Origin of the sequence: Amycolatopsis sp. NPDC051071 (assembly GCF_040682875.1) — a bacterium.
Lineage (GTDB): Bacteria > Actinomycetota > Actinomycetes > Mycobacteriales > Pseudonocardiaceae > Amycolatopsis.
Window position 1 is genome coordinate 1 of the sequence record NZ_JBFBBY010000013.1, and the last position, 100,997, is coordinate 100,997.

General features: G+C 66.7%; 92 protein-coding genes and 1 pseudogene. 47 read left to right on the forward strand and 46 right to left on the reverse strand.

The window, feature by feature from the left end; genetic code table 11:
• Positions 1-205: 205 nt before the first annotated feature.
• Complete coding sequence (locus tag AB0M65_RS06755; RefSeq protein ID WP_364022544.1) at positions 206-898, reverse strand: O-methyltransferase; 693 nt, start codon at positions 896-898, stop codon at positions 206-208.
• 211 nt (positions 899-1,109) lie between these two features.
• Positions 1,110-1,712: a dihydrofolate reductase family protein gene (locus AB0M65_RS06760; RefSeq protein ID WP_364022547.1), complete on the reverse strand. Its 603-nt coding sequence runs from the start codon at positions 1,710-1,712 to the stop codon at positions 1,110-1,112.
• A gap of 215 nt (positions 1,713-1,927) precedes the next feature.
• Between AB0M65_RS06760 and AB0M65_RS06765 the strand changes: the two genes are divergently transcribed.
• The 12 genes from AB0M65_RS06765 to AB0M65_RS06820 all read left to right on the forward strand — a co-directional run bounded on the left by AB0M65_RS06765 (position 1,928) and on the right by AB0M65_RS06820 (position 18,791).
• Entirely contained in the window at positions 1,928-3,430 is a 1,503-nt protein-coding gene (locus tag AB0M65_RS06765; protein WP_364022550.1) for a tryptophan 7-halogenase, read from the forward strand.
• Positions 3,431-3,444: 14 nt separating this feature from the next.
• Entirely contained in the window at positions 3,445-4,800 is a 1,356-nt protein-coding gene (locus AB0M65_RS06770; RefSeq protein WP_364022553.1) for a condensation domain-containing protein, read from the forward strand.
• A 36-nt stretch (positions 4,801-4,836) separates the two neighbouring features.
• A complete protein-coding gene (locus AB0M65_RS06775) occupies positions 4,837-6,378 on the forward strand; it encodes an MFS transporter (protein WP_364022556.1) in 1,542 nt (513 codons plus the stop codon).
• A gap of 194 nt (positions 6,379-6,572) precedes the next feature.
• A complete protein-coding gene (locus AB0M65_RS06780; protein WP_364022559.1) occupies positions 6,573-7,802 on the forward strand; it encodes a cytochrome P450 in 1,230 nt (409 codons plus the stop codon).
• A gap of 17 nt (positions 7,803-7,819) precedes the next feature.
• Positions 7,820-8,899, forward strand: a complete 1,080-nt coding sequence (locus tag AB0M65_RS06785; protein WP_364022562.1) for a hypothetical protein — start codon at positions 7,820-7,822, stop codon at positions 8,897-8,899.
• Between the two features lie 142 nt (positions 8,900-9,041).
• Positions 9,042-9,758: a hypothetical protein gene (locus AB0M65_RS06790; protein ID WP_364022565.1), complete on the forward strand. Its 717-nt coding sequence runs from the start codon at positions 9,042-9,044 to the stop codon at positions 9,756-9,758.
• Between the two features lie 50 nt (positions 9,759-9,808).
• Positions 9,809-11,053 carry a cytochrome P450 gene (locus AB0M65_RS06795; protein ID WP_364022568.1) on the forward strand — a complete coding sequence of 415 codons (1,245 nt, stop codon included), beginning with the start codon at positions 9,809-9,811 and terminating at the stop codon, positions 11,051-11,053.
• Between the two features lie 78 nt (positions 11,054-11,131).
• A complete protein-coding gene (locus tag AB0M65_RS06800; protein WP_364022571.1) occupies positions 11,132-12,493 on the forward strand; it encodes an aspartate aminotransferase family protein in 1,362 nt (453 codons plus the stop codon).
• A 24-nt stretch (positions 12,494-12,517) separates the two neighbouring features.
• Positions 12,518-14,956, forward strand: a complete 2,439-nt coding sequence (locus AB0M65_RS06805; RefSeq protein ID WP_364022574.1) for a non-ribosomal peptide synthetase — start codon at positions 12,518-12,520, stop codon at positions 14,954-14,956.
• Positions 14,953-16,866: a cobalamin-dependent protein gene (locus AB0M65_RS06810; protein WP_364022577.1), complete on the forward strand. Its 1,914-nt coding sequence runs from the start codon at positions 14,953-14,955 to the stop codon at positions 16,864-16,866. The genes AB0M65_RS06805 and AB0M65_RS06810 overlap by 4 nt, the downstream gene beginning before the upstream one ends.
• Positions 16,856-17,989 carry an acyl-CoA dehydrogenase family protein gene (locus AB0M65_RS06815; protein ID WP_364022580.1) on the forward strand — a complete coding sequence of 378 codons (1,134 nt, stop codon included), beginning with the start codon at positions 16,856-16,858 and terminating at the stop codon, positions 17,987-17,989. Before AB0M65_RS06810 ends, AB0M65_RS06815 begins: the two co-directional genes overlap by 11 nt.
• Before the next feature lie 25 nt (positions 17,990-18,014).
• The gene (locus tag AB0M65_RS06820; protein ID WP_364022795.1) at positions 18,015-18,791 is read left to right on the forward strand and encodes an alpha/beta fold hydrolase; all 777 of its coding nucleotides are present in this window, start codon (positions 18,015-18,017) and stop codon (positions 18,789-18,791) included.
• 329 nt (positions 18,792-19,120) lie between these two features.
• Here the strand turns inward: AB0M65_RS06820 and AB0M65_RS06825 are convergent, their stop codons facing one another.
• Both AB0M65_RS06825 and AB0M65_RS06830 read right to left on the reverse strand, forming a co-directional pair.
• Positions 19,121-20,323 (reverse strand): acyltransferase, encoded by a 1,203-nt coding sequence (locus AB0M65_RS06825; RefSeq protein ID WP_364022583.1) that lies wholly within the window; start codon positions 20,321-20,323, stop codon positions 19,121-19,123.
• 205 nt (positions 20,324-20,528) lie between these two features.
• Complete coding sequence (locus tag AB0M65_RS06830) at positions 20,529-22,046, reverse strand: MFS transporter (RefSeq protein WP_364022586.1); 1,518 nt, start codon at positions 22,044-22,046, stop codon at positions 20,529-20,531.
• 375 nt (positions 22,047-22,421) lie between these two features.
• On the opposite strand from AB0M65_RS06830, the gene AB0M65_RS06835 reads away from it, so the two are divergent.
• From AB0M65_RS06835 to AB0M65_RS06850, 4 genes are all read left to right on the forward strand, one after another.
• The gene (locus tag AB0M65_RS06835; RefSeq protein ID WP_364022589.1) at positions 22,422-22,925 is read left to right on the forward strand and encodes a dihydrofolate reductase family protein; all 504 of its coding nucleotides are present in this window, start codon (positions 22,422-22,424) and stop codon (positions 22,923-22,925) included.
• 146 nt (positions 22,926-23,071) lie between these two features.
• On the forward strand, positions 23,072-24,247 hold the full coding sequence (locus AB0M65_RS06840; protein WP_364022592.1) for an epoxide hydrolase family protein: 1,176 nt from the start codon (positions 23,072-23,074) through the stop codon (positions 24,245-24,247).
• 35 nt (positions 24,248-24,282) lie between these two features.
• Complete coding sequence (locus AB0M65_RS06845) at positions 24,283-25,695, forward strand: nucleotide disphospho-sugar-binding domain-containing protein (RefSeq protein ID WP_364022595.1); 1,413 nt, start codon at positions 24,283-24,285, stop codon at positions 25,693-25,695.
• Positions 25,696-25,723: 28 nt separating this feature from the next.
• The gene (locus AB0M65_RS06850) at positions 25,724-27,055 is read left to right on the forward strand and encodes an FAD-binding monooxygenase (protein WP_364022597.1); all 1,332 of its coding nucleotides are present in this window, start codon (positions 25,724-25,726) and stop codon (positions 27,053-27,055) included.
• A 362-nt stretch (positions 27,056-27,417) separates the two neighbouring features.
• Here AB0M65_RS06850 and AB0M65_RS06855 read toward each other — a convergent pair whose 3' ends face one another.
• On the reverse strand, positions 27,418-27,696 hold the full coding sequence (locus tag AB0M65_RS06855) for a phosphopantetheine-binding protein (RefSeq protein WP_364022600.1): 279 nt from the start codon (positions 27,694-27,696) through the stop codon (positions 27,418-27,420).
• A 160-nt stretch (positions 27,697-27,856) separates the two neighbouring features.
• On the opposite strand from AB0M65_RS06855, the gene AB0M65_RS06860 reads away from it, so the two are divergent.
• Together AB0M65_RS06860 and cmdF are read left to right on the forward strand one after the other, a co-directional pair.
• Positions 27,857-31,057: an AMP-binding protein gene (locus tag AB0M65_RS06860; protein WP_364022603.1), complete on the forward strand. Its 3,201-nt coding sequence runs from the start codon at positions 27,857-27,859 to the stop codon at positions 31,055-31,057.
• 51 nt (positions 31,058-31,108) lie between these two features.
• Positions 31,109-32,740, forward strand: coding sequence for a tyrosine 2,3-aminomutase (cmdF, locus tag AB0M65_RS06865; protein ID WP_364022606.1), 1,632 nt, complete (start codon positions 31,109-31,111; stop codon positions 32,738-32,740).
• A 520-nt stretch (positions 32,741-33,260) separates the two neighbouring features.
• Here cmdF and AB0M65_RS06870 read toward each other — a convergent pair.
• Both AB0M65_RS06870 and AB0M65_RS06875 read right to left on the reverse strand, forming a co-directional pair.
• Entirely contained in the window at positions 33,261-34,835 is a 1,575-nt protein-coding gene (locus AB0M65_RS06870) for a 4-hydroxyphenylacetate 3-hydroxylase N-terminal domain-containing protein (RefSeq protein WP_364022609.1), read from the reverse strand.
• A 39-nt stretch (positions 34,836-34,874) separates the two neighbouring features.
• Entirely contained in the window at positions 34,875-36,857 is a 1,983-nt protein-coding gene (locus AB0M65_RS06875) for a peroxidase family protein (RefSeq protein ID WP_364022612.1), read from the reverse strand.
• Positions 36,858-37,348: 491 nt separating this feature from the next.
• Here AB0M65_RS06875 and AB0M65_RS06880 point away from each other — a divergent pair, with 491 nt between their 5' ends.
• On the forward strand, positions 37,349-38,149 hold the full coding sequence (locus tag AB0M65_RS06880) for a VOC family protein (protein WP_364022615.1): 801 nt from the start codon (positions 37,349-37,351) through the stop codon (positions 38,147-38,149).
• A 52-nt stretch (positions 38,150-38,201) separates the two neighbouring features.
• On the opposite strand, the gene AB0M65_RS06885 is transcribed toward AB0M65_RS06880, so the two are convergent.
• Positions 38,202-39,599 (reverse strand): FAD-dependent oxidoreductase, encoded by a 1,398-nt coding sequence (locus AB0M65_RS06885; protein ID WP_364022618.1) that lies wholly within the window; start codon positions 39,597-39,599, stop codon positions 38,202-38,204.
• Entirely contained in the window at positions 39,592-40,209 is a 618-nt protein-coding gene (locus AB0M65_RS06890; RefSeq protein ID WP_364022622.1) for a hypothetical protein, read from the reverse strand. Before AB0M65_RS06890 ends, AB0M65_RS06885 begins: the two co-directional genes overlap by 8 nt.
• Positions 40,210-40,388: 179 nt before the next feature.
• Between AB0M65_RS06890 and AB0M65_RS06895 the strand changes: the two genes are divergently transcribed.
• Positions 40,389-41,012: a TMEM175 family protein gene (locus tag AB0M65_RS06895; RefSeq protein WP_364022625.1), complete on the forward strand. Its 624-nt coding sequence runs from the start codon at positions 40,389-40,391 to the stop codon at positions 41,010-41,012.
• 1,332 nt (positions 41,013-42,344) lie between these two features.
• On the opposite strand, the gene AB0M65_RS06900 is transcribed toward AB0M65_RS06895, so the two are convergent.
• The 7 genes from AB0M65_RS06900 to AB0M65_RS06930 are packed head-to-tail and all read right to left on the reverse strand — an operon-like array spanning position 42,345 to position 48,846.
• Positions 42,345-43,886, reverse strand: coding sequence for an FAD-dependent oxidoreductase (locus AB0M65_RS06900; protein ID WP_364022628.1), 1,542 nt, complete (start codon positions 43,884-43,886; stop codon positions 42,345-42,347).
• Positions 43,883-44,614, reverse strand: a complete 732-nt coding sequence (locus AB0M65_RS06905) for a class I SAM-dependent methyltransferase (protein WP_364022631.1) — start codon at positions 44,612-44,614, stop codon at positions 43,883-43,885. Before AB0M65_RS06905 ends, AB0M65_RS06900 begins: the two co-directional genes overlap by 4 nt.
• The gene (locus AB0M65_RS06910) at positions 44,611-44,931 is read right to left on the reverse strand and encodes a lycopene cyclase domain-containing protein (RefSeq protein ID WP_364022634.1); all 321 of its coding nucleotides are present in this window, start codon (positions 44,929-44,931) and stop codon (positions 44,611-44,613) included. The genes AB0M65_RS06905 and AB0M65_RS06910 overlap by 4 nt, the downstream gene beginning before the upstream one ends.
• Positions 44,928-45,269 (reverse strand): lycopene cyclase domain-containing protein, encoded by a 342-nt coding sequence (locus tag AB0M65_RS06915; protein ID WP_364022637.1) that lies wholly within the window; start codon positions 45,267-45,269, stop codon positions 44,928-44,930. The genes AB0M65_RS06910 and AB0M65_RS06915 overlap by 4 nt, the downstream gene beginning before the upstream one ends.
• A complete protein-coding gene (locus AB0M65_RS06920; RefSeq protein WP_364022639.1) occupies positions 45,270-46,232 on the reverse strand; it encodes a phytoene/squalene synthase family protein in 963 nt (320 codons plus the stop codon).
• Positions 46,229-47,749, reverse strand: coding sequence for a phytoene desaturase family protein (gene crtI, locus AB0M65_RS06925; RefSeq protein ID WP_364022642.1), 1,521 nt, complete (start codon positions 47,747-47,749; stop codon positions 46,229-46,231). The genes AB0M65_RS06920 and crtI overlap by 4 nt, the downstream gene beginning before the upstream one ends.
• Entirely contained in the window at positions 47,746-48,846 is a 1,101-nt protein-coding gene (locus AB0M65_RS06930) for a polyprenyl synthetase family protein (RefSeq protein ID WP_364022645.1), read from the reverse strand. Before AB0M65_RS06930 ends, crtI begins: the two co-directional genes overlap by 4 nt.
• Positions 48,847-49,327: 481 nt before the next feature.
• Here AB0M65_RS06930 and AB0M65_RS06935 point away from each other — a divergent pair, with 481 nt between their 5' ends.
• Both AB0M65_RS06935 and AB0M65_RS06940 read left to right on the forward strand, forming a co-directional pair.
• Positions 49,328-50,218, forward strand: a complete 891-nt coding sequence (locus AB0M65_RS06935) for a MerR family transcriptional regulator (RefSeq protein ID WP_364022648.1) — start codon at positions 49,328-49,330, stop codon at positions 50,216-50,218.
• 96 nt (positions 50,219-50,314) lie between these two features.
• The gene (locus AB0M65_RS06940) at positions 50,315-51,328 is read left to right on the forward strand and encodes a DUF5914 domain-containing protein (RefSeq protein WP_364022651.1); all 1,014 of its coding nucleotides are present in this window, start codon (positions 50,315-50,317) and stop codon (positions 51,326-51,328) included.
• A 117-nt stretch (positions 51,329-51,445) separates the two neighbouring features.
• Here the strand turns inward: AB0M65_RS06940 and AB0M65_RS06945 are convergent, their stop codons facing one another.
• Both AB0M65_RS06945 and AB0M65_RS06950 read right to left on the reverse strand, forming a co-directional pair.
• The gene (locus AB0M65_RS06945) at positions 51,446-52,369 is read right to left on the reverse strand and encodes an alpha/beta hydrolase (RefSeq protein WP_364022654.1); all 924 of its coding nucleotides are present in this window, start codon (positions 52,367-52,369) and stop codon (positions 51,446-51,448) included.
• A 17-nt stretch (positions 52,370-52,386) separates the two neighbouring features.
• Positions 52,387-53,301 carry an alpha/beta hydrolase gene (locus AB0M65_RS06950; protein WP_364022656.1) on the reverse strand — a complete coding sequence of 305 codons (915 nt, stop codon included), beginning with the start codon at positions 53,299-53,301 and terminating at the stop codon, positions 52,387-52,389.
• Positions 53,302-53,473: 172 nt separating this feature from the next.
• Between AB0M65_RS06950 and AB0M65_RS06955 the strand changes: the two genes are divergently transcribed.
• On the forward strand, positions 53,474-54,337 hold the full coding sequence (locus AB0M65_RS06955; protein WP_364022659.1) for a helix-turn-helix domain-containing protein: 864 nt from the start codon (positions 53,474-53,476) through the stop codon (positions 54,335-54,337).
• Here AB0M65_RS06955 and AB0M65_RS06960 read toward each other — a convergent pair.
• Positions 54,320-54,763: a hypothetical protein gene (locus tag AB0M65_RS06960; protein WP_364022661.1), complete on the reverse strand. Its 444-nt coding sequence runs from the start codon at positions 54,761-54,763 to the stop codon at positions 54,320-54,322. The genes AB0M65_RS06955 and AB0M65_RS06960 overlap by 18 nt on opposite strands.
• A gap of 158 nt (positions 54,764-54,921) precedes the next feature.
• Positions 54,922-56,352: an FAD-dependent monooxygenase gene (locus AB0M65_RS06965; RefSeq protein WP_364022664.1), complete on the reverse strand. Its 1,431-nt coding sequence runs from the start codon at positions 56,350-56,352 to the stop codon at positions 54,922-54,924.
• Between the two features lie 66 nt (positions 56,353-56,418).
• On the opposite strand from AB0M65_RS06965, the gene AB0M65_RS06970 reads away from it, so the two are divergent.
• The 3 genes from AB0M65_RS06970 (at position 56,419) to AB0M65_RS06980 (ending at position 58,448) form a co-directional block, all read left to right on the forward strand.
• On the forward strand, positions 56,419-57,033 hold the full coding sequence (locus tag AB0M65_RS06970) for a TetR/AcrR family transcriptional regulator C-terminal domain-containing protein (protein WP_364022667.1): 615 nt from the start codon (positions 56,419-56,421) through the stop codon (positions 57,031-57,033).
• 58 nt (positions 57,034-57,091) lie between these two features.
• On the forward strand, positions 57,092-57,487 hold the full coding sequence (locus AB0M65_RS06975; protein ID WP_364022670.1) for a hypothetical protein: 396 nt from the start codon (positions 57,092-57,094) through the stop codon (positions 57,485-57,487).
• A gap of 94 nt (positions 57,488-57,581) precedes the next feature.
• A complete protein-coding gene (locus tag AB0M65_RS06980) occupies positions 57,582-58,448 on the forward strand; it encodes a hypothetical protein (protein WP_364022673.1) in 867 nt (288 codons plus the stop codon).
• Positions 58,449-59,139: 691 nt separating this feature from the next.
• Here AB0M65_RS06980 and AB0M65_RS06985 read toward each other — a convergent pair.
• Positions 59,140-59,505 carry a DUF4345 domain-containing protein gene (locus AB0M65_RS06985; protein WP_364022676.1) on the reverse strand — a complete coding sequence of 122 codons (366 nt, stop codon included), beginning with the start codon at positions 59,503-59,505 and terminating at the stop codon, positions 59,140-59,142.
• A complete protein-coding gene (locus AB0M65_RS06990; RefSeq protein WP_364022679.1) occupies positions 59,502-59,882 on the reverse strand; it encodes a hypothetical protein in 381 nt (126 codons plus the stop codon). The genes AB0M65_RS06985 and AB0M65_RS06990 overlap by 4 nt, the downstream gene beginning before the upstream one ends.
• A 98-nt stretch (positions 59,883-59,980) precedes the next feature.
• Here AB0M65_RS06990 and AB0M65_RS06995 point away from each other — a divergent pair, with 98 nt between their 5' ends.
• Both AB0M65_RS06995 and AB0M65_RS07000 read left to right on the forward strand, forming a co-directional pair.
• The gene (locus AB0M65_RS06995) at positions 59,981-60,757 is read left to right on the forward strand and encodes an AraC family transcriptional regulator (protein ID WP_364022682.1); all 777 of its coding nucleotides are present in this window, start codon (positions 59,981-59,983) and stop codon (positions 60,755-60,757) included.
• A gap of 81 nt (positions 60,758-60,838) precedes the next feature.
• On the forward strand, positions 60,839-61,858 hold the full coding sequence (locus AB0M65_RS07000) for an SGNH/GDSL hydrolase family protein (protein ID WP_364022685.1): 1,020 nt from the start codon (positions 60,839-60,841) through the stop codon (positions 61,856-61,858).
• A 107-nt stretch (positions 61,859-61,965) separates the two neighbouring features.
• Here the strand turns inward: AB0M65_RS07000 and bluB are convergent, their stop codons facing one another.
• The 5 genes from bluB to AB0M65_RS07025 all read right to left on the reverse strand — a co-directional run bounded on the left by bluB (position 61,966) and on the right by AB0M65_RS07025 (position 67,947).
• Positions 61,966-62,619, reverse strand: coding sequence for a 5,6-dimethylbenzimidazole synthase (bluB, locus tag AB0M65_RS07005; protein ID WP_364022798.1), 654 nt, complete (start codon positions 62,617-62,619; stop codon positions 61,966-61,968).
• A gap of 238 nt (positions 62,620-62,857) precedes the next feature.
• Positions 62,858-63,712: a hypothetical protein gene (locus AB0M65_RS07010; protein ID WP_364022688.1), complete on the reverse strand. Its 855-nt coding sequence runs from the start codon at positions 63,710-63,712 to the stop codon at positions 62,858-62,860.
• A 10-nt stretch (positions 63,713-63,722) separates the two neighbouring features.
• Entirely contained in the window at positions 63,723-64,430 is a 708-nt protein-coding gene (locus AB0M65_RS07015; RefSeq protein ID WP_364022691.1) for a DUF6597 domain-containing transcriptional factor, read from the reverse strand.
• Between the two features lie 392 nt (positions 64,431-64,822).
• Complete coding sequence (locus AB0M65_RS07020) at positions 64,823-67,249, reverse strand: FtsX-like permease family protein (protein ID WP_364022694.1); 2,427 nt, start codon at positions 67,247-67,249, stop codon at positions 64,823-64,825.
• Positions 67,249-67,947, reverse strand: coding sequence for an ABC transporter ATP-binding protein (locus tag AB0M65_RS07025; protein WP_364022697.1), 699 nt, complete (start codon positions 67,945-67,947; stop codon positions 67,249-67,251). The genes AB0M65_RS07020 and AB0M65_RS07025 overlap by 1 nt, the downstream gene beginning before the upstream one ends.
• A gap of 92 nt (positions 67,948-68,039) precedes the next feature.
• Here AB0M65_RS07025 and AB0M65_RS07030 point away from each other — a divergent pair, with 92 nt between their 5' ends.
• The 3 genes from AB0M65_RS07030 (at position 68,040) to AB0M65_RS07040 (ending at position 70,464) form a co-directional block, all read left to right on the forward strand.
• Positions 68,040-68,711 carry a response regulator transcription factor gene (locus AB0M65_RS07030; RefSeq protein WP_364022700.1) on the forward strand — a complete coding sequence of 224 codons (672 nt, stop codon included), beginning with the start codon at positions 68,040-68,042 and terminating at the stop codon, positions 68,709-68,711.
• Positions 68,708-70,078 carry an ATP-binding protein gene (locus AB0M65_RS07035; protein WP_364022703.1) on the forward strand — a complete coding sequence of 457 codons (1,371 nt, stop codon included), beginning with the start codon at positions 68,708-68,710 and terminating at the stop codon, positions 70,076-70,078. Before AB0M65_RS07030 ends, AB0M65_RS07035 begins: the two co-directional genes overlap by 4 nt.
• Positions 70,079-70,305: 227 nt before the next feature.
• A complete protein-coding gene (locus AB0M65_RS07040; protein WP_364022706.1) occupies positions 70,306-70,464 on the forward strand; it encodes a hypothetical protein in 159 nt (52 codons plus the stop codon).
• Positions 70,465-70,892: 428 nt separating this feature from the next.
• On the opposite strand, the gene AB0M65_RS07045 is transcribed toward AB0M65_RS07040, so the two are convergent.
• A complete protein-coding gene (locus AB0M65_RS07045; RefSeq protein WP_364022709.1) occupies positions 70,893-71,435 on the reverse strand; it encodes a hypothetical protein in 543 nt (180 codons plus the stop codon).
• A gap of 376 nt (positions 71,436-71,811) precedes the next feature.
• Between AB0M65_RS07045 and AB0M65_RS07050 the strand changes: the two genes are divergently transcribed.
• A complete protein-coding gene (locus AB0M65_RS07050; protein ID WP_364022712.1) occupies positions 71,812-72,144 on the forward strand; it encodes a hypothetical protein in 333 nt (110 codons plus the stop codon).
• Positions 72,145-72,591: 447 nt separating this feature from the next.
• Here AB0M65_RS07050 and AB0M65_RS07055 read toward each other — a convergent pair whose 3' ends face one another.
• Together AB0M65_RS07055 and AB0M65_RS07060 are read right to left on the reverse strand one after the other, a co-directional pair.
• Entirely contained in the window at positions 72,592-72,873 is a 282-nt protein-coding gene (locus AB0M65_RS07055; RefSeq protein ID WP_364022715.1) for a hypothetical protein, read from the reverse strand.
• Positions 72,874-72,990: 117 nt separating this feature from the next.
• Positions 72,991-73,230 (reverse strand): hypothetical protein, encoded by a 240-nt coding sequence (locus AB0M65_RS07060; protein WP_364022718.1) that lies wholly within the window; start codon positions 73,228-73,230, stop codon positions 72,991-72,993.
• A gap of 453 nt (positions 73,231-73,683) precedes the next feature.
• On the opposite strand from AB0M65_RS07060, the gene AB0M65_RS07065 reads away from it, so the two are divergent.
• A complete protein-coding gene (locus AB0M65_RS07065; RefSeq protein WP_364022721.1) occupies positions 73,684-73,983 on the forward strand; it encodes a hypothetical protein in 300 nt (99 codons plus the stop codon).
• Between the two features lie 197 nt (positions 73,984-74,180).
• Here AB0M65_RS07065 and AB0M65_RS07070 read toward each other — a convergent pair whose 3' ends face one another.
• From AB0M65_RS07070 to AB0M65_RS07085, 4 genes are all read right to left on the reverse strand, one after another.
• Complete coding sequence (locus AB0M65_RS07070; protein ID WP_364022724.1) at positions 74,181-74,432, reverse strand: hypothetical protein; 252 nt, start codon at positions 74,430-74,432, stop codon at positions 74,181-74,183.
• A complete protein-coding gene (locus AB0M65_RS07075; protein WP_364022725.1) occupies positions 74,404-74,553 on the reverse strand; it encodes a hypothetical protein in 150 nt (49 codons plus the stop codon). Before AB0M65_RS07075 ends, AB0M65_RS07070 begins: the two co-directional genes overlap by 29 nt.
• 544 nt (positions 74,554-75,097) lie before the next feature.
• Positions 75,098-75,337, reverse strand: coding sequence for a hypothetical protein (locus tag AB0M65_RS07080; RefSeq protein WP_364022727.1), 240 nt, complete (start codon positions 75,335-75,337; stop codon positions 75,098-75,100).
• Positions 75,338-75,424: 87 nt separating this feature from the next.
• Entirely contained in the window at positions 75,425-75,676 is a 252-nt protein-coding gene (locus AB0M65_RS07085; protein WP_364022729.1) for a hypothetical protein, read from the reverse strand.
• Positions 75,677-75,750: 74 nt separating this feature from the next.
• On the opposite strand from AB0M65_RS07085, the gene AB0M65_RS07090 reads away from it, so the two are divergent.
• The gene (locus AB0M65_RS07090) at positions 75,751-75,936 is read left to right on the forward strand and encodes a hypothetical protein (RefSeq protein WP_364022730.1); all 186 of its coding nucleotides are present in this window, start codon (positions 75,751-75,753) and stop codon (positions 75,934-75,936) included.
• 359 nt (positions 75,937-76,295) lie between these two features.
• On the opposite strand, the gene AB0M65_RS07095 is transcribed toward AB0M65_RS07090, so the two are convergent.
• A complete protein-coding gene (locus tag AB0M65_RS07095; RefSeq protein WP_364022732.1) occupies positions 76,296-76,556 on the reverse strand; it encodes a hypothetical protein in 261 nt (86 codons plus the stop codon).
• Positions 76,557-76,758: 202 nt separating this feature from the next.
• Between AB0M65_RS07095 and AB0M65_RS07100 the strand changes: the two genes are divergently transcribed.
• The 3 genes from AB0M65_RS07100 to AB0M65_RS07110 all read left to right on the forward strand — a co-directional run bounded on the left by AB0M65_RS07100 (position 76,759) and on the right by AB0M65_RS07110 (position 79,352).
• Positions 76,759-77,805, forward strand: coding sequence for a hypothetical protein (locus tag AB0M65_RS07100; RefSeq protein WP_364022734.1), 1,047 nt, complete (start codon positions 76,759-76,761; stop codon positions 77,803-77,805).
• 447 nt (positions 77,806-78,252) lie between these two features.
• Complete coding sequence (locus tag AB0M65_RS07105; RefSeq protein ID WP_364022736.1) at positions 78,253-78,579, forward strand: hypothetical protein; 327 nt, start codon at positions 78,253-78,255, stop codon at positions 78,577-78,579.
• A gap of 584 nt (positions 78,580-79,163) precedes the next feature.
• A complete protein-coding gene (locus tag AB0M65_RS07110) occupies positions 79,164-79,352 on the forward strand; it encodes a hypothetical protein (RefSeq protein WP_364022739.1) in 189 nt (62 codons plus the stop codon).
• A 101-nt stretch (positions 79,353-79,453) separates the two neighbouring features.
• Here AB0M65_RS07110 and AB0M65_RS07115 read toward each other — a convergent pair whose 3' ends face one another.
• The 4 genes from AB0M65_RS07115 to AB0M65_RS07130 all read right to left on the reverse strand — a co-directional run bounded on the left by AB0M65_RS07115 (position 79,454) and on the right by AB0M65_RS07130 (position 81,877).
• Entirely contained in the window at positions 79,454-79,972 is a 519-nt protein-coding gene (locus AB0M65_RS07115; RefSeq protein WP_364022742.1) for an HAD domain-containing protein, read from the reverse strand.
• 145 nt (positions 79,973-80,117) lie between these two features.
• A complete protein-coding gene (locus AB0M65_RS07120; protein ID WP_364022801.1) occupies positions 80,118-80,777 on the reverse strand; it encodes a hypothetical protein in 660 nt (219 codons plus the stop codon).
• 157 nt (positions 80,778-80,934) lie between these two features.
• On the reverse strand, positions 80,935-81,246 hold the full coding sequence (locus AB0M65_RS07125) for a hypothetical protein (RefSeq protein WP_364022745.1): 312 nt from the start codon (positions 81,244-81,246) through the stop codon (positions 80,935-80,937).
• A gap of 499 nt (positions 81,247-81,745) precedes the next feature.
• A complete protein-coding gene (locus AB0M65_RS07130; RefSeq protein WP_364022748.1) occupies positions 81,746-81,877 on the reverse strand; it encodes a hypothetical protein in 132 nt (43 codons plus the stop codon).
• Positions 81,878-82,239: 362 nt separating this feature from the next.
• Here AB0M65_RS07130 and AB0M65_RS07135 point away from each other — a divergent pair, with 362 nt between their 5' ends.
• Positions 82,240-82,620, forward strand: coding sequence for a hypothetical protein (locus AB0M65_RS07135; protein ID WP_364022751.1), 381 nt, complete (start codon positions 82,240-82,242; stop codon positions 82,618-82,620).
• A gap of 22 nt (positions 82,621-82,642) precedes the next feature.
• Here AB0M65_RS07135 and AB0M65_RS07140 read toward each other — a convergent pair whose 3' ends face one another.
• On the reverse strand, positions 82,643-82,813 hold the full coding sequence (locus AB0M65_RS07140) for a hypothetical protein (RefSeq protein ID WP_364022754.1): 171 nt from the start codon (positions 82,811-82,813) through the stop codon (positions 82,643-82,645).
• Between the two features lie 291 nt (positions 82,814-83,104).
• Here AB0M65_RS07140 and AB0M65_RS07145 point away from each other — a divergent pair, with 291 nt between their 5' ends.
• Both AB0M65_RS07145 and AB0M65_RS07150 read left to right on the forward strand, forming a co-directional pair.
• Positions 83,105-86,770 carry a helix-turn-helix domain-containing protein gene (locus tag AB0M65_RS07145; protein ID WP_364022757.1) on the forward strand — a complete coding sequence of 1,222 codons (3,666 nt, stop codon included), beginning with the start codon at positions 83,105-83,107 and terminating at the stop codon, positions 86,768-86,770.
• A 121-nt stretch (positions 86,771-86,891) separates the two neighbouring features.
• Positions 86,892-87,503 (forward strand): response regulator transcription factor, encoded by a 612-nt coding sequence (locus AB0M65_RS07150; protein WP_364022760.1) that lies wholly within the window; start codon positions 86,892-86,894, stop codon positions 87,501-87,503.
• Here AB0M65_RS07150 and AB0M65_RS07155 read toward each other — a convergent pair.
• The gene (locus AB0M65_RS07155) at positions 87,487-90,135 is read right to left on the reverse strand and encodes a hypothetical protein (protein ID WP_364022763.1); all 2,649 of its coding nucleotides are present in this window, start codon (positions 90,133-90,135) and stop codon (positions 87,487-87,489) included. The genes AB0M65_RS07150 and AB0M65_RS07155 overlap by 17 nt on opposite strands.
• A gap of 347 nt (positions 90,136-90,482) precedes the next feature.
• Here AB0M65_RS07155 and AB0M65_RS07160 point away from each other — a divergent pair, with 347 nt between their 5' ends.
• The 5 genes and pseudogenes from AB0M65_RS07160 (at position 90,483) to AB0M65_RS07180 (ending at position 92,351) form a co-directional block, all read left to right on the forward strand.
• Positions 90,483-90,812 carry a ricin-type beta-trefoil lectin domain protein gene (locus tag AB0M65_RS07160; protein WP_364022766.1) on the forward strand — a complete coding sequence of 110 codons (330 nt, stop codon included), beginning with the start codon at positions 90,483-90,485 and terminating at the stop codon, positions 90,810-90,812.
• A gap of 17 nt (positions 90,813-90,829) precedes the next feature.
• The gene (locus AB0M65_RS07165) at positions 90,830-91,012 is read left to right on the forward strand and encodes a hypothetical protein (RefSeq protein WP_364022769.1); all 183 of its coding nucleotides are present in this window, start codon (positions 90,830-90,832) and stop codon (positions 91,010-91,012) included.
• A gap of 296 nt (positions 91,013-91,308) precedes the next feature.
• On the forward strand, positions 91,309-91,551 hold the full coding sequence (locus tag AB0M65_RS07170) for a hypothetical protein (RefSeq protein ID WP_364022804.1): 243 nt from the start codon (positions 91,309-91,311) through the stop codon (positions 91,549-91,551).
• Positions 91,552-91,576: 25 nt separating this feature from the next.
• Positions 91,577-92,059 (forward strand): annotated as a pseudogene (locus tag AB0M65_RS07175) (hypothetical protein); the annotation flags it as partial.
• Between the two features lie 67 nt (positions 92,060-92,126).
• A complete protein-coding gene (locus AB0M65_RS07180) occupies positions 92,127-92,351 on the forward strand; it encodes a hypothetical protein (RefSeq protein WP_364022772.1) in 225 nt (74 codons plus the stop codon).
• Between the two features lie 155 nt (positions 92,352-92,506).
• Here AB0M65_RS07180 and AB0M65_RS07185 read toward each other — a convergent pair whose 3' ends face one another.
• Genes AB0M65_RS07185 through AB0M65_RS07205 form a run of 5 tightly spaced genes read right to left on the reverse strand, consistent with a single transcriptional unit; the run spans position 92,507 to position 98,597 of the window.
• A complete protein-coding gene (locus AB0M65_RS07185) occupies positions 92,507-92,857 on the reverse strand; it encodes a hypothetical protein (RefSeq protein WP_364022775.1) in 351 nt (116 codons plus the stop codon).
• Positions 92,858-92,869: 12 nt separating this feature from the next.
• The gene (locus tag AB0M65_RS07190; RefSeq protein WP_364022778.1) at positions 92,870-93,220 is read right to left on the reverse strand and encodes a hypothetical protein; all 351 of its coding nucleotides are present in this window, start codon (positions 93,218-93,220) and stop codon (positions 92,870-92,872) included.
• Between the two features lie 55 nt (positions 93,221-93,275).
• The gene (locus AB0M65_RS07195) at positions 93,276-97,682 is read right to left on the reverse strand and encodes an RHS repeat-associated core domain-containing protein (protein WP_364022781.1); all 4,407 of its coding nucleotides are present in this window, start codon (positions 97,680-97,682) and stop codon (positions 93,276-93,278) included.
• 42 nt (positions 97,683-97,724) lie between these two features.
• Positions 97,725-98,036 carry a type VII secretion target gene (locus tag AB0M65_RS07200; RefSeq protein WP_364022784.1) on the reverse strand — a complete coding sequence of 104 codons (312 nt, stop codon included), beginning with the start codon at positions 98,034-98,036 and terminating at the stop codon, positions 97,725-97,727.
• Positions 98,037-98,060: 24 nt separating this feature from the next.
• A complete protein-coding gene (locus AB0M65_RS07205) occupies positions 98,061-98,597 on the reverse strand; it encodes a YbaB/EbfC family nucleoid-associated protein (RefSeq protein WP_364022787.1) in 537 nt (178 codons plus the stop codon).
• 1,173 nt (positions 98,598-99,770) lie between these two features.
• Between AB0M65_RS07205 and AB0M65_RS07210 the strand changes: the two genes are divergently transcribed.
• Both AB0M65_RS07210 and AB0M65_RS07215 read left to right on the forward strand, forming a co-directional pair.
• On the forward strand, positions 99,771-100,157 hold the full coding sequence (locus AB0M65_RS07210) for a hypothetical protein (protein ID WP_364022790.1): 387 nt from the start codon (positions 99,771-99,773) through the stop codon (positions 100,155-100,157).
• A gap of 50 nt (positions 100,158-100,207) precedes the next feature.
• Positions 100,208-100,765 carry a hypothetical protein gene (locus AB0M65_RS07215; RefSeq protein WP_364022792.1) on the forward strand — a complete coding sequence of 186 codons (558 nt, stop codon included), beginning with the start codon at positions 100,208-100,210 and terminating at the stop codon, positions 100,763-100,765.
• The last annotated feature ends 232 nt before the right edge of the window (positions 100,766-100,997 follow it).

A 100,997-nucleotide genomic window follows, 5' to 3' on the forward strand; every position in this document is an offset into this window, starting at 1 on the left:
AATCAAGGGGGCCTTCATGTGAGCGATAGGGCAAACGTGGCGTGTCCTGAAGGCCCCCGTTGAGACGTCGAAGGTCTCAACGGGGGCCTTCAGGACATCAGGCTTCGACGCGACCCGCGCCGCACCGACCCGGCATGGCATGGCATGAGGGTGCCCCATGGGACATTTCCGTCCCATGGGGCACCCTCATGTCACCGGGGTCTGGTCAGCGCTTCCTGGCGATCGTGAGCCCGTCCGCGATGGGCAGCATCACCGTCTCGAACCGGTCGTCGGCCGCGAGCCTGGCATTGAACAGGCGCAAGGTCTCCGCGCACCGGCGCGGGAGCCCCGGCTCCGCGAGTTCGGGGTCCAGGACCAGTCCGTCCAGCAGGACGTTGTCAGCCACCAGCAAACCGCCTCGACGCAACAGGGGAATGGCCGCCTCGTAATACTTGAGGTAGTTCATCTTGTCGGCATCGACGAAGATGAGATCGGCGACGGTGTCTTCGGCGAGGCTCTGGAGGGTCCGCCCGGCCGGCCCGAGCCGGAAATCGATGCGGTCCGCCACGCCGGCACGCTCCCAGTGCTCCTGCGCGAGTTCGAGCCATTTGTCGGTCACGTCGCACGTGATCACCCGCCCTCCCGCGGAAAGACCACGAGCGAACGCCAGTGCGGAAAGCCCGGTGAAGGTTCCGACGTCGACCACGGTCGTCGCCCGCAGCAGTCCGGTCAGCATCGTCAGCAGCTGCAACTGCTCGGCGGGGACCATCATTCCTGCCGCGTCACCGACCGCTTCCGTGCGCTCGATCAGCGCACTCACCGCGGGATCGGGTGGTGTACAGGACTCGAGCAGGTAGTCACGCGTGGCCTGGTCGACCGAAACGTGCTTGATCTCGGCGAACGGGGTGCTGCTACCCATCTTTGCTCCCTGGTGGTCGGTACGGGTCACCCGGGGAACACCGCGTGGGCCGAGCACACCGGGCCGGGCAATCGTCACCGGAGTCCGAGGGCGAGCGCGTCCTTAACCTTGCGCGACCGCGACCACGAGAGAGTCCACGGCAGGAGTCCGGGCAGACTGCGGGCCGGGCAGGTTCACCCGCCCGGCCCGCAGTCCACCCGAAGGGAAGCCGCTATTCGTTGGTCTCCACCGGATAGATGAGGTGCGTGACCTTGTTGCCCTGGATGACCTGGGGGTCGCCGAATTTCATGGGGGCGGTGCCGAGCGTGTCCACGAAACGGACTCCGTCGCCGAGCATGAACGGCACGAGGTCGATGCGGACCTCGTCGAGCAACCCCTCTTCCAGCGCCTCGCGGGCTACGACGCCCGGACCCACGCCGACGGTCTTGTCACCGGCGACCGCCTTGGCCTGGTCGATGGCGGCCTTGACGCCGCCCTCGGTCACGAAGACGAACTTGTCGCTTTCGGGAGCCCAGCCTTCAGGCACCGAATGAGTGACCACGAAGACCTGCACGCGCATGGGGTGCTCTCCGCCCCACCCGTCCATACCGTCGAACTGGTTTCGCCCGACCACCAGCGCCCCATAGCCCTCGATCATGTCGCGGACATAATCGGCGGACGCCTCGGCGACCTTGTACGACCGGCCCGGCACCGCGGTGGGTACCTCGACATCGCCGGCACGGCACCACGCGAAAAGGTACTCAAACCCCCCATTCTCCGGACCGGCGATGAAACCGTCCAGCGACACGGACGCTTGAGTAGCCACCTTTGGCATGAGAAATCCCTTCTAGCGTGATGAATCGAGCACTTCTCGACCGTGCAACTGTGGCACCGTGACCGGTCGTTGTCCACTTCTCCCGTGCTCTCTTCCGTATCGAAATGGTGTACCCCGCCGTACTTGTGGCGGGGTCACAATTCGGGAGAAGCACCGTGCTCCGCCTTCGTGCGACGATCCCCATCTGGCCCTCGAGTTCAGGACGGAGATCTATTGTGGGTGCCGAGACCGTTGGGTTCGACGTCGTCGTGGTGGGTGGAGGCCCGTGCGGTTCGACGGTGTCGACGTTGGTGGCGATGCAGGGACATCGGGTCTTGCTGCTGGAGAAGGAGAAGTTCCCGCGCTATCAGATCGGGGAATCGCTTCTCCCGTCGACGGTGCATGGGGTGTGCCGGCTGCTGGGCGTGTCGGAGGAACTCGACAAAGCAGGGTTCATGGTGAAACGCGGGGGAACGTTCCGCTGGGGCCGCAATCCGGAACCTTGGACGTTTTCCTTCGGCCTGTCGTCGAAGTTCGTGTCAGAGGCGTCGACGGCTTACCAGGTGGAGCGGATGCGCTTCGACCAGATTCTGCTGGACAACGCTCGGCGCCGTGGGGTCGAGGTACGGGAGGAGGCCTCGGTCGTCGATGTCATCGAGGATGACGACGGCCGGGTCCGCGGTGTGCGGTACACGGATGCCGATGGTGGGACCCACGAGGTGTTCGCACGATTCGTCGTGGATTCTTCGGGGAACGGGAGCCGGATCCACAAAAAGGTCGGAGGACAGCGGCGTTATTCGGAATACTTCCGCAATCTGGCGTTGTTCGGTTATTTCGAGGGCGGCAAGCGACTGCCCGCGCCGAATCAGGGGAACATTCTCGCGGCGGCCTTCGATTCGGGCTGGTTCTGGTACATCCCCCTGACCGACACGTTGACCAGCGTGGGTGCGGTACTCCACCCTGACGCGCTCGAACGCGCTCAAGGGGACAAAGAGCAGGCCCTGCTCGACCTGATCGACGAATGTCCGCTGATCGCGGAGTATCTCGCGGACGCTCAGCGGGTCACCAGCGGTCCGTACGGCGAGGTTCGGGTCCGTAAGGACTACTCCTATATCCAGGAGAAGTTCTGGCGGCCGGGTCTGATCCTCGCCGGGGACGCGGCCTGCTTCATCGACCCGGTGTTCTCCTCGGGCGTGCACCTGGCGACCTACAGCGGGCTGCTCGCGGCCCGGTCGATCAACACCGTGCTGGCGGGTACGGCGGGGGAGATCGAGTCCTGCGAGGAGTTCGAAGCGCGGTATCGCGCCGAGTATGCGAGGTTCCACGACTTCCTGGTGGCGTTCTACGACATGCACGAGGACGAGTCCTCGTATTTCTGGAGGGCGAAGAAGGTCACCGGGAACACGGCCTCGGACGTGGAGTCGTTCGTGGAACTGGTCGGGGGTGGCTCGTCGGGTGAGGGTGCCCTGATCGACGCCAAGGCCTACCTGGGGCAGCGGGCACCCGCGTTCCGCGAGCTTTCCGAAGCGGTGGAACGTCCTGTGCTGGTCCCAGGAGAGGACCGCGATTTGTTGAAGACCGAGCTCGCCCGCTCGGTGTCCCGTGAGGGCACTCGAATCCAGATCCAGGCCAGCCTGGGTGCGAACGCCGACGAGCATACCCCGGTCCGTGACGGTGGGCTGGTGCCCTCCGCCGACGGAATGCACTGGATCCGGCCCGTCCAGCAACAGGCAAGCTGAAGGGACTCACGGTCATGTCAGGGACCAAGTCAACGGCCGGTTGTGTGCACCGGTTTCCGCTTTCGCTCCAGCAGGAGTTCCTCAGCCTTGTCGACCACGGAGACGGCATGGGGCCGTTCGGTCCGATGTACACCATCGTCGGGGGCTGGCGCCTTCTCGGCGAACTCGACGTGAACGCGTTGCAGGGCGCGTTGGACGATCTGGTCGCCCGGCACGAAGCGCTCCGCACGCGCATCGTCGTCAATGACGGAGACCTGCATCAGGCGGTGTTCCTGCCGAGCTCGGCGGACCTGGTGATCCGGGACATCCCGAACGCCGGTGACCGGGAAAAGGCCGCCGAGGAGTTCCTCAACGACGTCGAAGCCGAGGAATTCACCTTCGACGAGATGCCGCGGGTCCGGCTGATTCTGGGCCGTTTCGACAACGGGGACGCCGTCCTCGTCCTCGTGGCGCACCACACCGCCGTCGACGGCTGGTCGGCGCAGCTGGTCATCCGCGACCTCGCCGAGTTCTACGGTGCCAGGCGGGATCAGCGGGCGCCCGACCTTCCCGAGGTGCGTCAGCTGCGCGAATACGTCGCATGGCAACGGGAGAACGCGAACGGCCCCGCCGTCGTCGCCGCCCGGAAGTTCTGGCGGGAGTATCTGGACGGGGCGCGGATGGTCGCGCTCCCGACCGATCTGCCGCGAGCCGAGGAGCGTGCGTTCGTCACCGGTTGGCACCGGTTCCTGCTCGAAGCGGAGTTTCGCACCTCCGCCGAGAAGCTTGCCGCCGAGACCAAGAGCACGGTGTTCATGGTGCTGCTCGCCGCGTATCTGGTCTATCTCCGTGACAAGACCGGGAAAACCGACCTGGTCGTGCCGACGTTCACGCCGGGGCGCACCCCGGCCTGGATCCAGAACACGGTCAGTTCCTTCTACAATTTCGTGCCACTGCGCTTCGACATCACCGAATGCGTCGGAATCCGCGAAGTGATCGCACGAGTGCGGGCGAGTTGCCTGCGCGCCTACGCACACGAGCTTCCGTTCATGCAGATCATTGAAGAAGCACCGGATCTGATGGACGACGTGACGAAGCCGGACAGCGCGTCCTGCGTGTTCCAGGTCGTCCAGTCGCCGTTCATGATGAGCGACGAACAGGTCATCGGTGACCTCCGGATCACCGCGATGCGCAGGCGGGTGCTGTCGGCTCCGGTCGGCTCGCAGCTGCCGGACGGTGCGCTGTGGGCACTGGAACTGCATCACGACGGCGACATCGTCGGCAAGATCGGCTACACCGCCGACCTGTTCGTCGAGGACACGATCGCCTCGTGGGTGACGGAACTTCGGCGGGTACTCGCCGACGTCCTTGTCGGTGTACGACAGTCGTGACCCCGTACGGGGCCACGACCACCGGTGAGCGCGCAGATGACCACGGTTGAGGTGCCCGCCCGCGCCGGCTGGCGGGAATGGGTCGGCCTTGCGGTGCTGTGCCTGCCGACCATGCTGACCACACTGGACATCTCGGTGATGTTCCTCGCGTTGCCACGGATGAGCGGTGATCTCGGCGCCGACGCCAACCAGCAGCTGTGGATCACCGACATCTACGCCTTCACGATGGCCGGGTTCCTGGTCATGATGGGGACGCTGGGCGACCGGATCGGCAGGCGCAAGGTGCTGCTGTTCGGCGCGGCGGCGTTCGTGGTCACCTCTGTGCTGGCGGCATACGCGAGCTCCACCGGGATGCTGATCGGTGCCCGTGCCTTGCTCGGCGTCGCGGGCGCGACGGTCATGCCCTCGGTTCTGGCGTTGATCCGCAATATGTTCCGCGATCACCGGCAGATGAGCACCGCCATGAGCGCGTGGGGGAGTTCGGTCATGCTGGGACTCATCCTCGGCCCCGTGGCGGGTGGGCTGGTGCTCGGGGCATTCTGGTGGGGCTCGATCTTCCTGATGGCCGTGCCGGTGATGGGACTGTTGCTGCTCGTCGGCCCGTTCGTCTTGCCGGAGTCCCGTAACCCCGCCGCCGGCAAGCTGGACCTGACCAGTGTGGCGTTGTCCTTGGTGGCGATACTGCCGCCGATCTACGGCTTCAAGGAACTGGGCAGAAGCGGCCCGGAGCTGGTGCCGGTCGCGGCGATCCTCGCCGGCGTCATCTTCTTCCTCGTGTTCGTGCGCCGCCAGCGGACCCTGCGTAATCCCTTGCTGGACTTGAGTTTGTTCGCCGACCGCGCGGTGACGGCCGCGTTGCTGCTCGCCTTGCTCAGCGCGTTCGCCATGGCGGGTACCAGCATGATGGTCTCGTTGTACCTGCAGCTGGTCGAGGGACTATCGCCGGTCAGTATCGGGTTGTGGATGGTGATTCCGTCACTCGGCATGATCGTCGCGGTCAACCTCGCCCCGCTCGTGGCGCGGAAGATCCGGCCCGCGTACGTACTCGCGGCGGGGTCGGGGGTCGCGGCGGTGGGCATGCTGGTGCTCACCGTGGCGAATGGTTCCGGCGGCCTGGCGGCTTTCCTGGTGGGGCTCGTCATCGTGTACTTCGGTGTCGGCTCGGACGGCACGTTGAGTCCGTACCTCATCATGTCCTCGGTTCCGCCGGAGAAGGCAGGCGCCGCGGGTGCCTTGTCCTCGACCTTCAACGAATTCGGTGCCGCACTGGGGATCGCCGTACTCGGCCTGGTCGGCAGCACCGTTTACCGTACGCAGGTCACCGTCCCGGCCGGCGTCCACGACCCGAACGCCGCCGAAAGCCTCCCTGGAGCGGTATCCGCGGCGGAGCGGTATCCGGCGGAGGTGAGCGCCGACCTCCTCGACTCCGGGCGTGCGGCGTTCTCGAGCGGACTGCACGTCGTCACGATCGTCACGGCGGTGCTCTTCGCCGGGCTCGCCGTACTCGCGGTCGTTGGCCTTCGCCGATTTCCCGCCACCGGGGCGGTGCAAGAGCAGCGGGAAAAGTCCCGGGTGTGAACGCTTCGAGATCGTTCTCGCCTCCGGCTCGGCGCCGGGTCGCATGGACGGAGATGCGACCGCTGTGCCGGACGACGATACTGGTTTCGGGGAGCTCGGGTGGCCCTTTACGCGAATGGATCGGCACACGATCGTGTCGCTCCTGCGAATAGCGACGTGCCGGTTTGAATGGAAAGCATGACAAAGGGGTGTCCGTGACGTCTACACCATCGCATTCGGCCGACCTGCCGGGGTTCCCGATTCAACGAGAGTCGAAATGCCCGTACCGGCCATCGAAGGTTCACGTCGACCTGCGTGAAGACGGGCCGATGACCAAGGTCCGGCTCTACAACGGCCGCGTGGCCTGGCTGGTGACCGGTACCGCGGAGGCTCGTGCCGTGCTCTCCGACTACCGGCGAGTCTCCATTCGCCCGTACCACGGGAACTATCCGCTGCTCAACGAAGAATTCGAGAAGGTCGTCGACAGCGGATACGCCGACGTCCTTTTCGGCGTCGACCCGCCGGAGCACACCAGGCAGCGGCAGATGATCATGCCGCGCTTCTCGCTGCGCCGGACGAAGGAATACCACACCGAAATTCAGCGGATCGTCGATCAGAAGCTCGACGAAATGATGAGCAAGGGCGCGCCGGGTGATCTGGTCGCCGACTTCGCGCAGCCGGTTCCTTCAATGGTCATGAGCCACGTACTCGGTGTTCCCTACGAGGACAACGAAGAATTCGAGACGTCGGCTCACAAGCTGTTCGTTCCCGAGCTCGCCGACGAGGCGACCACGGAACTCGGTGACTTCCTCGACCGGTTGATCGCGAAAAAGGAGAACAATCCCGGCGCGAAACCGGTCGGCCTGATCGACGACCTGATCGTCGACCAGCTGCACAAGGGCGCACTCACCCGCTCGGAGCTGGTCCACATCGCGATGGCCATGCTGGTCGCGGGCACCGACACCACCACCAATGTGATCTCGCTGGGAACGCTGGCATTGCTGGACAACCCGGAACAGTGGGCGGCGTTGCGCGAGGACCACTCCCTGATTCCCGGCGCGGTGGAGGAAATCCTGCGCTACGTTTCGCTGGTCGAGGCGTTCGCCAGGGTCGCGACCGAGGACATCGAGCTTCCCGGCGGGGCGAAGATCAAGGCGGGCGACGGGATTCTCATCAGCTGCGCCGGCGTCAACTTCGATCCGAAGATGGCCGCGGAACCCGACACCTTCGACATCCGGCGACCGCCCCGGCCGAGTTTCTCCTTCAGCCACGGAATCCACCGATGCCCGGGTGACAATCTCGCCCGGCTCGAACTGGAGGTCGCGTTCCGGTCCTTGGTCCAGCGCATGCCCAACCTGCGCTCGACCTTGCCCGCCGACCAGCTCCCGAGCAACAACAACGACGGGACGCTGCAGCGGCTCTTCGAATTCCCAGTGGTTTGGTGAGAACGAAAGGACGCAGGATGCTTTCCTACCGCGGTGTCGCCTACGACACGGGTACCAACTTCGCGACCGGCCAGGGCGATCTTTCCCGGGCCGTATGGAGTGAGTCCGCGATGGAGGCCGAGATCAGCCTCATCAGCGATCAGCTCAACTGTAACTCGGTGACCGTCTACGGCACCGACCTGGACCGGCTGGCGCAGACCGCGACCGCCGCGATCGAGCGCGAACTCCATGTGCTGCTTCAGCCGCGGCTGGTCGATCGGCCGGTGAACGAGATCATGGACCACCTCGCGGAGGCAGCGCGGCTCGCCGAGTCCCTGCGGAAGCAAGGCGCGAACGTCAGCCTCACCGTCGGTGCGGTGCACCTCGTCTTCACGCCCGGGCTCATCGAAGGCGACACGTATCACGAGCGGATGGCGAACGTATACGCGGACGCGGAGCACTACCTGCTCAAGCCCACCGCGCGGGTCGACGTCGCGGCAGCCGCGCCCCGGCTCAACGAGTTCCTCGCCAAGGCGGCCGTCGTGGCGCGGGGGAACTTCAGTGGCGCCGTCGGCTACTCGGCGGCCCCGTTCGAGGTCGTCGACTGGGATCCGTTCGACACGATCGGCCTGATGTACCAGTACCTTCCGTCCGGGCGGACGCCGGCGGAGCACAAGGACCTTGTCGGTTCGTACCTGCGCTGGAACAAGCCGGTGCTGATCAGCGAGTTCGGGACCGCGACCTACCAGGGCGCCGAGAAGAAGGGCTTCTTCTTCTGGGACATCGTCGATCGTGCCAAGGATGTGCCCACGGTCATCGACGGCTACACCCGCGACGAGGGTGAGCAGGCCGCCTATCACCTCAAGATGTTCGAGATCTTCGAGGAGGCAGGGGCCGCAGGGGTCACCGTCTCGGAATTCATCCACCCCACCCATCCGCACTCGACCGATCCTCGGCTGGATCTCGACACGGCGAGCATGGCGCTGGTGAAGACGATCCGGGATGACTTCGCCGATCCCGCGTCCGGCTATCGCGTTGAGCCGAAAGAGGCCTTTCACGCGATCGCCGACCACTATGCCCATCTCGGTTTCCAGGAGATCGCGCGCGGCGGCCGGTAGGGATCTTGTCCTATCTTGCCGTTGATGCCCGGCAAGCGGGATCGAGGACGACAAAATGCTTTCCGTTTCGCATTCTTTACAGGCGGCCGAAGCCACCTGGCGCAGGCCCCAATGACGACGTTGTCCGGAGATCGGAGCGGAAATGCACTTCAACGGCAGGGTGTTCGGCCGAGGGCTGATGGCAGTGGCGATGACGGTGACACTGGCCTTGTCGTCGGTGGTCTCGGACCAGCCTTCGGCCGAAGCCTCGCAGCGCCGGAACACCACTCTGGCCTCAGTGCTGGTTCCTCCTGACCAGCAGGCGCCGGGGAGCGTCACCATGGATCCGATCACCTTGGCGAAGGCCGCCGAGGACGGCGGGCTTGGCACTCCGGGGATGACGTCCTCGCCCGAATCGTGCCTCAGCTTCGCCGACGATTCCGTTGGCGGGTTGGGCACGCGAACGGGGTGGATGCAGTTCGGGCGCCGGGACCCGGCGATCTTCCTGCAGGTGGTCGCCAAGATCCCCGGGGGTTTCGACGTCAACAGGGTCAGGACCGCCGTGGCGGACTGTGCGACGGGAACCATGACGCTCGAAGGAAAGATCACCGGCCAGGTGACGTTCGTGGAGCAGCGACCGCTGCGGCTGCTGTTCGGGAAATCGTTCGTTACGAGGATGACGACGACCTTCCCGAGGCCGGCCAACGAAGAAGAGGCCGCCTTGCTCACGAAGTACAACTTCCACGAGGGCGCGTGCCCGGCAGAGTACGTTTTCATCGCCGTCGGGAATCTCTTCATCTGGTCGCTCGACCCGGATCCGGCCATCGCGGTGCGTGCGGCCCGGATCATGTACGAGCGGGCGTTGCGATACCACCGTTGAGTTCGTTTTCGACAATTGTCGGCGCACCCGTTCCAGGCAAAAGAGGGGTCATGACCGCAGAGGTGAACGCACCGCAGAGGGATTCTTCGGACCTGCCGGATTACCCCCTCGCGCGCGAATGTCCGTACCGGCCTTCCCAGAGTACGGCGAAACTTCGTGAAGACGGGCCCGTGGCGAAGGTGCGGCTGTACGACGGGCGCACCGCGTGGCTGGTGACCGGGCCCGTCGAGGCCCGTGCTCTGCTGGCGGACCCGCGGATGTCCAGCCTCGCGCATTACCCGAACTTTCCCGTGCTCGACGAGCGGCACCTGCACATGCGTGCCACGCGGGAGATGGCGAAGGAAGAGGAAGGCGGGTTCGCGGGCGTGCTGTTCGGCGTGGACCCGCCCGAGCACACGCGGCAGCGGCGGATGTTGCTGCCCGCGCTCACCGCCAGGCGCGTGGCCGCACACCGGCCGGAGATTCAGCGCATCGTCGACGAGCAACTGGACGAGATGCTGAGTGCTGGTGCTTCGGCCGATCTGGTGGCCGATTTCGCCGGACCCGTGCCGATGAAGGTGGTCTGCGCTTTCCTCGGTGTCCCTTATGAGGAGCGCGAGTCGTTCGAGGGACCCGCTCGCGAACTGTTCGATCCGGAGCGGGCGGATCAGGCGATGGACGATCTGACCGGCTATCTTCTCCGGCTGATTCAGGCGAAGGAAGCCGACCCTGGCAAAGGATTGCTGGACGATCTGATCGAGCGGCACGTCCGCGGCGGCGAGCTTGAGCACGCCGAGCTGGTGCAGTTCGCGTTCGCGATACTGGTCGCCGGGACTGTCACCAGCACCAGCACCATCGCGCTGGGCACGCTCGCGCTTTTGGACACTCCCGGGCAGTTCGACGCGCTGGTCGCCGACCCGGCGCTCATTCCCGGCGCGATCGAAGAGATCTTGCGCTATGTGTGCCCGGTCGAGCAGCTCTCACGTGTCGCGACCGAGGACATCGAAATAGCGGGTGAGGTCATCAAAGCCGGCGATGGTGTCCTGGTGAGCTTCGCGGGGGCCAATTTGGATCCCGAAGTGACCGCGCGCCCTGAGACCTTGGACGTCACCCAGGTGCCGACCAACCATTTGGCGTTCAGTCACGGAATCCACCATTGCATGGGCCGGAACCTGGCACGGCTCGAGCTGGAGATCGTGTTCACCACCCTGATCGCACGTGTTCCCACCCTACGGCCCGCCGTAGGGTTTGAAGAGATTCCCTGGTACAACGACTTCACCGTGCCGCGCCTCCTTTCCTTCCCTGTCTGCTGGTGATGTGACATTTCTGGAGAACAGGGACCGAATCACCGGCCGATAAACTCGGAGAAAGACTTTCTCACGATTGGAATCAACGTGACAAATACGCCATCGACCCCGGAGAAACTGGCGGCAGCGGCGGAGCTCGCCGACGCCGACCGGCGCCACGTTGTGCACCCGCATGAGTCTTCCGGCGCGCCTGAGCGCGTCGTGATCGTCCGCGGCAAGGGATCCACGGTTTGGGACGCGGAGGGCACCGAGCTGCTCGACGCGACCGGCGGCGGTCTGTGGAACTCCCATGTCGGGCACGGCAGGCGCGAACTCGCCGAGGTCATGGCGAAGCAGGTCGAGGAACTCGAATACTTCACCACTTTCCACGAGTTCGGCAATGACAAGACGATCCGGCTCGCGACCCGCCTTGCCGAGCACGCACCGGCCGGGCTGAACAAGGTGTTCTTCACCAGCGGGGGCTCGGAGAGTGTGGACACGGCCATCAAGGCCGCGCGGCTGTTCCACGCCCGCGGTGGCCAGCCGGACCGTACCTGGATCATCTCCAGGTCGGCCTCGTATCACGGGTGCACCTACGGTTCCGGAACGCTCACCGGCTTCGAACCGATGCAGATCGGGGTCGGGCCCAACCTGCCGCACGTGGAGAAGATATCGCCGCCGTACCTCTACCGGGCCGGGGAGCTCTACGGAGACCAGGACCCGACTGACTTCCTGATCGACGAGCTCGAGCAGACGATCGCCCGCCTCGGGCCCGGCAACGTGGCCGCGATGATCGGCGAGCCGGTGATGGCCGGTGGCGGTGTGCTGACCCCGCCTCCGGACTACTGGCCGCGGGTGCGGGAAGTGCTGAGCCGCCATGGCATCCTGCTGATCGCCGACGAGGTCGTGACGGCGTTCGGCCGCACGGGCGTCTGGTTCGACTCGGTGCAGCGCGAGATGGAACCGGACCTCGTCACCACGGCCAAGGGCATCACGAGTGGCTACTTCGCGCTCGGCGCGTTGCTGATGTCCGACGAGATCGCGGAAGTGATCACTTCGGAGATGGGCTTCTTCCACGGTCACACCTACAGCGGCCACCCGGTCGGTGCCGCCGTGGCGCTGGCCAACCTCGACATCATCGAGCGGGAAGGCCTCGCGGCCAACGCGCTGTCGATCGGGGACTGGTTCCGCGCCGGGCTGGCCCCGCTGGCCGACCTGCCCTCGGTCGGCGACGTCCGGGTCGAGGGTGCGATGGCCGCGATCGAGATGGTCGCTGACCGCGGGAGCAGGCAACCGATGGACATTCCCGCCGTCTTCGGGCTGGCCGACGAGATCCGCAAGCAGCACAGCGTCATCGTCCGGCCATACGGGAACAACATCATCCTTTCGCCGCCGCTGGTCATGACCCAGGAAGAGACCGAAGTCACGACGAAATCCATCGTCGAGGTGCTTTCCCGAACGGGCAGCTGAGAAGAAACTGGAGAGGCAACTTCGATGTCAGGAATCGAAATCGAGCCTGTGGCGCTGTTGCGGGCAGCTCGGCCGGTGGGGGAATCGGACATCGCGTCGCGGGTGACGCTCCCGTTCCCGCTCGGCTGGCCCGGCCACGAGGCAGGGGAGTTCCGGTCCGAGAGCGTGTCGGTGGCGTTGGACGCGGTGAGCCTGGAGCGGCTCCGTGCGTTGGCGTCGGCGGCGTCCGGCTCACCGGTCGACACGGTCGTGACCGCCACTTCCGTGCTGCTGGCTCGATTCACCCGGAGTGCCGACGTGGCGGTCGCCGTCGTCGCGCGGACGATCGGGGACACCCCGCCGACGGTGTCGGTGATGGCCGAAGAGCTGTCGTTGGACGTGAGTTTCGCCGAGGCACTGGAGAGGATCGCGGCGGGGGAAGGGCTGCCGGTTCAGCAGCTCGCACCGGGCCGTGACGGTGTGCCGATCGTGGTGGCTCCGGGCGGGACAAGTTTGTCGCCGCTGTCCTTGGCGGGTACGACGTTGTGGCTGACGGTCGACGACGATTTCGCCACGACCCTGTATTACGACGCGGGTTCCTGGTCCCGTGCGGTTGCCGAGAAAATCGCCGGGCACCTCGCCGCGCTGCTCCGCGCCGCGGCCGCCGAACCGGCGCTGCCTGTCGCCGACCTGGATATCGGCGCCGAGGCGGGCGCGGAGTTCCCGGACACGGCGGTCGCCTACGAGGACCTGACGTCGGCACCGGAGCGGTTCGTGTGGTGGGCCGAGCGCGCCCCTGATCAGCTGGCGGTCGTCCACGGCGACGTCGCCTGGACGTACGGCGACCTGCTCGAGCGGGTGTCGCGGCTGCGAAACGTACTCGCCGCGAACGGGGTCGGGCCGGCTACCCGGGTCGCGCTGCTGCTGGACCGCTCGCCGGAGCTCGTCGCGGCCACACTCGCGGTTTCGCTCAGTGGCGCCGCTTATGTCGGGCTCGACCTCAACGAACCCGGCCCGCGGCTGGCGACGATGCTCGACGACGCGGACTGCCGTCTGATCCTCACCCGTGCCGCCGACGACTCGCGCCTGCCGGAGGGCGACCACACTGTCGTCGTCGTCGACGAGGTCATCGAGGGGCAGGGGAGGGCCGGCGAGTTCGTCAGCCCCGCGCCCGGGGATCCTTGCTACGTCACGTACACGTCGGGTTCGACAGGCGTCCCCAAGGGCGTGCTGGTGCCGCACCGGGGTTTGACCAATCTCGTCAACTGGTACCAGGAGACCTTCGAGGTCGTGCCGGGAGACAGGATGCCGCAGCTGGCCAGGCCGTCGTTCGACGGGTGGTCACTGGAGGTATGGCCGTGCCTCGCGAACGGCGCGACCTTGTGCATTCCCGACGAAGGGATCCGGCGTTCCGCCGTCGAACTCGCGCGGTGGCTGTGCCGCGAGGAGATCACCACCTGCTTCCTCACGACCGCGCTCGGCGTGGAACTGTTCGGCCAGCCGTGGGCCGAGCTCGGCCCACGGCTGCGCTCGTTGCTCGTCGGTGGTGAGAAGCTGCCCGCATACCCGCCGCCGGGTCTGCCGTTCCGCCTCTACAACGTGTACGGCCCCACCGAGACTTCGATGCTGGCGACCTGCGGCGAAATGAGCACACCGGGCTCCGGGGCCCCGCCGATCGGCACCCCACTCGCCAATGTGCGGGCCCGGGTACTCGACGAGCGGCTTTCGCCGGTTCCGGCAGGAGCCGTCGGTGAGCTGTACCTGGGTGGGGAAGGCGTCGCGCTCGGCTACCTCAACCGACCGGAGTTGACCGCGCTGAAGTTCGTCGATGATCCTTCGGGTCGCCAGTACGCGACGGGTGACCTGGTGCGCGTACGGCCGGGCGGATCGATCGAGTTCGTCGGCCGTGTCGACACCCAGGTGAAGCTTCGCGGATTCCGCATCGAGCTGGGAGAGGTCGAGGCTGCCGTCCGGTCACTGCCGGGCGTGCGGGACGCGGTCGCGGTGATCCACCCGCCCGAGTCCGGTGGCGGCAGACTGATGGCGTACGTGCGGCCGGACCCGCGCCGGCCACCTGACGGCTCCGAGCTGCGGGCCAGGCTGAGCGAATCGTTGCCCGACTACATGGTGCCGTCCGAGGTGACGGTGCTCGACGCGTTCCCGCTCACCCCGCACGGTAAGACCGATCGCGGCGAGCTCGCTCGCCGTACCCCGTCGGGCGGCGGGGACGGGGACGCGCCCGCGACCGATCTGGAACGGGTACTCGCCGAGCTGTGGTGCGAGGTTCTCGCCATCGGCTCGGTGAGCCGTGAGGACAGCTTCTTCGACCTTGGCGGCGACTCACTCACGGCGATGCGGCTCGCGGCAAAGGCCCGTGCCCGCGGTATCCGGCTCGGCGCCGAACATCTGTTCGAGTACGAGGTATTGCACGAACTGGCGGCCGAACTTGAGCAGGGCGAGACGAATTCCGGAGAAGCGGCATGACGACAAGGCACGTCACTTTCGTAGAACTTCCCCTGTACCCCAACACTTTGCCGCTGGCTTCGGGATATCTGCAGGCCTTCGCGCAGCAGGACCCGGAGATCGCGGAGACGTTCACGTTCGAGATCCATTCCTCCCCGTCGACCACGCCGACCGAGACCATTCTCGAGCAGCTGCTTTCGGGTGACACCGAGGTGTTCGCGCTGAGCTGCTACCTGTGGAACATGCGCGCGGCGAAGCGCCTGCTCGACGGGATCCTCGCCGCACGGCCCGACGCCCACGTCATTCTCGGCGGCCCGCAGGTGATGAACCACGCGACCGAGTACATCCCCCACGGGAGCGATCGGGTCGTGGTCTGCAACGGCGAAGGCGAGCAGACCTTCGCCGCGTACCTACGCGCGCTTCTCGCTCCGAAACCGGATTTCCATCCGGTGCCCGGTATCAGCTTCTTCGCGGGCGATGAGCTGGTCGACACGGACAAGCCCGCGCGGCTGAAAGAGCTCGACGAGATCCCCTCACCGTTCGCCGCCGGGGTGTTCGACGGCGGCGAATACACGTTCGCGGTGGTGGAGACCAACCGAGGGTGCCCGTTCAGCTGCTCGTACTGCTTCTGGGGCGCGGCGACCAACGACAAGGTGTTCCGCTGGGAAGAGGAACGGGTCTTCAAGGATCTCACGTGGCTCAGCGAGCACGGCATCGAGAGCATTTTCCTTGCGGACGCGAACTGGGGCGCGTTGCCGCGCGATGTGGAACTGACCCGGCATCTGGTGCGCTGCAAGCAGAAGAACGGCTATCCGATGATGGTGTCGATGCAGGCGGCCAAGAACCGGCCCGACCGGGTCACCGAGATCACCGAGATCCTCGTCGACGGGGGAATGCTGGCCAGCCAGCCGGTTTCGCTGCAGACCTTGAGCCCCGGCACGCTCGAAATGGTGCAGCGCGCCAACATCAAGGAAACCACCTACGTCGAGCTGCAGAACAAGCTCAAGGAGAAGAAGATCAGCTCGTACACCGAGCTCATCTGGCCGCTTCCCGGTGAGACGCTGGAATCCTTCCAATCCGGGATCGAGCGTCTGTGCCAGTCGTCGGCCGACGCGATCGTCATGTATCCGCAGCTGTTGCTGCGCAATACCCCGATGTACGAGCGGCAGGAACTGCTCGGCATCAAGACCGTGCGGGTCGAGGACCCGGTGGCGGAAGCCGACGTCGTGGTGGGCACCAAGTGGGTCTCCAGGGAGGACTACGAGGCCGGCGTCTGGTTCGCCTACGCGGTGATCACCCTGTACAACGCGCGTGCGGCGCGGCTGATCGCCACCGAGCTGGAGCGTGACGGCACCTGTTCCTGGGGCGAGTTCCTCACCGCGGCGGTGGAATACTTCCAGCGGCATACCGACAACCCGATCTGCGAGTTCTTCGCCGACTCGGTGACGAACCTGCGTAACTACGACCTCAACAACACCGGCAAGGTGCTGCATATAGTGCTGCACTCGCACCGGGCGGAACTGGACGGACTGCTGCGCGACTTCCTCACCGAGCGCGGCTGGCTCGCCACCGAAAGGCAGCGGATCGCCTTCGAGCTCGATCTCGTCGCCCGCCCTTATGTCTACCGCGAACCGGTGTCTCCGCCGTCGATCGAGCTGGAGCACGTCACCGTCGTGAGCCGCTCGCGCTACCAGGTGGAACTCGAAGTACCCGGGTCGGCCATGGATCTGATCGGGGCGCCGGACGGTTCGGAGGGCACTCGCGTCCGCCTCGACCACGTCGGCCGCCGGAAGATGCCGTACCCGCGCCACCGGAGTCTCGACCACAACGCGGCCTACTGCCAGGGGATGATGAACCGGCTCCGCGACATCGTGCCGTCGTGGGCCACGGTGGCGCCGGATGGGAACCTTGGGGTTCTCAATGCGGCGTGAGTTGTTCCGCGGCGAGCACGAAGAATTCCGCGAACTGGTGAAGACCTTCCTCGCCAGGGAGGTCCTGCCACACTACGCGCAGTGGGAGTCCGACGGGCTGGTCGACCGCGATGTGTGGCGGGTGGCAGGCAAGCACGGCTTGCTCGGCATGGACGTCGACGCCGCCTACGGTGGCGGCGGCGAGTCCGACTATCGCTACCACGTGGTGATTTCCGAGGAGTTCGCCCGCGCCGGAGTCCATGCGCCGTCGCTGTCGCTGCACAACGAGATCGTCGGGCCCTACCTGCGCACCCTGACCACCCCGGAACAACGAGGGCGCTGGCTGCCGGGGTTCTGCTCCGGCGAACTCGTGACCGCCATCGCGATCACCGAGCCGGACGCGGGCAGCGACCTGAGCAGGATACGCACCACCGCGCGCCGGTCGGGCGAAGATTTCGTCCTCAAGGGCCGGAAAACGTTCATCTCGCATGGGGAACAGGCGGACCTGCTGCTCGTGATCGCCAGAACCGGGTCACGCGACACCGAACTCAGCCTGCTCGCCGTCGAAGGCGGCGCACCGGGACTCACGGTGGGTAAACGAATCGACAAGCTCGGCATGCGCGCGCTGGACACGTGTGAGCTGGCGTTCGACGACGTGATCGTGCCCGCCGAGAACGTGCTCGGCACCGCGGGGCGCGCGATGGCCTACCTGATCCGCAATCTGCGGCAGGAACGTCTCTGGATCGCGACGTCGGCGCTCGCGGGCGCCGAATCGGTGTTCGAAGAGACCGTGCAGTACTGCCGTGAACGCGAAGTATCCGGCGGCACGCTCGTAAGTCACCAGCACACCCGGTTCGTACTCGCCGAACTCGCCACCGCGCTCGCGGTGGCACGGACCTTCACCGACCGTTGCGTGGCCGAGCACGCCGACGGCCTGCTCGGCTCCGAGGACGCGGCAATGGTCAAGTGGTGGAACACGGAGCTGGCACGGCGGACCGTCGATCGATGCCTGCAATTGCACGGCGGATACGGATTCACGCGCGACTTCCGGGTCGGCAGAGCCTTCGTCGACACCCGGGTGCAGACGATCTACGGCGGCACCACCGAGGTCATGAAGGAAACCATCGCTCAGTCGCTGATCTGAGTGAAGCCGGGAAGGAACGCTGATGATGGCTCGGGGTCCTTTGTGGTATCAGGCATTCGAAGCGAGGCCCGATGCGCGAGTGCGGCTGTACTGCCTGCCGTGCGCCGGCGGGGGAGCGTCGATGTTCCGGCCATGGATGCCTTTCGTCCCGGACTGGGTCGAACTCAGGGCCATCCGGCTGCCCGGCAGACAGGCCAGGCACCGAGAGCCCGCGTTCGAAGACTGCGAGACCGCCGCACAGGCGGTCGCAGAGTGGCTGTCGGCTGAGGAAAGGCCGTACGCGTTGTTCGGCCACAGCATGGGAGCGATGCTGGCGTACCGAGCCACCAGGATCCTGCAGGCGGAAGGTTCGGCATTGCCCGCGCTGCTCGCGGCCGCGTCCTGGCCCGTTCACGGGGTGCCGCACGACACGATGCCGGATCCCGCCGACGACGATGACGCCTTCTGCGCGAAAGCGGCCGGACTGGCAGGCCCGGCGACGGATCTGCTCGACGCCCCGGACGTCCGCGCCTTGGTGCTGCCGGTGATGCGAGCCGACTTCCGGCTGTGCCGCAGCTACGTCTACCGCGAGGAAGCCCCGCTGCCGGTGCCGGTGTCGGTATTCGGCGGGGACGACGACCCGGTCACTCCCGCCGAAACGCTGTCGGACTGGAAAGAACACGGCGAACAGGTCCTCGGACCGCGACTGTTCCGCGGTGGCCATTTCTTCCTGCAGGAGCACGTCGGTGACCTCACCGCGGCGGTGATGACCGACCTGGCTGACGTGCTGGGGACGAGCAGTGGCGGCGGTCAAGCGAGGTAGGTCCAAGTGCGCGGATCCGACCCGCCCGCGTCTTCGGCCGGGTGGTTTATCGAGGGTAAGTCAAACGTGGCGTGTCCTGAAGGCCCCCTTTGAGACGTTCAACGTCGCAAAGGGGGCCTTCAGGACATCAGGCTTGGCCAATGTGGCATTGGAGACACTGGGCGTCTCCAATGCCACATTGGGAGCATGGCTGGCTCCCGACCACCCTCCGCGCCCGGCAACGGAAATCCCCCCTGCCGCGGGCGCCGACCCCACCCGTGCCACCTTCGCAATAACACAAGAAGAATGCCCCGGCCGGACCCCGGCCGGGGCATTCGACTGAACGTTCCTCAGGGGCGCGCGGACGACAGCGGCGGTTGCGCCGCCGTACGCCGGGGCCGGGACCACCGGCGCATGATCGGGCGCTCGACGAGTACGAACAGCAGCCAGGACACGAACAGGCAGAGCAGGAAGCCGCCGACGAGGACCGCGATTCCACCCAGTGTGCTGAATTGCTTGGCCTCGTACATGCCGCCGACTCCCCATTGACCGCTGAACGCGGCGTGCAGGGAGAAGAACACGGTGACGTGGACGAGGAAGAACGGGTAGGAGAGATCCCCGAGCCAGACCATCGTCTTGCGGTTGAAGAAGTTCTCCTTGCCCGCGAGGTCGGACGCGGCCATCGAGGTGATCAGCAGCGAAACGGGAATGAGCGCCACCGCCTGGAAGCCCGCGATCATGTCGAGGGGCAAGGTCGCGAGGAAAACCACCACCAGCATGAGCAGGGGCACGATCGGCCGGATCGCCGGCCAGCGGCCTGTCTGCAGGATACGGGCCATGACCATGCCCGCCCCGAACTCGAACATCCGCCCCGGCGGGAAATAGAACGAGAACCACTGCTGCGGCCAGGAAACCCCGCCGTCGGAGAAGAAGCTCATCGGCTCGTCCGGCAGGAACACGCGAGCGACCACCGGTACGAGCAGGGCGCCCACGGCCATGATGCCCGCCCACATCCATAGCCGGTTCGCGCGGATCTTCTTGACCAGGAAGAACAAGAGCGGGAATGCCGCGTAGAACAGCATTTCGACCGACAGTGACCAGGTGGGACCGTTGGCCGAGTAGAGGAGGAAGTTCGGATCCGGCAGCCACGACTGCAGGAGCGGGAGGCTCACGAGGAATTCGGTCCCCATGATCTCCCGGCCCGCCAGTAGCATCATGACGAGGATGATCGCGCAGATCAGGAGGTGGTTCGGGAAGATGCGGAAGAACCGCCGTCGCCAGAACAAGCGCGCGGTGTCGTTGGGTTCGGACGACCACGTCAGGATGAACCCGCTCAGGATGAAGAACAACGAGAGCGCGATGACGCCCATGTTGCGGGTGATGAACAGGTACGACTCGTTGATGTCGTTGTCGATGAAGAGCGGGTGAACCATGCCGTGGCTGATGAACACCAATACTGCCGGGATGAACCGCAGTGCAGTCAGTGAAGGAAGTCTTGTCCTCGCTTTTCCAGCAGGTAGTCTCATCGATCTTGTTTCATTTGTGGTCGCCATAGTGACCGTCCTTTCACCGGAACCCGGGAACACGATTTCCTCCCGTCCTCAGGACATACGATCGCAGGGAGTGAAATCCGTTCGCGTCTCCCGGAATGCGCTGGTCCGCCCTCGGCGGGAACAAAGAAGCCGGCCGCCCGCGGACAAGAATGGAGCTCCTTGTCCGCGGGCGGCCGGTTGAGGGATGCCGCCTGCCAGGTCCGGGTCAGACCTTTTCGGCGATTTCGGCCGGCTCGGGAGCGCCGTCGGTGCTCTTCTCCGCACCGTCGGCGTCCTGCGTGCTTCCGGTGGGGGGAACGTGCCGCAGCCCGGTCGCCGCGAGCACGGCGATCCCGACCATGAGGACCGCCATGATGGTCGCGACGATGCTCACCCCGCTGCTGAACGCCTCCTTGGCGGAGGCGATCACGCTGGCGCCCGCTTCGCCGGGGATCTGCCCGGCCGTGGCGAACGCTCCGGCGATACTCTCCGAAGCCGGGCCGGCGACGTCGGCCGGTGTACCGGCCGGAGTCTCGAACGCGCCGCGATAGACGGCCGTGCCCATGAGCCCCGCGACCGCGACACCCAGCGCCACCCCGAACTCGCCACCGGTCGACTGCAGCGATCCGGCCGAGCCCGCCTTCTCCGGCGGCGCGGACGACATGATCAGATACGGCGTGATCATGCCTGCCGGGCTGCCACCCAGGTAGATGATCGTGATGCCGATCAGCACCGTCGAGGCGCCGGCGGTGGGACTGACCTGGGTGAGCACCACCATGCCTGCCGCGGCGAGCAGGCAACCGACGGCGAGCACGTAGCCGGGCTTGACCTTCTGGGCGATGACGTTGCCGATGTTGCCGACGACGACCATTCCAAAGGACGGGATCAGCAACCAGACGCCGATCTGCACCGGCGAGAGCCCTTCGACCAGCTGCAGGTGCAGCGAAGCCATGAGGTCGATGCCGCCCATGACGAACGCCAGTACCGTCGCGATGATCAAGGCCGCGGACACTGTGCGGTTGGAGAACAGGCTCAGGTCCAGCAACGGGTTCGTCAGCCTACGCTGACGCCGGATGAACACCACGAGGCTGACGACGCCGACCACCACCGCGATGATCGGGAGCGCCGCCACGCCGCCCCTCGCCATCTCCTTGAGGCCGAAGATGAGCGGCAGGATCGCCAGGAGGGACAGGGCCACACTGAACAGGTCCAGCTTGCCGGCCTCCGGGTTGCGGGACTCCGGCACCAGGATCGGTCCGGCGATCAGCAGCAACAGCATCACCGGAACGGCCATCAGGAAGATCGAGCCCCACCAGAACGCGCCCAGCAGCAGCCCGCCGATCACCGGGCCGAGAATGACACCGAGCATGATGGCGGTGCCCCACGCGGCCATGGCGGTCGCCATCTGCTTGGGGTCCTTGAACATGCTCTGCAGCAACGCGAGCACGGTGGGAGCCACGGTCGCACCCGCGATGCCGAGCAGCGCGCGCGAAACGATCAGCATTCCGGTCGACGTCGAGTACGCCGCCAGGATCGAGGCGATGATGAACACCACCGCGCCGACCAGCAGGACCTTTCGCCTGCCGATCTTGTCACCCAGGGTTCCCATGGTGACAAGGAACCCGGCGATCAGGAAGCCGTAGATGTCGACGATCCACAGCTGCTGGGTGGCACCCGAGCCGAGGTCGGCGCTGATGTGTGGCAGTGCCAGGAAGACCGCGGAGATGTCCACGGTCGTCAGCATGGTTGGCAGACATAGGACCACCAGCCCTAACCACTCACGCCACCCGGCCTTGGCAGAAACGTCGGCTGTGGTCATGTCCTAAGTCCTCTCCTTCGGTGCTTCCGTACCGCTGTACCGGTCTGGATACCTAGCGTCGCGGTGGTGGAGCACCCAGCGCATCTCATGTTGTGCTTCATTGCGGTGCGAGGGTCGCCGAATCCCGGCAAAGCCTGTACGGATCTCACCGTTCCGCAGCGGGCGGATCCGCCCATCTTCGAAAGTGCGGACCTTCGTGATGCGAGGCAATCGCGAAGGCGTTCCGGGGGGTACCGCCATGTGACTCTCGAAAGCGCTGGCACAGAGCAGCGGGCATCGAAGGAGAGGCGAGGAGAGCGCATGACTACGGTTGTCGCGGGGATTTCCATGTCACAGGACGGGTTTCTCGTCGATCGCGCGACTGGGCCGGATCAGGTCGTCGAGTGGTGCGAAGGCGGCGGCGCCATTGTGGCGGGCAGGCGCACGTTCGACGCCGCCGACTGGACCGCGGTGCGTTCGGCGCGCATCCCTGTTTTCGTGGTGACGCATTCGGTGCCGGCAAAGGACCGGTACGACGACGGTTCGTTCACCTTTGTCACCGACGGCGGAGTCAAAACCGCCGTGGCGCGGGCAAAGATGCTCGCGGGCGCGATGGTGGTCGGCCTTGCCGGAGCGAACATCACTTGGCAGGCGGTCAACGCGGGGCTGGTCGACGACCTCCGGGTCACCGTGGTTCCCGTGGTGATGGGGAATGGAATCCGCATCGACGAGACCACGCACGTCCCAGTGCGGGTCGAGGGCCCGCGTGGCGTCGAAGGAACCGGTGTGACCCACGTTTCGTATCGCGGTGCGAGCGCTGCGTGACAGCGGGCGTGCGTGCGGGCGGGCCGGACTCCTCAGGACAGCGGGCAGGCTCCGCAGAATGTGAGACGTCGGCCGTGGTGAAAACGGCGAGAATACGAGTCTCGACCGGCCTCATTGACAGAAGGCGCGGTGTCGGAAGGTGACTAATGCGACCATTTCAGCTTGATGTTCCCGAGAACCAGCTCGAGGATCTGCGGCAGCGGATCGCCGCGACCCGGTGGTCGCCGGACGTGCCGGGAATCGGCTGGGAGCGCGGTGTTCCGCGTGACTACCTGGAAAAGCTGGCGGACTACTGGCGCACCGGCTACGACTGGCGCGCCATGGAGGCCCGGCTCAACGGCATACCCCAGTACGTCACCGAAATCGACGGGACGAACGTGCATTTCGTGCACGTGCGCTCGCCCGAGCCGAACGCCAAACCGCTCATCATCACACATGGCTGGCCGGGCTCGTTCGCCGAGTTCCTCGAGGTGATCGGGCCGCTCACCGATCCCGCCGCGCACGGCGCCAGTCCGGACGAGGCCTTCCACCTTGTCATACCGGCGATTCCGGGATTCGGGTTCTCCGGCCCCCTCTCCGAACCCGGCTGGACCGTGCCCAGGATCGCCAAGGCATGGGCCGAGCTGATGCGCCGGCTCGGCTACGAGCGCTACGGCGCACAGGGCGGGGACTTCGGATCGGTCATCTCGCTGGAACTGGGACGCGTCGATCCGGAACACGTCATCGGGGTGCATTCCAACATGCTGGCGGTGTTCCCGTCCGGTGACCCGGCGGAACTGGCGGATCTCAGCGAGCAGGATCAGGTTCGGCTGGGGCGGCTGGCGCGGTTCGACACCGAGGGCTCGGGCTATTTGAAGCTGTTGTCGACCAGGCCACAGACTCCCGCGTACGCACTCAACGATTCCCCGGTGGGCCAGCTCGCCTGGATCGTCGAGCGGTTCAAGGAATGGACCACGCCGGACGGCGTTCCCGAAGACGCACTGGATCGTGACGCGCTGCTGACCAACGTGATGATCTATTGGCTCACCGGTACCGTCGGTTCGTCCGGGCACCTGTACTACGAGGTCCTCGAGCAGCAGAAGCTACAGATGTCCTCTCGGGCGGCAGGTCTGATCGAAGGGCATCGAGAACTGCCCATCACCGTGCCGGTCGGTGTCGCCGTATTCCCGAACGACTGTTTCCTGCCCATCAGGCGGCTGGCCGACCGGGACATCAAGACGATCGTGCACTGGCACGAATTCGACCGCGGGGGGCACTTCCCGGCCATGGAGGTCCCGGACCTCTACGTCGACGAGGTGCGCACCTTCTTCCATTCGTTGTGATCGCCGAATCAACCAACCCGAGGGAGAGAACCTCTATGCGAGTCCTGATCCCCGTTGATCCATCGCGCGCGCATCTATTTCCGATAGTTCCGATCGCGTCGGCGCTGCGGAACGCGGGACACCAAGTACGGTTGGCGTCGTGGGAGGGTTTCTGCGACACCATCAGTGCCGCGGGGCTGACCCCGGTCGCGCTCGCGGAGGGCACCACGCTTTCGCCTCACCTTGCCCCTGGTGCTCCGGAACCTCGGCACCCGGACGAATCGGAGCGTTACGCCGACATCCTCGGCATCACCGACTTCGAACTCCGCGACCAGTGGCATGTCTTCTATCAGCAGCTGCTCGTACCGGTCGGCAATTCCCTGCGAGCCGACCGGCCGGAGACCGATGATCTCATCGAGTTCGCCCGTTCCTGGCGGCCGGATCTGGTGATCTGGGACTTCACCCAGCCCGCGGGTGCGGTGGCCGCACGGGTGTGCGGTGCCGCCAGCGCCAGGATGCCACCGGGGCGGGACAACTTCGGCTGGGGACTCGAGCAGCTCGCGGAACACCGTGAGGAGCTCATCGCCGCCGGACTGGATGACAATCCACTCGCGACCCTCGTCCGCCCGGTGGCGGAGCGGTACGGCGTCGAGGTCGATGACGAGCTTCTGGTCGGGCAGTGGACGATCGACATCTACCCCGAAGGCATGGGCCTGCCTACTTCGTTGAAGAAGGTTCCGATGCGTTGGGTTCCGTTCAACGGCTCGGATGCCTTCCCGAAGTGGCTGCACGAGCCGGCGACGCGGCCCCGGATCGCGTATTGTCTCGGTGAGTCCACCAGGCGATTCATCAAGGGGGACTGGGACCGCACACCCATCCTGCTGGAGGCACTGTCCGGTTTGGACGTCGAGGTGGTCGCCACCCTGAACGACGTCCAGCTCGACGGGGTACCCGTTCCCGCCAACGTCCGGGCCGTCGACTGGCTGCCGCTGTCGAACGTGATGTCGTCCTGCTCGGCGTTGATCCACCATGGCGGTGGAGGAACTTACGCGGCAGCGGCGGCCGTCGGCATCCCGCAGCTCGTCTGCGACACGGAGGAGTCCATTCTCCTGCGCATCGCGGAGGAGGAGGACGCGCCGGAGACCGGCACCTTCCGCACTGAGAAGGAACACGGTGTCCAGGACGTGTCGGACGCGCGCAAACCGACTCCGTGGATCATGCCCGCGAAGAAGATGGAAGCGACGCCGTGCTCCAACTACGTCATCGACCGCGGCGCCGGTATCCGGTTGAACCATCGGGCGTTCACGGTGGAGGACCTGCGAAAGCAGATTTCCGCCGTGCTGACCGAGGAATCCTATCAGGACGGTGCACGGGTCGTGCACGAAGAATGGAAGGCCATGCCGCTTCCGGCTGAGGTCGTCCCCGTACTCGAAAAGCTCACCGCGGAGCACCGAAAAACCGTTCGGTAGCGGCCGCCCCCGAACGGGAGGGAGAGATATGTCTGGAAAGAAATCTCAGACCGGCGATCGCGTCGTGATTCTGGGCGGCAGTGTGACCGGGATGTTCGCCGCCGGTGCGCTCGCCGAAAGCTATCGAGAAGTGATCATCGTCGATCGTGATCAGATCGTCGGCGTCCGTGAGGCACGGCGTGGCGCTCCTCAGGCGCGCCACATCAACGGCCTCCTGGTACAGGGCGCGCGCAACATGGAGGAGCTGTTCCCGGACATCACCGCCGAGATGATCGCCGCCGGCTGTCCGCTGACCGACCTGTCGGGCACGGTCCGCTGGTACTTCGGCGACAAGCCGCTGCGGCAGATCCGGGCCGGCCTGACCAACGTGGGCTCGACCCGTCCGGTGCTGGAGTATCACCTTCGTGAACGGGTCGAGGCACTCGGCAACGTGACCTTCATGGAGGGTTACGACATCACCGGCCTGGCCACCACACCGGATCGCTCCCGAGTGACCGGTGCGCGTGTGCAGTCGCGCGACAACGGTAGTGAGGAAGTGGTGGTCGAGGCCGACCTGGTGATCGATGCCACCGGCCGCGGATCGCGCACACCCGTCTGGCTCGAAGGCCTCGGCTATCCCCGGGTGGAGGAGGAAGGGACCAAGGTCGGCGTCGGCTACGCCACGCGGCAGTACCGGATGCGGTCGGATCCCTTCGGTTCCGACCACTCGATCATCTGCGTGGCGAACCCGGGGCTGCCCCGCGGTGCGATCTTCACGAAAACCGACGGTGGCAAGGTCGAGCTGACCACGTACGGGATTCTCGGCGACCACCCGCCGACCGACCCGGAAGGCTTTACCCTCTTCGTCAAGTCGTTGATCGCACCGGAGATCTATGAGTCCATCGTCGAAGCCGAGCCACTGACGGACCCGGTGCTCTTCCGGTTCCCGACGACCCTCCGGCGTCGCTACGAACTCATGTCGCGACTCCCCGAAGGCCTGCTCGTGATGGGCGACGCCGTTTGCACCCCGAGCCCGGTGTTCGCTCAGGCGCAGTCCCTCGCGGCGATCGAGGCGCTGGCTCTCCGCGATCAAGTGCGCAGCGGGGTGCCGCCGCAGCCTCGCGAGTTCATGGCCGAGGTCGGCCGCATCATCGACCCGGCCTGGGAGATGACGGAGGCCATGAACCTCGTCCACCCGCGGATGGAAGGGCGCCGTACCCGGAAGGTCCGCTTCATGCACTGGTACATGAAGCGGGTTCAGCAGGCCGCACTCACCGACCCCAAGGTCACCGAGGCCCTCATGCGTTCGGCAGGCCTCGTCGATCAGGACGCGCTGATGCGCCCCAGCGTGCTCTGGCGGGTGCTTCGCTCGCGCCCCTGACCGGGTGCGCGAAGGGCACAGGTGGCGTCGGCCGCGGGGGTCGTGAGTGATTTGGGTCGATGTCTCCTTGCCTAGGTACAGGAAGGCCCCCTTCCTGTACCTAGGCGCAAGGAAGGGGGCCTTCATGTACCGGGGAAGGTGTGAAGGTCGAGTTTCTTCGGCTGAGCCGAGGGAAGGGGTCCTTCACGCGCCGCCGTGGTGACTGGTGCCCTTCGCTAGAACGCCCCAAATCACTCACGACTCATAGGCTACGCGGCAAAAGGGCCTGGGCCGGATTCGACGTGATGTCGAGTCCGGCCCAGGCCCTCAAGCTTTGTGCTTTGTCTCTGCTGCTTCAGTTCTTCTTCAGTGCCAGACACGCCCTAGGCCGCGCCGCGTTCCTCGCGCAGCGCCACCGCGGCGACCGCCGAGGCGAAGGTGGTGAGATCGGGATCCTCGAACAGCAGGCCGACATCCACCGTGACGCCGAGCTCGTCCTCGATCCTGGCGACGATCCGCACGGCCGAGATGGACTGACCCTGCAGATCAAAGAATGTGAGTTCGTGGAGCCCGGCCGGCATCCCGAGAACATCTTTCCAAATCTTCTCGACACGTTCTTCGATCGCCGGTGATGTTCGCTCGTGCGGGTCACGATCTGTCATGCTCTGCACTCCTTTCGGAAGGATTCACTGTCCATTGTCAGTGCGTGCGGAAAGGGCCGCATCCTTCCGCTTGCGGCCTTGGACGGGTGGCGCCGGATCCTTTCAGGGCAAGGCAATGGACGAGAAGCATTCGTACGGCGGCCCATGTGACGATTCCACAGTGGCAGAGGAAAGAGACGCGAGCGTGGACGGCACCCCGCGATTTCGTGCTGGGGAAGCGGTGGCTTCCCGTGCGCAAGAAGGGCTCTGGTTGCTGGAGAAGCTGCTGCCGAATACGGCGGCGTACCGCGTCTGCCGCCGGTATGAGGTAACGGGTCCTTTGCGCGTCGACGAACTCGGAACCGCCTGGCGAGCGGTCGTGGCCCGGCACGAGATCCTGCGGACGGCGATCGTCGGTGGGCGGCCGGTGCAGCGGATCACGGCCGAGCCCGCGGAATCGTTCGCCTTCGCCGAGATGAGCCATCTTTCCGCGCCAGACCTCGACTCGTACCTCGCCGGACTCGTCACGGACTCGCTCAGCTTCGCGGGCGGGCCGCTCGCCAGACTTACCGTGATCCGGGAGGCTCCGCGGCGATTCAGTGTCGTCCTGGTCCTGCACCGAGCGGTCGCCGACGAACGCTCGGTCTCGATCCTCATCGAGGAGCTGTCCGAGAGCTACACACGTGCCTGCGGTGCCCCTGAACTTGAGCCAGCAGGGCCGGAACCCGTCGCCCAGTATGCCGATTACGCACGGTGGGAGCGCGCTCAGGAGACGACCCCGGAGTTCGGGCGCCTGCTGGAGTGGTGGACCTCGTCGATGACGCCGGCGCCCGCGTCGCCGGTGCTGCCGACGGACCGGGCCAGGTCGGTTCGACCGGTCATGAGCGGCGGCAGGTTGCCGTTCGACTGGGGTTCGGAGGTCGGGCGTGGGCTCGCCGAATTCAGCCGATCGGAGCGTACGACCCCGTTCGTCATCCTGCTCGCGGCGTTCCAATCCCTGCTCCACCGATACGGCGGCGAGGACCGGGTCGCCGTGGGCGTCCCGTTGGCAGCGCGTCCGGAGGAATTCTCCGGTGCTCTGGGGCCCTTCGAGAACCTGGTCATACACCAGGTGGATTTCGACGGCGCACCGTCCTTTCGGGAGCTGACGAGGCGCGTGGCACGGGTGGCGCGAGAGGCGTCCGACCATCGGATGCTGGGTTTCCGGCACCTCGTACGTGCGCTCGAGGCCGACCGCGATCCACGTCGGATCCCTTTCTGCGACGCCATGTTCGTCCTCAGGGAGCCGGAGACCGAACTCGCACTGTCCGGGCTCGAGGTCCGGCCTCGCCTGCTCGGGACCGGCGCGGTCAGCACCGATCTGACCCTGACCGTGGACCAAGTGGCGCCCTCGGTCGCCGGGACCCTGGCTTTCCGCGATGACCTGTTCGGTACGGAGCAGGCCTCGATGGTGCTCGCTCAGCTGCGCGTCCTGCTCGGTGCCGCGCTCGCGGCACCCGACGTGGTGCTGGATGAGCTGCCACTGGACACGGCGTACCGGAGAGCGGCGACGGCACGTGCGACGGACCGGATCGATGACGCCGTGGTCATCGATGAACCGGTTCAGGATTCGGTACGGCGCCACGCCGCGCTGGCCCCCGACAGGGCCGCCGTCGTCTGGGGTGACGGCGTTCTCACCTACGGCGCCCTGGAGCGCGAGGTGACGATGATCGCGGATCATCTCCAGGCCTTTGACGCGGCCGGAGCGGCCGTGGCCGTCCGGATGACGCCGGGAGCCCGCCAGGTCGCCGCCTCGTTGGGAGCTCTCCGTGCCGGCGCACACCTGATCTGGCTGGGCACCGGCGAGCAGGGGGAGCGCGGTAGAGCCGTGCTGAGCGCGACGCCGCCGGCCTGTCTGCTGAGGGAGTGGGACCAGGAGGAGGATGACCTGGCCCGCTGGTATCGCGACGAACTGGGCGGCCGCATCGTCGACATCGGGGGCGTGATCCGCGGGAGACCGGTTCGGCAGGCCAGGGAACCGGCGCCGCCGCAGGAGACCGCGTACATCGCTTACACCTCCGGGTCGACTGGCGCTCCGAAAGGGATTCCCCAGACTCACATGGCCTTCGCGCAGTTCGTCCACTGGCTGGCCGAGACCTGCGAAATGGGGCCAGGCGCACGGGTGGCGCAATGGGTGGCCCCGGAACACGATCCGAGCCTCTGTGAGGTGTTCGCGACACTGGCCGCCGGGGGGACGTTGTATCCGGTGCCACAGAAGATCCGGGTCCATCCCGGCAAGCTCCTCGACTGGCTTGTCACGGAACGGATCACGTTTCTCCAGACCGTCCCCAGTTTCGCGAGCGAACTGCTGAAGGAGATCGCGGACCAGGGCGCGGGCATGCGGCTGAGCGAGCTGAAATGCCTGGTGCTGATGGGCGAAGCACTCCCGAGGGAGCTGGCGAACACTTTGCGCGCCACCTTGCCGTCCGTGCGTCTGGTGAACATATACGGCCCGACCGAGACGATCACGGCTACCTGGCACGAAATCTCCTCGCCCGTGGACGGCGTGGTGCCGATCGGAGAGCCGATTCCCGGCCGCCAGGTGCTGCTGCTGGGCGATGACGATCGTCCTTGCCCGACCGGGGTCACCGGCGAGATCGTCATCCGGAGCCCGTATGTCACGCGTGGCTACGTCGGCGGCGGCGGCGACGGTGAGGCGTTCCGGCCGGTGCACGGTCTCGGAACGGACGTTCGCTGCTACCGCACGGGTGATCTCGCCCGTTTGCGGTGGGACGGGTTGCTGGAGTTCCGCGGTCGCCGTGATCTCCAGGTCAAACTCCAAGGCAATCGGCTCGAGCTCGCCGAGGTCGAGGCAGCGCTCGCCGAGCACGACTCGGTGGCGGAGTGCGCCGTGGTCTCGCTGTCCGACGAGCGCGGGCTGGTGGTCCGGCTGGTCGCCTACGTCAGGGCCCGGAAAGCCTCGCCGGGCCGTGCCGACACCGAGGTGTGGCGAGGTCACCTGCGGCGCAGGTTCGGCGACGCGGTACGCCTCATCTCGTTCGAACCGGTGAGCGCGCCGTTGCCCCGCACCGCCGGCGGCAAAGTGGATCGCCGCCGCCTGCCGAAGCCGCGCGCACGTTCACTGGCCACCAGGCCACCGCGTCCGGGTATGGAACAGGACCTGGCCGCGATCTGGTCGGCGCTGAGCGTACACCCAGCCACCGCACTGGAGGGTTTCTTCACCGCAGGCGGTGATTCCGTGCTGATTCCCGAACTCGGCGATCAAGTCCGTGAACGGTTCGGCGTCGACGTCCCCGTCGCGGAGTTTTTCGCACACAGCACGTTGGCAGGCATGGCTGCCTTGATCGAAGCCGCGGAAACGCGCGAGGACGCGGCGGCATGACCGATGTGGGCGGCCACCACGGTTGTCGCCGAACAACCCGGAGGAGAAATTGTGACTCAGACTGAAACAGAGCATTCGGTTGTCTTCGATGGCGAAGGCCTGAGCATCGCCGACCTTCGTGCGGTGGCCGAGCAAGGGGCGTCCTGCTGGGTGCCGCCGTCTGTGCTGGAGCGCGCGAAGGAAAGCCGGGCGAGGTTCGAGGAGATCGTTCGCCAGGAGATCCCCATCTACGGGGTCACCACCGGCTACGGCGAGATGATCTACATGTTGGTCGCCACCGAGAAGGAGGTGGAGCTGCAGACCAACCTGGTGCGCAGCCACAGCGCCGGCGTCGGTCCGCTGTTCGCCGAACACGAGGCGAGAGCCATCGTCGCCGCGCGCCTGAACGCGCTCGCCAAGGGGTATTCGGCGGTGCGGCCGGAAGTGCTGGAACGGCTCGCCCTGTACCTCAACCTCGGGATCACGCCTGCCATCCCGGAGATCGGCTCGCTCGGCGCGAGTGGTGACCTGGCGACGCTTTCGGCCATCGCGATCACGCTCATCGGTGAGGGGTACGTCCTGCGCGACGGGAAGAAGGTACCGACCGGCGAAGTGCTCCGCAGCCTGAACATCGAGCCTCTGGAGCTGCGCTTCAAGGAAGGCCTGGCGCTGATCAACGGCACCTCGGGGATGACCGGCCTCGGTGCGCTCGTCGTCAGCCGGGCGATGACCCAGGTGAAACACGCGGAAATCGTCTCGGCACTGATGATCGAGACCCTGCGTGGCTCGACCAGCCCGTTCCTGCCGGAAGGGCACGATGTGGCGCGTCCGCATCAAGGCCAGATCGACACCGCGGCCAACATGCGAGCGCTGATGCAGGGAAGTGAGCTTACCGTCGAGCATTCGGATCTGCGACGCCAAGTCGCGGACGGCGGCGACAAGGGCGGCGGCGACGGCAAACTGCACGAAGAGGGTGTGCAGCGCACAAAGGTCTATCTGCAGAAGGCCTACTCCCTGCGCGCGATCCCTCAGCTCGTCGGCTCGGTCAGGGACACGCTCTACCACGCGCAGAACAAGCTCGACATCGAGATCAACTCGGCTACCGACAACCCGTTGTTCTTCGAGGGCAAGGAGATCTTCCACGGCGCGAACTTCCACGGCCAGCCGATCGCGTTCGCCATGGACTTCGTGACGATCGCGCTGACCCAGCTCGGGGTGCTCTCGGAGCGGCAGACCAACCGGCTGCTGAACCGCCACCTTTCCTACGGGCTCCCGGAGTTCCTCGTCGCGGGTGACCCGGGGCTCAACAGCGGGTTCGCCGGAGCGCAGTACCCGGCGACCGCGCTGATCGCGGAGAACCGGACGATCGGCCCTGCCAGCACGCAGAGCGTTCCGTCCAATGGGGACAACCAGGACGTCGTCAGCATGGGCCTCATCGCCGCGCGCAACGCACGCAGGGTCCTCGAGAACAACGAGAAGATCCTGGCGGTGGAGGTGCTGGCCGCCGTGCAGGCGGTGGACATCTCCGGCCGGTACGAAGGGCTGAGCCCGGCTTCAAAGGCCGCGTACGACAAGGTGCGCTCGCGGATCCCCACCCTGGACCGTGACCGTTACATGTCCGACGACATCGAAGCCGTGGCCGAGATGCTGGCGGGTGGCGAAATAGTCCGCGCCGTCGAGGAAGCGGGCATCGAGTTGCGCTGACAAGGAAACGAGAGTGGGGACTGGCGGCCGCCAGTCCCCACTTTTGGTTTGTCAGCGCAGCGAGCTTATTTGAGAGGTAACTCAAATGTGGCGTGTCCTGAAGGCCCCCGTGGGGCCTTCAGGACATCACGCTTCGACGCCGGGGAGCGGTGTTCCCGCCTGTCGCGAAAGCCCCTTTCGGCCACGCCAATTTGCCTTACTGCCCCCAATGTGGCATTGGAGACACCGAGCGTCTCCAATGCCACATTGGGGGCACTTGCCTTCCAAAAGGCGTCCTTTGTGGACAACTCCGATCTCGTCCCGGCTTCCGTCAGCCAGGCCGAACCCGCGCCAGGTCACGCCACGTTTGACCTAACCCCCAATGGCCCGAATCGCCACTCACGACCACCGACCCACCACGCTCCGGCACCCTCACGCGAGCGAAGTACATGATGGCCTCCTTCCTTGCGCCTGGCGCAAGGAAGGAGGCCATCATGTACTTCGGGGGGGCCTTCGCGATACCGGCCGGCTAGGGTGGTCCTCAGTCGAACATGGCCTTCCGGCCCTCCCGCAGGTGATCGAAGTTTTCGAGGTCGGGCACCCGCCAGCCGTTCAGGTCGTACTCGTTGAGGCATTGGTCGACGAACGCCTTGTAGCCGTCGATCTGCCCACTGGCGATCTGTCCGTTCAACAGTTCAAGGCGGGTGTTCTCATGATTGCCGGCATAGTTGCGTTCGTACAGTTCGTGCCTGCCGCCGAATTCGGTGCCGACCGCGTCCCACAGGAGTTTCATCAGCTTGACCCGCTCGACCGAGTCGATGCCGTTCGACCCGCGGACGTATTTGTCCAGATACGGCCGCACGTCCGGATTCTGAAAATCGTCGGCGCTGGAGTTCACGTAGATCAGCCCGCTGGCGACGTCCTGCAGCGCGATCTCCCGGATCCTCGGGTAGGCGATCTGCACAAGCCACCGGTAGGCCATCCCGTACTGCGGATTGGGCAGCAGCGCGCCGTTCTTCCATTGCACCGGGTTGCGTGCCGCGGCGTCGGACAACGCCCAGAACATGTTGCGCCAGCCGACCACTTCACCGAGTCGCGTCTGCACACCCCGGAAGTCGCCGGTGCCGGTCATCTCGACCGCCTTGGCCAGAAGACCGATCAGGAACTCCAGTTTCACCGCGAGCCGGGTGGCACCGTGGAAGGTGAAGCGCTCGGTGAACCCGGACTGGCCGGCGAACATCTGTACCTTTCCGAGGTCACCGTAGATGAACACGTTCTCCCAGGGAATGAACACCTTGTCCAGGATGAGGATGGTGTCGTTCTCGTCGAGACGGGAGGAAAGCGGATAGTCGAACGGGCTGCCCATGACCGCCGCCGTCGCCGCATAGGACGGGCGGCAGATCAGTTTCATTCCCGGCGCGTCCATCGGCACGGTCGCCACGAGGGCGAATTCCTTTTTCCGCACCGGCAGGCCGTAGTGGGCGATGAAGTTGTAATGGGTCAGCGCGGAAGCGGTCGCGACGACCTTGGCGCCGCTGACGATGAGCCCGCCGTCGGTCTCCTTCTCCACATGGATGAAGACGTCGGCCACCTCGTCCGGTGGGCGCGAACGATCCACCGGAGGGTGCACGATCGCGTGGTTCCAGTACAGCACCTTCTCCTGGGATTCCTTGTACCAGCGCCTGGCGTTGTCCGCGAACGGACCGTAGTACTCGGCGTTCGCTCCGAGTGTGCCGAGGAACGCGGCCTTGTAGTCGGGGCTGCGGCCCATCCAGCCGTAGCTCAGGCGAGCCCACGCCGCGATGGCGCGCTGATCGGCGACCAGGTCCTCGACGGTGTGCGGAGTGGTGAAGAACCGGTGGGTGTAGCCGTCGCTTCCAGTGTCGGTCGGCGCTGTGAGCACGCCTTGCTGCTCCGGATCGTGCAGTGAGTCGTAGAGACGCGCTGTCATCCGGACAGGATTCCGGAACGCCGGATGGGTGGTGACGTCCTTGACCCGCTCGCCGTAGATGAAGACTTCCCTGCCGTCACGGAGACTTTCGATGTATTCGTCGCCGGTGAAGGGGCGCGTTCGCCGGGGAACGGCGTGGGGATCGGGCTCGTGAAGCGCGGTCATCGATGGCCTTCCCGCAGGGTTGTCGGAGCTGGACGAGCGTTAGACTTCCGCGCGGCCGCAGTGCCACGGCTTGGCGTTCTTCGATGCCGCCATCGCCGATCCTCCGGCCGCCGCTCCGCCGAACACGGCAGGCGAGACGCCGTCCGCCGCGTCGGGATCTGAAGGCGCCGTGAAAGAATGTTGCGTCCCTTGGGCGAAGAAGACGTTCGGGGCGAGGCTCTCCCTCGGCATGCCCGTGTTCAGCGCGATGAGGTCACCGAGCGACTTCCGGTAGTCGATTTTATAGGTGCGCTTGATATAGGACAGCAGGGGATAGTTGGCGTAGAAGAATCGGTCGCCATCGCGCAGTGCCGCGAACTGCTTGCGCCAGATGGCCAGCTGCAACTCGCCGAACTGCGAGCCGGGGAGATGTCGTTCCGCGACCATGCCGACGAAGGCGTCCACTTTGTCCACGCTGCCGTAGATCGCCTTGAGCCGGGCCGCCAGGGTGCTGCGCCGCACACCCTTGGTGGCGTTGTCCGCTTCGACGGTCGTGGGCTTTCCGTGGATGTCGTACAGGGCCGTGTATTCGAGGCTGCGCGGGTCGTTGATCTCGTCGCCGGGGGTGAGACCGGCGGACTTGAACTCCTCGGTGTTCTCACCGGTGATCGACCGGAACGACTTCTTCGGGGGCAGGCCGTACGCCACGCGGAGCTGGTTGTAGGTCGGGATGCCGTGGTCGCGGCCTCGCTGGATGTCGACCGCGGCGAGGTCGTTCACGCCGTGGACGCCCGGCTCGAGTTCGAAGACGAAGCTGCGCAGCATGTCGCCGATCAGTTCGTCGTTCTTGACGTGAGGCTTCAAGCCGATTCCGTGCAGCAGCGGTCCCAGCTGAACCTTTTCGACGAGATCAGGGTTGAACATCGTCTTTTCGGCCAGCGGAAGGACCATGTGGGCCTTGCCGTGTGCGACGTTCACCGTGAGGCCCAGCGCGCGCAGCTCGTCGAGGGTGGCCTTGCTGTAGCGGCCGGCGTCGGTTTCGACGTGGATGTCGTTGCGGATCAGGCTGTGCGCCCGGTATCCGACAGTGGCGAACTCGTTGGAGATGCCGGTGTCGACGCCGGGGTTGTAGCCCGTGTAGCGAGGAAGCTTGACGCCCATCGCGGGCAGGAATTCGTTGAAGGTGATGTACTGCTGCTCCGCGATGACGACGGCCCTGGCGACCTGGAACCGGTCCTGCTCCGACATCCATTTCGGCAGGAGGGCCACGATCCGGTTGTGCTCGCGGGCGAACAGTGTCTGAACCGCGGTCAGCATCGGGTTCTCGTTGGAACGCTGGTCTCCCGTGACCACGGGAGCGCCCGGGTCGGGCTGCGAACCCTGCACCATCGTCGGAGCGGTGTCGACGTTGCCGCGACTGCGCTTCCGGGGCAGGTGATTGCCCGGCATCAGCAGCCGCGCGCCTTCGCGCTCGGGATTCCCGTCGGCGGGCCCTTCCCGTAGCCAGTTCAAGCGACTGGCGGAGGTTCCGTACACGGCCGAGGCGTCGATGTACGAGCTGATCTGGTTGATCTGATCACGGGGATTGGTCTCACCGGTGCCGGCGGCGGGGATCGACCGCTCGAAGAAGAGGACACCCAGGTTGTTGGGATACTTGTCGATCGGGTCGTTGGAATCGACCGGGATATTGGCGGTCTCCCCGGGTTCTCCCGTTTGCCGCCTGCCGAGGCGCATGGCGCAGGTGTGGTCGAGGAACTGCCCCCACGCGAAGGCCCAGGCGCTGACATTCCGCTCCGAGTACAGATGCACTCCGGTGTCGTTGAAGATCCGGTTGCTCACGTACCGGGGATTGGGCCCTAAGGGCTGCTCGCCACGGCCGTCGGAATAGTTCGCCGGAGCCACCCGGGGGTACACGGTTCCCGCCAGACCCCAGGTCGGGTGGAGCTGGTTGTTGCCGACGCCGCTCAGGCTGCGCGTTTCCCACTTGCCCAAGACGGCGTCACCGGCGTCCTCGGCGTTGGCTACACCGTCGAGCGGACGCATGCCCAACGTGAATGCCGCCGTCGCCCCCGCGGCGGTTCCCGTGACCAGAAAGCGCCTGCGCGAGATTGCACACATAATTTCCTCCCAGGCCGATAAGGCCGGTGCCGTCGAGTCCGCAACAGCCGGTCGGAGTCCTGAACTCGCGTCCGATCCGAACCGATCCAATCCGTTCCCAGTCTGGCACCGTTCCCAGACGGCACCTCTCGTATCCTGCTCGCACAGCCGGAGGTGAGAACGCGGCCCATGAGTGGTAATGACGGTCAGGGTGGACCCTTGTCGTCGAAGTCACCCTGGTGCCTGAGGTGGCGCGGCACCGCACTCGCGTGCTCAGACCCCGCACACGCGAGTTACGTGCTCAAGCACGCGAGTTACGGCTTCAAGCACGCGAGTTACGTGCTCAAGCACGCAAGTCACGCCGCCGCGCTCGGTCCTGACATCCGTGCGTTTCGCGGTACCTTGCCCTGAAGGAAAAACACGGAAGAGGAGTTCGGATGGCTTTGACCGACGCGGTCTTGGAAACGCGGCTGCCGGCGCAGGATCTCGATCGGGCCCGACGCTGGTACGCGGAGAAGCTCGGTCTGGATCCCGTGGACGAACGACCCGGCGGGTTGCGATATCGCTGCGGACCGACAGTGTTCTGCCTGTTCGCTTCCAGCGGCGCCTCCGACGGTTCGTTCACCCAGCTGGCCTTCGAAGTCGACGACATCGAGGCCGAGGTCGCGGAATTGCGCACCCGCGGGGTCGTATTCGAAGAATATGACTTTCCGGGCTTCCGCACGGTGAACGGGATCGTCGACATCGACGACAACTATCCGAGCCGGGGCAGCGGCGAGCGCGGGGCGTTCTTTCGCGATTGCGAGGGCAACATGATCTCGCTCGGCCAGCCCGTGGGAGCTTCGGCGCCGGACGAGGCAGCGCCGAAGCTGCGCAGCACCAGCGTGTTGCTCGGCTCCGCGGATCCCGAACGGCTACGCGGTTTCTACGAGCGCGTGTTCGAGGTTGAGCCCGTCGAAGGCTGGCTTCAGCTGGGCACTGTCAGCCTGCTCGTGGACGGCCGCGACGACGTCGCCACCCGCACCGCCGAACCGGGCCGGGTGCTGCTCACCGTCGACACCGACGACGCTAAGACGATCGTGCAGCGACTGCGGGCCGAGGGAGCGCCGGTGGTGAGCGATCTGGAAGAGCGTCCGGACGGTCACTTCAGCACTTTCGAGGACCCCGACGGAAACCACGTCCAGGTGATCCAGCTGAACGAGGCGTACTTCGCCCGTCTCGGCGACGTGCCGGCCTGATGTCGTGGCGAAGGCCTCTTTCCCCGGCGACTGGGGAAAGAGGCCTTCTGCTTCAGGCGGCGCGCCGTGTTCCGTCTCGCCGTTCGACGGGTACGGCGTGGACCGCAGGCCCAGGCGCGGGCCGCCGGACGGCATGCCGCAAAACCTTGGCGACCATGCCGGGCCGCATCAGTGCGGTCGGCGCGTCCATCAGGCCCGCGATGCGCAGGTAGGCATCGGTGACTCTCGGGTCCTTGGTGGCGGCGTACTGTACGCGCGCGATGAAGGAGTTCCCGATCCGTACCTTGGGCGTGCGTTTCCCTTCCACACCGGGGAAGTCGAGGTCACCACCCGCGGAGATCTCCCACGGGACGTCCACGATGCGTGCGATGTCACGCAGATAGGCGGCGGGGTCGACGACACCCCCATTGCGGTAGAGGTGATCCCGCAACGTGATCGCCTCCAGCGCGGCCACGCTCATACCCTGCCCGTAGACCGGGTTGAAGCTGCACACCGAGTCACCGAGCAGCAGCAGCCCGGCGGGGAAGCGGGTCAGGCGTTCGTAGCGGCGCCGGACGCTGGCGGGGAACTGGAAGGTGACCGGATCGGTGAGTGCTTCGCCGTCGGCGACGGCCTCGTAGATCTCCGGAATAGGCAGCGAGCGGGCGAACTCCAGGAATCCCTCCGAGTCGGTGGGTGGTTGGTCGCCGAGGAGCCCGGTGAGGGACAGAATGCAGACGTCGCGGCCGATCTGGCCGAAGAAGGCCCCGCGCGGGTGCGCGGGTGAGGCGACCGGGTTGATCGACTGCACTCCCTCAAACCATTCCGGCTGGGTGCGGTAGATCCGTGAGGTGTAGGCGAGCCCGACCGATACCCGGTCCTCCTCAGGGCGCCGGTAGCCGAGTTGGGCCAGCCAGGCCGGTGTCCGCGAGCCGCGTCCGGTGGCGTCGACGACCAGGTCCGCCGTCAGCTCCTGCTCGTCGGATCCGGGCGCCCGCTTCTGAACCTTCACGCCAGTGACGCGGTCTTTGCCCGGCGAGGTCAGCAATCCGACGATGTCGTGGCCCTCCATGAAAGTCACGGTGGGCAGCGCGGCCACTCGCGCACGGACGCATCCCTCCAGAAACGGTCGTGGCGCGGTGACCGAGACCAGTCCGGTGCGCGCGGGCGCCAGTTTGCGGCCGTTGAAGTACCAGCGCATCTCGCCGAGGTCCCCGATCGGTACGCCCGCGGCCGCCAGTTCCTCGGTGAGGCCGGGGAACAGCTCTTCGAGAACGAGTTGCCCGCGTCCGTGCAAGCTGTGGGCGTGCTGGGTGTGCGGAGTGCCCCGCCTCACTTCGTGCACACCGACCACGGTGTCCCGGTCCACCACGAGAACTTCGCGGTATGTCTCGGCGAGCACACGAGCGGCCAGCACACCGGCGATACTGCCCCCGAGGACCACCGCCCGCTCTCCCGCGTAGTTACCCATCGGGCATCCCTCCTCGTTGCGCAGATGGACTGAATTTCGTCCAATCATGCGCCCCGTCGAGAGTGTCTGACCACTTCATGGTTGCCCTACGAAAGACGTCACATTCTGAGGCGTCGACGGCGTTGCACCTGCGCCAGGGCGGGGTTGGCGGGTACGGATTCCTCGACGGCGGGACCGAATACGCCATCTCCGCGTTGCCACGGTGAACCGCGGATACGTCGTGCACGATCGCGATGTCGCGGCGTGGCCGGGCATGCCGCTGTGTGGCAGGACGCCGGTCACCGCCTTGGTGGCGGCGCCCCTTGAGACAGTGGAACCCGTCCAGGCGGTCGAGCACGTCCTTCACCGCGAGCATCGCCAGGTTGAAGACCGTGCCGAGGAGGTGTCCGTCCTGGAAGAACATCGGCGTGACCATCCGCCACCACTCGCCGGCGGCCAATGCGGCCGGGTCGCGGCGGAACTGCCCCAGCAGCTCCGGGCGCGCCATCTGCGCCACGCCGGCTGCCGCGGTGACCAGCCAGACGGCTGCGGTGGCCACCGGCTTGCGCGCGCGGCGTCCCATCGCGGCCGGCAGCCGGTCCAGCGTGACGGTGATCGTCGCCTCGGTCATGCCAGGAACTTCTGCCAGGATGCGGCCCGGCAGGTCGTTCGGATGTCAGTCGGCGGGCATGACATTTGTCCTGGACATCGGTACACCGCTGGGCGGAGGACGGCGCCACCCGGCCAGCGGTGAGGCTCCGAAGACACCGGCGTTCAACGGGTCGAGGCCGAACCGCATACGCTCCTCGAATGCTCCAGAACAGGTCCCCCGAACGACTGGTGTTCTTTACCGACGCCGTCGTCGCAATTGCGATCACCCTGCTGGTCCTGCCGCTTGTCGAGGCTGTTCCGGACGCCGTTGCGCAGCATCTCGACCCAGCCGCCGTGATCAGCGAGAACCAGGGGAAAATCTACGGATTCCTGCTCAGCTTCGCGGTGATCGCCCGACTTTGGGTCGTGCATCACCACGTGTTCGAGCAGGTGAAGGCGTACAGCAAGCCGTTGATGGTGACGAACTTCGGCTGGGTACTGACGATCGTGGTGCTTCCATTCCCGACCGAGGTGGCGGGTTTGTACGGCAATGACCGGTTTACCTCGTCGCTCTACATCGGCACGATCCTGGTCGCCTCTCTGTTCCAACTGGTGATGGTGCTGATCATCCGGCGCGACCCGGCCCTGCGGGACGAGGACAGCGAACTCGCGCGAGCGCCGCTGTTCGACACGTCTGTCAACACGGCTTTGCTGGCGGTCGCGTTCGTGGTGGCCGCGCTGGTGCCGCACGCGGGGTACTACATGCTCCTGCTCCTGCTACTACCGGCGATCATCACGCGGTTCCGCAAGACCAAGAGCGCCGCGGCGGAGGTGGATGCCTAGTACCTGGAGCGCCCGCACATCGGCATGTGCGGGCGTTTGCAGAGACGCGGGCTCAGCGGCATGAGCGGACGGCGCGTCTCGGGTAGCCATTCGAGAAAGCACGGATCCGGCTGTCCCGTACCTTTGCCAGGAACCTGTGAGCCTGGGCAACGGCGAAGCGTACGACCGTGGAGATACGCGGTATTCCACGTCTTGGAGAAACGGACCCAGGAGATCCACGAGTGGGTCGTGTTCTCTTGAGGGGGACTGTCGTGCGGGACTGTGTGGATTTCGGATCATCCAACGCGTCAGAATCCACACGGTCACCGGATGTGGTCCGGTATCGAGGCACCGAATCGCCACTGACGGCCCACCCTATGCCGCCACCGCGCCGGGAAACCAGGGGCCACGATCGGTGTTGTAACCCGTCTTGAGCTGCACGTACATGATCCGCCTCGACATGGCGTGGAGAATAAACCGGCACACCAGCCCGCCGCACCGCAATTACTCGACATTTTCATCCATGCACGCCGTCATGTCCGCCATTGGCCGGACGAGCACCATGCGGCATGAGAGTGCGTTGCAGCGTGGTCGCCTCACATTAATTTCCTTGGCTCCACTGTGCGGCGTGTTCGAGGGAGTCAGCGCTCGTACCAGGACTGCCTCAGCGGCTGAGGTCGTCGGCCCTCTGCTCGGCCGGGTGGGACGCTGCCAGCCGCTGGCAGTCCTTCTCGGAGATCGGAAGCGTGGTGTACTCGAGCAGCGATTTGCCGGTCGGCCGCCAGCCGCCGTCCGGTGTGGCCTGGTGCCTGGGCTCGCTGTGACCGACTTGTTCGCGGGGTTGGCGGCCAGGGCGGAGGCGTGACTCGCGTGCTCAAGCACGTAACTCGCGTGCTTGAAGGCGTAACTCGCGTGCTTGAGCACGTAACTCGCGTGCTTGAAGAGGGATCTCACGTGCTGGACGCCGAACTCGGTGTGCGGAGTCTGAGCACGCGAGATACGGCTCTGAGCACGCGAGTGCGGTGCCGCGCCACCCCAGGCGCCACTTCGCCCGAAGGCGCCACGTTTGCCTAGAACGCGCATTGCCACTCACGATCCCCAGTCGAGGCCGCACATCTAGGTAGTATTCGGACGTCCAGCCGTCGATAAGCGTCCTTTGTGGACACGGTACGATAGTGGTGCTTCACCAATACCCACCAAATTCCATGGTCCCTCGTTCGGATCGACCTGCGGGCATTTTGATCCAGTCCGGGCTGGCGTCCTTTGTCCTCAGCAGGTTGAAGGGGCGGAAGTCGGCGAAGTAGGCTGCCCCGCTACGTAACGGAAACTTTCCGAACACCGCGACAGTCACCCTCAAGATGTCCCGGTGAAGTACTTCGAGGTGGCGAGCCGGTTGAGCAGGCTGATGCGTCCGTGGTTCGGCACGGATCGGATGGGGTGGCCGGCGAGACCCCAGTGCCGCAGCAGTGCATTGGCCGCGGCCCAGCCGGTCGCGGCCGCGCGTTCCATGAGGGCCACCGGCAGGTCGATCCGGACGCCGTCTCCCGCGAGTACCAAGGCCACTTCGGGGGTCTCCACTGTGGGCCGCCGGGCGAAGTCGCCGAGTCCGAACAGCGGACAGTCTTGGCGCCACAACGTTTTCTCGCCGACGACGCACGCGTCCCGGGTCTCCGGGTAAATTTCATGGAGACGCTTTTCCAAGGCTTTCTCCAACCGGCTGGAGTCCTTTGTGGTGGCCGCGTAGGCGTGTAGTTCCACCACCGAACCGCCGGTGCGAGCGGCCCAGCGCCGGGCTTCTCCCTCGTATCGGTCGAGCAGGCTGATGTTGTCCAGTGGAGGGACGCTGCCGGTGCCGAGGAACGGCGACCGCTGTGCTGCGACAGGACGGTCGAGCCAGAGCCGCCGGACCAGGAACGGCGGAGCTGTGCGTAATTGCCCGATCGCGGTCCGCCAAGCCTCGGTCCCGACAGTGGGGGAGGCTTCGACGACTGTACGCAGCGCGGCGACATCGCAGGCGAGGACAATGCCGTCGAAGTGCTCCGTGCTGCCACCGGTCTCGACTTCGAAGCCGTCTCTGTCCTGGCCGAGAGCTGTGACGGGCGTGCCGGTGCGGATGTCGACGCGGCGGCTGGCGAGGTAGCCGGCGAGCGGATCCCACAGCGCCTGAGGGAACGGTTCGGTCGGCACATCGAAGACGAGACCTTCGCTGGATCCCAGAAAGTACAGGTGGAACATGGTCGCCAGTTCCGCGGCAGACAGATCGTGCGGGTCGGCGAAGAAACTGCGGGAGAACACTTCGAACGCGAGGTGTTGTGCGGCCGCCGGGAAGTTGATCGCTTCGAGGAAGGAGGAGGCGTCGGTGCGGTCGAGCCGGTGGTAGGTGTCGGGCACGCTGACCGTCGCCAGGGGCAGGGCGTCGCGGCCGCTGATCCGGAGCAGGTCCTTGAGGGTGAAGGTCGGGCTTCGCCAGGCGAACGCCAGCGCGTTCCAGGGTGGTGTGCGGGGGAGTCCGGCGAAGGTGTCGGTGCGCCCGTGGGAGTCGAGCAGCGGGTAGTCGGCCAGTGCGGTGAGCCGGTCGAGATGAGGATCGGTGCGCGTCAGCAGTGCACGCAAGTTGTAGTACTGGCGGAAGAACGCGTGGAATCCGCGGCTCATCGTCACCGAGGTGCCGTCAGGCAGCTGTTCCCGCCAGCCGCCGACACGCCCGCCGAGATGATTTTCGCGTTCGAAGACGGTGACGTCGACGCCGCGTTCGGCCAGTCCGGTCGCCGCGGTGAGCCCTGCGATGCCGCCACCCACGACCGCCACGGTCGGGCGTTCGCCGAGCTGGCCGGCGTCGGCAAGGCCGCGTGGTGCCGGGCGGGTGACGACCTTCGGGTCCTGTGGCCGGGTCACGAGGTCTCCTGCGGGGCGGTGCCGACGACGGTGTGCACGATGTCCCGTTGCCAGCCGGGGACGGTCGCGGTGTGGATGTCGATGAACCCGGCGTCGGTGAGACGCTGGGCGAGTGCGCGGAGCCCGTCGAACTCGAGAACACTGCGGCGAAGGTGGCGGTAGAGCGTCGCGTCACCGGTGGTGAGCTTCCCGAGAGGGATGATCACGCCCGCGCACACGGCGTTCCAGATCCAGCGGGCTCGCCGCGAGTCGCGGACCGAGTACTCATGCACGGCGATCCGGCCGCCGGGCCGGAGCAGACCCCGCAGGCGGCGCAGTTGCGCGGTCGGGTCGGTGAGGTTGCGCAGCAGGTACGCCGCCAGGATCGCGTCGAAAGGTCCAGTGACTCCGGCGAGCTCCTCGACCGGGGTGTGCACGAACTCGACAGAAGGTGGCCAGCTCTTCGCGCGAGCCCTGGCCAGCATCTCGGCGGACGCGTCGAACGCCGTGATCCGCGCGGCCGGTGCCACGAACGACAAAGCGGCCGTCGACGCCCCCGTCCCGCAGCCCGCGTCGAGCAGGCGCAAACCGGGCGCTCGCAGTGGAATGTCCAGCCTCAGGGCGGAAAGCCGGAGGTGTTGGTGATAGCCGGGATTGGCGCCGACCAGCCGGTCGTACCAGCGTGCCTCCGTGTCGAACGCCGACGGCACCGAATCGCGCGGCAGGCCGTCTTTGGCCAGCTCGTTCATCGTGCCGCCTCTCGTGGCCGGGCCCGTTCCCACAACAGCAGCACCGCTGTCACCAGCGCGTAGCCGAAGAGAAAGTCCTCGACCGGGATGTCCCAAGGGAAGCGCCAACCGGTGATGTGCTCGGGTGCGTAGAGGACGATCGGGGCGGACAGCTTCGTCAGCCAGCCGTCGACCGGTATCTGGAAGCCGGTGACGATGGTCATCGTGAGCCAATAGGCGAGCTTGCGGAACAACCCGGTCTTCAGCACAGCCAGCTCGAAGGCCACGACCACGATCATCGCCGCGACGGCCGGGAGGGTGTAGCCCCACGGGATCATCGCCTGCCCACCTGTCCACCGCGTTGCCGGATCGCCGCCAGCGTGAGCTGCACCATCTCGTACGTCAGCACGCCGCATACCGGGATGACAATGAAGAACAGGATCTCTTCCAGCGGGATGGCGAACGGGGCGTTGACACCGGTGACGAATTCGGGCGCGTAGTCCCAGACTCCGGCCGCGATGGCCAGCGCGTCCCAGACCAGGAATACCATCGCCACCGGAAACACCGCGCGGGCGAGCCGCTTCGGCTGCCGGTAGACGCGGGCCCCGGCGAACTCCAGTGGCAGGGTCACCAGAACGCACGCGGTCAGCACGATCAGGTATTCGGCCTTGCCCATTCAGTCCACCGCCGATGGGGGAGCGGGCGCGGGATGCCTGGTGCGGGCCCAACGCGAACGCGCCAGCGCGCGGCAGCCGACCGAGAGCCGACGGCGCCGGGACACCGTGGCGCGGCCGGCGAAGACGTCGTGATTCGCCTCTTCGATCCGATCGAGGATCTGCCCGTACAGGGTGGCGGCGGTGGCGACGCAGGGTCGCGAGACCGGATGCAGCATCGCGATGCCCGGCCGCGCATCGGCGTAGATTTCCCGGGTGATGGCGATCTGCTCCTTGATCGCGGCCCGCACGGGTGCGTCGGCCCGGCCGTGTTCCGCGCACCAGGAGAGCCGTTCGCGATCGACGTCGTGTGCCTTGAGTTCGTCGGCGGGAAGGTAGACGCGTCCGCGCGCGAAGTCCTCGGCGACGTCGCGAAGGAAGTTGGTGAGCTGGAACGCTTTGCCGAGCGCGGCGGCTCTCGGAGCCGCTTCTTCGCGAGGAGACACCGCACCGAGGATCGGGAGCACCTGCAGGCCGATCACCTCGGCTGAGCCGTGTACGTAGACGTCGAGGTCTTCGCGGGTGGCGTAGTCGGTCACGCTCAGATCCATCCTCATCGACGTGAAGAAAGCGCGGAAAAGCCGTTCCTCCAACTGATACCTGGCGGCCGTGTCGATCACGGCGGTCAGCAAGGGATCTTCGCTCACGGTCGAGGCCAGGTCGGTGCGGAAGCGTTCCTCCACTTCGGACAAGCGAGCGGCCAGAGATCGGGGTGTGTCTTCGGGATCGGGCTCGTCGACGATGTCGTCCAGCCAGCGAGCGAAGCCGTAGAGCGCGTGGACGGCGGGTCGTTGCGCCGGGGTCAGCATGCGGGTCGCCAGGAAGTACGTGCGGCCGTGGCGGGCATTCAGGCTGCGGCACCAGGTGTAGGCGCGTCGCAGCCCGGGGTCGTGGATTCCGGCGGCGTTCAGTTCACCGCGGGTCATCGGTTCGCCTCCGCCGCGAGATCGACCATGCGTGAGCGCCGGCCGTCGGGCACACCGGTGATCCGGTCGGCGGCCAGCCTGCCGGAGATCAGCACGGTCGGCACACCCACTCCTGGCACGGTCGCGCCTCCGGCGAGCACGACGTTCTCGGTGCTACGCGGGAGGTTGCCGGGCCGGAACGGACCGGTTTGACCGAAGGAATGCGAGTAGCTGAACGGTGTTCCGGCCACCAGGCCCCGGGCCGCCCAGTCCGCGGGGCTGATGATCTCGGTGAAGTCGGGTTCGAAGTCCGGCAGCTGTCGTCGGCGTGCCACGGCAAGGATCTCCTCCGCGTAGGGACCCGCTTCGGTCGCCCAGTCCGCCGGTCCACGGTCCAAGTTCGGTACCGGAGCGAGGATGGAGTAGAGCTGACGGCCGGGTGGTGCGAGTCCGGGGTCGGTCGCGGTCGGCCGGGTGATCAGCAGTGACGGATCGGTCATCCGGCGTCCGGTGGTGATGAGTTCGTCGAAGGTCGAGCGCCAGCCCTTCCCGAACGAAATGGTGTGGTGCCCGACTTCCGGGTGGTCGCCGGGCCCGCCGGTGTGCACGATCAGCGCCGACGGCGCGGGCCGAAGCGGAACGGGACGTCTAGGGCTCCGGCCGAGAAGGCGGTAGCTCTCCGGTAGCTCGGTCGTCAGCACGACCGCGTCGCACGGATGACGTTCGCCACCCGCGGTCCGGACGGCGGTGACCCGGCCGCCCTTGCGTTCGAGCGCCTGGACCGGGTCGCTGTAGTGAAATTCGACGCCGTTCGCGGCGGATACCCTGGCAAGTGCCTGGGGGAGTGCCGCGATACCGCCGGGCGGGAAGTACACGCCGCCGATGGTGTCCATGTAGGAGATGACCGCGTAAAGCGCCAGCGCCCGCATCGGCGACTCGCCCGCGTAGAGCGCTTGGAAAGTGAAGACCCGCTTCAGCCGCTCGTCGGACAGGAACGAACCGATCTTGCCGTCGAGCCGCCGGAAGCCGCCTAGCGCCACTAGCCGCGCGAGGTCGGGCTTGAGCATGCCCAGCGGTGAGTCGATGTTGGAGTCGATGAACCGGGTGAACTCGGTTCGGTAGAGCCGGGTCAGCCACTCGCGCAGCCGGACATAACCCGTGGCCTCCGTGGGACCGGCGAACTTCCGCACCGCGTCGGTCATCGCGGCCGCGTCGGTGTGCACGGGAAGCTTGCTGCCGTCGGCGAAGTGCGCGACATAGGCCGGATCCAGTCGAGTCAGCGGCAGTTCGTCGCGCAGTTCCGCGCCCACTGCGCCGAAGGTGTCTTGCAGGATCGACGGCATGGTCAGCACGGTTGGTCCGGTGTCGAGCAGATAGCCCTTCCGCTCGGCGCGTCCCGCGCGGCCACCGGGAGCCGGATCCCGCTCGAGAACGGTGACTTCGCGGCCCCGGCCCGCCAGGTGCAGTGCCGCGGCCAGACCGGACAGTCCCGCTCCCACCACGACGATCCGGTCCGTCCGGCCGGGCACGGATTTCATTGGTCGCGCTCCGTGCACCTGACGGCCAGAATGGAGAGTGAATCCGCGGCGTGCGGGGGGAAGAGGGCGGGGTCGATCGCCGCGACGGCCTTATCTGCGCGTTCCCTGATGAGTTCGCCGAGACGATCGCGAGCCCCGGACGTCACGATGAGCCGGCGCCAGCGGGACACGGCTTCGTCATCCACTGTGGGAAGCGCGAGCAGTTCGTCGAGTTCCGCGCGCTGTCGCCGGTCGGCCATCTCGGCGGCGAGCACCACGACGCTGGACGCTTTCCGGTCGCGAAGGTCTTGGCCGGCGGGTTTTCCGGTGACCGCTGGGTCTCCGAAGACGCCGAGCAGGTCGTCCCGGAACTGGAACGCCTCGCCCACCAGTTCGCCGTAGTCGGCGAGGGCGTCCAGGACGTCCGGCCCGCAACCGGCCAGAGCCGCGCCGAACTCCAACGGCCTGCGGACGGTGTAGTTGCCCGACTTCCGGCGCAGGACGTCGAGAAGGGTTTCCCAGCTGGGGAATTCCCTTGCGTCGTTGACAAGGTCGGCAAGCTGCCCCACGGCCAGTTCAGCGCGCATCAGGTCGTATCTTGGCCAGCCACGCGACAGGCTCTCGGTGTCCAGGCCGGATTCCCGGAGCATCTGCTCCGACCAGACCAGGAACAGATCTCCGAACAGCGTCGCCGCGGATTCGCCGAACCGGTCGGCGGATCCGCTCCAGCCCTGTTCGCTGTGCCAGCGCGCGAACCGTATGTGCAGTGCGGGTCGGCCGCGGCGCAGCAGTGAGCCGTCCATGACATCGTCCTGTGCCAGCGCGAAACAGTGGAGCAATTCCAAGCTCGACGCGGCCCGCAACGCGGCATCCGATTCCGGTCCGCCGCATCGCCAGCCCACATAGGCGAACATCGGGCGCAGCGATTTTCCACCGGCGACGAACTGAGGAATCACGGTTTTCGCGAGTTCGCCTTCACGGTGGCCGGAAAAATGGTCGAGCGCCCGCGCTTCGGCGAAACGGTGTGCTTCAGCCAGGCAACGCTCGCCGAGGGCGTCCAGCCATGCGACCCGCGCCTCCTCCGACGGCATTACGTCCGCCGTGGTGATCGACGCCATCCTTGCCCCCTCAGCCGATCGATAATTCGATTCGCAACCGTTTCATGGCTGGTGCACCATGTCTACTGGATCCGGCGCCACCCCTGCAACCTGAGCGTCATTGGCTGTGAGGCGCGGAGCCCTCGGCTACCCCTGACTTCAGAGAGGTAAACCCGGATCGCTCATGAATCGAAGTGGCCGCCTTGTCAACGAGGGTGGCAAGGTGCCGCCACCCTCCGTGGTCCGGCTCGGCACCCCCGGACTGTGTTCGCGCACACACACTGGGTGAACTCAGTAGACTGGGAGCGCGGATATCTCCGCGACGAAACACAACGCGTAGAGCTTGAAAGTGATGTTGTCGCGTCACGGGTGGTTTCGAATCGCCAGATGCCGTATCCGTAAGTGCGAACATGACCAGTCGTCAGCTGTGTCCAGCGGAGCTCGAGTTCGCGGGTGGCGGGCGCGTCAACGACGGTTTTGGGTGATGGAAACGTGGTGCTGGATGGACGTCGACCAGATGAGCGGCGGTGGCGGCTCTCAAGCGGGTGGTTCGTGGGCCCCCGGTAAGGTCGCCGAGGTGCTGGGCGTTTCGCCGGTCACGCTCCGGACCTGGGCCGCGCGCTACGGCATCGGCCCCACTTTGCGAGCCGATGGACGCCATCGCCGGTACTCCGACGCGGACATCCGCCGACTGCAGCATATGCAACGGCTCATCGATCGGGGTATCCGCGCCCGCGAGGCCGCCGCGGCGGCGTTCTCGGGCGTCGACGAGGCGATTCCCGAGATCTCGATCGCCCGGCGGGTCGACGAGATCGAACAGGCCGCGGAAGACCTCAGTTTCGTATCCATCGCGGCGTTGCTGGACGAGACCCTCGGCGCCTTGGGCGCGGCGGCCATGTGGACAGAGGTGCTGTTGCCGATCCTGCGCAACCTCGGCGGCCGCTGGCTTCGGGGGGATGTGTGCTTCGAGTCGGAGTGGGCCCTCACCACCGAGGTGTCCCTGGCGCTCCAGCGTTACGTCGCCCGGTTCGCCAAGACGCCTTCGGAACGCGGAGTGCTCATAGCCTGCTGTCCGGACGAACGGCACAGCCTGCCGGTCGAAGTCCTGCGAGCGTCGATGGTGGAGGTCGGTATCCCCGCGGTCTATCTCGGCCAGATGGTGCCCGCGGAGACCATGGTCGGCATGGCCTCCAAAGTGGATCCGACGCTGATCGTGCTGTGGTCGATGTCCGCCAACACCGTCGACGACCTGCTCTGTCAGCGGTTGCAGCGCCGCGGGTTCGAGGTCGTCGTCGCAGGTCCGGGCTGGGAGGGACTCAACGCGCACGATGCCCGCTGGGTGAACAACCTCGCGGACGCCTTGGACCTCGCGGCAGAGCGCTTGAAGGCTTGAACCGCTCGCGGAACCGTTGCGGAATCGCTTCACGTGCCAGAAAATGAGCTTGGCACGGGCCATTCCGGCCGGTCTCGCAGGTCAGGAGGGTTTCTGGTGGGTTTCAGGCGGCAGGTGGTCGAGCGGTGGCCGGCGAAGTGGCCGGTCCAGCCGTTCCGCGAACCGACCTGGGCCCGGCAGGACCCGACGTACCGCGAATGCAGCCCCGCTCTGATCGACGCAGCGGTCAAGCGCGCTGATTCCCGGCCTGCGGGCAATTGGTTCGTCGTCGCGGCCAGTCGCGAGATCGGCGAGGACCGGCCGAGTGGTGTACGGGCCGCCGGCAGAGAACTGGTCGCTTGGCGTGGTGTCGACGGTGGCCTGACCATCGGTCCCGGTGCGTGTCCTCATCTCGGCGCCCCGCTGGATCAGGCTCGTGTCCACTGTGGAGAACTGGTATGCCGCTGGCATGGGCTTCGAGTCGGGCCGGAGCGCTCTGGCTGGTCGCCATTGCCGTCCTACGACGACGGTGTGCTGGTCTGGGTCCGGCTCGATCGCTTCGGGGGCGAAACGCCGACGGAACAGCCGATCGTGCCCACCCGTCCTCAAGGCGGCTTGGCGGTCGACGCGGTCGCGACGCTGACCGGGATCTGTGAACCGGTGGACATCGTCGCGAACCGTCTCGACCCGTGGCACGGCGCCTGGTTCCATCCGTACTCGTTCACGCGGCTGCGGGTTCTGGCCGCTCCGCGAGGCAACGACGTCGCCGACGCCGACGACAAGTTCGTCGTCGAAGTGACCTTCCGGATCGCCGGGAAGCTGGGCGTGCCGGTGATCGCCGAGTTCACCTGCCCGGAACCACGAACGGTCCTGATGACCATCGTCGACGGCGAGGGTGCGGGCAGCGTGGTCGAAACACACGCCACCCCACTCGGGGAAGGTTCTGACGGCCGCCCTCGCACCGCTGTGATCGAGGCGACGATCGCGACGTCTGACCGGCCTGGTTTCGCCAACGCGGCCAGGATCGCGCCGGTACTGCGTCCGATGATGCGGCGCGCGTCGGCGCGTCTCTGGCGGGACGACCTCGCTTACGCCGAGCGGCGCTATGCCTTGCGGGCGGGTCACACCTGACTTGCCGTGCTGGACTGGGATCCCGTCGGTGTCGCACACCCTTGTCAGGCTCTTCGAGGACTGAGGACGGCCGAAGGGGGGCGACCGCATCGGCGGTCGCCCCCCTTCGCTGTCTGATCAGAGGTTCTTTTCGAAGAAGGTACCCAGCTTCGCCAGCGCCTGGTCGACGTACTTCGGCTGGTCGTACAGGTCGTAGTGGCTCGCGCCCTGGACGATGAAGATGTCCTTCTTTTCCGAGCGGGCCCGGTCGAACAGTTCGAATCCGTCCCGGTAGGACCCGAAGCCGCCCGGCACGTCACCGACGATGACCTGCAGCGGCTGCGTCAGCAGCACTTCGGCGAGGTGGAAGGCGTCGAAGCCGACCGCCGCTTCGAGGCCGGAGAAGCGCAGCTTGTTGGGAGAGCCGGCGCTCTGCCCCCTGGGGGTGGTGTAGTACTCGACGGCGTTGACGATGTCGACGTCGGTGATTCCGGCCTTTTCCCGCTCCTCGACCGAGGAAGGGATGTAGGTCGTGATGTGCGGCTCCGCGCCCCGGGCCTCGGCCGTGCGTTGCTTGCCGATCGCCTCGAGCGTCGCGACCGCCGCGTTGGCGCTCAGATCACCTTCGCGCATGAGCCGTCCGTAGTTCGCGGCGACCACGGTGCCCAGCGCCTTGATGCGGTGGTCGGTCATCGTGGCGTTCGCGGCGTAGCCACCGCCGCCGCAGACACCGACCACGCCGATGCGGTCTTCGTCGACGTAGTCCAGCGTCACCAGGTAGTCGATCGCGCAGCGGAAGTCCTCGACCCGGGTGGCGGGGTCTTCGAGGTAGCGCGGCTCGCCGCCGCTGGCGCCCTGGTGCGACGCGTCGAACGCCAAGGTCACGTAGCCGAGCTCGGTCAGCCGTTCGGCGTAGATGCTGCCGGACGTCTGCTCCTTGCAGCTGCTGATCGGGTGGGCGCAGATGATCGCCGGGTACTTCTTGGCCGGGTCGAAACCCTCCGGGAAGCGGACGTCCGCGGCGACGTCCCAGGTGCGGTTCTTGAACGTCACGGATTCCATGGGTGTTCTCCTCTCGTTCAGGCGGTCAGGTGTTCGCCGAAGAAGCCGGTGAGCTTGGTGACCGCGGGGATGACGTACTTGTCCTGGTCGTAGAGGGCGACGTGGGTGGCGCCGTCGATGACGAACAGCTCCTTGGGACCGTCGGCCTGCTCGATGGCCTCACGGCTGAAGTAACCGGTGTCGGCGTCGGAGCCGATGATCATCAGCAGCGGCCGGGGCGCGATCAGCTTGATCATCGCGTAGGAGTCGTACTGCGCGATCTGGTCGATGCTGCGCAGCGGCCACTCGTTGGTGGAGTTGGCGTGCCCGCCGCGCGGGGTGCGGTAGTAGTCCTGGGCCTCGCGGTACAGGGTGGGAGCTTCCTCAAGCCCTTCGGGGCTTTCCGGCGCCCAGTTCTGCACGGCCGGGGCCTCGCGCCGTGCCTCGGCGGTGCGCAGCGCACCCGCCTGGTCCAGCATCGCCTGGAGGACCTCCGGGCCCTGGGTGCGGCCGAGGCCTTCGACCAGCAGACTGCGGATGTCCACGGCGCTGACCGTGGCGACGGCCTTGATCCGGTGGTCGGTCTGCGCGGCGAACGGGACGTAACCGCCGGACGCGCAGATGCCCAGCGCGCCGATCCTGGCCGGATCGATGTCGTCGCGGGTGGTCAGGTAGGTGACCGCGGCCCGGACGTCCTCGGCACGCTGGAAGGGGTTCTCCAGGCCGCGGGGAAGGCCCTCGCTTTCGCCCTGGTACGCGGCGTCGAACACCAAGGTGGCGTAACCCTCGCGGGCCAGGCGCTCGGCGTAGATCGACGCGGTCTGCTCCTTCACGCCACCGCCAGGGTGGGACACGACGACAGCGGGCAGCGGGGCGCCGGTGTGGTCGTCCGGGGTGAACAGGAGACCGGCCAGCGCGAGCCCGGCGCTCGGGAAGGTGACGTTCGTCTTCATCGTGGGATCTTTCTTTCGACTTCTATTCGGCCGGGCATTTCGTTCGGCCTCGTATCCGAGACTCACACGCGTCGCGTGCTCCTACAATGGGACGGTTCCAGCCCCGCACACCACTGTCCAGGGACACAATTGGCCCAGGCTCCCGAGTTGCGCCTGTTGCGACAATGGGGTCATGAGCAGCGACGACCACACCAACGAACTGGGGGAGTTCCTCAAGGCCCGGCGGTCCGAGGTGAGCCCCCGGACGGTCGGGCTGCCCGAAATCGGGGCGAAACGGCGAGTCAAAGGGCTGCGCCGCGAGGAGGTCGCCCTACTGGCCTCGATCAGCCCCGACTACTACACCCGTATCGAACAGGGCCGCAGGCAGGCGTCCGCGCCGGTGCTCGACGTCCTCGCGCGAGTGTTGCATCTGGACGACGACGAACGCGAATACCTGTTCGAACTCGCCGGAAAAGAAGCCGAACGGCCACGCCGTCAATCCGCGCAGAAGGTGTCGCCACAGTTGCTGCGGGTGCTGGATGAACTGACCACGAGCCCCGCGCTCGTACTGGGCAGGCGAATGGACATACTCGGCTGGAACCGGATGGCTTCCGCACTGCTGGTCGATTTTTCGGAGATCCCGGAAAAGAAGCGGAATTACGTGTGGCTGATGTTCTCCGACACCACTTTCAGGAGCTTGCACGTCGAGTGGGAGGCCATGGCCCGCGCCGCCGTGGCGATGCTCCGGATGGAAGCCGGTCGCAACCCGCACGACCAGCGGATGGCCGCCCTGGTCGGTGAACTGTCCATGAGGGATGAGGACTTCCGCACGTGGTGGGGCGATCACCGCGTCACCGCCCGCGAGCGGGGGAGCAAGACGCTTCGCCACCCCGTCGCGGGCGAGCTGACGCTCGACTGGGACGCGCTCACCTGTACGAGTGATCCCGAACAGCAGCTCATCGTCTGGACCGCCGAGCCCGGCAGCGCCGCCCACGACGGCCTTCGGTTCCTGTCGTCATGGGCGGCGAGTGAAAACCGTTCAGCGGCGTATCACTGAGAACGCGCTACAGCAGTTCGGCGTTGTGCTGGCCGACCGACGGCGCCGCGAGGGGAGCGACGCGGCCGCCGTCGACGAGGATCGGCGACTTCGGGGCCAGGTGCCGATACCGGGTTGGTCGATCTCGCCGAACAGATCGAGGTCGCGGAGGGCACCGCGGCCGAGTTCCTCGAAGGTCCGGTAGCGCTGCCAGAGGATGCGTTGACGATCCAGCGCGGCGGCGGCCTCGTCGAACGTCGTGCTCCGGAACCAGCGGGCCAGCAGCGTAGCGTGCGTGGGGTTCTTAGACTTGGGGTTGCCCGCCACAACCCGCCCCAGCGGCCCGCGGCCCTTCCATCGAACGTTGTCCGTCGGAGCTTCGTCGCCGAAGGCGATCCTGAACGAGTGCTTGCTTAGAACCTCGATCTGAGGTTCTTCGAGTGTCAAGCTTCCGGTCGTGAGGTCGATGCCGACGTCGACTTCTTTGGATACTCCGGATCATTGCAGCATCGGCGACGGGTTCCAGCGCAAGGTGATGCAACCGGTGACTGCGAACTGGTGTGCGCCGGAGCGGCCGACGCGTGGGCCGCGGCTCGGCCGCTGCGCTAGTGAGGTCGGTGGCCGAACCAGGTGTCCAAAGCGACGCTGAGTGATTCGTGGTCGTCCGATGTCCAGGCCGCGACAGCGTCGGGTCGGAGCAGCAGCGGTTCGCTGTTCGTCACCGGAACAACGTCGACCCGGCCGGTCGCGTACTGCGCGAGTTCCCGTGTATGCGGCGTGATCAGGAGCAGTCCGCGGCCAGACCGCATGTGCTCGTGCAGCCGTGACGTCGTGCCGTTGTCGGCCACGAGTTCGAAGTCGGGGCAGTGCCGCCCGACCGGATCCTGCGCGGGGTAGGGAAAGTCGTAGCGCAGGTTCACGGCGGACAGCAGCTCTGTGAAGTACTGGTTCGCCGCCGGAATGTCCATCAATTCCGCGACGATCTCCCGTAGTGCGTCGACATGGGAGCCGGGCGCCAGCAGCGCGGACTGAGCCCGCGTGTTGCGTAGTACTGCTTCGCCCGCGGGATGCCGTTCACGGGTGTAGGTGTCGAGCAGCGCTCCGGGCGCGTCCCCGCGTACGACAGCGGCCAGCTTCCAGCCCAGGTTCATCGCGTCCATCAGGCCGAGGTTCAGGCCCTGCCCGCCGCTGGGCGAATGCACGTGGGCAGCGTCGCCTGCCAGCAACACCCGGTCGCGGCAATAGGTGTCGGCCTGGCGGGCGTGGTCGCTGAACCGGCGGCCGTCGTACAGCTCGTCGATGACGACGTCACCACCGGTGACTCGCCGGATGGCGCCGGCCAGTTCGGCCGCGGTCACCGGACCGGCCGGTTCATCGCCTACCGCGAGCTCGGAGACGCCAGCCATGCTGCCGCCGTACATGAACGTGCCTGCCTGGTACCGCCCCCCGGCGGGAACATCGCCGACGAACCGCGCCCGGCCGGCGATCGACCGCTGCAACGCCGGGGTCCCCGGAAAACCGAACCCGGCGAGCTTGCGGACCGTGCTGCGACCGCCGTCGCAGCCCACCAGGTAGGGCGCGCGCAGCCGTTGCCGGCCCCGCGACGTCGTCACGACGACGGTGACCGCGTCCAGATCGGATTCGAGTCCGACAACCTCGTGCCCGCGCAGAATCGACACCCCGAGCGCCTCGGCGTGCGCGACGAGCAGGCGCTCCAGTTCCGGCTGCCAGATCAGCGTGCCGGGCCGCCGCTGGTCCGGGACGAGCTTGTGGATGTTGGCGAAATGACCGCGTGTGCTGCCGTGGTCGCGCACGAGGTCTCGCGCGCCACCGGCATGCACCTCGTCGAGCCCGGGGCCGAGGCCGCGGCGCCACAGCGCCTCAGTGGCCAGCGTGCCGATACCACGCGCCTTCGTCTCCTCGGTGGGTTTGTCGAGCTGTTCCACCACGACCGGGCGGGCTCCGCCGAGGCGGAGCTCCGCGGCGAGGAGCAGCCCGACCGGTCCGGCTCCGACGACGATCACGTCAGCGTCCACAGCGCCTCCTTAACTAGTTAAGTGCTACATTGTCCTTAACTAGTTAAGGTTGTCAAGGAGGTACAGATGCCGGTTGACGCGCACGACGCGGTGCGGCGCGCACTGGCACTGCTGGAAGCCGACGGCCTCGACAAGCTCACCGTCCGTCGCCTCGCGACCGAACTCGACGTCAAGGCGCCCGCGCTGTACTGGCACTTCAGCAGCAAACGCGCACTGCTCGACCACATGACCGACGCCATCGTGGCACCGGTCCTCGATCAGCTCCCACCCCCTGGCACGCCCTGGCTCACGTGGTTGGAGGAGGCCGGATTCGCCTTGCACGCCGCTCTTCTCCGCCACCGTGACGGTCCCCGCATCGCGATCGGCGCCAGCCTGACGGTAGCCCGTTCGCTCGGCGAGTTCGCCGAGCGCGCGGTGGGCGTCCTGCACCGGGCGGGATTCCCGCTCGCCGACGCCACCAGGGCCGCCGGTGTCCTGCTGCATTTCGTCCTCGGCCGGGCCGTCGAAGACCAGACTCGGCCCGGCACCGCCGACGAAGCCGCCGTGCTTCAGACGATCCCGTTCCCGCTCATGGCCCGCGGCCTCAGGGAACGCCACGAGGCCGGCGCCACGGTGACCGACGACTTCCGCTACGCGCTGGGCATCCTGCTCGCCGGCTTGAACATGAAACGCCCCATCTGACCGCGAGCCCAAGCATGCTCGCTGCATCGGATCGACCGGGCGCACCCCAGGCGCCAGGGTGCTGCTCGATCGGACCGGCCGGTTGACGGAGACGTGGTTGCCGTCGCAGCTTGAGGCCTCGTTCGACGAACAGCGGGAGTGGGCTTTCCTTTTCTGGTTGAATCTGGGGGACGCCGCGAAACATGGCAGGCGGGGCAATGTGTGGCGGGCGGCGCATTCGCTCGAACAGGCTAGGGACTACGGGTGGAAGCTGTACGCGGCATCGTTTGAATCAGTGTCCGTGGAGACGGCAAATCTCCCGTCGCCACCGGGGATCGAAGGCGTCCTTGTCGTCCTGGCACTTGAAGCAGACGCAGAACCAGTACTCGCTTTCGGTCGCGAGCTGCATCCGTTCTTGATCGCCGGGCAGCGGCCGATGCTGCGCCGCGAAGGACTCATCGCGACCATCGCCTAAGGCCCCGGCCAGACCGACATCACCGCGAAAGCTCGTCTTACCCAACGCGCCCGCAGGTTCGGCAACCTGACCCTGCCCCATTTCGGCTAACGTAGTGCTGTTCGGTGATGAATTGACGGGCGGGGCGACGGCTATGCGGCGTGTTCGATGGGACGGTGTGCTGCCCGACATCACTACGGGCAGTCCACGCCAGAAGTCGTGGGCTGCGGACATCCGCAATCGGTATGTCCGTGACCGCTGGGGCGACAGGTGGCCGTTTAAGATGTCCGAGATGGACTGGTCGCGACTGACCCAGCTAGTCGAGGCCAAGTGGTGGATCGACAATCGCAACGACGTCGAGCGTGCCTTTGACAAGCAGGAGCCGTGGCCGGAAGTCGACCAAGCTAAGCAGTACTGGCCGCCTGACCTCACCGCCCGCACGTCCGAGGACAGGCGCAGAGCCATGGACATCCGCCGGGCGCTGACCGAGAAGCGGTGGGGTAGCAAAATCCCGCCTGCGGTGCAGGAGGTGTTGAACCGACTGGTTGACGCCGACTGGTGGCTGCGCAACGAGGTCGGCGATGGCTACCCGCAGGCCATCGACCGGGCCGTCGGTGATGAGTTGCCGGAATATGATCGCAGGATGATGGCGCTGCCCAACTACGGGCCGTATGTGCCGCCACATCCCGGTCCGTGCACCGGTCGACCGGATTATGCCGTGATGCACGCCGCCGCCAAGAAAGTTGTCGCCGAACACGGCGACCTGCGATTGGTGTCGCTGCCGGTGGACATTCCTGTCGAGGCACGCAGCTCCTGCTGCGGTGCGGCCGGGCGCAATGCTGGCGAAGCCGAAGGTAAGGAGATCTGGATCAGTCGCAGAGCTGCCGAGATCCGCCGCAGGAGCCCACGAGGCGTCGACGCGGAGAAGGAAGCTCGGTCGAATATGTGGCGGATGGAACGAAATCTTGATGGCCACGGCTGAACAGCCGACCTTCGGTTTCCGGACTGATCAAGCGACGGTTGTGTCCTTTGGGGTGTTTCGGCGGAACCCGGATTCGAGTCCGGTGTCGTGCACGGGTTCCCTCCATGCAGCGATTCCGGCCGATGCGACGCCGTAGACGCTGGTCATCAGTGAGCTTTGCCCCGGGCATTGTCGTCGTCAAGAGTGGTGAGGTGAGCGACTGGCAACTGCCCCCGGTCCTGAAGGGGCTCAGCCCCCTCGAAGAAGTGGTCATCGACGGTGCCAGCCGAGGCGTCTGGACAAATCTGAGAGCAAGCTGGCTACCGAGCAACTCATCAGCACTTAGGACCCAGGATTGCGGGTGAGGGCGGAACAGGACGACGAGATCAAGGAGGTGACGGTCTCGGGCGTGATTTTCAGGCCGAAGGAGTGACTTGACGTGGCGGCCCCTCACCCCCTGTGTGTACAAGCGTGTCCTGGCCGATCATGAAGTGCGCAGGCTGTTAGCCGAACGCAACAGCCAGTACTGGTTGCACGTGCTCACCGAACTGGCGGGGCGCCGGTGCTGGCGTAGAAGGCGTGTTCCACGCTGAGGTGAGAGAGCGGCTATCCACCCCGCGCTATCGCGGGCAAATGAATCATCGACGGATGTCGCGCGTCCCACTTCGCAGACCGCAAAATTGCCCTCGCGCATCAGCAGCGGCGTGGTCGTTCACGCGGTGAGGAGGAGCATTCCAGCCGCCACGAATTCGACGCAGCAGTAGAACCAGATCGGGTAGAACGCGGTGCGCCCATCCAGAAATCGGGAGAACACCCGCCCGATCGCCATACCGGCGAGTGCACACGCGACGGTGAGTGTCACGCCTTGCCGGAGTTCACCCCCGCGTAGCACGGCGACAATGAGTACCGCGGCCACGGCGATGCCGAATCCGCCGTAGACGGCCCTGATTTCGGAGCGACTCTCCGGGGTGTCCGCGACAAGGCGGAAAGGACGGACCAGGTCCGCCGGCATGGCGAGCGCGTAACCGCCCATGGCGAGGAAGAAGAGAGCGACGACCAAGGACACCACCGTGCTCATGGACGGTCCCGGCCGAGGAGGACCGCGCCGCATGACAACACCAGCAAGCCGGCGATATCGGCCCACGCCACCCGCGTCAGCTCGGTGTTGACCGCCGGGGTCGTCAGAGCGATCACGGTGAAGCCACTGAGGCTCAGCGCATTGACGGTGATCGCCGCCGGACGCAACCGTGACCGGAAGGCCGCCAGCACGGCGAGGCCACCGGCCACCGCGAGGAGCAAGGCACGGTGCCGCATCAACGTTTCCAAGTCGGCGCCGGTGACGTCCACACCGTAAGCCGCGCCCATTCGCTCCGGGAACACCAAACCCGTACCAGGGACCAGGTTGAGCAGCCCTACCGCGACAAGCATGGTCTGCCCGGTCCGTCGTCGCCACATGTCGATTCCTCTCGTCGTGTGTGATCATGCTGGAGATGAACGACCTGCCGCTTCCAGAAACGTGCTGCCCTGGGGTACGTGCGACGGTGTGGATACGGATGGGGTGTGCCGCCTACCTCGGACCGTCGTTGCGGCTGGGCGAGCATGCCGGTTCGGTGCACTGCTTCGCACTGGGTGTCGACGCGCCCTTCACCATCCGCGTGGGAGAGGCGGGTGAACGACGGGTCCGCAGCGCCCTGATCGCACCCCGCACCCGGCACCGGCTGAGCGCCGGACAAGGGCGCATGTTGTTTGCCTACCTCGACCCCGGTTCAGCCTGGGTGGCGCGGACCGGCAGCCGGATGGCGGGGCGGATCGGCTCGGCCGTTCAGTTCGGGTTCGATCGGGAACTCGCTTTGGCGGAGCAACTGCGTGTCACGACCCAGCCGGAGCCACTGCTGCTGCTCGACCTGCTGGATGGCGTGAGGGACCCTCGAGACGATCGGATCCGCACGGCGTTGCGGATACTTCTCGCCGATCCCGGTGCCGGCCTGACCGCGGCACAAGTGGCACGCGCGGTGAATTTGTCGTCGTCACGGTTCCAGCACCTGTTCTCCGCGCACACCGGGACCAGTTTCCGCCGCTATAGGTCATGGGCGAGAATGCTGCACGTGGCGGGTTCCGTCGGGGCCGGGGCTGACTTGACCACCGCCGCCACCTACGCGGGTTTCGCCTCCCCTGGGCACTTCAGCGACAGTTTTCGGGTGATGTTCGGGCTCAGCGCCAGCCGTCTGCTCACTCCCACCACCCGGGTGGTCGTCGAAGACCAGGTGCCTGGCGCACGGTCGGGTGGAGTTCGCTTCCGCTGCCAGCGGTGCGGCGCAAGTCGTGCCTGAATTGCTAGGCGGGTCGGTGACCCGCCGCTGTCGTCCGGGTCGGACGGCGACGCTGGACGGACCGATGAGGGGATAACAGTGGTGACAACGACGAGACGCGGCCGTGGCCTGCTCGTGGCGGCGGTGGCCGTGGTGGTGTGTGCGGGGGCCACCGTGCCCGCCGCCGCGCACGAGCCGGCGCGGGCGGAACCGGTGACGACGGTGTTCTTCGGCGACTCCTACACCGCCAACTTCGGCGTCGCCCCCATCCACGGACCCTGGGACCCGAAGGAGTACTACTGCTTCCGGTCCGAGGAGAACTACCCGGCGGTGGCGGCCCGGGAACTCGCCGAGCAGGGCACCCCGCTCGACATCGCCTCCGACCGCTCCTGCGGCGGCGCGCTGGCCGAGCACTTCTGGACCAAACAGCGCCTGCCGGGCTTCACAAGCAAACCGCCCCAGCAGGAAGCCCTTGGCGACGAGACCGGACTCGTCGTCGGCAGCCTCGGCGGCAACACCCTCGGCTTCGTCCAGGTCCTCAAGCAGTGCTCCCAGCGCTTCCGCGATCAGGGCGGGGCACTGCCCGTCGACCCGGTCGACCCCGACGACCCCGCCGAGCGGTGCGCCGCCTTCTTCACCGCCGGCGACGGCAAACAGTGGCTCGACTACCAATTCACGACCGTCGAGGGCGAGTTGCAGGAGTTGTTCGACAGGATCGGCGCCCACGCGCCGCAGGCCAAAGCCGTGCTGGTCGGCTACCCGCGAATCGTGCCCGCCAACATCGACAAGTGCCAGACCCCCGCACCCGGGCAGAACGACAAGCCCCTGGCCGACATCCCGACCGATGCCCTGCCCGTGTTCGACAGGATCCAGGAACGCCTCAACAACCTGATGCGCACCCAGGCCGCCGCAGCCGACGCCGAGTTCGTCGACCTCTACGCCGTCACCGGCGACAACACCGCCTGTGACGGCGACGACCGCGGCATCGGCGGCCTGTTCGAGCAATCCCAGGTCAACTTCTTCGGCACCCCGCTGCCCTGGTACCTGCACCCCAACACCCACGGACGCGACATCCAGGCCCGCCATGTCGCCACCGCCATCCAGGAAACCCTCCGCGACTGACCTCCACCGGTCCCCACCGCCCTTGTCAACACCGGCACCCGCACCGGGGCTACCGCCATCGAAATCGGTGTCCCGAGACCGATCCGCGGTCAGCTGGAATCCGGCTGTCATTCGGGTTCGGCGCGCGCATACTTTTCGTAGTGAAGAACGGCGCTGAGCGGGAGGCGATCCCGCCAGCCGTGGCGTTCCAGATCGGGCACCGCCGGCAGGTCGCGCACCGGCCCGACGCACAACCAAGCCACGGGACGGACTTCTCCCGGCAGGCCGACCAGTTCGCGAAGAAAGTCTTCACGATAGAAGCTGACCCATCCGACACCGAGTCCTTCGGCGGTCGCGGCCAGCCACAGGTTCTGGATGGCCAGGCATACCGAGTACAGGCCGGCGTCGGCGATGGCGTGCCTGCCCAGCACGGCGGGGGCGCCGCGTGCCGGGTCGTAACCGACCACGATACCCGCGGACGACTCCAGGATTCCCTCGATCTTGACCCGGGCGAAGACGCGTGCCCGCTCGGCGTCCAGCTGGTCCGCGAACACCTGCCGTTCGGTGCGCACGTGCTCCCGAAACCTCCGGCGAACGTCCATATCGGACACGACGACGAAGTCCCATGGTTGCGACAAGCCCACACTCGGCGCCGCGTGCGCCGCACTCAGCACGCGGTGCAGCATCTCCCTGGGAATCGGCTCGCCGGTGAATTCACCCCTGGTGTCCCGCCGCCGATGGATCGTCTCGTACAGCGAACTTTCGGCCGTCTCACGCGTCATGAGCCAGATCGTGCCCGCCCCGGCCGGAGCCTCGCCGACCAGGGGCATGGCGTGTCAGGTACCGCATGCTTCTCGCCCACCAAGTCGACCAACTTTTACACGCCGTTGGCGCCACACTCCTGGAAACCGTGCCCGTCTCTCAACGCATCAGGCTGACGCCTGCCGGGCGAGAAATTCACACAAGCTGTACTGGCAATCTGGCCATGCTCGACCGATGTCCCTCCCGGTCGGGCGTAGGTTAGACCCTGCCGTGTTCGCGCAGGGTCCGGATGGCGCCGAGGGTGACCACGCCACGCCGTTCCACGATTTGGCCGGGCGAGAAGTGCAAGAAGTGGAAATCCCAGCCGCCGTCCTCCAGTTGCTCACCTTCGAGCCGATCCAGATCGGTGGCGATCGTCTTGTCGCCGAACAATGCCCGACTCGGCGCCGACGGACGTGGCGACAGATCGAGTGGATGGATGTGCTCGTTCTCGATTCCCCCTTCGACGGAGACCGTACCGTCGTCGCGGATCGCCGGGCGGAAGCGATCGACGGCTGCTGCCGCGCGGGCGGGATCGGGTACGGCGTCGAGGAACTCGAGGGCGAACTTGACGGTGTAGCCGGCCGGGTTTTCGATCGCGTCAATCTGGTTCCAGCACCAGGCAGTCGCCTTCTCGAGCCACGGGTGCCGCACGCCGAGCCGCCACAGCCTGGCCGCGAGCGCGTAGGTGAGGAACCCCGCCTCTGTGTTGGGTGTCATCCACGGCGCGCGGGGGTGGCCGTCTGCCGACGGCAACACCGTCGGAATACCACCGTCTGGGTGGGCGATTGCGGCAATCCAGTCGGCCATCTCGGTGATCATGGGGTCATGTACTGCCTCTACTTCGGTGAGCACGTCGAGTGCGGACAGAGCTGCCGACGGCTGGCTACCGGGGCACCGCACGTCGGGTTCCAGCGCGTGGCCGAATCCGCCATCGCTGTTCTGATACGGCTTGAGCGCGGACAATACGGGCGCAACAAGCCCGTCATCGAGAAGGACGGCGAGCTGGTGCCGTTCCAGGACGCGGGCGGTGGATTCGATGAACTCTCGGGCGGCTTCCAGGTCGATACTCATGTAACGGAGGCTATGCAGCCGTCGTCGTGGCGTCTTCCAGAAATCGGACAGGCGTGAGGCCGGTGAGGCGCCGCACCTCGTCGGCCATGTGCGCCTGGCTGGCGTAGCCCGCCGTATGTGCCCGATCCGCCAGCGCTCCGCCGCGTACGGCGACCAGTCTGCGCAGCCGGACTACGCGAGCCAGGAACTTGGGGCCGTAACCCACCGCGGTGGTGACCCGCCGGTTGAGGTGGCGCTCACTGACACCGAGCTCATGTGCGATGGCCGCGACGCGTGCTCCGCGGACCCCCAACCGGCGTACAGCAGCGCCGATGAGCGGGTCCGGTTCAGCTTTGCGGTGTAGTACGGCTTCGGTCAACAGCCGAAGCCGCGCCGACGGTTCGGCTGCCTCGGGACCGTCGGTGCAGTTCGCTACCGCCGGCCAAAGCAGGGATAGCGGGATTTGTTGATCGCGCACTTCGTCAGCCGGAAGGCCCAAAACAGCGCCTGCCATCCCTGGCCGCAGTCGAATCCCGCTGGCAGGCGCACCGACCGCCTGCCAGACCATCGGCATGGTGTCGGCACCCACAACGAGGAGGCGGTCACCGAGCCAGACCAAGTCGACGCACGCGTCCGGGACGACACGCTGTGTGCCCTTGATGAGAGCGTCGCTTTCCCACACGCACGCCACCACTGGCTCCAGCCCCGCCGGAGGCCGGTACTCACGGTAAGCGCCCACGTAGGCACCCTAACCGGGTCCACGGACCCGCCGGGATAAGGGGCCGGTGGAGCGTTTCCACACTGTGCGCGAGGGTCAACGCCGAGGGAGCATCCGCGGCCGGGCGCAAAGCACGTACCGGATCTACGCGGAGAGGCTGAACACCGCGACGATGTGATGGTCTGGAACCAGATCACGGCGCGTGCACAGGACTTCGGACATATCCGTGCAGTCCACATCTACTTCTGCGACCCGCATTCACCCTGGCAGCGCGGGCTCAACGAGCACAGCCCGGCGACCGCGGTGGCGGTCTTCCCGCTGAACGGCCGGAACCTGGGCGGGGGCCGCTCAGCGCTGAGGAGGTCGTGGTACTGCACGAGGCCGTCGAAGACCGTGACCTGCGCGCCCCAACGTCACTCCGGAGAAAGCCCCGCCACGATCGAACCCCGCCCCGCCCGCCGCGCCGGAACCAAGGCCGCAAGAGGGGCCGCGACGAGGGCTGCCGCCACCAAGACACCCAGCCGTCCCCAGGGCGGCGCGAACGCGATCGCCTCACCGCTGCCTAAGGCTACTTCCGTGATCAGCCATGCGGACGCGATCCCGACCGACAGTCCGCAAGCGGCACCGAGGACCGTGACGAAGACCGACTCGGCGGTCAGCGCGGCGCCGAGCCCGCCGCGGGTGAGGCCGAGCGCGCGCAAGAGCGCCGATTCCCGTGTCCGCTCCAGTACGGACAGCGAAAGTGTGTTCGCGATCCCGGCGAAGGCGATCAGCACCGCCAGCGCGGTCAGTGCCCACATGAGGTTCAGGGTGTCCTGCAGGGGCGTGGCTTCCTGTTCCTTGATCTCGTCGACGCTGTTCAGTGTCGCGAGTGGTGTGGCGGAGAGCGCGTGCTCCAGCGCGGGTCGCGTCCCATCGGGATCGGTGACCTTGACGAGCACGCTCCCGTCGTAGCTCTCCCCGGTCAGGTCGAGCCTCCGCTGCTCCGTGACGTCGACCAGCGCGAATCCCAGATCGACTCCCGGCGCGTCCACTGCGTCGTAGACCGCCACCACGCGCAGGGAACGCACGGTGTCGCCGACGGCGAGCCCGGTCTGACCGGCGAGGTCCTTGCTGATGGCGATCTCGCCGGGGCCGAGCCGGTCGAGACTGCCGGAACGCACTGTGGGGTGTAGGAGTTCTCCGCTGATGGCGGTCAGCTGGAAACTCCCGTACTCGCCGAGGTCGCCCGAGAACGACCGGCGGGTCGCGGTGGCGGTCACGCCGGGCACCGCCGCGAGGGTGTCCGCGAGCGTGGCGGGGAGGGGCCGCATCATGATCACCGAGGTGACGGTGAAATCGGCGGCGAGCTGCTCGTCCAGTCCCCGGCTCCGGCCCACTTCAACCCCTGCCGCCACGGTGGTCGCGAGTGCGACGACGGCGAGGCCGATGGTGAGCGCGGCGGCGCTGGCGGCGGTGCGTTTCGGGTCGCGGCCGGCGTTGAGCGCGCCCAGTTCGGCTGCCCGCCCCGGCACGAGCCTGCCGAGCGTCCGGACGGCCGGTCCCACGATCAGCGGCCCGGCGGCCAAAGTCGCGCCGAGCAGCGCGACCATCGCCACCATGGCGAACCCGGCACCATCGTCCACTGAGGACCGAAGGGCCAGTGTGCCCGAACCGACGGCGGCGGCGAGCAGGAGAACCACCACGATCACCCGCAGCCGACCGGCGCGGGTGACTCCGGCCGGACTCCGAAGCGCTTCGACCGGGGCGACCCGTGTCGCCGCCCATGCCGGGATCGCCGCCGCGAGCGCGGTCACCAGGATGCCGATGGCCGACGCGGCGGCCATCGTCCGCGCGGTCAACGGGACGTAGACGGTCTCCTGACCGGCGACGGCCTGCAACGCGGCGGCGACACCCAGACCGCCGAACAGCCCGGCCACGGACGCGACCGCGCCCACCACCGCCGCCTCGGCCAGCACACTGCCGAAGATCTGCCGTTTCCCGGCACCGACACAGCGCAGCAGCGCCAGCTCGCGGGCCCGTTGGGTCACGAGGATGGTGAAGGAGTTGGTGATTACCATCGCGGCCACGACCATGGCGAGGACCGCGAAGCCGGTGAAGAACTTCGCCAGACCGGTGGTGTTCGGCGCGGTCTCGGCGAGCAGCCGGGCGGCGGCCTCCCTCCCGGTGATCGCGGGAACACCCAGTGCCTTCTTCAGGTCCGCGGCCAGCCGGGCCTGGCCGACGCCGGGTGCGGCGCGCACGACGATCTCACCGAACGTCGTCGCCGGGCTCAGTCGTCGCAGGGTTTCCTGTGACACCACCAGGTTCGCTCCGCCGAGACCGGCGTCGGTCGGGCGGCTGAACGTGCCGACCAGCGTCAGTGGGTGACGGCCGCCGGTCTCGTCCAGCACGGTCACGGTCGTGCCCAGTGTGAAGCCCTCGGCACTGTTCCGTTCCATCGCGATTTCCCCGGAGCCTTGCGGAAAACGGCCTTCCGCTAGGTCGTATGGGCGTAATCCCTCATCGGTGCTCAACGCGGTCGCCGCGACGTCTCGGGGACGCCCGTCGGGACCGTACACCGGCGCGCTGACCGTGGCCCTGCCTTCCGCGGCGGCGACCCCCGGCATCTGCCGGACCTTCATCAGCGTCGTGTCGTCGAGGGTGGTGCCGCGGTTGGCCCTGATCGACGCGTCCACATCGCGTGTTTCGAAGGCGACGGCGTCCCGCAGTCCGGCGCCGACGGCGTCGGTGAGCACGAACGACCCGGACACGAAGGTCACGCCGAGGGTGACGGCGACGGCCGACAGCAGCAGCCGCAGCGGCCGGGCCTTGAGCCCGGCGAGCACGGTTCGCAGCATCACGCCCCCGGTTCGGTGAGCTCGGCGATCCGGCCGTCGGCCAGCAGCACCCGGCGGTCGGTGTAGGAGGCCGCCACCGGATCGTGGGTCACCATCACCACCGTCTGGCCGAGTTCGCGGACCGAGGTGCGCAGGAAGTCGAGCACCTCGGCACTGGACCGTGAATCCAGGCTGCCGGTGGGTTCGTCGGCGAACACGACGTTCGGCCTGCCGACGAGCGCGCGGGCGCACGCCACCCGCTGCTGCTGTCCGCCGGAGAGTTCACCCGGTTTGTGCCGCAGGCGCTGCCGAAGCCCCAAGGTGCCGACGAGGGTGTCGAACCACGCCGGATCCGGGCGGCGGCCCGCGAGCCGGAGCCCGAGCAGGATGTTCTCCTCGGCGGTCATGGTCGGCAGGAGGTTGAACGACTGGAACACGAATCCGACCCTGCTACGGCGCAGCCTGGTCAGCTCGGCGTCGGACAGGCCGGTGAGCTCGATCCGTCCGATGTGGACCCGGCCGGTGTCGACGGTGTCCAGACCGGCGAGGCAGTGCATGAGGGTCGATTTGCCCGACCCCGAGGGGCCCATGATCGCGGTGAATCGCCCGCGCGGGAAATCCAGTGACACGTGGTCCAGCGCGCGCACCGCTGTGTCGCCTCGGCCGTAGACCTTCACCAAGTCCACCGCACCCACGGCCGGACCGTCTATTGTGTTCATGCCGCGATCATGGCCGGAGGCACCTGAACGGTTCCTGAAGCAACCTGAAGAATGCTTCAGGAACCCCAGCGGTGATCTGCGAAGATCGAGTCATGCGCGTGCTCGTGGTGGAAGACGAAATGCGGTTGGCCGAGACACTCCAATGGGGGCTCGAGGCCGACGGCTACGCGGTCGACCTCGCCCACGACGGCCTGGAAGGGCTCGAACTCGCGCAACTGTACCCGTATCAGGTGATCATCCTGGACATCATGCTGCCGAAGCTCAACGGCTACCGGGTCTGCGCGGCGCTTCGCGAACGCGGAGTGACCACGCCGATTCTCATGCTGACGGCGAAGAACGGCGAGTACGACGAAGCCGAGGCGCTCGACACCGGCGCCGACGACTACCTGAGCAAGCCGTTCTCCTACGTCGTGCTCACCGCCCGGCTGAGGGCACTCCTCCGGCGGGGTGCGTCTGGATCGGCGGGCGTGCTGGAGTTCGGGGATCTGGTGCTCGACCCGGCGAAGCGGACGTGCCGCCGCGCCGGGACGCCGGTTTCGTTGACCACCAAAGAGTTCGCGGTCCTCGAATGCCTTCTTCGGCACGGCGGGCAACTGGTGACGAAACGGGAGATCCTCGAGGGGGTCTGGGACCTGGCGTACCGGGGCGACCCCAACATCGTCGAGGTCTACGTCAGTGCGCTGCGGCGCAAACTGGACGCGCCGTTCGGGCGGCGCACCATCGCGACCGTGCGCGGCGCGGGCTACCGGCTGGAGGACGGGTGAGCGGATGGTGGCCCTCGTCGGTACGCCGCGGCACCGCGCTCTCGGCGGCGCTGCTCTGCGCGGTCGTGTTCACCCTCGGCTGGCTGGGCACCCGCGAGCTGCTGAGCGGGCAACTGTCGAACAGTGCCGTGGCCGCCACACGAGTCCAGCTGGAGAGCCTCGCCGACGCCTACCGTGCCGGGCAACCGCCGCAGCTCTACGGTGACGCGCTTTTCGAGGTGGTCGACGCTTCGGGGCGGGAGGTGGCGGCCAGCGAGAACCTGCACCGCTGGGATCCCGCGTGGACGCCGTTGCCGCCCGCGCCCGCCGGGGCACCCGCGGACTGGACGGTCACCACGAAGGCCACCCTGAAACCCGGCGACCATCCACACTGGCGTGAATACCGCGAATACACCGTGGTGGGCAAGGTGACCGACCGCGGCGGGCACCGTTTCACCGTCTACCTGTTCGTGTCTCCGTGGGAGACGCTCCGGACGTTGGGGACCTTCGACGACACCCTGGTCTTCTTCGTCCCGCTCGCGGTGCTGGTCACCGCGCTGGCCGCGTGGCTCGCGGCGGGGCGGGCGCTGCGGCCGGTGGAGGCGATCCGCCGGGAGCTGGCCGAGGTCAGCGGGAGCGGGCTCGACCGCCGGGTGCCGGTACCTCCGTCCCGTGACGAGGTCGCCCGGCTGGCGACCACCACGAACGCCACCCTCGACAGGTTGCAGCGGGCCTACGAGCAGCAGGAACGGTTCGTCGCGGACGCCAGCCACGAACTGCGCAGCCCGCTCGCGAGCCTCCGCGCCGGACTGGAGGTCGCGCTCACCCACGCCGATCGCGCCGATTGGCCCGCCGTCGCGCGCCGTTTGCTGCTCGACGTCCAGCGGCTCCAGCGCATCACGGCGGACCTCTTGCAGCTGGCCGTCGACCCAGCCGAGATCCCGGAAGACGCCGTCGACCTCGCCGACGTGGTGGGGGAGCAGATAGCCGAACGCGCGCTCGAACCCGGCCCCGAAATCGTGTCCGATGTGGACGGACCGGCGCCGGTGGCGGGTGAGCCCGTCCAGCTGGAACGGCTGCTGCGGAACCTGCTCGACAACGCCGTCCGGCACGCGCGGTCGTCCGTCACCGTCCGGCTCCGGAGTGAGGCGGGGGAGGCGGTCCTCGAAGTGATCGACGACGGCCCCGGAATCCCCCCAGCCGATCGCGAGCGCGTCTTCGACCGGTTCGCCCGGCTCGACGACGCTCGCGCGCGGGACGCGGGTGGTACGGGCCTCGGTCTCACGCTGGCCAGGGACATCGCAGTCCGGCATGGCGGATCGCTCCGGGCAGAGGATGGAGCTACTGGTGCGCGGTTGGTCGCTCGGCTACCCCTCAGAGGTATGTGACGCTCCTTGCGAGCTGAAATCCCTGCGGGTACATCCATACTCTTGCGGCACCGATTCAGGCGAGTTGGAGCGCAGGTAGCGGCGGGGGCGGCGGCAGTGTGATGTGGGGATCGAGTTCGACACCGCCGGCGCGGAGGGTGTCGTCGAGTAAGCGCCATATCCACCGAGTGAGGAGTGCGGTGAGTTCGGCTCGGGGAACCCGGTGCCGGGTTTCGAGCCATTGCGCGGTGCATGCAGGAATCGACCAGGCCTACAACGCCGAACGCGATGGTTTCGGCGATTCGTGTGTCCATGTCGAACAGCGTCAGGCAGTGCTCGAACAGCAGGGTGAGTTGCCGCGCAATGACGGTCTTGACGTCGGCGACCGCGTCCCGGCCGCTGTGTGACTGCAAGCTGAGGTAGCGGTAGCTACCTGGCCGATCCGGCCTACTGGCGCAAGATCTCGCGGCAGCTGAACAAGGGCGAGTCGCTGCACGCGCTGAAGCGAGATTTGCTCCACGGCTGCCTGCTAGGGGCGGCGGACAGCTCCGTGAACACGGGTCCGGGTTGCCACGGGACGCGGGCCCGGTTGAGTCCCATCGAGGTCGCCACGATCGTGGTAGCTGAGGCTTGTCTGCTCATTAGCGGCACGGCGTTCGCCGGTCATGTGGAGTACAAAGGTCCGTATAACACCCCCGATGAGTGCGTCCACGCCTTGCGGGAACTGCCGCCTGACCCAACCGTGGACGGTCTCGAATGCATTCCCATGAACGGCAAGCACTACATCGAAATCTCGCACACGAACTGAGGGTGGTGTCCCCGCGGGCCCACGTCGTCACCGCAAGAAGATGCGCGTCTTTCTCCGGTCTTGGTGAATGACGTAGGTTTGCGGCCGGACGCGGTTTCCGGAGCGGAATGCGACGACCCCGGCGGTCAGCGCTCCGGAAACCGCGAGCCGCGCGATCCGGCTGGGCAGATCGCCGTCGCGGGCTGGTGCGTTGTCGGTGACGAGGTCACAACCGACCAGCAACAGCCCGACCCGTTGGGTGACCGCGAGTTCCTGCCACCGTTGAGGAAGGTCGACGCCGGCGTGGCTGACGAGGGGGCGAACATGTGGCCAGCGGACGGTGAGGCGCGGCCGCGGGCCAAGAGCGGACTCCTCGAACGTCACCTCGATCTGCCAGCCGGGGACGGGCTTCAGGGGAACGCGCCGGATATCCGTCGTCAACGGCAGCCCGCGGCTTTGCGACGCACGCAACAAGGCGTCGGGCACACGGTTTCCCTCGCTTACCGAGTGCCCGTCCATGAGCAGCGTCGCGAATTCGCGCTCTCCGAATGTCCAGACAACCCCTTGGAAGCGGATCTGGTTCCCTTGCATCGACAAACCCCCGGTTTTCGAATGAGGCGATCGATTCAGGGTAGGTCCGGGGCACTCGTTGTTCACGGACTTCGAAAAAAGATCACCTCAAACGACCAAGCCGCCCAAACCGAAAGTAATGGGGCGCCAAACGTACTTTAAATTCGAACGCCTGCGGGCTCGTGGCCTCAGTCGATGAGGACGTTCTTGTAGAACAGGTTCGCGTAGCGATTCGGATTCTCCATGCTGCTGCGCGACCCGAAATTCAAGTACAACCGAGTCTCCCCGGCCAGGCTCCGGTAGATCCGAGGCCCTCCGGCTCGCGGTATTACGGACAGGGCCGAAGGGGTGACAGCCGGTTGACTTCCAGTATCTCTGAAGTTTTACGGTCGTTTTCATGACAGTGCAGCTGAATCACACGATCATCAACGCCACCGACCGCACCGCCACGGCGGGCTTCCTGGTCTCGATCCTCGGCTTGCCCGAACCCGCCGAATTCGGCCCGTTCCGCGGTCAGGTACAGGCGGCCGATCGGCAGCCGGTGCCGCTCGTCGACCACGATCACGTCCACCGGGGTGTGGTCGATCTGCGCCTGCTCCAGGAGCCCGGCGATCTCCGGCGGTGTCCCGTCGGCCGACCGCCGCGACCGGGCCGCGTCGGTGCCTTCCCGCGCTGTCGTTGTCTTCACCGGGTCCAGTTGCGCGATCCGCCGCAGCACCGTGCCTTGTAGGTCTTGCTCAGTCGGTGGTCTCTCCTGCAACGGTCGGGTGTCCGCGTGCTCGGCGGTGGCAGGCGGGGTGGTGCGCCGGGAACGGGGACGGGCGGGCGGCTGCTCCGCGTCGTCGGTGTCCTCGGGATCGAGGGTGTAGCCGTGGCCGAGCGTCAGGTTGGTGACCTCGGTCTTCCGTTTTCCTTACCCTGGGGCATGCCAACTTTCGCGCGGCTGCCGGAGTGCCCTTTTCAAAGACCCGAGGAGTACGACTGGAAATCGGGTCGCAAAAACACTTTATGCTGACGCTAAGTGAAGCGGAAAAGCAGCTTCCAGTCAGAGAAAATCCAGGCGAACTTATCTCAGTGTGCGCCTAGGTCAACCTGGGGAATGGCAAAACTGTTCGATCCAATGCCATACCGCGCGTGGCGATAAGAGAAGGAAACAGTGAGATAGATCCGATCGACCTTAGTTATTGATCTTCGATCTCGTCCTTCGCCATGTCATGCGATAAAAGCTTTGGACGCGCCGAACGTTCTCGGATGTCGAATACGGCACCTGTGTGGGTGGGTTGTCCGTGCGCGCGTTGTCGACGAGCACGCCGCCGACACGGGTCTTGACGCTGCCGAGCACGAGCTGGCGGCACTGCTCGGCGAGCTGCCACGCCTGCGCGCGGTCCTTGTCGTAGCAGGCGATCTCCATGCGTGGGTAGTCGGTGATCCCGTCGTCCGAGCCGCCGACTCGCTGCACCCGGATCAGTGTGGGACCAGGTCAGCCGGGGTTGCGGTTACAGTCGGCGCGAGCGGGTCGAGCGGCGCCAGGAACACGGTCTCGGAGTTGGGGAACAGCGGCAGCACCATGCTCACCTCAGACCGCCTCCACAATGTCGATCGTGCGGGCCAACACGTGGTGCGGGTGGTTCTGGTGGTCGTTTCCCCACTCCACGGCCGCCGAAGGCGCAGCGGTCGCGACGACCAGCCCCACCGGCCGATCCCGTCGTCGTCCGCCAAGGCCGCCATCCTCGGCGTGGATTCCAGCCGCGTACTCCCCGGTCCGGCGCGGGGCGATGCTCTGGGCGAACTGCGCTCCGCCCCGGGCGCGACCCATGCAGTCCGGGCGCGAGACGAGCCCAGGCGGCGCGGGCGTCGTCGGACAGGTCCTCGGGCGCGGTGACCTCGTGCTCGGGCGAGATCGGCTCGGCTTGGTTAATCCGGTCCGGGCGGTCGCCGTGCAGCACCTTCAGTGCTGTCGGCTTCGCTCCGCCTGTTCCCACTGGTCACTCACCTCTCCCACGATCGGCCGCGTCTATCTGCGAAACATCTACACAGCTCACGCACTACGTCAGCGATTAACCCATTAGGAGCATGTGACGCATCGAAGCCATGTGCCACACTCGCATAACACGGGGGAGGGGCGGCGTGATGATCACTTCCGATCTGCAATGAATGAACATCTGGCAGGGGTAGTCGTCTGCCTCCCTTTGGCATTGTCAACTGGAGGTTAAACGTGATACGTAGAATCGCATCTTTGATGGCCGCAACTGTTGCCGCAGGTGGGCTCATGGTCGCCGCTGCTCCGGCGGCCAATGCGCAAATCAAGTCAACCTGCAACGGCACAGTTTGCTTTGCCGCCGATGTCTACTACCAGGCTGGCGACAACAACGTCCTGGTCAGCACTGGCACCGTTTCGTTCACTGATGGCATCAAGCGGTACCCGAATATCTTTGTTGCACGCGACCATTGGAGTGGTACGACGCGTGTTCTCAGCTGGAAGAAGAGTATAAACAAGAAATACCCGAAGGGTACTCTTGCCTGCGGCGATCAGGTCAGTGGCACGGCCGCCGCGTGCGTCACGCTGTGACCTGAGGAAACATCACCGAAGAGGAATGTCGCCTAGCAAATCTTGCGGCATTCCTCTTCGGTACGTCAGTTGAGGTGGCGGAGCTGCGGCCACCGGCCGCGCCCGCTGCGCGGAAGCCGAGACGACGGGCCGCGCCACGGATCATGGCTCCGCTGACGTTGACCAGCGAACGACGCATGTGTGCTTTCCTCCTTTCTCTACTCGCCTTCCATCGGCACGCCGAGCACCTGGGCTACGGCGTAGCCGTCCATGTACTTGTCGCCGATGGCGAGCAGCTTCGCGTTGCGGAGAAACTTCTCCTTGTCCTCTCGGGTCTTGAAGCAGACGGCGATCCAGAACTTGGAGTCCGTGGCGAGCCGGACCCTCTCGGCCTCGCGCTTCGCGCGGTCGCGGAACCCTTGCTGTAGGGCTGTGAGTTCCTTACGGGAGTCCTCCGGTGTACTCGACATCGGCCAGCGGATCGGGTTCCGGGTCCGCGTTGAGCTGCGCCAGGATGTCGTCGTTCGACCCGCCCGTCGGAGCGGCGGCTCCGGCGAGGTGGGCCATCAGGTCGTCGTTAGAGTCCGGCACGGAACAGCTCCAGGTCTGCCGGCGGGAACCACTCCAGGATGCGGGCGTAGTCGGCTGGTCGCCAAGGCTCGATGTCGATCAGGCTACCGAATGGGGGGGGCGACTATCCGGTAGCTCGTCGGAAAGGGGAACCGGTGACGCCCAGCGGCACGCCGTTCGTGAACGGCGTGCCGCTGTAGGTGTGTCATCCGTCGGGCGGTGGGCAGGGACTGGACCCGCCGCAGGACGAGAGGGGTTACGCGATTGTGTCAGCTGCCGTCAGCAGGCGATCGTGGTGTCGCCTCCGTCGACTGTGCAGGTGTCGTTGCCGACTTTGCCGACGGTGTCGATGAGGGTGTCGTTGCCGTTCTGGCCGTCGAGGTCATCGTTTCCGGGGCCGCCGTAGAGCGGACTTCTGTCCCTTGGACATAGCGACGACGCTACGCGGACTCCGACGCCTGGTGCACCGCTGACCGGAGTCCGGAACGAAGTGACCGCGGCGTGCCTCCTCGACGCCCTGCGTCAGCCGCCAGATCGGCTCCGCTGATTTGGCGGCTGAGGGGGATCAGTTCGACCAGGCGACCACGCCGACGTAGCCGAAGTTCTGGTGGCCGCAGCCAGTCCAGGTGACGAGATGGCCTTCGGCGCGTTTCTGCTGGGCGAGCTGGGAGCCGTTCGCGTTGCATTGGGCCAGCGTGGATCCGGTGACCGTCTGCTGGTAATAGGTCGTCGCAGCTTGTGCGGGTGTGGTGATGGCGAGGGACAGCAGGGTGATCGCCGTGGCGGCGCAGAGTTTCTTCAGCACAGGGGCAGCCAAGCACATCATCGGCGTCGCTCTGTGGGTACTTTCCGCAGAGATCACCGGCTGCCCGCGTGGAGACGCCGGAGTGACTCAGCCGTTCCAGGCTGGGCTGGTGTTAGGGGGATAGGCACTGCTGAACGCGCCCCTCACCCAGCCATCCACGTCCTGTCCGTCCCATTCCAGCAGCGTACCGGCGTTACGGATGCACTTGTCGTAGTCGAGGCTTCCGAACAGCCGGCTGACGGTGAGCTGCTGAGTGAGCTGCTGGTAACCCTTGCCTGTTCTGTACTTCATCCACACCGTTGTGCGGAGCAGCCCAAGACGCAGATCGCCGTTCACCACGGTCAGGACTCCCTGCTGCACGTTGCTGTTCTTCTCTTCGTGTCCCTTGTTTCTTAAGGGAGTCGATGATGCCCGTGAGCGCGACCGGTGTCACCAAACCTCCGCGCAGGTCTGTCACCGCCGAGATGGCCGGCGACAGGGAGAGGGACGAGATGGACACGCTGCGGCTGTCACTGACGATGTTGGCGAGGAAGGGCATCGTCTTGAACTGGAGTTCGAAGATGATCCATCGGAGGATCCCGAACAACATGGAAGACTGATCGCCGGTCTTGCGCAGAATGGTGGCGGCCACGGGATTGCCATGAGCCGAACGATGCCAACGGCCCAGGGCGGGCAGTCCACTGCCGTCTCCTTCGTAGGCATTGCCGACGCCTGTCTCCTGATCTCCCTCGGCGAGCGCGTGGCCGTCGGGGCCGAGGAGTCCTAGCTTCGCCAGCACTTCCTGCGAGAGCGCCTGCCTAATGGCTTTGACAGACGAAGAGATCGCGTACCTGTGCTCGCGGCCCTTGGCCTGCTTGGCGACCCTGTCGGAGGACGGCGAACAGGGGACGGCCTTGCGCCTGCCCTACCCGGTGAAGAGCTTCACCAGCCACGCCCGCCGCTCCTCCTTGGCCTTGCGTCAGGTCTCGTTGTTCTTGCCCGCACGCTTGGCCTCCGCGGCCTTATAGGCGCGGTCCGGCTCCACCTGTCCTCCGCCGTGGCGGACGTGCCCGTGAGCGTCCGGATCCGTGCAGACGTACACGATGTCCGCCGCGGTCTCCTCGAGGTCGTCCACGGCGTAGGCGGCGTGGCCGGTGCAGCTGGCGTGCTCCTCGGGCGTAAGGCCCTTCTCGGCCTGTCCGTCGGCGAATTGGTTGTTCCGGTCCTGCAACGTCCGCACATGCTGATGAGTGAGTCTCTCGTTGCGAGGGTGTATTGAGCTCATCGGGTTGGTGTGGCAGAACGCGGTCGGCGAGTGTTGGCGGTACGTGTCGACGGCGGGTGATACTGGGTGAATGAGGTCGTTGCGGGTGAGGGACCGCCGGGTGCGGTGGGCGGCAGGGCGGAGCCTGCTGTTCCGGGATCGGCTCGCGCGATTCGCTGTGAAGCGGCTAATCCGAGAATGCGACAACGGCGTGAACTCCGCTGCCGTGAATGCGCTCATCCGCGTAGCCGCCTACGGGACGGAACTGGCAGCGGCGCGGGCTTTGAGCGCTCTGCAGTCGGTATGCGAGGACCGGGAAAAAGCCGGTACGGTGATCTACGCGTGCCTGCGGGTCAGCGAGGCTCGTCTGTGGTCGGCGGTCTCGGTACCGCTGTTGTTTCGGAGCTCACCTGATGGGCTCGATCGCTACCTGGGCTCGGATTCGAACACCGGTCAGGCCAGAGACAGGGACCGTGAGTACGTCGTCAACGCCTTGTTGTCCCTGGCCCGGGATCGTCCTGAGCGCCCCGAGGCGGCCCAGTACTTGGCAGCGACCGATCTTCCGATGCTGGTGACCGCGCTGGTGGACGCGTTCAAACCTGACCTGCCTGGAGGGCGTCACTACTTGCCGGACGCGGCGATCACCGCTATCGCACTGGCAAACCCGCACGTAGTACCGACTCCGAACACCATCGGGCTGGCCGTGGCCAAAGGACGTACGGATCTGGTCGACCTAACCAGCGCACACACGATCGACGATTTATTGTTCGGCTGCGCGTCCGAGGACCCGACGATGGCCAAGGTCTGCCGTCGGCACCTGCGCGCGCTACCGCCAGGACCAGGACGCGAACGCCTGTGCTCGTGGGCACTGATGGAAGACGGCGAGGCCACCACCGCGGTGGTCGGTGCGGGCTACCTGCCCGAACACCCCGAGGACCGCGCCGCCTTGTTGTTCATCTGCCAGCGGTGGGACGAGTACGACACGTTCGACCCGGACGGCGAGCTGCTGTATCGGGCCTATGTCGCGCGGCGGCACACCAACATCAATTACAACATCTCGCAAATCGCCTGGCAGAGCGGCAGACCCGACCCCGCCACCCGTTACCTCGCGGAATCTCCAAGTTCGCACGGAACATCGGCAGCGGTCGATCACCACTCGAAACACGGACCGAGCAGCACCTACGGTAGTGACTTCGGCGGGCACTACGGCGGATTCCACACCTGAACCACCGGCGCATCCCAGCGTCACACCTCCACTCGACACGACCAAACCGGCCAGGGCCTCGAACATGCGCCATCCGAGCTGACACTGGGTTGGGATTCCTCGTATCAGGGGCGAAGTCCAGCTGCGGTATGGAACCGCTCCTGATGGGCGGCCAGGCCGGTTGCGTGACGGATCGCCACCACGCCGTTGAGGTACACGGGAAAGTTGTGCTGTTCGCCGGTCACGTCAGTGTCGCGGTTCCCGTTTACTGCTTCCATAGGTGCGCACACTGCGTGTCGGCGGGAAGGAAGTGGCGCGGTCGGGGAGTTGCGGGCTGTCCGGCTGGGGATAACGCGGATGACGGTCGCTGTGGTGTTGCTTGCTTCGGCGGTCGCTTGCGCTGTACTCCGCGCCACACCGGCGGATCCAGGGGGCAGCTCGATTGCTGGAGCGACACCTGGGATTCCCGTGGCCGAGGCGCGGAGGCTGCTGGGGACGTTGCAGGTCGCGGTTCGCGGGACTCTGGACGGGTATGACCGGAACAAGAAGTTTCCGCACTGGAAGGCCGTGTCCGGTAGCTGCGATGTCCGTGAGGAGCTGCTGAAGTGTGACGGCGTGGGCGTAACGGTCAACGCCGAGTGCACCCCGGTGACCGGGTCTTGGCGCAGTCGGTACGACGGCGAGACGTGGACAGAAGCGTCCGATGTGGACGTGGACCATGTCGTACCGCTGGCGCAGGCGTGGGTCAGCGGTGCGAGGTCATGGGACCAGGCCGCTCGAGAGCAGGATCAGTAAAAGCCACCGCTGGTCTCGTTCTGGTGCACTTATGCGACCGACTGGATCGTGATCAAGCTCAGTACGGGTTGACGATCACCGTCCCAGAACGCACCACAATGGTCGAGCATGCTTGACCACTGTTGACGACACGGCCGCGTGCCACAGCCTTCGTGTCAGCGCCGCGCCGATCTTCCCCCCGGCATAGGAGGAAGGGCTCAGTCCCCATGCTGTGGCGGGGAATTGCCGGCCGCCGAGTACATCGAGCTGGACGACGTCGAAGAGCTCGGGCCCGTGCTCGACCGCGTCGTCGGACTCTGTGCGTAAGCCGGCGAGGGGCAACCGGTACTCCTGACGGAGAAACACTGCGCGTTGTCGGACAGATAGCCGGTCGCGCTCGTAAAACAGATTGAGGGACTAGGTGGCGGACTCAGGGGTGCGAGGTGAGGCACGGCGGCCGGTCGGCAGATTGGCACAGCGGGGGTGGCGCCGTTCACGTTCAAGAGTTCGCCGCCAGTGCCGGCGGCGTGCGCTGGCTTGCCCGGAAACGGGGTTGTGCCCAGTGCGATTCTTGTTGCTGGAGGCGATACGCAGGGGAGGACTGGTTGGCGAAGCGGCGATACGTGGCGAGGGGCGTGCCCGGCGGGTATCGCATCTGGGACAACAAGGCGCGGCGATGGTGGGGCGACCACTACGAGCTGTGCCCGGACGATCTGCTCACCGGGCTGAACGGCGCCGCCGAGCCTGCGCGGATCACCGCCCTGCCCACACGCTACCGGGCGCTTCGGCGGTGACCGCGCCTTTCGGTATCGACGTGGGTGACCGCGAGAACAGCTCGATTTCTGGTTCCTCGGCGTGTCGCGGTCGACTCAATCCGCGTGGCGTGGCGGCATCTTCAGGCTCTGCTTAGCCACTCACCAAGGGCGGTGTAGTCGGCCTCGGCAAGGCCCTGCCGGGGGTCGACGCGGTGCAGTAGGGCGTGTGCCCCGTGGTGTGCGCGCACCCAGTGTCGGTCTATGTCGGTGCTCTCGTCGTCGACCCAGGCGAATGGGCGTCCCATTGCCCAGTTGACGAGGGCTCGGGTCTTCCAGTGCAGTCCGTCGAGCTCGTCCTGCTCCTCGAGGTCGGATGGCTTCGGCCAGTCCACCACCGGCAACTGCGGAAGGCCAAGTCGCGGTGAGAGGCACTCGTTGGCGTCGGAGGTCCATGTCGTGGCCCAGACCAGATCGCAGGGTAATGCGGCCAATCGGGGCCCGTGACCAGGATTGACCCTGGCCAGGAGCGGGTTCGAGTTGGCTGCGGTTGAGTCGAAGTCGGGCCGGTAGGTCGGGTACTGCTCTGGCGGGGCGCCGAATGGGATGAGCGGCCCGTCGACGTCGAGGAAGAGCAGAGGCCGTTGTCCAGTGCCTGTCACGACCGCACGATAGCTGCCGATCAGCCTGCGCGGGGCTCGATGGGGAGGCTACGAATTCGACTCGTGACCGCGATCAAGGGATTCGGTGTTTCCCCTCCGCGGATCCCCGTAGCGGCCTTGCGATTCGGTATCTCTCAGCTCCAGGTCAAGGGGTGTCGGCGTGCGCCTCGGGGTTCCTGGCCGATGGTTCGGTCGGTGTCGGGAGGTCCAGTGCGCGGGCGAGGGCTGCGGTGACCGGGGCGGCGTGGCGGGGCAGGTTCTTGGCGGCCCAGTCGGCTGCCAGCGCGAGGAAGCCGATGAGGTCGTGCTCGGCTTCGGCGAGGAGTCGCCGGAGATCGGTGGCAAGCAACTCGATCACCGGACTGTCGTTCTGCTCAGCGTCGACGGTCAGCTGGACGGTCTCGCCGTGGCGTTCGGCGCGCGGATCGGGATCGTGCCCGAACCAGGCTTGCCCGCTGCCATCGAGGACCTGGTGCCACTCGCGCCAGTCCTCCAGGCCGTTGCAGCAGCCCGGCAGGAACGCCACCCCCGTGGCGCTGTCGGTCACCCTCAGGCCGCCGGCCGCGACGAGCGTGTCGAAGGTGAGCAGGCCGTGCAAGAACGACCCCAGTGGGTCTGCGGGGCGGGGCGGGCGGCCGTCATCCTCGGCATCGATGTCGTTGCAATCGGCGATGCGCATCACCGCTGTCCCGACCGCAAGGGGCGTGAGTTCGCCGCTGAGCGCAAGATAGCCGAACGACTCGACCTCAGCGACTGGCCACAGGGCAAAGCCGTCAGGCGCGTAGACCTCCAGGACGGGCTGCATCGTGATCACCTGGGTGAGTATCGCGCAACCCCACCCGTCCTGCCTCCCAATGAGCAGTTCGGTGCACACCAACAACACCGCATTGGTTCAGCGTTATCGTGTGGCAACTCGGGACGACGTGCGTCGGATCGAGATGGAGTATTCGACGATTGTGGTGCTATGTGCTCACGGGCTCGCGTCGAATCGCCATGGTGGCGCACACGGTGGCCAGTAGCCAGATGACCGGTCCGGCGGTTCCGCCGATGAGGTCGACATGGCCGGGAACCACGAGCAGGACGAGGAACGCCACGTCGACCACACCGAGCACGACGACGTTGAGCCAATACCCGAGACGGCTGTTGACGCGGTTCATAACCACCGCAACGAAGATGGCCTGCGTCCCCAGCACGGTAACGCAGATGAAGAACAGAAGGCTTTCAGCTGCCAGCTCGGTATCGGGCGCACCGTCAGCGAGATCACCGATCACCATCGAGACACCGAGACCCATGTGCAGCAGGCCCCACAACGCATATAACGCGGCAGAACTCGCTGCCCATCGACGAGCACCCGTCATTTCGCCCCCCCATTTTCACACGAACTCGCCGGTCCGGTCGGCGTGGTCCGGCCATGGGCGGAGCCTATTACCTACCGAATCGCGTCACATCGGGGTGATCCCCGACTTCAGCCCGGATATCTGGTGGGACTGCCGGTCGCGGTCCGCGGCGTGCTGGGTCGTCTCGCTGTGGGTTCGACGTCCCTTCCCTGGGCGGCCGAAGGGGTGTCTGGGAGTTCCGGAACGAGGCGTGCACTCGGCTCGCAAACACACCCGCGCATTCCTCGGGGCCGTCACCGGCCATGCGAGACCCAGCATCGGCTGACCATCCGCGCCCTGATGAACGAATGAGCACTGTCATCTCTTGCGCCTCTGACGGCGGCCATGCCACCTCTCCCGCGAACTGCGGATTCCGGCCGACGCAGAGCGGTTGAGCTCACTGCTGAATGAAGGTTCGGCGCAGTAGCTTCTCGAGTGCTTCGGCTGTTGCTTCGATGTCGGAGGTGGTGTGGGCTGTGCTGAGGAAGACTGTGCCGGAGGGCAGGAACAGGAAGCCGTGGTGCAGCATCCCTTCCAGGATGACGGTCCAGAGTCCGCCGGCGCCGTGGAGTCCGGTACCCGCGTCCGAGGACGTACTGGAGGAGTGAGCCGATCCGGTTGAAGCTGCCGCCGTCGGGAACCGAACCGAGTGCGCTGCCGACGACGTCGTCGAACTCGGATGAGATTTCTTCGAGTACGGCTGCGAGTGCGATCGGGTTGGCGTTGAAGGTGCCGGCGTGGACGACACCGGTCGTCACCTGATCGACCAGCGCCGCCCGTCCGACGACGGCCGGCGACAACGAAAGCGTGGGTGCTGGACGGCGCCTGTTCGGTAAGCGACGCCGCCCAGCCGGGCTACCCACCCACCCCGAGGGAATCTCGGGTGCGGAGATGAACGGTTTGAGGATTGACTTGGGTGGGAAGCATGTCGACATGTGGAGACCGGTGAAGGAACACGCAGGCCTTTCGGAGCGGCAACGTCGAAGCAGGCGCTGGATCGCAGGTCACCCCGGAGTGATGACCGTTGTCCCGGCCGTCATCTTCGGCGCGTTGGGCTGGTCGTTCGGTTCGAACGACGACGAAGTGAGTTGGTTGAATCCGGCGGTGGCCGGCGTCCTCGGTGTGGTGTTCGGCGTGCTATTCGGCTATGGCTTGTCGATGGAGTGCCGGGAGCAGAAACCGAAGGGTGCGCGCCGAGTGCTGGTCATCGTCGGACTGGTGTTCTGCGCTGCGGTGGGTCTGGGGATGCGGTACCTGCGCTACCGGACGTGACCTCGTACTTCTTCGCAACGCTTCAGGGCGACGAGACTGAGTCGTTCCGCCCACGCGCTCCCGGGTAGGCACCGGCCATGTCGATGCCGTGGTCGGCCGCGGTGGCGCACCAGGCGTGCAGCAGCTCGCCGGCGGCGTCGAGCACCGGCGCGGTGCGCAGCGACGAGCATTGGCTGCGGTCGAGGCGCTGCACAACGTTGCGGGCGAGGGGCAGGGCGTGGGGGTCACGAGAAGTCAGTCTCCTCCGGCGGCGGCGATGGCGGGGTAGGCGCGGCGGGGGTTCATCCAGACAGGCAGCGATCTCGTCCGACGATGCCTGACCGGCGCCGGGAGCCCGGGGTTGCGGCCTTCTCTGCTCTCAGTCGGGGTTGCCGTCGGTGCTGGTGACGATGAGGTGCAGCTTGCGTTTAATCCAACGCCGAAGCGTGACTGTGCTCTGAAACCAGGTCAGCCAGAACATCGACGAGACGCTAGCCTCACTTCCGTGAACCGGTTCGCCGCCGAGTTGCGCCGCCTGCGCCGGGCCAGCGACCTCTCGCTGTCCGCGCTGTCGACGTTGACGCACTACAGCAAAAGTTATCTGAGCAACGTCGAGAATGAGCGCAAGCCGCCGTCCGCAGACCTGGCGCGCAGGCTCGACGAGGTGCTCGGCGCCCGGGGGACTCTGCTCGAGCTGGCGGATGTCGCGTCCGAGTCGGCCTGCCCCTATCGCGGGCTGGCGGCGTTCGAGCCGGAGCACGCGCGCTGGTTCTTCGGCCGCGAGCGGGTCACCGCCGAACTCGTCGCGAGGCTGGCGAGTTCGCTGGACGGCATGCCGCTCGCGGTCTTCGGCGCGTCCGGCGCCGGGAAGTCGTCGCTGTTGAAGGCGGGGCTGGTGCCCTCGATCGCGCGAGGTGCGCTGCCCGCCACCGGTTCGGCGAGCTGGCCGGTACTGCTGCTCACACCGACCGCGCGACCTGCGCAGGCGCTGGCCCAAGGCGTCGCCAAAACGCTCGGCGCGTCCGAAACGGGCCTGCGTGAGGCGATCGACCACGGCACGTTCGGCCAAGCATTGCGGGTGGCGCTCGGCACCGGCGGGACCCGGCTGGTGCTGATCGTCGACCAGTTCGAGGAGATCTTCACGCTCTGCGAGTCCGAAACCGAACGCGAGTCGGTCATCAAGGCACTGTGCGGCGCGGACACGCCGACCGTGCTGGGTATCCGCGCCGACTTCTACCCGCATTGCCTGGCGTACCGCGAATTGCTGGCGGTCGTCACGCGCAATCAGTTCGTCGTCGGCGCGATGACTCGCGAAGAGGTCGTCGAGACGATCACCCGTCCGGCCGGCAAGGCCAAACTCACCGTCGAACCAGGCCTGGTCGAACTGCTGCTGCGAGACCTCGGCATCACCGAAACGGGTTACGAGGCGGGTGCGTTGCCGCTGCTGTCTCACGCGCTGCTCACCACCTGGCAGCAACGCGACGGGGACCGGCTGACCGTCGCGGGCTACGAACTGACCGGTGGCATCAACCGAGCCGTCGCGGAAACCGCCGAGCGCGTCTATACGCAGCTCGACGAAACGGCGAGAGAAGCCGCCCGGCGCCTGCTGCTCCGGCTGGTCCGGGTAGGTGACGAAGGCTGGGACACCCGCCGCCGCGCCGACCGCGAGTCACTGCTCGAACAGGACGCCGCGCTGGTCGCGATGGAGGCGTTCGCGACGGCCAGGCTGCTCGTGCTCGACCGCACGACGGTGGAGATCACCCACGAGGCGTTGCTGCGGGCCTGGCCACGGCTGCGTGCCTGGCTCGACGCCGACCGGGCGGGACTGCGCGTGCGCCAGCGGCTCACCGAGGCCGCCGAGACGTGGGACCAGCACGACCGCGCGACCTCACTCGCTTACCGGGGCACCGTGCTGGCGGGCGCGCGGAGCTGGGCGAGCGCGCACCGCGACGAGGTCACCGCGCTGGAGCGCGACTTCCTGGCAGCGAGTGAGCGTGAAGAGCACAAGGGTGTCCGCAGGCTGCGCCGATTGGTCGTCGCGCTTTCGGTCTTCGTCGTGCTGACCACGATCGCCGGTGGTGTTGCCATCGTCCAGCGGCAGCAGGCGTTGACCGAGCGGGACCAGGCGACCTCACGTCAAGCGGGAGAGCGCGCCGCCGCGCTGCTGGCCACCGATCCGTCGTTGGCTGGGCAGCTGGCGCTAGCCGCGTACCGGATCGCCGACACCGCCGCCGCGCGCGGCGCGCTGCTGAGCACGTTCGCCGATCCGTACCCGACCCGGCTGCACGGCGGCGGCGACCAGCTCGACACACTCGCGCTGCGGGCGGACGGGAACCTGCTGGTCACCGGCGGGGTCGACGGCCTGATCCAGCTGTGGGACGGCAAACACGCCGAGCCGACCTCGACCCTGCCGAACGCCGGACGGGTCGCCGGCCTGGCGATCAGTCCCGACGGCCGCTTGCTGGCGACGGCCGCGTCCGGCGGCGTCTCGCTCTGGGACGTCGCCGACCCGGCCCGTCCCGAATGGCTCGCGCCGCTGCAACCGGGCGCGCGGGCCGTCCGCTTCAGCCCCGACGGGAAGACGCTGGTCGCCACCGCGACCGCGGAGCAGCCGACCAGGCTTTGGAACGTGAGCGATCCCCGGCACCCGGCCGAATTGACCGCGTTGCGCGGGCACGACGGCGAAGTCAACACCGTCGCGTTCAGCCAGACGGCGCCCTTGCTCGTCACCGGCGGCGAGGACGGGCAGGTCATCGCCTGGGACACGCGTGACTCGCGGCCGCAGGTGATCGCGAAGCTCGGCAGCCCGGTCAGCGGGCTCACGCTCAGCCGTGACGGGCGGACGCTCGCGCTGGCCGATGAAACGCATTCGCTCTGGCTCTGCGCGGTCGACGGAATACAGATCGGCGCCCCTGCTTCCTTCCCCGGCCCCGACGCGCTGGTCCGAGATATGGCGTTCACCCGCGACGGCACCAGGCTCGCGGTCGGCGCAAACGACGGCGTCATCCGGTTCATGGATGTCGCTTCACGCCAAGAACTCTCCCGGCTGACGCAGCCGAACCGGGTGCGCGCGCTCGCGTTCAGCGAGGACGACAGCGTGCTCGCCACCGCGAGCAGCGCGGGCCGCTCGTACCTATGGCACCTCCCGGTGTCGAACCGCACAGGGCACGACAGTCCACTTCAGGCTGTTTCCGTCGACGCGGGCTCTGGCCTCGTCACCACCACGGCCCGGCAGGACGCGCGCGTACTGCTCTGGCGGACGGACTGGTCGGGGCTGGCGCCGATGTCGACGCTGTCCGGTCACACCGAAGACGTCGAGCGTACGGTGTTCGGCCCGGGCGCCCGGCTGCTCGCCACCTCCTCTCGAGACCGGACCGTCCGGCTCTGGGATCTCGCCGACCCGACGCACCCCGTGACGCTCGGCGTGCTTCGCGGCTTCGTGGACACGGCCACCGCCGTGGCCTGGTCGCCGGACGGCCGCACACTCGCCACCGGTGACGACAACGGCGACCTCATGCTGTGGGATGTCACCGATCCACGCTCACCCCTCAAGCTGGCAACCCTCACCGACAATTTCCGCGACGTCAACGCGGTGGCCTTCAGTGCCGACGGCAAGCAGCTGGCTTCGGGGAACAGTGACCGGACCGTCCGGCTGTGGGACTTGGCCGACCGCGCCAAGCCGCGGCAGGTGGCGAAGCTGTCCGGATTCACCGAAGCCGTCATGAGCGTCGCGTTCAGCTCGGACGCGGGCAGGCTCGCCGCCGCGAGCCTCGATCACACCGCGCGGCTGTGGAACCTGGCCGACCGCTCGGAACTGGCCACGATCGCCGGGCACGCCGGGCCGCTGGGGTATGTCGCCTTCAGCCCGGACGATCGCACTCTGGTCACGACCAGCACCGACCGCGACACCCGGCTCTGGGATGCCACAGACCCACGCCACCCGGCGCTCACCGCCGCACTCCAGAGCCCGCGCGCGGCCGTGACCAATTTCGTTTTCCTCCCGGACGGCAGGCGGATCGCGGCCGAGACCGGCGAGCACGTCATCCGGTTCTGGAACACCGACATCGAGGCCGCGGCGCGGCGGATCTGCGAGCTGTCCGGCACCCCGATCACGCGTCAGGAGTGGGCCGAGCAGTTCGGCGACTACGCGTACTCCCCGCCGTGCGCCTGACGATTCCCGCTGGTCACAACGTGTATCCCGAAATCCGGGCGGCAAGGGATACGGCATACCCCTGCCCGTGCGCGCGCCCGGCCGCGAAGCTCGGTCCAGAGCCGAGGAACGGGGTGGGAACATGGCGACGACCGTCGTGGTGGCCGACGACCGTCAGCACGCCAAAGCAGCCTTGCGCGAGGCGCTCTCCGGTGAGATCAGTGTTCTCGCCGAAGTGATGAGCGGGCCGGACGCGGCGAGGGAGACTGCCCGCTTGCGTCCGGACGTCTTGCTCATCAACGCCAGATTGGGTCCGCTGCCTGGCGTCGCGGGCACGTCGGTACTTGTGTTCACCGAGGTCGACGATGACGTCTCGGTGCTGAAGGCGATGCGCTCCGGCGCGCTGGGCTATCTGCTGGAGACCGCGCCGCCTTCGCAAATCGTGCGCGCGGTCCACTCCGTCGCCACCGGAGCTGCCTACTTCGACGCCAAGATCGCGGACTACGTCACCGCGGCGCTCGGCGACCCAGACTCGGTGCGGAACCCGTTCCCCCAGCTCACCAGCAGGCAGCACGAGGTGCTGGAGCTGCTCGCCACCGGCCTGCCCAACCCGGCGATCGCGCGGCAGCTCAGAATCAGCTCGAAGACCGTGCGCAACCACGTGTCGGTCATCTTGACCAAGCTCGGCGCCAAGGACCGTTCGCTCGCCGCGGACCTGGCACGCAAAGCCCTCTGCCTCACGGACGCACCGTGAACCCGCAGGCCTGGACCCGGTCGCCGTCGCTGGCGACCACCGACGCGGCGAGGCTGGTCGCGGCCTGCTGCTCGGTGCGGAACCGATAACCCTCGGCGAGAAGAACTTCGGCGCTACCGGGTGCCTGCACCCAGGCCGAGTACCGCTGGCCGGGAATATCGACCTCGACTCGCACGCGATAGGTCACACCCGCGGCATAGCGGACCGATGAGGCTGGGTAGCCGGATCCGTCGCGGGCGTCGATGGTGCCGTTGGCCCCGAACCGGACAATGGCTGCCAGCCCGCTCCACCGGGTGGTCGCCGCCGGTGCCAGCCCGACCGCGCTGTCGGCCGTCGCCGTCTGCGGGGTCACCTCCCAGCTTGCGCCGAACGTGCCCGAGCGAGCGGGGAAAGGCTTCGACACGAACACGCCACCGCCCGGCGAAGCCTGGCAGTTCTCGTTCGTGGTGAAGCTGAGCACACCGGCCTGGGTCGTGCGCGGTCCGGTTCCCGGCGTGACCTCGACGATCGCGCCGTCCGCGTCGGCCTTGGTCGTGACCGCGAAGGAGGTGTCCGGCGCCAGTCCGGTGATGACGTTGCGTGTGGTCCCCGCAGGGAGGCGGTACCGGATCGGGGTGGTGGGCGTGTCCCCGATCGGGTTCAGCACGGCGGAAGTGCCATCGGGCGAGGCGAGCAAGGCACCCTGTACGGCACCCTCGAGCACGGAGACCCGGCTCGCCTGCGCGGTGCCGCCCGCGTCGACAACCGTGAGCCACTGGTTGCTCGCGGCGGCGGCCGACGGCTTCACGTCGATGCGCGAGACGTCGCTGCCCCCGAAAACGGTGGACGTGACCTGCTCCTGATGCCTGGCGGGCAGCACCGTGCTGACCGAGCCGCCACCCACGATGTCGTAGCGGCTGACACCGGGCGCAGGATCGGCGACGCGGGTCGGCGCACCGGCGAAGTGGAACCGCATCCACTGGCCCACCGCGGGATCGGCCGTCGCCGTGCGGTCGTGGACGACGAACAGGTTCGGCCGCAGATAAACGACTTCGCGTGTCCATGACGAGATGGCCGGCGCGGCGGAGCCCCTCGGGTACATGTCTTCCAGCTGGCTCGCCCGCATGAACACGTAGTCCTGCGCGGCGTCGAAGGCGCTCAGCCGCGTGCGGGCGCCGTCGGCACGCATCTTCGTGCCTTGACCGGTCGGCGTCGGTGAGGCCGTGTAGAACACGTTGTAGAGACCTCTGGTCGACGCGGAGCCGAAATTGTCGTTGTAGACGAAGTCGTCGGGCGCCGCACTGCCACGGAAGAGCTGCCCGGTGGCGTTGACCAGGAACGGCTGGTTTCCCCGCGCGACCGCCAGGCTGCCCGAGTCGAACAGCTCCTCCGAAGAGGCCGGATTGTTGGTGTAGGGACCGGCTTTGAGTGAACCCATCGTCGCGTTCGTGTCCCACGACGAACGGACCGAAGCCATCTCCATGCCACGCGCGTACGAGGCGAGCGGTCCGGTCCGGTAGTCGGCCTCTGGCGCGTTCGGGTCCCAGAACAGGAACTCGCTCCACAATCCGTCGGATGACGTGCCGGGATTGGCCGCACGCACCTCACGAGCGAACCGGTGGAACGCGGGCGCCTGCGGATCACCCCAGACCGGCAGCATCCCGGCCAGCTGCGTGATGACCGGAACCGGCGCGGCGGCGGGCTCCGGCCGCACGCGCATGGTGCCCCGGTCGTCGACACGCCGCAGGCTCGGCCAGACGTTGTTCAGGTACCAGGCCGCCGCACCGGAGGCGAACTCGAACGGCGCGGAGCCGTGCACCAGATCGATCCCCTTGGCGGTCTTGGCCGCCACCACCGGCAGCAGCATGTTGAACGTCGCGAGTGGACCATAGTTCTGCCCCTCGGGCCAGCCCCCGCCCGTCAGGTTCGCCGCGTAGTACGGCTGAACGAACTGCTCATGCACCCGGCCGGTGAAATCCGCCCACTGCGCGGGCGCACGCGGATCATCACCCTCGGTCGCCAGCGCGGCCAACGCTTTCGTGGCGTAGTAACCGGCGAAGTAGTTGCCCTGCGGATGATTGCGGCCGAACCCGCCACTTTCGAAGGCGTCGATCCAGCGATCGAGCGCGGTGTACACCCTCGTGCGCTCACTCGGTGACATGGCTTCGTAGAGCCAATCGAAACCGAGCGCCATCCCGACACCGAAGAACCGGATGCCGTAGCCGGCGTCCCGCAGCGGATCCAGCGCGTGCGGATCCCCGGCGGGCGCGCTCATGTGCACGAGGACGTCGACCCCTTTGGCGCCATACGCCTGCGCTCGCGCCGAATCAACCGTCTGCGCGACGCGATAGCACAGGCCGATGTTCGCGATGGCCGCGAAGTACCCGTCGCCCTGATAGCCCTCGCCGATCCCGTTGTTGCCGGGATAGTCGTTGCCATCAGGCCATTCCACCGGCCCGTAGCCGTCACATTTCTGGCGCACCGCGACCCAGGCGGGATCGTTCGCCTGCGCCCGCTGCCTCAGCTGGCCGAGCTTCACCGCGTCGAGCAGCAGGCGTGGAGGCGCGGCGACCTCGGCATACGCGACCGGGACCACTCCCATGGCCAGCAGCAGTGAAACCACGAGCGCGGCCCAGCAACGTCTCATCATCACGCCTCACAGGTCGATCGACAGGCCACATCCGACGATTTCGCGGCGGCACCGCGGCGCCAAGGTCCAGAAGTCCAGCCGAACGGGCAGGCGTTCGCTGCCCCGGATGCCGCCCGTAGAGGCGCGACACGGACTGCCCAAGACCGTCGTCGGCGTGCGTGCCCATTTTTCGCCGATGACGGGATGGAACCTTGATCAGCGGTCGACTCAACGCCGTCACGCGGATACCGGGGCACGCACTGCCGGCCGTGACGGCCTGCCTTGTGCTGCTGGCCGGGACCCTGCTGGTGACGACCGCACACGCCGAACCTTCCGGACCGCGCTCAACAACAAGTGCCTCGGCCTCAACCATGGCGCACCCACCACGGAGAACTGCGACGCAGAAGTGCCAGAGCAAGGGCGAGCTGATCCGCAACCTCGCACTGCAGACCTGCCTGACGGTCGCGGGCGCGGATCAGCACAACGGCGCACCCGTCGTCGCCGCGGCGTGTGACGGTTCGGTGTCGCAGCACTGGTACCACGAGAACAGGCAGGTACGCAGCAGGCTCAACGGCAAAGGCCCGCAGGTCACCGGCGGCGCCTACGCCGTCGGCGCCAAGGCGAGCGTGTGGGACTGCGACGCCGCGCCCGCCAAGAATGGTGGTGGGCCTATCCGCGCGACCACTACCGGTCCGATCTGAACGATTTCTGTTTCCAGGTGGCGCGTGCGGCCGCCCCCAAGGGCACCCCGCTGGTCGCGGCCGCCTGCGACGGATGGAACACCTCGAAACGGTGGCGCGGGCCGAACCGCGAGATGTACCTGGTGTGGGGGAGCCTGTGCCTGGACATTCTCGGCTCCACGAGCAGCCACCGCCACCACCGCAACAGAGCGAACGCGTAGCTGCGCACACTGCTTGCCGCGTTTCCCCGGGCGGCGAAGTCTGTCGCCCCGGGGCGGGCAGTGGGCGTTGCCGCGCTGGCGGTGCGCCGGTTTGGCTACGCTGCCAAGTCGGGGAATATCGAGCCCGGCAACCGAACCCGAAGGTGGTGACAACGCGGGAATGGAGTTCACACGCCCGCCCTACGTCGTGGTGGACACCACAGAGTTCCGCGCCGACCTTACCCCTGGGAACCCGCTGGACCTCGACCCTGTCGACCGGCAGCTACGGCCTGATCAAGCTCGCGATTCCCGAGATCGTGCGACTGGAGGCGACCCGGCACCACGACCGGCTGGTTTCCGACGGCGAGCGGGAAGCTCTCAAGGGCCTCAACATCGTCCGCCGCTACATTGAAGAACCCAATGACATCATCGACGCCGCGGCGATCACCCAGATATGCGAAACGACCCGGCGCGGGTTCCCACACAAGCTCGAGTACTACATCGAACAGGCAGGCGGCAAGTTCCTCACCTGCCTACCATCGACCACGACACCCTCGTGACCATGGCTATGGAAGGCCGGAACCTTTCAACAGCAACGGGAAAAAAGGCTACCGCGACGCCGTGATCTGGTACTCCATCCTCGAGCTCTGCGGCAGCCTCGACACCGACGACCACGTCCTGTTCGTCACCGGTAACAGCCGCGACTTCTGCGGCCCCAACAGCAACGTCCTCGCCGAGCCGCTGCGGCTGGACCTGGCGCAGCTCACGTCGCCACCCACTCTCGCCATCTTCCCTACACTGCGCGATCTGCACGAGGCGTGCGGCAAAGCCATCAATGCACTCGCGACGCCGCCGAATCGGCCTCCTCACCACCCGCCGGCACCACCTCACCCGGACCTGCTGGGGGACCGAATCGGCAGAATTTGCGACGACCTGGTCGGCAGCGCCATCCCGAGCGCGGACATCCCGACCCCGTTCGACCAACCGGCCTGCCCGCGATCGGACTCGGCGACGTGCTCGTCCGCGACATCGAAGAGACTGGGGAAACACAGGCTGGGGCTACGATAACCCCGCTCGTCGACGACACGATCACCCGCGAGATGATGCAGCCCGCATTGTCGTACTCGAAGGTGTGATGACCGGGTCAGACGTCGCCGCCTACTTGCCGAACGAGGTCGACGAATTTACCGTGCTCGACGCAACGGCCGCACCAGGCCAGGTCCGCGTGCACCTCGTCCGCCTAGCGTTGTTGACCTTCCAGGTCACCTACGATGTCATCGACGGCAGCATCGACCGCATCAACCTTGCGCTCGTCGAGTATGTCGTAGATGTTATCGACGAGACAACGTACGGCCGTTGAATCGGGCTGGGGAGGCTTGCGGACTTGTTTCAACCGGCCCCGACAATTCCGTGGCCTGGCAACCCGATACGCCAAAACTAGCCGTCTGCCACCGCGCAGAGATCATCCTCGCCTGCATCGTCCTCCACCTCCGCTGAAGATCCGTAAGACACGGCCTAAGCGGGGCCGAGGGCGGCGATCTCCACGCCGAAGACCCGTTCGAGCACCTCGGTGAGGATCAGGGTGATGGTGAACTTGCTCTGCCCCTCATCCTCGGTCCACAGGCGGAATTCCACCTCGATGTGGCGCCTTCCGTCCACCATTCGTTCAGTGGTCGGGACGTCGGGGTCGTGCAGCGCCTTCGCGGGGGGCCACACCAGTTTGTGCCCGTATTCCCGTACCGCCGTGGCGATTTCGTCTGCGCTGAACCGGTGGCCCTGGGTCAGGTTCTGCAATGCGGTGTAGTCGCCATCGGCGAGGAGGGTAACGGTTCCCTGTACGGCGTTCACGGCTTCGGGAGGGATCATTCGTCTTCCTTCTCAGGGGATGAAGATGTTGTTGACCAGCAGGGTGTAGCGACCCGACTCGCCCTGGAAAACGTTGAGCTGAAGGACTAGATCGGTGGGCCCGTTCGCCGTCCGGAGAAAGGTGTCCACCCGGAACCAGGGCCGTTCCTTCGCCGCGTCGTAGAAATCCGTCGACGACATTTGCTCGGCTTTCGACGGCAGCACGAATTCCGCGTCGTAGTCGTCGAGGGCGGCCCGCATCTGCGCGGCGGACATCCGCATCCCGCCCGTCCAGCGCTCCAGTCCGGCGACATCACCGGAGACCAGCATGGACACGGCCTGGTACACCAGGTCCTCGACCTCCCGCGGCGCGGTGTCCTCCATCCGCCGTCCCTCCATCGTCGCCGTGTGCCTTCGGCGAGGGTATCGCCCGGCGCGCTCACCGCCGGGTACCCGGTATTCGCGTGGGTGTGTTCAGGGTGACGCCGAGTTGCCCCATGAAGTAGAGGTCCGCCCGCGCGATCTCGGCGGCGGCCTCGGTCGGGGACTTGCCCGCCGCGAGCAGCGCGCGGTAGGCGACGTCACGCTCGGCGCCGTAGGTGCCGCGGCCTTCCTTGGGCACCTGAACGGCGGTCGCCCGGCCGTGTTCCGTGGAATCCGGGCCTTCCCGGCGGCTGGACGGGCTTCCCAGCGCGATCGACGGGGCGTCGTTCCGGTTATATCCGGGCAGGTCGCGGACCGCGGCGTCCTGGATGATGTGGTGCCCGTCCTGCGGGATACCGGCCAGGTCGCGCTGGTGGTCCCGGTAGGTCGGCGCCCACGGGCAGGTCTGGCCACGGCTCGGGGTGAGCGCGAGCGCGTCGGTCCATTGCAGCGGGTTGGGCACGTAGCCGTGCGGATTGGGCCCGCCCAGCAGGCCCAGTGGGTCGGGTGAGGTGTATCTGCCCTGTTCGGGGTCGTAGTAACGCAGGACGTTGTAGTGCAGCCCGGTCTCGGCGTCCTCGTACTGCCCGGGAAACCGGAGCGGGGTGTGGGCGGCAGACGTGACGCCGGACAGTGCGCGGCCCCAGATGGTGCTCTGCCGGCGCCAGGCGATCTCGCCGTTGGCGTCCAGCAGTTCGGTCGGGGCGCCGACCAGGTCGGTGACGATGCTGTAGAAGCGTTCGTCGACCCACTCCTGGGAAGCGGCGCCGAGGGTCGAGCGCTCGGACTGGGTGATCGGGATGTCTGTGCCGGGCTGGTAGTCCCAGTGGGTCACCCGTACGGCGGGCTCGCCCGCGCGCGAGGTCGCCTGCTCTGCGAGGCTGGTGCCGTCCCAGTTGAAATCGGTGCGCTCCAGCACCTCCTGGCGGTCTTCGGACAGTTTTTCCTTGGCGATCCGTCTGCCCAGCGGGTCGTAGCGGTAGCGCCACATGGTGCCGTCCGGGGTCACCGCAGCGGTGAGCCGGTCCTCGGCGTTCCAGGTGTAGTGCCAGGTGGCGGGCTTGCCAGAGAGCTTCTTCCGCTGCCGCAGCAGGACCCGGCCCTGCCGGTCGTAACGGCAGAGGATCCGCGGTGACTCCTCCTCGGCCGGGACTTCGGCCTCGGCGAGGGCACCGGACGCGTCGTAAGCGTAGCGCTCGCTCCAGCCGGGACCGCGTACGGCGGTGACCCGCCCGCCGGGGTCGAGGTCGAACTCCCTGGCACCGGCGAGCTGGTCGACGACCGACCGCAGGGCGCCGTCCCCGCGGTAGGAATACGAGCGCCGCTGCACCAGTCCCGGGCGCCCGCCGCTGGTGGTGACGGCCTGGGTGCGCAGCCGGTGCCCGGAGTCCCAGGTCTGCGTCATGGTCAGCCCGCCGGACCGGCGATCGGTCTCCCGCCCGGCCTGGTCGTAGCCGAAGTGCAGGGTGTGGCCCGCCGTGTGCAGCGCGCGCGGCGGGCCGGTCGTCGCGTAGTCCCAGGTCGAGACCGCGCCCGACGGGGTTTGCCGGGAGGTTCGCCGTCCGACGGCATCGAAGGTGGACTGCAGGGTGCGGCCGTTGACCGTCTCGCGCAGGACCCGGCCCACCGCGTCGTACTCGACGCTGAGTTCGGCATCGGCGTTGCGTGCCCAGGTCAGCCGCCCCTGTGCGTCGTAGCGAAGGCTGGTGCGCTCACCATCGGCGTCGCGTTCGACCACCCGGCCCAGCGGATCACGGGTGAACCGGATCGTTTGCCCTTCGGCGTTGACGCGTTCGACGAGCCGGCCCGCGGCGTCGTAGCGGTAGTGGATCTCGGCACCGTTGAAGTCCTTCTCTCGGACCAGGTTGCCGTCGCCGTCGTAGGTGTAGCGCCACACCAGGTCACGGCCGTCGGTGACGGCAACGAGGCGCATTTCCGAGTCGTACTCGTAACGCAGGCTCGACCCGTCCGGCCGGAGTTCGGTGGCCACGCGGTCGAAATGGGTCATTGTGCCGCGGCTGGTGGCGCCGAGCGCGTCGGTGTGCCCGACCTCGTTGCCTTCGCCGTCATAGTCCCACCGTTCGGTGGTGCCATCGGGTTCGGTGCGCCACAACGGCCGCCCCTCCACCGTCCACCCGAACCGGGTGATCCCGCCCATCGGGTCGGTCACCGCCACCACGCGGCCGAGCAGGTCCCGCTCGTATCGGGTGGTCGCGCCGTCGTGCTCGGTGGTCGCGATCGCGAGCCCGGCGGCGTTGGTGACGATGCGGCGCACGGCACCGGCGGCATCGGTGATCGTGCTCAGATTGCCGCGCTCGTCGCGGGTGTAGCTCTCGCGGGCGCCGGTGGGATCGATCGCTTCGACGAGGTTTCCGCGGCTGTCGAACCGCTGCTCCCACACGGCTCCTTCGGCGTCGACCAACCGGATGGCATTGCCGTGCTCGTCGTACGTGGCGCTCTGGCGGGCACCGTCGGGACGTTCGACGGCGACGACGTCGCCGCGCGCGTCGTACTCCCAGCGCATGGTGTTGCCCAGCGCGTCGGTTCGGGAGAGCAGTTGGTGGTAGCGGTTCCATTCGGACAGCACGACGCCGCCCAGCGGCGAGACCTCGCGCACGACCTGTTCGCGTTCGTTGCGGTGGTATTCCCAGCGCTGGCCCAGAGAATCGGTGTAGACGGTGATCCTGCCGCCGTCGTCGTAGGCCCAGTTGCCCGCGATCGCGCCACCGGAACCAGTGGCCGACACGACGCGGCCCCGCTCGTCGTAGGTGTAGCCGTACCACTGGCCGTTGCGGTCTTCCCAGCGCACGATCCGGCCGTCGGCGTCGTAGTCGAAGCGCATCGGCAGGCCCGAGGAATTGATGAACTCGGTCAGCTGCCGCCGCTCGTTGTACCGGTACCGGGCCAGTGTCACGTCCGCCGCGCGCAATTCCGTGACCAGACCGGCTTCGGTGCCGACGTGGATGCGGTACCCGCCGGAGTGCCGGATGAGCTGGGGGAGACCGGCATCATCGTAGTCGATGTCGATCCGGTGCCCGTTGTGGTCACTGATCGAGGCGAGGCGTGCGACCGGTTCGGCCGGGGTGAACGTGGTGAAGGTGCCGGGTGCGGTCTCGATCCGCCAGCCCTCTGGCGACCAGGTGAGCGGCCAGCGCGGGCCCACCACCGGGAACACCGCGCTACCGTCGCGCGCGGGCAGCGGGTAGATCAGCCGTTCACCGGCGGGCCCGGCGAAGTAGGCGCCGTCGTCCTCGAACTCGATCCGCTGGTCCAAAGTGGACGCCCAGGAGGCGCCGAACAGCCTGCCAGCCCGGTATTCCGAGTAGTGCATCCGCTCGACGGTCAGCGGGAGCGCACCGGGCAGCGAAACGTCGACCTCACCCAGGTACATCTGCCCGGTGGCGACGTCGACGGGCTCGCCGGATCCCGGCACGCACTGCCGCTCCCTGGACGCGGTGTTGGGATCGAGGCTGTTGCCCTTGACCGAGGGATCGTTGCTGCCCGGCTTGCCACCGTCCGGCGTGCCGGTGCCGCCGCCGTCGGGGGTGGTGTCGGTGCCGGTTGGGGTGGTGTCGGGGGAGTTGGGGGTGGTGTCGGGGCTCTTGGGTGCGTTGGGTTTGGCGGACGAGGGGGTGGTGCCGCCGCCGGGTTTGCCGCCCTTGCGGAGCATTTTCGACAGCTTCTCGATGATCTCGCCGAGTTTGTCGATGATCTTGCGGATCTTCGGGGAGACGTTCCCGATCGTCTTGACCAGCTTACGAATGAAATCCGCGATCTTCGACACGGTTTTGGTGATCGCCGTGGTCGCCTGCACCGCGATCGCCGGGGTCGCGAACCCCAAAGTCGCGGCGGCCTCCAAAGCCCACGTGATCAGCTTCCCAACCAATTCCGCCACCAAGTCACGGACGAACTCCCGCACCGCCGCGACCACCGTGCCCATGATCATCACCCCGGCGGAAATACCCTCGGCGAGAGAAGCCGCACCCGCCAACGCATCCGCCTGCTCAGCAGCCGCGCCCCGATACGCGTCGCCACCCTCACCCTGCCAGCCGGCGGTACCGTTGTTCACCTCGTTGGTCAGGTCCCCGGCGATCGCGTTCACCTCACCGGCCACATTCGCCCAAGTCTCGGAGAACGACTGGATCACCGGCGGATCACCCGCCAGCCAGTCCAGCGCCTCCTTCAACGGCCGCACATGCTCGATCAGCCACGACACCCCATACGACGCCAACGTGCCGATCGGATCCACCACCAGGGACAGGACCTCCAGCCCAACCCCGACCGCACCCAGACCCGCCTCAACCCACGAACCATCCGACACACCGTTGGCCAGATCGACCGCCGACTCCGCGATCCCGATCCCTGTCACACCCGTCGTCTGCGACCGCGCCTGCGCGACGAGTGGATTTCCGCCTGCCGTCATCGCCAGCTCCTCCCCTTGGCTTACGAATCAGCGACAACGTGCTCAGCCGGCTTCGGCTTTCTTGATCGCGTCGACCGTGCCGCCCTCACGATCCTGATACGTCTTGGCGGCCTCCCGGACTTTCGCCGCGGTTTCGGCCAGCGACTCGGCCGCTGTCCTCAGGGCTTTGACGCCCATTTCCTCGAACGGTTGCAACAACATGGCGAAGGGCCGGCAAATCACCCCGTACGCGCTGTCGTTCATGGTCACCGTGTTCGCCGCTTCCACGGCGGTACCCATCCGGTCGGCGAGCCCGTCCGCTTTCCCCGCGTGCGTAGCGAGCTCGTCGTGGAGAACCTGATAACCCTCAGCCATGGTCGTCCCCTCCCCACAAAATCGTCAGTCGTGCCGCAGGAACGACTGGTCGCTGAAGTCCTCGCCGTCGTCATCCGGTCCCGGTTCACGCCGCGGCATCGGCTTCGGCTTCGGCGCGGAAGGAGACTTCGGCGGCGGCTCCTCCTCGTCGCTGTGGAACAGTTGCCGTTCCGGAGCGGCCGGCGCCTCGTCCTCCTCCGGCGGCGCCGGGAAATTGTCCACGGCGGTCGCCACCAGATGCCGCGTCGTCTGATCGTCGCCGACAGTCTCGGCGGTGATCTCGGCGAGCCGCTCCGGATACCTCGACTGAGCCTTCCGCATCGCGTTCAGTACATTCCCGGCGATCTCATCCGGGCTCATTCTCAGCACAGCCTGAGTCATCTTGACATCCGTGGGCAACCCGTTGTGACCCACCGTCACACTGACCGCGCCCGAAGCCACCGACTCAGTGATCGAAATCTGCTCCACCCGCTCCTGCATACGCTGATAACGCTGCGCCTTCTCCCCCGCGTCACGCTCCCAGTCCGCCACCATGCGCTCGACACCACTGAGCTCGGCCACCAGCCACCACCCCTCCCTCGCCACCCATCCCCAACACCACTGACGGTGTCGGACCACCACGGGTTCCGTCAACCGCCGATCCTCGCCACCGGCAGACGTTGTCCGAACCGGCACCGCGACTGAAGCAATCAAGGCAGGTGGGGCAATTGCGCTCCAACGCCGGAGCGTAGGCAAGAGCCATTTGCTTGCCGCTGGCGACCTCGATGTGTCGATCGGGCAGTTGCGGGGCCGCGACGACCTAGCGGTTCCGGCCTGTTTATCGCGGCGGTGCCGTGAGCGACTGGGTCGGTTTCTCCGCCCGGCCGATGGTCGAGCTATCCGCGGCGTCGTCCTGAAGGACTCCGTGCCGCGCCATACTCACGCAGTTCCGGAAGGAGTGAGCTGTTCTGTTCGGCAAGCGAGGTAGAGCGGGCTACCGGCGGTTGCTTCTGGACAGCAGAGCTTGGAACGATGGGTCTTTGCCCCTGCGGCTGCCAGCCGGTCATAGCTGTCTGCTTCCAGCCAGCTAGATCTTGGGACCAGGCTTGAGTCAGCCGCGATCACCCGCTCGACGGAGCGTTGCCATCGCGGACCGCGTCATGCGCAGCTGAGGTGTGCGGAAGCCCTAAACTGATAGTCAGGCTGGGCGGGAGGGGAGTACATGGCTGAGAACCGCCGGGCACCACGCCCCGACACAGACGAGGTCTCCCCGCTGCGCCGCGCGCGGCAGGCGATTCCCGCCACGCTGGAACGTTCCTGCCACACCGGAGGCGCGGGCCGGACGGGACCCGCGCGGCGAAAAAGCCGCCACGGCAACAACTGTGTCAGTGTAAGACCGAGCAGAAGTACCAGGACCGCGCCGCTGAGCGAGACCAGTCCCTTGCGACGTTCGGCGGGTGCCAGGCACTGCAGGAACTGCTGTGTCTTCTCCACGCTTTGGGCTGGTGTGTCTCCGGCAGTGACCGGAGGTGTCGCCGCCCGGCAAGCCAGGAAGGCGTCCCTCCACGCTAACCCCAGGAACTGGCCGTGATGGCTCCGACGGAGCCCGGTCAGATCAGCACCCGGACCGCTGATCACCATGACCGCAAGGTCCTCAGGGCCTACCGTCGTTTACGAGGCAAATTGGTAGCACGCCAGGTCTACTTACGTCGATGTGTTCGCCGAACCCGGGGCGGCGAGGACAGGACTGACCTGATGACGCACACTACCTCTGCTGTTAGGCGGGCAACTCGGTTGCGCAGGAGATACACCGGCGAGGCTCATCAACTCGCCCTCCAGGCCATCAGCGAGCTGCAGGGCACACAACAGGTCGTGCCCGATGCGACCAGCCTCCATCAGCGCATGCTCGAAACAGCGCTACCGCTGGCAATCCGTGACACGCAGCCAACGTTCTCCTCCCTCAAGGGTGCCCCCTTCAACGGCCATCAGGTCTTCCGCTTGGTGCATCCCCGACCGAATGGACTGATGATCGAGTTGTTCGAGGATGTCGTCGTGCGGTTCATCCGCGCGCTGATTCCGCCAGCTAACCCGAGCGATAGTGCTTACGGGGTGCCGGGTCTGCGGGTCGTCCCGACAGGGTGACACCTGCGCGTCCACCTTCTCAATGAGGAGAATCGCTTGACCGATGGTGCGTGATCATTCGGAATATCAGTGTTCGGACCTGGGAGGACATCTGGCAGGCGGCTCGGGTCACCGAATACGAGGACGGCAGCGTGGACCTGCTGCTTAAGCATTCGCCTCTGCTGAGTTTCGGCGAGCGAGACATGTTGGACTTCTATCGGCGTCACTCCGGGCCGATCGCGCTGGGCAGCGCGACGTTGCGTCGCGTCGGTCTACTTGCCGGCGCCTTTTCGCTGGACGTGTGGACTGGCAATGGCGGCAACTACTTGCACGTCGAGATCGACGACGGTCCATCGATTTACGACGTTTTGAACGCTCTCCGGCATCCGCTGGCCGGGGTCACCCGCGGCCAGTTCATAGCGGACACGACGATCGGCCCGAGCTATGAGCACATCACCTACGCGCGCATCATCGACACCGATCCAACGCCGACTACCCTCGCTAGGAGATCGCGACCGTCGGACTCACCACCAGGCTTGGTCTTGCGGATGTTGCCCCGCTGGGAAAACGAACGTCAGTTGGCCGCATCGACGGCCACCACACCGGCGGCAAGGAGGGGCGGAGCATGAGCGTCCATCCATCACGCCGAAACGACCAGTCGCCCACGCCAACAGGCTTGCTCGACAGTCTGTTCGACTGCGACGAGCGAACCCGCAGGGCGAGGTCGCTGATGGTTACCGCATCCGTCTGCGCGGCGCTTCTAGCGCTAAGCGCCTGGCCAGAAGTCTTGTCCGTAATTCTTGGGTAGCCAGGGTGAGGTCCATGGTGCGGCGGTGGTGAGTGTCTGTTCGGTGGTGTGGT

Bases quoted from the DNA above. Each gene is read 5' to 3' on its own strand.
- AB0M65_RS06755 (WP_364022544.1), bottom strand. From the start codon at position 898: ATGGGTAGCAGCACCCCGTTCGCCGAGATCAAGCACGTTTCGGTCGAC.
- AB0M65_RS06760 (WP_364022547.1), bottom strand. From the start codon at position 1,712: ATGCCAAAGGTGGCTACTCAAGCGTCCGTGTCGCTGGACGGTTTCATC.
- AB0M65_RS06770 (WP_364022553.1), top strand. From the start codon at position 3,445: ATGTCAGGGACCAAGTCAACGGCCGGTTGTGTGCACCGGTTTCCGCTT.
- AB0M65_RS06775 (WP_364022556.1), top strand. From the start codon at position 4,837: ATGACCACGGTTGAGGTGCCCGCCCGCGCCGGCTGGCGGGAATGGGTC.
- AB0M65_RS06785 (WP_364022562.1), top strand. From the start codon at position 7,820: ATGCTTTCCTACCGCGGTGTCGCCTACGACACGGGTACCAACTTCGCG.
- AB0M65_RS06790 (WP_364022565.1), top strand. From the start codon at position 9,042: ATGCACTTCAACGGCAGGGTGTTCGGCCGAGGGCTGATGGCAGTGGCG.
- AB0M65_RS06795 (WP_364022568.1), top strand. From the start codon at position 9,809: ATGACCGCAGAGGTGAACGCACCGCAGAGGGATTCTTCGGACCTGCCG.
- AB0M65_RS06805 (WP_364022574.1), top strand. From the start codon at position 12,518: ATGTCAGGAATCGAAATCGAGCCTGTGGCGCTGTTGCGGGCAGCTCGG.
- AB0M65_RS06810 (WP_364022577.1), top strand. From the start codon at position 14,953: ATGACGACAAGGCACGTCACTTTCGTAGAACTTCCCCTGTACCCCAAC.
- AB0M65_RS06815 (WP_364022580.1), top strand. From the start codon at position 16,856: ATGCGGCGTGAGTTGTTCCGCGGCGAGCACGAAGAATTCCGCGAACTG.
- AB0M65_RS06820 (WP_364022795.1), top strand. From the start codon at position 18,015: ATGGCTCGGGGTCCTTTGTGGTATCAGGCATTCGAAGCGAGGCCCGAT.
- AB0M65_RS06825 (WP_364022583.1), bottom strand. From the start codon at position 20,323: ATGGCGACCACAAATGAAACAAGATCGATGAGACTACCTGCTGGAAAA.
- AB0M65_RS06830 (WP_364022586.1), bottom strand. From the start codon at position 22,046: ATGCTGACGACCGTGGACATCTCCGCGGTCTTCCTGGCACTGCCACAC.
- AB0M65_RS06835 (WP_364022589.1), top strand. From the start codon at position 22,422: ATGACTACGGTTGTCGCGGGGATTTCCATGTCACAGGACGGGTTTCTC.
- AB0M65_RS06840 (WP_364022592.1), top strand. From the start codon at position 23,072: ATGCGACCATTTCAGCTTGATGTTCCCGAGAACCAGCTCGAGGATCTG.
- AB0M65_RS06845 (WP_364022595.1), top strand. From the start codon at position 24,283: ATGCGAGTCCTGATCCCCGTTGATCCATCGCGCGCGCATCTATTTCCG.
- AB0M65_RS06850 (WP_364022597.1), top strand. From the start codon at position 25,724: ATGTCTGGAAAGAAATCTCAGACCGGCGATCGCGTCGTGATTCTGGGC.
- AB0M65_RS06855 (WP_364022600.1), bottom strand. From the start codon at position 27,696: ATGACAGATCGTGACCCGCACGAGCGAACATCACCGGCGATCGAAGAA.
- AB0M65_RS06870 (WP_364022609.1), bottom strand. From the start codon at position 34,835: ATGACCGCGCTTCACGAGCCCGATCCCCACGCCGTTCCCCGGCGAACG.
- AB0M65_RS06875 (WP_364022612.1), bottom strand. From the start codon at position 36,857: ATGCGTCCGCTCGACGGTGTAGCCAACGCCGAGGACGCCGGTGACGCC.
- AB0M65_RS06880 (WP_364022615.1), top strand. From the start codon at position 37,349: ATGGCTTTGACCGACGCGGTCTTGGAAACGCGGCTGCCGGCGCAGGAT.
- AB0M65_RS06885 (WP_364022618.1), bottom strand. From the start codon at position 39,599: ATGGGTAACTACGCGGGAGAGCGGGCGGTGGTCCTCGGGGGCAGTATC.
- AB0M65_RS06890 (WP_364022622.1), bottom strand. From the start codon at position 40,209: ATGACCGAGGCGACGATCACCGTCACGCTGGACCGGCTGCCGGCCGCG.
- AB0M65_RS06895 (WP_364022625.1), top strand. From the start codon at position 40,389: ATGCTCCAGAACAGGTCCCCCGAACGACTGGTGTTCTTTACCGACGCC.
- AB0M65_RS06905 (WP_364022631.1), bottom strand. From the start codon at position 44,614: ATGAACGAGCTGGCCAAAGACGGCCTGCCGCGCGATTCGGTGCCGTCG.
- AB0M65_RS06910 (WP_364022634.1), bottom strand. From the start codon at position 44,931: ATGATCCCGTGGGGCTACACCCTCCCGGCCGTCGCGGCGATGATCGTG.
- AB0M65_RS06915 (WP_364022637.1), bottom strand. From the start codon at position 45,269: ATGGGCAAGGCCGAATACCTGATCGTGCTGACCGCGTGCGTTCTGGTG.
- AB0M65_RS06920 (WP_364022639.1), bottom strand. From the start codon at position 46,232: ATGACCCGCGGTGAACTGAACGCCGCCGGAATCCACGACCCCGGGCTG.
- crtI (WP_364022642.1), bottom strand. From the start codon at position 47,749: ATGAAATCCGTGCCCGGCCGGACGGACCGGATCGTCGTGGTGGGAGCG.
- AB0M65_RS06930 (WP_364022645.1), bottom strand. From the start codon at position 48,846: ATGGCGTCGATCACCACGGCGGACGTAATGCCGTCGGAGGAGGCGCGG.
- AB0M65_RS06935 (WP_364022648.1), top strand. From the start codon at position 49,328: ATGGACGTCGACCAGATGAGCGGCGGTGGCGGCTCTCAAGCGGGTGGT.
- AB0M65_RS06945 (WP_364022654.1), bottom strand. From the start codon at position 52,369: ATGGAATCCGTGACGTTCAAGAACCGCACCTGGGACGTCGCCGCGGAC.
- AB0M65_RS06950 (WP_364022656.1), bottom strand. From the start codon at position 53,301: ATGAAGACGAACGTCACCTTCCCGAGCGCCGGGCTCGCGCTGGCCGGT.
- AB0M65_RS06955 (WP_364022659.1), top strand. From the start codon at position 53,474: ATGAGCAGCGACGACCACACCAACGAACTGGGGGAGTTCCTCAAGGCC.
- AB0M65_RS06970 (WP_364022667.1), top strand. From the start codon at position 56,419: ATGCCGGTTGACGCGCACGACGCGGTGCGGCGCGCACTGGCACTGCTG.
- AB0M65_RS06985 (WP_364022676.1), bottom strand. From the start codon at position 59,505: ATGAGCACGGTGGTGTCCTTGGTCGTCGCTCTCTTCTTCCTCGCCATG.
- AB0M65_RS06990 (WP_364022679.1), bottom strand. From the start codon at position 59,882: ATGTGGCGACGACGGACCGGGCAGACCATGCTTGTCGCGGTAGGGCTG.
- AB0M65_RS06995 (WP_364022682.1), top strand. From the start codon at position 59,981: ATGGGGTGTGCCGCCTACCTCGGACCGTCGTTGCGGCTGGGCGAGCAT.
- bluB (WP_364022798.1), bottom strand. From the start codon at position 62,619: ATGACGCGTGAGACGGCCGAAAGTTCGCTGTACGAGACGATCCATCGG.
- AB0M65_RS07010 (WP_364022688.1), bottom strand. From the start codon at position 63,712: ATGAGTATCGACCTGGAAGCCGCCCGAGAGTTCATCGAATCCACCGCC.
- AB0M65_RS07020 (WP_364022694.1), bottom strand. From the start codon at position 67,249: ATGCTGCGAACCGTGCTCGCCGGGCTCAAGGCCCGGCCGCTGCGGCTG.
- AB0M65_RS07025 (WP_364022697.1), bottom strand. From the start codon at position 67,947: ATGAACACAATAGACGGTCCGGCCGTGGGTGCGGTGGACTTGGTGAAG.
- AB0M65_RS07030 (WP_364022700.1), top strand. From the start codon at position 68,040: ATGCGCGTGCTCGTGGTGGAAGACGAAATGCGGTTGGCCGAGACACTC.
- AB0M65_RS07045 (WP_364022709.1), bottom strand. From the start codon at position 71,435: ATGCAAGGGAACCAGATCCGCTTCCAAGGGGTTGTCTGGACATTCGGA.
- AB0M65_RS07050 (WP_364022712.1), top strand. From the start codon at position 71,812: ATGACAGTGCAGCTGAATCACACGATCATCAACGCCACCGACCGCACC.
- AB0M65_RS07060 (WP_364022718.1), bottom strand. From the start codon at position 73,230: ATGGGTCGCGCCCGGGGCGGAGCGCAGTTCGCCCAGAGCATCGCCCCG.
- AB0M65_RS07065 (WP_364022721.1), top strand. From the start codon at position 73,684: ATGGTCGCCGCTGCTCCGGCGGCCAATGCGCAAATCAAGTCAACCTGC.
- AB0M65_RS07070 (WP_364022724.1), bottom strand. From the start codon at position 74,432: ATGTCGAGTACACCGGAGGACTCCCGTAAGGAACTCACAGCCCTACAG.
- AB0M65_RS07120 (WP_364022801.1), bottom strand. From the start codon at position 80,777: ATGCAGCCCGTCCTGGAGGTCTACGCGCCTGACGGCTTTGCCCTGTGG.
- AB0M65_RS07125 (WP_364022745.1), bottom strand. From the start codon at position 81,246: ATGGTGATCGGTGATCTCGCTGACGGTGCGCCCGATACCGAGCTGGCA.
- AB0M65_RS07130 (WP_364022748.1), bottom strand. From the start codon at position 81,877: ATGCTGCACCACGGCTTCCTGTTCCTGCCCTCCGGCACAGTCTTCCTC.
- AB0M65_RS07135 (WP_364022751.1), top strand. From the start codon at position 82,240: ATGAACGGTTTGAGGATTGACTTGGGTGGGAAGCATGTCGACATGTGG.
- AB0M65_RS07150 (WP_364022760.1), top strand. From the start codon at position 86,892: ATGGCGACGACCGTCGTGGTGGCCGACGACCGTCAGCACGCCAAAGCA.
- AB0M65_RS07160 (WP_364022766.1), top strand. From the start codon at position 90,483: ATGGCGCACCCACCACGGAGAACTGCGACGCAGAAGTGCCAGAGCAAG.
- AB0M65_RS07180 (WP_364022772.1), top strand. From the start codon at position 92,127: ATGACCGGGTCAGACGTCGCCGCCTACTTGCCGAACGAGGTCGACGAA.
- AB0M65_RS07185 (WP_364022775.1), bottom strand. From the start codon at position 92,857: ATGATCCCTCCCGAAGCCGTGAACGCCGTACAGGGAACCGTTACCCTC.
- AB0M65_RS07190 (WP_364022778.1), bottom strand. From the start codon at position 93,220: ATGGAGGACACCGCGCCGCGGGAGGTCGAGGACCTGGTGTACCAGGCC.
- AB0M65_RS07195 (WP_364022781.1), bottom strand. From the start codon at position 97,682: ATGACGGCAGGCGGAAATCCACTCGTCGCGCAGGCGCGGTCGCAGACG.
- AB0M65_RS07200 (WP_364022784.1), bottom strand. From the start codon at position 98,036: ATGGCTGAGGGTTATCAGGTTCTCCACGACGAGCTCGCTACGCACGCG.
- AB0M65_RS07210 (WP_364022790.1), top strand. From the start codon at position 99,771: ATGACGCACACTACCTCTGCTGTTAGGCGGGCAACTCGGTTGCGCAGG.